Annotated in this window: 103 protein-coding genes, 2 tRNA genes and 2 pseudogenes (2 of these 107 only partly in view); 57 read left to right on the top strand and 50 right to left on the bottom strand. The window is 63.3% G+C overall.

Going from position 1 to position 115,343, the window contains the following annotated elements; genetic code table 11:
• Positions 1–288 carry the 5' portion of a PaaI family thioesterase gene (locus tag D3876_RS18820; protein ID WP_119765112.1) on the bottom strand. 141 nt of this gene lie to the left of the window's left edge, so 288 of the gene's 429 nt are visible here — the first part of the coding sequence; it begins with the start codon at positions 286–288; its stop codon lies beyond the left edge, outside the window.
• A gap of 146 nt (positions 289–434) precedes the next feature.
• On the opposite strand from D3876_RS18820, the gene D3876_RS20540 reads away from it, so the two are divergent.
• The 6 genes from D3876_RS20540 to D3876_RS18795 all read left to right on the top strand — a co-directional run bounded on the left by D3876_RS20540 (position 435) and on the right by D3876_RS18795 (position 5,787).
• Positions 435–587 carry a hypothetical protein gene (locus tag D3876_RS20540; protein WP_182912070.1) on the top strand — a complete coding sequence of 51 codons (153 nt, stop codon included), beginning with the start codon at positions 435–437 and terminating at the stop codon, positions 585–587.
• A gap of 7 nt (positions 588–594) precedes the next feature.
• Positions 595–1,557: a hypothetical protein gene (locus D3876_RS18815; protein ID WP_119765110.1), complete on the top strand. Its 963-nt coding sequence runs from the start codon at positions 595–597 to the stop codon at positions 1,555–1,557.
• Positions 1,545–2,483: a transposase gene (locus D3876_RS18810; protein ID WP_182912069.1), complete on the top strand. Its 939-nt coding sequence runs from the start codon at positions 1,545–1,547 to the stop codon at positions 2,481–2,483. Before D3876_RS18815 ends, D3876_RS18810 begins: the two co-directional genes overlap by 13 nt.
• A gap of 84 nt (positions 2,484–2,567) precedes the next feature.
• Positions 2,568–3,326, top strand: a complete 759-nt coding sequence (locus D3876_RS18805; RefSeq protein ID WP_182912068.1) for a response regulator transcription factor — start codon at positions 2,568–2,570, stop codon at positions 3,324–3,326.
• A gap of 34 nt (positions 3,327–3,360) precedes the next feature.
• Positions 3,361–4,905, top strand: a complete 1,545-nt coding sequence (locus D3876_RS18800; RefSeq protein WP_238475448.1) for an acyl-CoA synthetase — start codon at positions 3,361–3,363, stop codon at positions 4,903–4,905.
• Between the two features lie 93 nt (positions 4,906–4,998).
• Positions 4,999–5,787, top strand: coding sequence for a crotonase/enoyl-CoA hydratase family protein (locus D3876_RS18795; protein WP_119765716.1), 789 nt, complete (start codon positions 4,999–5,001; stop codon positions 5,785–5,787).
• A 190-nt stretch (positions 5,788–5,977) separates the two neighbouring features.
• Here the strand turns inward: D3876_RS18795 and D3876_RS18790 are convergent, their stop codons facing one another.
• Positions 5,978–6,463, bottom strand: a complete 486-nt coding sequence (locus tag D3876_RS18790; RefSeq protein ID WP_119765104.1) for an SRPBCC family protein — start codon at positions 6,461–6,463, stop codon at positions 5,978–5,980.
• A 47-nt stretch (positions 6,464–6,510) separates the two neighbouring features.
• On the opposite strand from D3876_RS18790, the gene D3876_RS18785 reads away from it, so the two are divergent.
• Positions 6,511–6,834, top strand: a complete 324-nt coding sequence (locus D3876_RS18785; RefSeq protein ID WP_119765102.1) for an ArsR/SmtB family transcription factor — start codon at positions 6,511–6,513, stop codon at positions 6,832–6,834.
• A 183-nt stretch (positions 6,835–7,017) separates the two neighbouring features.
• Here D3876_RS18785 and D3876_RS18780 read toward each other — a convergent pair whose 3' ends face one another.
• From D3876_RS18780 to D3876_RS18770, 3 genes are all read right to left on the bottom strand, one after another.
• The gene (locus tag D3876_RS18780; RefSeq protein WP_119765100.1) at positions 7,018–7,458 is read right to left on the bottom strand and encodes an acyl-CoA thioesterase; all 441 of its coding nucleotides are present in this window, start codon (positions 7,456–7,458) and stop codon (positions 7,018–7,020) included.
• Positions 7,455–8,240: an SDR family NAD(P)-dependent oxidoreductase gene (locus tag D3876_RS18775; protein WP_119765098.1), complete on the bottom strand. Its 786-nt coding sequence runs from the start codon at positions 8,238–8,240 to the stop codon at positions 7,455–7,457. Before D3876_RS18775 ends, D3876_RS18780 begins: the two co-directional genes overlap by 4 nt.
• A gap of 90 nt (positions 8,241–8,330) precedes the next feature.
• Positions 8,331–9,500, bottom strand: a complete 1,170-nt coding sequence (locus D3876_RS18770) for an acetyl-CoA C-acetyltransferase (RefSeq protein WP_119765096.1) — start codon at positions 9,498–9,500, stop codon at positions 8,331–8,333.
• A 100-nt stretch (positions 9,501–9,600) separates the two neighbouring features.
• Between D3876_RS18770 and D3876_RS18765 the strand changes: the two genes are divergently transcribed.
• Positions 9,601–10,266, top strand: a complete 666-nt coding sequence (locus D3876_RS18765) for a nitroreductase (RefSeq protein ID WP_119765094.1) — start codon at positions 9,601–9,603, stop codon at positions 10,264–10,266.
• A 2-nt stretch (positions 10,267–10,268) separates the two neighbouring features.
• On the opposite strand, the gene D3876_RS18760 is transcribed toward D3876_RS18765, so the two are convergent.
• The 3 genes from D3876_RS18760 to D3876_RS18750 form a co-directional block, all read right to left on the bottom strand.
• The gene (locus D3876_RS18760; protein ID WP_147417691.1) at positions 10,269–10,625 is read right to left on the bottom strand and encodes a hypothetical protein; all 357 of its coding nucleotides are present in this window, start codon (positions 10,623–10,625) and stop codon (positions 10,269–10,271) included.
• Positions 10,626–10,734: 109 nt separating this feature from the next.
• On the bottom strand, positions 10,735–11,562 hold the full coding sequence (locus D3876_RS18755) for an alpha/beta fold hydrolase (RefSeq protein WP_119765090.1): 828 nt from the start codon (positions 11,560–11,562) through the stop codon (positions 10,735–10,737).
• A 51-nt stretch (positions 11,563–11,613) separates the two neighbouring features.
• Positions 11,614–12,171: a DNA-3-methyladenine glycosylase I gene (locus D3876_RS18750; RefSeq protein ID WP_420801980.1), complete on the bottom strand. Its 558-nt coding sequence runs from the start codon at positions 12,169–12,171 to the stop codon at positions 11,614–11,616.
• 277 nt (positions 12,172–12,448) lie between these two features.
• Here D3876_RS18750 and D3876_RS18745 point away from each other — a divergent pair, with 277 nt between their 5' ends.
• From D3876_RS18745 to D3876_RS18735, 3 genes are all read left to right on the top strand, one after another.
• Entirely contained in the window at positions 12,449–14,245 is a 1,797-nt protein-coding gene (locus D3876_RS18745) for an ABC transporter ATP-binding protein (protein WP_119765088.1), read from the top strand.
• Between the two features lie 66 nt (positions 14,246–14,311).
• Positions 14,312–14,815 (top strand): GNAT family N-acetyltransferase, encoded by a 504-nt coding sequence (locus D3876_RS18740; RefSeq protein ID WP_119765086.1) that lies wholly within the window; start codon positions 14,312–14,314, stop codon positions 14,813–14,815.
• Positions 14,816–15,664: 849 nt separating this feature from the next.
• Positions 15,665–18,148 carry a TonB-dependent receptor gene (locus D3876_RS18735; protein ID WP_119765084.1) on the top strand — a complete coding sequence of 828 codons (2,484 nt, stop codon included), beginning with the start codon at positions 15,665–15,667 and terminating at the stop codon, positions 18,146–18,148.
• A 60-nt stretch (positions 18,149–18,208) separates the two neighbouring features.
• Here D3876_RS18735 and D3876_RS18730 read toward each other — a convergent pair whose 3' ends face one another.
• The gene (locus tag D3876_RS18730) at positions 18,209–19,363 is read right to left on the bottom strand and encodes an acyl-CoA dehydrogenase family protein (protein ID WP_119765082.1); all 1,155 of its coding nucleotides are present in this window, start codon (positions 19,361–19,363) and stop codon (positions 18,209–18,211) included.
• A gap of 213 nt (positions 19,364–19,576) precedes the next feature.
• Between D3876_RS18730 and D3876_RS18725 the strand changes: the two genes are divergently transcribed.
• The 7 genes from D3876_RS18725 (at position 19,577) to D3876_RS18690 (ending at position 27,436) form a co-directional block, all read left to right on the top strand.
• Positions 19,577–20,581 (top strand): fumarylacetoacetate hydrolase family protein, encoded by a 1,005-nt coding sequence (locus D3876_RS18725; protein ID WP_119765080.1) that lies wholly within the window; start codon positions 19,577–19,579, stop codon positions 20,579–20,581.
• Between the two features lie 243 nt (positions 20,582–20,824).
• Positions 20,825–22,000: an acyl-CoA dehydrogenase gene (locus D3876_RS18720; RefSeq protein WP_119765078.1), complete on the top strand. Its 1,176-nt coding sequence runs from the start codon at positions 20,825–20,827 to the stop codon at positions 21,998–22,000.
• Positions 22,000–23,214, top strand: a complete 1,215-nt coding sequence (locus D3876_RS18715; protein ID WP_220475487.1) for a CaiB/BaiF CoA transferase family protein — start codon at positions 22,000–22,002, stop codon at positions 23,212–23,214. Before D3876_RS18720 ends, D3876_RS18715 begins: the two co-directional genes overlap by 1 nt.
• Before the next feature lie 167 nt (positions 23,215–23,381).
• On the top strand, positions 23,382–24,440 hold the full coding sequence (locus D3876_RS18710) for an MBL fold metallo-hydrolase (RefSeq protein WP_119765076.1): 1,059 nt from the start codon (positions 23,382–23,384) through the stop codon (positions 24,438–24,440).
• Between the two features lie 552 nt (positions 24,441–24,992).
• Positions 24,993–26,429 (top strand): L,D-transpeptidase family protein, encoded by a 1,437-nt coding sequence (locus tag D3876_RS18700; protein ID WP_238475447.1) that lies wholly within the window; start codon positions 24,993–24,995, stop codon positions 26,427–26,429.
• 61 nt (positions 26,430–26,490) lie between these two features.
• Complete coding sequence (locus D3876_RS18695) at positions 26,491–26,724, top strand: DUF2188 domain-containing protein (RefSeq protein ID WP_119765070.1); 234 nt, start codon at positions 26,491–26,493, stop codon at positions 26,722–26,724.
• Positions 26,725–26,734: 10 nt separating this feature from the next.
• On the top strand, positions 26,735–27,436 hold the full coding sequence (locus tag D3876_RS18690) for an NAD-dependent deacylase (protein ID WP_119765068.1): 702 nt from the start codon (positions 26,735–26,737) through the stop codon (positions 27,434–27,436).
• Between the two features lie 355 nt (positions 27,437–27,791).
• Here the strand turns inward: D3876_RS18690 and D3876_RS18685 are convergent, their stop codons facing one another.
• Together D3876_RS18685 and era are read right to left on the bottom strand one after the other, a co-directional pair.
• A complete protein-coding gene (locus D3876_RS18685) occupies positions 27,792–27,971 on the bottom strand; it encodes a hypothetical protein (protein ID WP_182912095.1) in 180 nt (59 codons plus the stop codon).
• A 2-nt stretch (positions 27,972–27,973) separates the two neighbouring features.
• On the bottom strand, positions 27,974–28,882 hold the full coding sequence (gene era / locus D3876_RS18680; protein ID WP_119765064.1) for a GTPase Era: 909 nt from the start codon (positions 28,880–28,882) through the stop codon (positions 27,974–27,976).
• A 98-nt stretch (positions 28,883–28,980) separates the two neighbouring features.
• Between era and D3876_RS18675 the strand changes: the two genes are divergently transcribed.
• Positions 28,981–29,385 (top strand): nuclear transport factor 2 family protein, encoded by a 405-nt coding sequence (locus D3876_RS18675; RefSeq protein ID WP_119765062.1) that lies wholly within the window; start codon positions 28,981–28,983, stop codon positions 29,383–29,385.
• A gap of 1 nt (position 29,386) precedes the next feature.
• Here D3876_RS18675 and rnc read toward each other — a convergent pair whose 3' ends face one another.
• From rnc to D3876_RS18655, 5 genes are read right to left on the bottom strand one after another with little or no spacing between them, the layout of a single operon-like run.
• On the bottom strand, positions 29,387–30,106 hold the full coding sequence (gene rnc / locus D3876_RS18670; RefSeq protein WP_119765060.1) for a ribonuclease III: 720 nt from the start codon (positions 30,104–30,106) through the stop codon (positions 29,387–29,389).
• On the bottom strand, positions 30,055–30,888 hold the full coding sequence (gene lepB, locus D3876_RS18665; RefSeq protein ID WP_119765058.1) for a signal peptidase I: 834 nt from the start codon (positions 30,886–30,888) through the stop codon (positions 30,055–30,057). The genes rnc and lepB overlap by 52 nt, the downstream gene beginning before the upstream one ends.
• A gap of 48 nt (positions 30,889–30,936) precedes the next feature.
• Positions 30,937–31,062, bottom strand: a complete 126-nt coding sequence (locus tag D3876_RS21090; RefSeq protein ID WP_274378994.1) for a hypothetical protein — start codon at positions 31,060–31,062, stop codon at positions 30,937–30,939.
• A complete protein-coding gene (locus D3876_RS18660) occupies positions 31,059–32,273 on the bottom strand; it encodes an MFS transporter (RefSeq protein ID WP_220475486.1) in 1,215 nt (404 codons plus the stop codon). The genes D3876_RS21090 and D3876_RS18660 overlap by 4 nt, the downstream gene beginning before the upstream one ends.
• Positions 32,270–32,683 (bottom strand): MarR family winged helix-turn-helix transcriptional regulator, encoded by a 414-nt coding sequence (locus D3876_RS18655; protein WP_220475485.1) that lies wholly within the window; start codon positions 32,681–32,683, stop codon positions 32,270–32,272. The genes D3876_RS18660 and D3876_RS18655 overlap by 4 nt, the downstream gene beginning before the upstream one ends.
• Positions 32,684–32,793: 110 nt before the next feature.
• Here D3876_RS18655 and pgi point away from each other — a divergent pair, with 110 nt between their 5' ends.
• Both pgi and gorA read left to right on the top strand, forming a co-directional pair.
• Positions 32,794–34,293, top strand: coding sequence for a glucose-6-phosphate isomerase (gene pgi, locus D3876_RS18650; RefSeq protein WP_119765054.1), 1,500 nt, complete (start codon positions 32,794–32,796; stop codon positions 34,291–34,293).
• Positions 34,294–34,478: 185 nt separating this feature from the next.
• A complete protein-coding gene (gene gorA, locus D3876_RS18645; protein ID WP_119765052.1) occupies positions 34,479–35,825 on the top strand; it encodes a glutathione-disulfide reductase in 1,347 nt (448 codons plus the stop codon).
• A gap of 9 nt (positions 35,826–35,834) precedes the next feature.
• Here gorA and D3876_RS18640 read toward each other — a convergent pair whose 3' ends face one another.
• Entirely contained in the window at positions 35,835–36,182 is a 348-nt protein-coding gene (locus D3876_RS18640; protein ID WP_119765050.1) for a putative quinol monooxygenase, read from the bottom strand.
• Positions 36,179–38,119: an acetate--CoA ligase gene (gene acs, locus D3876_RS18635; RefSeq protein ID WP_119765048.1), complete on the bottom strand. Its 1,941-nt coding sequence runs from the start codon at positions 38,117–38,119 to the stop codon at positions 36,179–36,181. Before acs ends, D3876_RS18640 begins: the two co-directional genes overlap by 4 nt.
• A 360-nt stretch (positions 38,120–38,479) precedes the next feature.
• On the opposite strand from acs, the gene D3876_RS18625 reads away from it, so the two are divergent.
• A complete protein-coding gene (locus D3876_RS18625) occupies positions 38,480–38,875 on the top strand; it encodes an endonuclease domain-containing protein (RefSeq protein WP_119765044.1) in 396 nt (131 codons plus the stop codon).
• A 32-nt stretch (positions 38,876–38,907) separates the two neighbouring features.
• On the opposite strand, the gene D3876_RS18620 is transcribed toward D3876_RS18625, so the two are convergent.
• Entirely contained in the window at positions 38,908–40,302 is a 1,395-nt protein-coding gene (locus D3876_RS18620; protein ID WP_238475446.1) for a helix-turn-helix domain-containing protein, read from the bottom strand.
• A gap of 193 nt (positions 40,303–40,495) precedes the next feature.
• Here D3876_RS18620 and D3876_RS18615 point away from each other — a divergent pair, with 193 nt between their 5' ends.
• From D3876_RS18615 to D3876_RS18585, 7 genes are all read left to right on the top strand, one after another.
• Positions 40,496–42,022 carry an acyl-CoA carboxylase subunit beta gene (locus D3876_RS18615; protein WP_119765042.1) on the top strand — a complete coding sequence of 509 codons (1,527 nt, stop codon included), beginning with the start codon at positions 40,496–40,498 and terminating at the stop codon, positions 42,020–42,022.
• Positions 42,023–42,109: 87 nt separating this feature from the next.
• The gene (gene mce / locus D3876_RS18610) at positions 42,110–42,532 is read left to right on the top strand and encodes a methylmalonyl-CoA epimerase (RefSeq protein ID WP_119765040.1); all 423 of its coding nucleotides are present in this window, start codon (positions 42,110–42,112) and stop codon (positions 42,530–42,532) included.
• Between the two features lie 199 nt (positions 42,533–42,731).
• Positions 42,732–43,523 carry an enoyl-CoA hydratase-related protein gene (locus D3876_RS18605; RefSeq protein ID WP_238475445.1) on the top strand — a complete coding sequence of 264 codons (792 nt, stop codon included), beginning with the start codon at positions 42,732–42,734 and terminating at the stop codon, positions 43,521–43,523.
• 2 nt (positions 43,524–43,525) lie between these two features.
• The gene (gene scpA, locus D3876_RS18600) at positions 43,526–45,790 is read left to right on the top strand and encodes a methylmalonyl-CoA mutase (RefSeq protein WP_119765038.1); all 2,265 of its coding nucleotides are present in this window, start codon (positions 43,526–43,528) and stop codon (positions 45,788–45,790) included.
• Positions 45,787–46,353: a hypothetical protein gene (locus tag D3876_RS18595; RefSeq protein WP_147417690.1), complete on the top strand. Its 567-nt coding sequence runs from the start codon at positions 45,787–45,789 to the stop codon at positions 46,351–46,353. The genes scpA and D3876_RS18595 overlap by 4 nt, the downstream gene beginning before the upstream one ends.
• The gene (gene bioB, locus D3876_RS18590) at positions 46,350–47,342 is read left to right on the top strand and encodes a biotin synthase BioB (protein ID WP_119765034.1); all 993 of its coding nucleotides are present in this window, start codon (positions 46,350–46,352) and stop codon (positions 47,340–47,342) included. The genes D3876_RS18595 and bioB overlap by 4 nt, the downstream gene beginning before the upstream one ends.
• A 130-nt stretch (positions 47,343–47,472) precedes the next feature.
• Complete coding sequence (locus D3876_RS18585; protein ID WP_119765032.1) at positions 47,473–49,455, top strand: acetyl-CoA carboxylase biotin carboxylase subunit; 1,983 nt, start codon at positions 47,473–47,475, stop codon at positions 49,453–49,455.
• Between the two features lie 127 nt (positions 49,456–49,582).
• Here D3876_RS18585 and glk read toward each other — a convergent pair whose 3' ends face one another.
• The 3 genes from glk to D3876_RS18570 all read right to left on the bottom strand — a co-directional run bounded on the left by glk (position 49,583) and on the right by D3876_RS18570 (position 52,090).
• Entirely contained in the window at positions 49,583–50,554 is a 972-nt protein-coding gene (glk, locus tag D3876_RS18580; RefSeq protein WP_119765029.1) for a glucokinase, read from the bottom strand.
• Positions 50,555–50,763: 209 nt separating this feature from the next.
• Positions 50,764–51,012, bottom strand: coding sequence for a hypothetical protein (locus tag D3876_RS18575; RefSeq protein WP_119765027.1), 249 nt, complete (start codon positions 51,010–51,012; stop codon positions 50,764–50,766).
• 1 nt (position 51,013) lies between these two features.
• Positions 51,014–52,090: a Leu/Phe/Val dehydrogenase gene (locus tag D3876_RS18570; RefSeq protein WP_338014348.1), complete on the bottom strand. Its 1,077-nt coding sequence runs from the start codon at positions 52,088–52,090 to the stop codon at positions 51,014–51,016.
• A 123-nt stretch (positions 52,091–52,213) separates the two neighbouring features.
• On the opposite strand from D3876_RS18570, the gene D3876_RS18565 reads away from it, so the two are divergent.
• The gene (locus D3876_RS18565) at positions 52,214–52,678 is read left to right on the top strand and encodes an Lrp/AsnC family transcriptional regulator (protein ID WP_119765707.1); all 465 of its coding nucleotides are present in this window, start codon (positions 52,214–52,216) and stop codon (positions 52,676–52,678) included.
• 4 nt (positions 52,679–52,682) lie between these two features.
• On the opposite strand, the gene bla is transcribed toward D3876_RS18565, so the two are convergent.
• A complete protein-coding gene (gene bla, locus D3876_RS18560) occupies positions 52,683–53,597 on the bottom strand; it encodes a class A beta-lactamase (RefSeq protein WP_119765025.1) in 915 nt (304 codons plus the stop codon).
• Between the two features lie 98 nt (positions 53,598–53,695).
• Between bla and D3876_RS18555 the strand changes: the two genes are divergently transcribed.
• Positions 53,696–54,565 (top strand): LysR family transcriptional regulator, encoded by an 870-nt coding sequence (locus D3876_RS18555; protein ID WP_119765023.1) that lies wholly within the window; start codon positions 53,696–53,698, stop codon positions 54,563–54,565.
• Here the strand turns inward: D3876_RS18555 and D3876_RS18550 are convergent.
• The 7 genes from D3876_RS18550 to D3876_RS18520 form a co-directional block, all read right to left on the bottom strand.
• A complete protein-coding gene (locus tag D3876_RS18550; RefSeq protein ID WP_119765021.1) occupies positions 54,562–55,206 on the bottom strand; it encodes a glutathione S-transferase family protein in 645 nt (214 codons plus the stop codon). The genes D3876_RS18555 and D3876_RS18550 overlap by 4 nt on opposite strands.
• 46 nt (positions 55,207–55,252) lie before the next feature.
• Entirely contained in the window at positions 55,253–55,606 is a 354-nt protein-coding gene (locus D3876_RS18545; protein WP_119765019.1) for a DUF2171 domain-containing protein, read from the bottom strand.
• A gap of 105 nt (positions 55,607–55,711) precedes the next feature.
• Complete coding sequence (locus D3876_RS18540) at positions 55,712–56,758, bottom strand: glutathione synthetase (protein WP_119765705.1); 1,047 nt, start codon at positions 56,756–56,758, stop codon at positions 55,712–55,714.
• A 14-nt stretch (positions 56,759–56,772) separates the two neighbouring features.
• The gene (locus tag D3876_RS18535; protein WP_182912067.1) at positions 56,773–58,635 is read right to left on the bottom strand and encodes a flavohemoglobin expression-modulating QEGLA motif protein; all 1,863 of its coding nucleotides are present in this window, start codon (positions 58,633–58,635) and stop codon (positions 56,773–56,775) included.
• Positions 58,625–59,428, bottom strand: a complete 804-nt coding sequence (locus D3876_RS18530; RefSeq protein WP_119765703.1) for an N-formylglutamate amidohydrolase — start codon at positions 59,426–59,428, stop codon at positions 58,625–58,627. The genes D3876_RS18535 and D3876_RS18530 overlap by 11 nt, the downstream gene beginning before the upstream one ends.
• 73 nt (positions 59,429–59,501) lie before the next feature.
• Positions 59,502–60,014 (bottom strand): hemerythrin domain-containing protein, encoded by a 513-nt coding sequence (locus tag D3876_RS18525; RefSeq protein WP_119765701.1) that lies wholly within the window; start codon positions 60,012–60,014, stop codon positions 59,502–59,504.
• Between the two features lie 119 nt (positions 60,015–60,133).
• The gene (locus D3876_RS18520) at positions 60,134–61,507 is read right to left on the bottom strand and encodes an aminotransferase-like domain-containing protein (protein WP_119765015.1); all 1,374 of its coding nucleotides are present in this window, start codon (positions 61,505–61,507) and stop codon (positions 60,134–60,136) included.
• An 85-nt stretch (positions 61,508–61,592) separates the two neighbouring features.
• Between D3876_RS18520 and D3876_RS18515 the strand changes: the two genes are divergently transcribed.
• The gene (locus tag D3876_RS18515) at positions 61,593–62,042 is read left to right on the top strand and encodes a DUF983 domain-containing protein (protein ID WP_119765013.1); all 450 of its coding nucleotides are present in this window, start codon (positions 61,593–61,595) and stop codon (positions 62,040–62,042) included.
• 358 nt (positions 62,043–62,400) lie between these two features.
• Positions 62,401–65,166, top strand: coding sequence for a DUF5695 domain-containing protein (locus D3876_RS18510; RefSeq protein WP_119765699.1), 2,766 nt, complete (start codon positions 62,401–62,403; stop codon positions 65,164–65,166).
• Positions 65,167–65,573: 407 nt separating this feature from the next.
• Here the strand turns inward: D3876_RS18510 and D3876_RS18505 are convergent, their stop codons facing one another.
• On the bottom strand, positions 65,574–67,958 hold the full coding sequence (locus D3876_RS18505; RefSeq protein WP_338014347.1) for a beta-L-arabinofuranosidase domain-containing protein: 2,385 nt from the start codon (positions 67,956–67,958) through the stop codon (positions 65,574–65,576).
• A gap of 93 nt (positions 67,959–68,051) precedes the next feature.
• Between D3876_RS18505 and D3876_RS18500 the strand changes: the two genes are divergently transcribed.
• Positions 68,052–69,815, top strand: a complete 1,764-nt coding sequence (locus tag D3876_RS18500) for a DUF885 domain-containing protein (protein ID WP_119765011.1) — start codon at positions 68,052–68,054, stop codon at positions 69,813–69,815.
• A complete protein-coding gene (locus tag D3876_RS18495; RefSeq protein ID WP_119765695.1) occupies positions 69,808–70,827 on the top strand; it encodes an Ldh family oxidoreductase in 1,020 nt (339 codons plus the stop codon). The genes D3876_RS18500 and D3876_RS18495 overlap by 8 nt, the downstream gene beginning before the upstream one ends.
• A gap of 25 nt (positions 70,828–70,852) precedes the next feature.
• On the opposite strand, the gene D3876_RS18490 is transcribed toward D3876_RS18495, so the two are convergent.
• Positions 70,853–72,040 (bottom strand): M24 family metallopeptidase, encoded by a 1,188-nt coding sequence (locus D3876_RS18490; RefSeq protein ID WP_119765009.1) that lies wholly within the window; start codon positions 72,038–72,040, stop codon positions 70,853–70,855.
• 4 nt (positions 72,041–72,044) lie between these two features.
• The gene (locus D3876_RS18485; RefSeq protein WP_119765007.1) at positions 72,045–73,286 is read right to left on the bottom strand and encodes an NAD(P)/FAD-dependent oxidoreductase; all 1,242 of its coding nucleotides are present in this window, start codon (positions 73,284–73,286) and stop codon (positions 72,045–72,047) included.
• Positions 73,287–73,363: 77 nt separating this feature from the next.
• On the opposite strand from D3876_RS18485, the gene D3876_RS18480 reads away from it, so the two are divergent.
• From D3876_RS18480 to D3876_RS18445, 8 genes are all read left to right on the top strand, one after another.
• Positions 73,364–74,275, top strand: coding sequence for a dihydrodipicolinate synthase family protein (locus tag D3876_RS18480; RefSeq protein WP_119765005.1), 912 nt, complete (start codon positions 73,364–73,366; stop codon positions 74,273–74,275).
• Positions 74,276–74,279: 4 nt separating this feature from the next.
• Complete coding sequence (locus D3876_RS18475; protein WP_119765693.1) at positions 74,280–75,278, top strand: 4-hydroxyproline epimerase; 999 nt, start codon at positions 74,280–74,282, stop codon at positions 75,276–75,278.
• A 74-nt stretch (positions 75,279–75,352) separates the two neighbouring features.
• Positions 75,353–76,006: a GntR family transcriptional regulator gene (locus D3876_RS18470; RefSeq protein WP_119765003.1), complete on the top strand. Its 654-nt coding sequence runs from the start codon at positions 75,353–75,355 to the stop codon at positions 76,004–76,006.
• A gap of 10 nt (positions 76,007–76,016) precedes the next feature.
• Entirely contained in the window at positions 76,017–77,444 is a 1,428-nt protein-coding gene (locus tag D3876_RS18465) for an amino acid permease (RefSeq protein WP_119765001.1), read from the top strand.
• A gap of 2 nt (positions 77,445–77,446) precedes the next feature.
• On the top strand, positions 77,447–79,159 hold the full coding sequence (locus D3876_RS18460) for a DUF885 domain-containing protein (protein ID WP_119764999.1): 1,713 nt from the start codon (positions 77,447–77,449) through the stop codon (positions 79,157–79,159).
• A 215-nt stretch (positions 79,160–79,374) separates the two neighbouring features.
• Complete coding sequence (locus D3876_RS18455; protein WP_119764997.1) at positions 79,375–82,332, top strand: TonB-dependent receptor domain-containing protein; 2,958 nt, start codon at positions 79,375–79,377, stop codon at positions 82,330–82,332.
• A gap of 147 nt (positions 82,333–82,479) precedes the next feature.
• Positions 82,480–84,066 (top strand): family 43 glycosylhydrolase, encoded by a 1,587-nt coding sequence (locus tag D3876_RS18450; RefSeq protein WP_238475444.1) that lies wholly within the window; start codon positions 82,480–82,482, stop codon positions 84,064–84,066.
• Positions 84,067–84,101: 35 nt separating this feature from the next.
• On the top strand, positions 84,102–85,616 hold the full coding sequence (locus D3876_RS18445) for a glycoside hydrolase family 27 protein (protein ID WP_119764993.1): 1,515 nt from the start codon (positions 84,102–84,104) through the stop codon (positions 85,614–85,616).
• Positions 85,617–85,684: 68 nt separating this feature from the next.
• Here D3876_RS18445 and D3876_RS18440 read toward each other — a convergent pair.
• The 3 genes and pseudogenes from D3876_RS18440 to D3876_RS18430 all read right to left on the bottom strand — a co-directional run bounded on the left by D3876_RS18440 (position 85,685) and on the right by D3876_RS18430 (position 86,905).
• Positions 85,685–85,760: transfer RNA gene (locus D3876_RS18440), tRNA-Thr, on the bottom strand.
• 189 nt (positions 85,761–85,949) lie between these two features.
• Positions 85,950–86,291, bottom strand: a complete 342-nt coding sequence (locus tag D3876_RS21150; RefSeq protein ID WP_338014346.1) for a DUF3471 domain-containing protein — start codon at positions 86,289–86,291, stop codon at positions 85,950–85,952.
• Between the two features lie 235 nt (positions 86,292–86,526).
• A pseudogene (locus D3876_RS18430) lies at positions 86,527–86,905 on the bottom strand (Lrp/AsnC family transcriptional regulator).
• 127 nt (positions 86,906–87,032) lie between these two features.
• Between D3876_RS18430 and D3876_RS18425 the strand changes: the two are divergent.
• Together D3876_RS18425 and D3876_RS18420 are read left to right on the top strand one after the other, a co-directional pair.
• On the top strand, positions 87,033–87,260 hold the full coding sequence (locus D3876_RS18425; protein WP_119764989.1) for a DUF6356 family protein: 228 nt from the start codon (positions 87,033–87,035) through the stop codon (positions 87,258–87,260).
• Positions 87,261–87,343: 83 nt separating this feature from the next.
• On the top strand, positions 87,344–88,765 hold the full coding sequence (locus tag D3876_RS18420) for a putative sulfate exporter family transporter (protein WP_238475443.1): 1,422 nt from the start codon (positions 87,344–87,346) through the stop codon (positions 88,763–88,765).
• On the opposite strand, the gene D3876_RS18415 is transcribed toward D3876_RS18420, so the two are convergent.
• From D3876_RS18415 to D3876_RS18400, 5 genes are all read right to left on the bottom strand, one after another.
• Positions 88,716–89,876 (bottom strand): IS30 family transposase, encoded by a 1,161-nt coding sequence (locus D3876_RS18415; RefSeq protein WP_119759367.1) that lies wholly within the window; start codon positions 89,874–89,876, stop codon positions 88,716–88,718. The two genes, D3876_RS18420 and D3876_RS18415, sit on opposite strands and share 50 nt — an antisense overlap.
• Positions 89,877–90,055: 179 nt before the next feature.
• On the bottom strand, positions 90,056–90,613 hold the full coding sequence (locus D3876_RS21275) for a nucleotidyl transferase AbiEii/AbiGii toxin family protein (RefSeq protein ID WP_420801979.1): 558 nt from the start codon (positions 90,611–90,613) through the stop codon (positions 90,056–90,058).
• A 223-nt stretch (positions 90,614–90,836) separates the two neighbouring features.
• Entirely contained in the window at positions 90,837–91,136 is a 300-nt protein-coding gene (locus tag D3876_RS21270; RefSeq protein WP_420801951.1) for a nucleotidyl transferase AbiEii/AbiGii toxin family protein, read from the bottom strand.
• Complete coding sequence (locus D3876_RS18405; RefSeq protein ID WP_119764987.1) at positions 91,133–91,786, bottom strand: DUF6088 family protein; 654 nt, start codon at positions 91,784–91,786, stop codon at positions 91,133–91,135. Before D3876_RS18405 ends, D3876_RS21270 begins: the two co-directional genes overlap by 4 nt.
• A 384-nt stretch (positions 91,787–92,170) precedes the next feature.
• Positions 92,171–92,977, bottom strand: a complete 807-nt coding sequence (locus D3876_RS18400; protein WP_238475442.1) for an oxygen-binding di-iron domain-containing protein — start codon at positions 92,975–92,977, stop codon at positions 92,171–92,173.
• Positions 92,978–93,028: 51 nt separating this feature from the next.
• Between D3876_RS18400 and D3876_RS18395 the strand changes: the two genes are divergently transcribed.
• From D3876_RS18395 to D3876_RS20300, 6 genes are all read left to right on the top strand, one after another.
• On the top strand, positions 93,029–93,589 hold the full coding sequence (locus tag D3876_RS18395; RefSeq protein ID WP_220475484.1) for a TetR/AcrR family transcriptional regulator: 561 nt from the start codon (positions 93,029–93,031) through the stop codon (positions 93,587–93,589).
• A 521-nt stretch (positions 93,590–94,110) separates the two neighbouring features.
• Entirely contained in the window at positions 94,111–95,181 is a 1,071-nt protein-coding gene (locus tag D3876_RS18390) for a sulfotransferase family protein (RefSeq protein ID WP_220475483.1), read from the top strand.
• Entirely contained in the window at positions 95,178–96,476 is a 1,299-nt protein-coding gene (locus D3876_RS18385) for a polysaccharide pyruvyl transferase family protein (protein ID WP_119764981.1), read from the top strand. Before D3876_RS18390 ends, D3876_RS18385 begins: the two co-directional genes overlap by 4 nt.
• A 725-nt stretch (positions 96,477–97,201) precedes the next feature.
• Positions 97,202–98,191 carry an IS481 family transposase gene (locus D3876_RS18380; RefSeq protein ID WP_119764979.1) on the top strand — a complete coding sequence of 330 codons (990 nt, stop codon included), beginning with the start codon at positions 97,202–97,204 and terminating at the stop codon, positions 98,189–98,191.
• A 131-nt stretch (positions 98,192–98,322) separates the two neighbouring features.
• Positions 98,323–98,733, top strand: coding sequence for a hypothetical protein (locus D3876_RS18375; RefSeq protein WP_476661962.1), 411 nt, complete (start codon positions 98,323–98,325; stop codon positions 98,731–98,733).
• 186 nt (positions 98,734–98,919) lie between these two features.
• Complete coding sequence (locus D3876_RS20300) at positions 98,920–99,402, top strand: hypothetical protein (protein ID WP_147417689.1); 483 nt, start codon at positions 98,920–98,922, stop codon at positions 99,400–99,402.
• A gap of 136 nt (positions 99,403–99,538) precedes the next feature.
• Here the strand turns inward: D3876_RS20300 and D3876_RS21265 are convergent.
• The 7 genes and pseudogenes from D3876_RS21265 to D3876_RS18335 form a co-directional block, all read right to left on the bottom strand.
• Positions 99,539–99,679: pseudogene (locus D3876_RS21265) on the bottom strand (DUF6538 domain-containing protein); the annotation flags it as partial.
• Between the two features lie 130 nt (positions 99,680–99,809).
• Positions 99,810–99,884: transfer RNA gene (locus tag D3876_RS18360), tRNA-Thr, on the bottom strand.
• A gap of 18 nt (positions 99,885–99,902) precedes the next feature.
• Positions 99,903–100,769, bottom strand: coding sequence for a hypothetical protein (locus tag D3876_RS18355; RefSeq protein ID WP_119764973.1), 867 nt, complete (start codon positions 100,767–100,769; stop codon positions 99,903–99,905).
• The gene (locus D3876_RS18350; protein WP_119764971.1) at positions 100,753–101,103 is read right to left on the bottom strand and encodes a hypothetical protein; all 351 of its coding nucleotides are present in this window, start codon (positions 101,101–101,103) and stop codon (positions 100,753–100,755) included. The genes D3876_RS18355 and D3876_RS18350 overlap by 17 nt, the downstream gene beginning before the upstream one ends.
• Positions 101,100–101,441 carry an MmcQ/YjbR family DNA-binding protein gene (locus D3876_RS18345; protein WP_119764969.1) on the bottom strand — a complete coding sequence of 114 codons (342 nt, stop codon included), beginning with the start codon at positions 101,439–101,441 and terminating at the stop codon, positions 101,100–101,102. The genes D3876_RS18350 and D3876_RS18345 overlap by 4 nt, the downstream gene beginning before the upstream one ends.
• Entirely contained in the window at positions 101,438–102,796 is a 1,359-nt protein-coding gene (locus D3876_RS18340) for a serine hydrolase domain-containing protein (RefSeq protein WP_119764967.1), read from the bottom strand. Before D3876_RS18340 ends, D3876_RS18345 begins: the two co-directional genes overlap by 4 nt.
• Positions 102,780–104,087, bottom strand: coding sequence for a replication-associated recombination protein A (locus D3876_RS18335; RefSeq protein WP_119764965.1), 1,308 nt, complete (start codon positions 104,085–104,087; stop codon positions 102,780–102,782). Before D3876_RS18335 ends, D3876_RS18340 begins: the two co-directional genes overlap by 17 nt.
• Positions 104,088–104,245: 158 nt before the next feature.
• Here D3876_RS18335 and D3876_RS18330 point away from each other — a divergent pair, with 158 nt between their 5' ends.
• A complete protein-coding gene (locus D3876_RS18330) occupies positions 104,246–104,773 on the top strand; it encodes a PadR family transcriptional regulator (RefSeq protein ID WP_238475441.1) in 528 nt (175 codons plus the stop codon).
• Positions 104,773–105,063, top strand: a complete 291-nt coding sequence (locus tag D3876_RS18325) for a DUF2218 domain-containing protein (protein WP_119764961.1) — start codon at positions 104,773–104,775, stop codon at positions 105,061–105,063. Before D3876_RS18330 ends, D3876_RS18325 begins: the two co-directional genes overlap by 1 nt.
• On the opposite strand, the gene D3876_RS18320 is transcribed toward D3876_RS18325, so the two are convergent.
• Both D3876_RS18320 and D3876_RS18315 read right to left on the bottom strand, forming a co-directional pair.
• Positions 105,064–106,245, bottom strand: coding sequence for a glycosyltransferase family 4 protein (locus D3876_RS18320; protein ID WP_119764959.1), 1,182 nt, complete (start codon positions 106,243–106,245; stop codon positions 105,064–105,066).
• A gap of 52 nt (positions 106,246–106,297) precedes the next feature.
• A complete protein-coding gene (locus D3876_RS18315) occupies positions 106,298–107,128 on the bottom strand; it encodes an LD-carboxypeptidase (protein ID WP_119764957.1) in 831 nt (276 codons plus the stop codon).
• 56 nt (positions 107,129–107,184) lie between these two features.
• Between D3876_RS18315 and D3876_RS18310 the strand changes: the two genes are divergently transcribed.
• The 4 genes from D3876_RS18310 to D3876_RS18295 form a co-directional block, all read left to right on the top strand.
• The gene (locus D3876_RS18310) at positions 107,185–108,582 is read left to right on the top strand and encodes a UDP-N-acetylmuramate--L-alanine ligase (protein ID WP_119764955.1); all 1,398 of its coding nucleotides are present in this window, start codon (positions 107,185–107,187) and stop codon (positions 108,580–108,582) included.
• 110 nt (positions 108,583–108,692) lie between these two features.
• Entirely contained in the window at positions 108,693–110,858 is a 2,166-nt protein-coding gene (locus D3876_RS18305; protein WP_338014345.1) for a M3 family metallopeptidase, read from the top strand.
• Between the two features lie 282 nt (positions 110,859–111,140).
• The gene (locus D3876_RS18300) at positions 111,141–114,374 is read left to right on the top strand and encodes an autotransporter domain-containing protein (RefSeq protein WP_119764953.1); all 3,234 of its coding nucleotides are present in this window, start codon (positions 111,141–111,143) and stop codon (positions 114,372–114,374) included.
• Positions 114,375–114,579: 205 nt separating this feature from the next.
• A protein-coding gene (locus D3876_RS18295) for a 3-methyl-2-oxobutanoate dehydrogenase (2-methylpropanoyl-transferring) subunit alpha (protein ID WP_119764951.1) crosses the window boundary here: on the top strand, positions 114,580–115,343 show its 5' portion. Its footprint extends 508 nt past the window's final position; only the first 764 of its 1,272 coding nucleotides appear in the window; it begins with the start codon at positions 114,580–114,582; its stop codon lies off the right edge, out of view.

The following is a 115,343-nucleotide window of genomic DNA, read 5'->3' as shown; positions in this document are numbered from 1 at the left end:
GGGACGGAGATAGTCGACGCGCAGATCGAGCGTCGCCTGCGGCCGGACCATGCCGGAGCGCACCCAGATCGAAATGCTGGTCGCCATGTCCATCAGCGTCACGATCGGACCTGACGCGAGAATGCCCGTTTCCGGATCGCCCGCAAGGCCGGAGTCATAGGGCAGGACAAGCGTGCACGAGTCGGCGCCGTGCTCGAGATAGCGGATGCCTAGCCGGCCATTGTGCCCGTGCTGTCCCAAAGTGCTTACGAAGAGCCCGGGGTCGAATTCGGTGGCCATGCTGCTCATCCGTTGTCACCTGAAACCTATCCACGTCCCGCCCTAGCTCGCCCCGGCCGAGGTCGCAACGCAACATTACACGCATTTAATTTCCCACCGCGCCGACGACGTCTTAGCTCTTTGCGGCATCCGCGAGCGGGCAAGGGGGATATGAAATGCAGCAGCCGATCTTTGATATTCGAGACATGGCCGAGCTTTCGACACCGGTGGGATTGTATGGCGCGATGCATCAGGTCGAGGTCGCCGGCGACATGGTCTTCAGCATAGTGATCGGCATCGTGCTGTCAGAGCCGGCGCCCACCGGCTGATACGAACGTGCGCAACCGCAGCGAACTGCTCGCCAGGCTGGCGAAGGACCGGGTCGCACTGACCGCCGCCCGCCACCGCGCCGCGATGATGTGGCGAGATCATCCGGCGCGGGAGGCGCTGAGACACTTGCTCGATGAATGTGCTGTGGCCGATGTCGAAGTCATGGCGGGAACGATCGTCACGCACTTGGCCAAGGGCGATCCGGTTGCCGGGCTGATGGCCGATCTCGGCGCCATGCTGGAGCAGGAGCCGTTCTTCGATCCGCCCTGCGCGACGATCGATGACGAGGTTCACCGGGGCATCGTGATCCTCGATCACCCGGTAGCCATCGTCACGCTGAGCGTAGCCTCGGCGGACAGGATCGCGGCGCGCAAGGCGCTGGGCCATGGCGCGGGTTCGGTGGGCACTTCAGGCGCGGTGTCTGTGATCCGATTTCACCGGGCGGGGGGAGCAAGGCTGCGTTTCTGGCATTGCGAGGGCGCGACATGTTCTGCATCGGGCGCACCGCAGGCGTGCCGCGACGATGACGTGCTGATCGTTGACGGGCGCAGCCGTGGCTTTGTGATCGAATCCTGCGAATCCGATATCGTCATGCTGCGCGTTACACTGAAGCGCGGGCAAGCGGCGATGCGGCGCGAATATGACGCAGCGTCCGGCGCACTTGTGGGTGTCGCATCCAATGACGAAGCAGCTTCACGCAGCCAGATGCTGCTGACCTTGCTGCGTATCGCCGGGCGGCAGGATGCGGCAGACTGCTTCCATGATGCCATAGCCAGCGAAACCCATTTCCTGCGCTGGCATGCGATGCGCGAGTATCTTGCGTTGGCGCCGGCCGCCGCGCTGCCGCTGCTGCGACGGATGGCGACGCATGATCCGCATGATGAGGTGCGGCTTGCGGCGCACGCGACGCTCGAAACCTTCGCGGCGCGCAATTCGGACAACCAGCCGAAGTCGCGATGCCGCGCCTGATCGAAGTCGACACCGACGACGCGATCGACCTGGGGGAGCTGATCACCTGTCTGGACGAAGACGGTTTCGATCCGCGCGATGAGGAGAGCTTCACCGCCGCCGCGGCGTCGCTGCGCAAGCTCGCGAACAATCGTCATTTTCTGACCGACATCGCGATCGGCGAGCTCAAGACGCGCTGCCGGAACCAGTTGGCGAGCAACCGTTATGGCGCGCAGGTGATCATGCTGCACAGGGCGTCGGCCAAATATTTCATCCGCGCCAATTTTTGGCCCGCCAGTCACGACAGCGTGTCGCGCGCCAGCGGGACTGCGCCTTTCTTCTACGGGGTGCCGCACGATCATAATTTCTCGTTTCTGACCGTCGGCTATCTGGGACCCGGCTACTGGAGCGAATATTACGAATATGATCATGACGCTGTAACCGGCTTCGTCGGTGAACTAGTCGACCTGCGCTTCGTCGAGCGGTCGCGGCTCGCGCCGGGCCGGACGATGCTCTACCGGGCACACCGCGACGTACACCTCCAGCTTCCCGCCGACGAGATGTCGGTGTCGATCAACATTGTGCAGGCGCTGCCAGAACAGATCTGGCTCGACCAGTACCGCTTCAATGTCGGCAAGGGCGAGATCGCCGGCATATTGAGCAGCGCGCCCACCGAGGCGCTGCTCGCGCTCAGCGTTCATTACGGTGACGGCAACGCGCTCGATATCGCGACGCATTTTGCCGGGCATCACCCGAGCGACCGCGTGCGCTTCAGTGCCTGGCGAGCGCTGGCCTCCGCCGAAGCCGACGCGACTGCGCGCGCGGCATGCTATGCGCGCGGTCTCTCGAACGGCAATCGGTTCGTCAGTCGCGCCTGCGCCAGAGCCTTACGCGACATGGATCACGCCGGCCGGCCGCCGAACGATCGCGCGCTTTTGCATCCATAACGGAGTCGCTTGCGCTCGCTATGCCCCCGCATGTGCGATGAAGGGCGCCATACGGCCCAGGAGGCGCGCGCGGTTGCAGTCAAAATGGTCAAGATTCTGGTTGCCAGCAATGACGAGGGCCGCGCGGCGATGATCGGCCAGGGTCTTGCTTCGGCGCCCGGCTTCACCGTCCAGTTCTCACCACCTCCGCAATGGCTGCGCGATATCGTTCGAACGCGTTTCGATCTGGTGCTGGGGCTGGACGATTCGGATTTTGTCGACCGACTGGATCAGCTTCGCGCCATTGGCGCGAACCTGCCCGTTATCGTCGTGACCACGGCCGCCACTCCCGAAGCGCGCGTGCGCGCGTTGCGTGCGGGCGCCGACGACGTCGTCGATCACCGGTGCCTTGCCGAAGAACTGTTGCTCCGCGCGACCCGGCTGACACGTCGGACTGCTCCGTGCGGGCACCGGCCTGAAGCGGGCGGGCTGGTGATCGACAGGATCGAGCGCCGCGTCTGGCGCGACGATCGTGAGATCCACCTGTTGCCGCGAGAGTTCCAGTTGCTGATGTGCCTTGCGCGACATCCGGGCGCGATCCTCGATCGGCGTGCGCTGCTGGCGACGGTGTGGCGCCTCTCCTTCGATCCGGGCACGAATGTGGTGGAGGTTCACATGTCCCGTTTGCGCGCAAAGATCGACCGCGGTTTCGGTCAGCCGCTCATCGAAACGGTGAAGGGCGCGGGATACCGTTTCGCACACGCGCTCCAAAAACGCGCCTGTTTTTCCGAAAACAACATCGGGACTGGTGACAGCGCGGCTGGCGCGTGTACGATGACGTTTACGGAAAGGGCAGGCGCGTGACGACCCGCCCGTCGCGCAAATGGAGAGCCTTGCCTTGAGCCATCCCTGCCACCACGCACGAAGCACCCCGGACAAGCCCGCGGTTATCTTCGCCCCTAACGGCGAGGTGCTCGACTACCGCACGCTCGACGCACGATCCAACCAGGGCGCGCACCTGTTCCGTGCGATCGGGCTTGAGCGCGGAGAGGCGGTGGCCTTCCTCTTCGACAATCATATCCGCTTCTTCGAGCTGGCCTGGGCGGCGCAGCGCGCGGGGCTGTTCTTTGTCTGCATCCCCAGCCGGCTCACAGCGCCCGAGATCGCGTATATCGTGCGCGACAGTGGCGCGAATGCGCTCATTGTGTCGGAAGGCGTGGGGCCGGTGATTGACGAACTGCCCGCGCTTTTCGGAGATTCGCCGCGTTTCCTGATCGGCAAGGCTCGCCCGGGCTATCGCGACTGGATTGCCGAAGCGTCGGCGCAGCCCGAAACCCCGATCGCAGACGAGAGTGCGGGGGTCGATATGCTCTATTCCTCGGGCACGACCGGGCGGCCCAAGGGCGTTCGCGTTGCGCTTCCTGAAGATCAGGCAATCGACGCACCGAGCGTGCTCGTCCAGCTCGCGCAGGCGCTTTACGGGTTCGGCAAGGACAGCATCTATCTCTGCCCCGCTCCGCTCTATCACGCCGCGCCGCTGCGCTGGAGCATGGTGGTGCATCGGCTGGGCGGCACCATCGTGCTGATGGATCATTTCGACGCGGAAGAGGCGCTGAAGCTGATCGAGCGCTATCGGATCAATGTCAGCCAGTGGGTGCCCACGCATTTCGTGCGGCTGCTCAAGCTGCCCGAAGCGGTGCGCAGGCGCCACGACGTCTCTTCACTCAAGTCCGCTGTGCATGCGGCGGCGCCATGTCCGATTCCCGTGAAGGAAGCCATGATCGACTGGTGGGGGCCGGTGATCGACGAATATTATGCGGGTTCCGAGGGGATCGGGCTGACCTCGATCCGTTCGGCCGAATGGCTGACGCACAAGGGCTCGGTCGGCCGCTCGATGCACGGCATCGCGCATATCTGCGACGAGGACGGCAACGAGCTGCCGCCGCGGACCGAGGGGCTCGTCTATTTCGAGGGCGGCAGCGAATTCGAGTATCACAATGATCCGCAAAAGACCGCTGAGGCGAGCAACCGTCATGGCTGGCGCACGATCGGCGATATCGGCTGGCTCGACGAGGAGGGCTATCTCTACCTCACCGACCGCAAGAGCTTCATGATCATCTCGGGCGGGGTGAACATCTATCCGCAGGAGATCGAGAACCACCTTGTCACGCACCCCAAGGTGATCGACGCGGCCGTGATCGGGGCCCCGTGCGCCGACATGGGCGAGCGCGTGGTGGCGGTGGTCCAGCCGGTCGACATGGAGGAAGCGGGAGAGGCGCTTGCCTTCGAGTTGATCGCCTTCTGCCGCGAAAGCCTGTCAGGCGTGAAGACACCGCGCCAGATCGACTTCCTCGCAGAATTGCCGCGTCATCCGACAGGAAAGCTCTACAAGCGGCTGCTACGCGACAAATATTGGGGCAAGGGTGAGGGGCGGATTGTGTAACCATCCGTCATGCCAGCGAAGGCTGGCATCTTGCGGGCAAGGACAATGAGATGCCAGCCTTCGCTGGCATGACGCACAAGTTGGAGTGCAATGATGAACGACCGCGTTTCGATCGCCTTCGACAAGGGTGTCGCCGATGTCCGCCTCAACCGCGCCGACAAGATGAACGCGCTCGACCCCGCGATGTTCGAGGGCATAGCAGCGACGATCGCCGAGCTCGGCGCGATGCACGGGCTGCGCGCGGTGGTGCTGTCGGGCGAGGGGCGCGCATTCTGCGCCGGGCTCGACATGGCGAGCATGGCGTCTGGCGGGGCGAGCAAGGATCTCGACATTCATGCGCGCACGCACGGGCTGGCCAATATTTTCCAGCAAGTCGCGTGGGGCTGGCGCGAACTTGCGGTGCCCGTGATCGCGGCGGTGCACGGTGTCGCGTTCGGCGGCGGCTTCCAGATCATGTCGGGCGCCGATATCCGCATAGTCCATCCGGGCACGCGCATGTCGATCATGGAAATGAAATGGGGGCTCGTGCCCGACATGGCAGGGATCGCGCTGTGGCGAACGCTGGTCCGCGACGATGTTCTGCGCGAACTGACCTACACCAATCGCGAATTCACAGGCGAGGAGGCCGCGCGGCTCGGCTTCGCGACGCGGCTGTCGGACAATCCGCATGCCGAGGCGATGGCGCTCGCGCACGAGATCGCCAGCCGCAATCCGCACGCGATCCGCGGAGCCAAGCGCCTCTACAACCTCGCCGCCGATGGCGACGCCGCCGCGGTGCTCGATGCCGAAAGCGTCGAGCAGGCGCTGGTTATCCGCACTCCCAACCAGATCGAGGCGGTGATGGCGAACATGCAGAAGCGCGCGCCGAAATTTGGGGATTAAGACGCATCGGGCGCAAGCCTGACGGTGCAATTGGGGAAGCTACTCTTCACCCCTCCCTTCCAAGGGAGGGGACGGGGGTGGGCAGCGAGCGGAGCGAGCTTTTCGAAGCTAGAGTTATGATCGCCTGACGGCGACACCCACCCCTAACCCCTCCCTTGGAAGGGAGGGGTAAAAGTCCGATCGCGGCCCGCTACTTATACATCCCCTCGCGCAGGTTGATGCCGTGTTCGATCCATATCTTCATCGCGCACAGCATCTGGGACCAGCCCATGCAATTGTCATAGGAGCCGAGCAGACCTTCCTGCGTCTCGCGCCAGCCCTGTTCGGTGATCGAGACGAGCGTGCGCTTGCCTTCGTCGACGGGCGCGAAGGTCATGGTGACGCGCGTCGAATAGCCGGGGACCGAGGGGGGCTTGCCGCTCGGCATGTCGAACGTGCCTTCATGCGCCTCCCATTCGAGCACGATACGCTCGTCGGGGACGACCTCGATCACCTGGACGGGGAAGGCGCCGGGGAAATCGTGGAAATCCCATGTCACCGTAGCACCCGTCTCGAGCCGTCCCTGCGCGCCGCCCGTGGTGAAATAGTTGGACAGCTTGGCGGGATCGGCCACCGCCTCGAACACCTCATGCACCGTGCGCGAGATGTGCGCGGACACCTTGAACTTGAGGTCCATGGATTCTCTCCTTGAGTCGTGCTCCAATTATGTTATAAAAACATAACATGTCAATCGGTGACGCATATGACAAGGTTTTCAAGGCGCTGGCCGCGCCGGTCCGACGGCAGATCCTCGACGATCTGCGCGATCAGCCGCTCACCACGGGCGCGCTCTGCGAGCATTTCGCGGATCTGGATCGCTGCACGGTGATGCAGCATCTGAAGGTTCTGGAGGCGGCCGACCTGATCATCGTCGAGCGCCGCGGGCGCGAGCGATGGAATCATCTGAATCCGCTGCCGATCCACGCGATTCATGAACGCTGGATCGGTCCGCACGCCGCGGCGGCGGTGGGCGTGCTCAACCGGTTGAAGGTCGATCTGGAGCGTTAGGTCCATTCCGATCAACTTGATCCGTTCGTCCCGAGCGAAGTCGAGGGACGTCTTGCGTCGGTGCTAAACGTCCCTCGACTTCGCTCGGGACGAACGGATGTCAGTCAATCACAACAGAACACATTCTGGAAAAAGCAGCCACTGTAGAACCCGGCCTGCGCCGGGGTACTTGGGGCCAACCGCTCAGCCCGCCTGCCGGACCCGGTTAGCCTCAAGCAGAGCGCGCATCTCGGCGGGTAGCGCAATCGCGCCCGTGGTATCGGTGAAGACGATCACCGTGTCGCACGTGGCGACGCATTGGCCGTTCTGGAAGGCGGCCGCAAGGATGGTCCAGGATCGGCTGCCGATCGTCCCGATGCCGCTCGCGATCTCGACATCGTCTGGAAAATGGGCCTCGGCGACATAGTTGATCTCGACCTTGGCGATCAGCCAGCGAATGCCCTTCTGGCGCCGCCCGAGCCCGAGCGAATGATTGAAGCGCACGCGGCCGCTCTCGAACAATGCCGCCATCGCGACATTGTTGATATGGCCCAGCGGGTCGAGATCCTGAAACCGCGTTTCCGCGGCGTGGATATAAGGGTAGGCGGCCCTTTCGAGCCGCCACCCTTCCGGCTTTCCGTTCACCGCGGCGCCATGCGGATGGCGCCGTCGAGGCGGACATCCTCGCCGTTGAAATAGCCCGTCTCGATCATCGTGAGCGCGAGCGCGGCATATTCATTGGGCTGGCCGAGACGCTTGGGGAAGGGCACCGACGCCGAAAGCGCATCGCGCACATTGTCGGGAAGGCCCGCGAGCAACGGCGTCTCGAAGATGCCGGGCAGGATCGTGTTGACGCGAATACCCTCGCTCATCAGGTCACGCGCGATGGGAAGCGTCATGCCGACGACGCCGCCCTTCGACGCCGAATAGGCCGCCTGGCCGATCTGGCCATCCTCGGCCGCCACGCTCGCGGTGTTGACCATCGCGCCGCGCTCGCCGAACTCGCCGACCGGATCGAGCGTCATCATGCCCGCGGCCGACTTGGCGATGCAGCGGAACGTGCCGATCAGGTTGATCTGGATCACCCAGTTGAAGGCGTCGAGCGGGAAATGCTTGATCTCGCCGGTGTTCTTGTCGCGGCTCGCGGTCTTGATGCCGTTTGCGGTGCCCGCGCAATTGACGAGCACGCGTTCCTGCCCGTGCGCGGCGCGCGCCTTTGCGAAGCCCGCGTCGACGCTCTCGTCCAAAGTGACGTTCACTTCGCAGAACACGCCGCCGATCTCGGCCGCGACCTTCTCGCCCTTTTCGGCCTGAAGGTCGAAGATCGCGACCTTGACGCCCTTGGCCGCCAGCGCGCGCGCGGTGGCTTCACCGAGGCCCGATGCCCCGCCGGTGACTACGGCGGCTACCGTTGAATCAAGTTTCATGTGTTTCTCCTAGTATCCCGGCGAAGGCCGGGATCCAGCCTTCGATGACTCTGGGCCCCGGCCTTCGCCGGGGCACTCCGCTAATTGGCCTTACAGCCGTTCGATGATCGTGACGTTGGCGAGCCCGCCGCCTTCGCACATCGTCTGCAGACCGTACTTGCCGCCGTGGCGCTTCAGCGCATTGACCAGCGTTGCCATCAGCTTGGTGCCCGAAGCGCCGAGCGGATGGCCGAGCGCGATCGCACCGCCATGGACGTTGATCTTTTCGGGATCGGCGCCCGTATGCTTGAGCCACGCCAGCGGCACGGGCGCGAACGCCTCGTTGACCTCGTAAAGATCAATGTCGTTGATGCTGAGCCCCGCGCGCTTCAGCGCCTTGTCGGTTGCGAACAGCGGTTCCTCGAGCATGATCACCGGATCGCCGCCGGTCACGGTGATATTGTGGATCCGCGCGATCGGGGTCAGACCGTGATCCTTCAGCGCCTGTTCGGACACGATCATCACCGCGCTTGCGCCGTCGCAGATCTGACTGGCGTTGGCCGCGGTGATCACGCCGCCTTCGGAGAGCAGCTTGACCGAGGCGATGCCTTCGAGCGTCGCGTCATGCCGGATACCCTCATCGACTCGGTGGCTCTGTTCGCCCTCGGGAGTCTCGACGGTCAGCGCCACGATCTCGTTCTCGAATGCGCCCGCCTGCGTCGCGGCTGCGGCGCGCCGGTGGCTTTCCAGCGCATAGCGGTCAAGCTGTTCCTTCGAGAAGCCGTGCTTGCGCGCGATCATCTCGGCGCCCATGAACTGGCTGAACTCGATGCCGGGATAGCGCGCCTCCTGGCCCGGGCTCTTGGGGCCGCCGAGGCCCGCCTGCGCGTAAAGCATCGCGGTCGAGCCCATCGGCACGCGCGTCATGCTCTCCACGCCGGCGGCGATCACGACATCCTGCGTGCCCGACATCACCGCCTGTGCGGCGAATTGCATCGCTTGCTGCGAGGATCCGCATTGCCGGTCGATCGTGACCGCAGGCACGCTTTCGGGGAAGCGCGACGCGAGCACCGCGCTGCGCCCGATCTGGCCGGTCTGCTGGCCGCCCTGGCTGACACAGCCCATGATGACGTCGTCGATCGCGCGCGGATCGATTCCCGTGCGGTCGGCGACCGCGTTCAGGACCTGCCCCGCCATGTCGGCGGGATGCCAGCCGGCGAGACGGCCACCGCGCTTGCCGCCCGCGGTGCGAACGGCTTCAACGATATAGGCTGTGGGCATCGCTATCTCCTGTATTTCGGATATGTCGGGTTCGAAAACTGCTCTTGCCGTTTACGTTAACGTTGGCAAGGGTGGGAATGCAATTGATAGGAGTGTCAGGATGACTGTGAGTGAGGCAATCGCGACGAGGCGTTCGGTCCGCGGCTTTCTGGATACGCCGGTCGAGCCCTCGCAGATCCGCGCGATCCTCGAGAAAGCAGCGCGCGCGCCGAGCGGCGGTAATCTTCAGCCCTGGCATATCGACGTGGTGACGGGCCATGCCATGTCCCAACTGAAAACGTTGATGCTGGAACGGCTCGCGGCAGGCGCAGCCGAGCGCCACGCCTATGACATCTATCCGCCCAACCTGACCACACCCTATCGCGACCGCCGCTTCGCCATCGGCGAGGCGATGTATGGCCATATCGGCATCCCGCGCGAGGACAAGGTGGCGCGCAGGATGTGGTTTGCGCGCAACTTCCAGTTTTTCGGCGCGCCCGCCGCGATCTTCTGCACGGTCGACCGCCAGATGGGACCGCCGCAATGGTCGGACCTTGGCATGTTCCTGCAGAATGTGATGCTGCTCTCGATCGAGGCGGGGCTTGCAACCTGCCCGCAGGAATGCTGGGCGATCTATCCCGAGACGATCACAGAATTTCTCGGCATACCGCCCGAACGGATGCTGTTCTGTGGTATGGCGATCGGACATGAGGACATGTCAGAACCCGCCAACCGGCTCCGCGCCGAGCGCGCCTCCATCGACGAATGGGCAGCCTTTCACGATTGAAGCTATTGGGGCGGCTGGCTGGGCACGGTCACATTGGAGGGCAGGGGCTGGCTTGGGATCGACACGTTGGCCACGGCTTGAGAGGCGGGTTCGGCCGCTTCATCGCTTTTGGTTTTGCGCTCCGGTTTGGCTTGCGCGGTTTCCGGACGGGGCAGCGAAGAGGTCGGAGTCTCGGCGGACATGCCGCCCGCATAGCCGACCGCAGCGTCGATCGCGGTGATATCGGACGGGCTCTCGCCCGCGGCCTCGCCATCACCCGATGCAAGGACCGCATCCGCGGTATTGGCCTCGGAAGCGTCTTTCGACGTTCCGCACGCGGCCAGTCCCGCGACCAGCACCACTATTGCAATGCGCTTCATTCGACGACGACCTCCGCCGGCGGGTTTAGGGTGTGAGCGATGCGCTGTGAAGACGCGAAAGGGACAACCCGCCGCACCGGCGCATTGCCCCGTCCGCAACTACGGCGTGTCAGCCCTTCAGAAAGGCGAGGACGTCGGCGTTGAAACGGTCCGCCTCGATCTGGGCGAGGCCGTGGCTGCTGCCTTCGTAGACTTTAAGGGTTGAGCCCTTGACCAGCCCGGAGGTCATCAGCGCTGAGGCGCCGATCGGTACGATCTGGTCGTCGTCGCCGTGGAGGACGAGCGTCGGCACATCGATCTTTTTGAGGTCGTCGGTGAAGTCGCTTTCCGAGAAGGCCTTGATAGAGTCGAGCTGGCCCTTGAGGCCGCCCATCATACCCTCGCGCCAGAATTCCTGGCGCACGCCTTCGGAAATCTTCGCGCCTTCGCGGTTATAGCCATAGAAGGGTATCGTGAGGTCGTAGAAGAACTGCGAGCGATTGTCATAGGTGCCCTTGCGAATACCGTCGAACACATCGAGGGGAAGGCCGCCGGGATTGGCTTCGGTCTTGAGCATCAGCGGGGGGACCGCGCCGACCAGCACGACTTTCGTCACACGGCCCGTGCCATGCCGGCCGAGATAGCGAGTGACCTCGCCGCCGCCCGTCGAGTGGCCGATCAGGATGACGTTCTTGAGGTCGAGCTGCTCGATCAGCTCGCCGAGGTCGTCTCCATACTGGTCCATGGTATTATTGTCCCAGACCTGTGCGGAGCGGCCATGGCTGCGGCGGTCATGCGCAATGACGCGGTATCCGGCACCGGCGAAGAAGACGAGCTGGGGATCCCAGGCATCGGCGCTGAGCGGCCAGCCATGCGAGAAGACGATCGGCTGCGCGTCCTTGCTGCCCCAGTCCTTGTAGAAGATCTCGGTGCCGTCGCTGGTGGTGATCGTGCTCATGACAAGGTTCCTTTCAGTTCAGTCTTGATCCGCTATTGTGCAAGAGGGAATTCAGACGCTGGTTGCGTCGCGGCGAAGGCAATCGGGGGCATGGTCGTTGACCAGCCCCACCGCCTGCATCCATGCATAGACGATCACCGGGCCGACGAACTTGTAGCCGCGCTTCTTGAGCGCTTTCGAGATGTCGACCGAGAGCGGGGTGCTGGCTGGAACGTCAATCCCGTTGCCGCGGATGGATTTGCCGTTGACGAAATCCCACGCGAAATCTGCAAAATCCTCGCCAGCGTCACGCATCGTAAGATAGGCGCGGGCATTGCCGATCGTGGCCTCGATCTTGGCGCGCGCACGGATGATGCCGGGATCGCCCATCAGCCGCTCGACGTCCGCGGGCGTGAAGCGCGCGAACTTTTCCGGATCGAAGCCCGCGAAGGCCGTCCGAAATCCTTCGCGTCTGTAGAGGATCGTCCGCCACGACAGCCCCGCCTGAAAGCCCTCGAGCTGGAGCATCTCCCACAACATGCGCGAATCGCGCACCGGCACGCCCCATTCGGCATCGTGATAGGCGCTCATCAACGCGTCGCCTTCGGCCCATTTGCAGCGATTTGCCAACGATCTGCTCCTTGATGAGAACCTGTGTCATTTCCCAAGCCTTGCCAACGGCTTGCGCAAAGCGCGAACCGATGATACAGAGCCATTTGTTCCACGCGAAGACAGAAGGAGGGCCAAGATGACAGCATCCACCGCATCCCACGCCCTCGGCAGGTTCAGATGCAATAGCGGCGTTCTCCGCCACTAGGTTCTGAAGCCACCCTGATGCGGGCCTTTCCCCCGCATCGCATTTCCTGACATCGTTATTGGAGACGGCGCGATCGCGCCGGTTCACGACATGACCAATATATCGGCCAAAGGCCGCACGGGCGTAGTCCGTGCCGTTCTCGCCTTCACTTTCCGCCACTGGGCGCACCAGAAAACGCGCGCCGTGGCGATCGCGCTGACGATTTCGGCCGCGACCGCCGCCGAAATCTTCGTGCCGCTGTTCGCTGGACGCCTTGTCGACGCGCTGACCGCGGACGCGCGTGATCACGCGCTGACACTGTTCGCGGCGATGGCCGCGCTTGGTCTTGCGACGGTGGCGTTGCGCCATTTCGCATGGGCGGGCGTCGTGCCCTTCACGCTGCGCATCATGGGCGACGTGACGCAGGACACCTTCCACCGCGTCCAGCGCTTCTCGACCGACTGGCACGCCAACAGCTTCGCGGGCTCGGTCGTCCGGAAGATCACGCGCGGCATGTGGGCGTTCGACACATTGAACGATGTGCTGCTGCTCCAGCTTCTGCCCTCGCTCGTCGTGCTGCTCGGCACGATGCTGCTGCTCGGCGCGCAGTGGCCCGTGCTCGGCATCGTGATGGCGGCGGGCGCTGTCGCCTATATCGCGATGACGGTGCTGGTCGCGACGCTCTGGGCCGCGCCGGCATCGTCGCTGTCCAATGCCTGGGACACCAGGATGGGCGGGCTGCTTTCCGATGCGATCGGTTCGAACGCGGTGGTCAAGGCATTCGGCGCCGAGGAGAGAGAGGAGCAGCGGCTCGGCTGGCTTACGGCCAAATGGCGCAAGCGTACGCGGCGGACATGGATGCGCTACACCTGGTCGGGCACCGCGCAGGTGGCGGTGCTCTGGGTCGTGCGCACCGCGATCACGGGGACAGCGCTGTGGCTGTGGTGGCGGGGGCACGCGACCCCCGGCGATGTCACCTATGTGCTGACGAGCTATTTCGTCGTCCACGGCTATCTCGTCGATATCGGCTATCACGTCCATCACCTCCAGCGTTCGGTGAACGAGATGGAGGAACTGGTCGAGATCCACGAGCAGCCGCTGGGCATCGAGGATCGCGCCGATGCGAAGCCCATCCGCATCACGGCGGGCGAGGTGCGTTTCGACCATGTCACCTTCCGCTATGGCGGGCATGACACGCCGCTCTATGACGATCTCTCGGTCGTCATTCGCGGCGGCGAGCGTGTCGGGCTTGTCGGCCATTCGGGCTCGGGCAAGACGAGCTTCGTCAAGCTCATCCAGCGGCTTTACGACGTGTCCGAAGGCCGCGTGCTCATCGATGGGCAGGACGTGTCGCACGCGACGCAGCAATCGCTGCGACAGCAGATCGCGATCGTGCAGCAGGAGCCGATCCTGTTTCACAGGAGCCTTGCCGACAATATCGCCTATGCCCGGCCATCGGCATCGCAGGCGGAAATCGAGCGCGCGGCGAAGCTCGCCAATGCGCATGATTTCATCGCGCGCTTGCCACGCGGCTATGCCACGCTGGTGGGCGAGCGCGGGGTGAAGCTGTCGGGCGGCGAACGTCAGCGCGTGGCGCTTGCGCGCGCCTTCCTCGCCGATGCGCCGATCCTGATCCTCGATGAGGCAACCTCGAGCCTTGACTCGGAAAGCGAGGCGCTGATCCAGCAGGCGATGGACCGGCTGATGACGGGCAGGACCGCGATCGTCATCGCGCACCGCCTGTCGACGGTGCGCACGCTCGACCGGATCCTCGTCTTCGAACAGGGCCGGATCGTCGAGGATGGCGATCACGAAGCGCTGCTCGCGGATTCCCGCGGCACCTATCGCCGGCTGTTCGACCGGCAATCGGGCGCCATCGATGACGAGCCCGTCTTCATAGACGCGTAAGGCACCGGCTCGCCCGTGGGCACGGGCGAGCCGGTCACGCATCTTCATTCAAGGGAAGGACTGCCGATGCCCGGCACGTTTTTGATACGCGACTATGTTTCCGGCGACTGGGATGTGATCGCCCATGTCCATGACCGTGCCCGGCTGGATGAACTCTGGCTCACCGTCGGCGTCGATGCCTTTCGTCCGCTCGCCGAGATAGCGCATGACGAGGGGCTGTTCGATGGGACGTTATGCGTTGCCGTCCTCGATGGTGTCGTCAGCGGTTTCATCGCGACCGACGCGGGAGAGATTGCGTGGCTCTACACCGACCCCGACCTTTACCGCCGAGGGATCGCTCGCCGGTTGCTGCGTCATGCGATCGCTCTTTGGGAGGGCGAGATGCGCGTTTCGGTATTGGTAGGCAACGATCCCGCGCTGGCGCTCTATCGTTCGGAAGGGTTCGAGATCGTCGAAACGCGGGACGGCAACCTGCAATGCTTCGACGATTTTCCCGCGCGCGGGCACATCCTCAGGCGCGGACCGGCCCGGAACACCGCGCAACCGAGCACCGTCGACAAGTCGCGATAGGGAAGGCCCTGTGATCCCCTGTTGCAGCAAGCGGAGGGGCGGGGAGAGTTTCCTATCGCCCGACGCGATGGCGGTGACGGAAAATGGGAGCAGGGCCAAATTGGTTCTGATCAGCTCTGTTTGTCCGTCTTTGTCAATGCTGACACAATCGGCCCGCTGCCGCCGTCACATCGGCGCCCAATTTCAATAGAAGAACTTCGCCTTTTTGCGACGATTGCTGGGCTTCGTGGAATTCCCACCAAGTTGATTGGTTCTTGTCTGTTCAGACAAACAAATCCGAAACTTGGCTGCTAGGTCATTCATCAAGATCAATAAAAAGATTAGGCGGCGTAGCGATGATGTCGCTCGTGCTCGGCCTGGCCAACTCATTGGGAGGCGATATGCGCTGAAAGCATCTTTGACTGCGGCCCTCTCATCGTTGCCTGCGATTGGCTGCCGAGGCGCAATACGAGCGCCAAGCTGCACGATACCCGTCGGCGGATACATCGGTCAGCGACTTCGCCGCCAATGCTGCAACTTCCGCAATTCTCGAGAAACACGTGCCCAACAGGCAGGTTTGTCACGGCCATAGCGGCAAGGCCGGGTCTGCGAACTCAAGCGCAAGCGGAGACTCCGGGCACCTCATGACCGTCTGAAGAGCCAGAGCTGCACGACATGGGCGCGCGACGAACGTGGGCGGTTCATGAGATCGCGCCAGAAGATTGGGGATGCTCACCTGAAGTTTGTCACGCACAGCTACAACGTTTCACATAAATAAATCTTCCAAAATAGAAGAATTGATCTCTGTCTCTTTAAAGAAAAGATTGGATATGTGAGAATTGGTATAAAATAAATCATGGGGGAGGTTTAATGAAAATATCAAAATCACTGATGCTGGCCAGCGCCGGACTTGTATCGCTGACCTCACCGGCAGTTGCGCAGGGACTTGTCGAGACGCAAGGTACGGAGGCCGGCAATGCGGAGCTCACCGGCGATATCGTGGTGACCGCACGACGCAGGGAGGAATCGCTCCAGGACGTGCCGCAAACTGTCAACGTCGTCACCGCAGACCAGATCGACAAGCTCAATATCCGCAATTTCAGAGACATTCAGGCTGTGGTTCCCGGTCTGACGCTTAGTGGCACCGGCAGCTTTTCGACATCGGCCACCGTGCGCGGCGTCGCCTTCAATCCCGAGGCCAGCGGGAACAACGCGACCGTCGAATTCTATCTGAACGATGCGCCCATTTCGTCGAACTTCCTGTTCCAGTCGATGTTCGATGTCGGGCAGCTCGAACTGCTGCGGGGACCGCAGGGCACGCTGCGTGGCCGCGCCTCGCCCTCGGGGTCGATCACGGTCACCACGCGCCGGCCCGATCTGGGCGAGGTGGGGATGGTCGCGAATCTGACCGCCACCGACAGCGACGCCTATAAGGGCGACTTTGCCTTGAACCTGCCTATCATCCGGGACATGCTCGGCGTGCGAATTGCCGGCGTGTACGACGATAATGACGGCAATCGCGTGCATTCGATCAAGGAAGACGGCCAATTCAGCCGTGCGCCGTTCCGCGAGACGAAGGCGATCCGGGCGACCGCCCGGTTCGAGCCGACCGACTGGCTTTCGGCCAACTTCATGTACCAGACGCTGGAGCAGCAGAACCTGCAATATGGGCAGGTCCAATCGGCAAGCTTCGTGACGGGGGCGCCATCCGTGGCACCGCCCGCCATCGGCGCTTTCGACCGACTGGCGATAGAGGATGCAGGCACCGTCGGCGCGCAGAACCAGGAGATCTACACTTGGAACGCCGACCTTCGCTTTGTCGGCCAGGTCTTCAGCTATGTCGGGTCCTACAACAGCCAGGATTTCGCGTCGATGGGCGCTCAGGATGGCGCGGACTATTTCGCGCCGCCGCGATTTCCTTTGGTGCAGCGCCAGTTTCGCGATCCCGCAGGCAATGAGGCCGTCTGTGCGGAGCAGGGCGTGCGTACGGGCACTATCCCCACGAACCAGGTCTATTTCCAGTGCACGCACGGACGCGCAATGCGCGAGTCCCACGAAATCCGGCTGGCATCCGAGGAACGGCTTGCGGGAATTTTCGACTATGTGATCGGCGGCCTTTACGATCGCAACAAGACACCAAGCAGACTGACGCAGGAAACGCCGATTCTCGCGACCCCGACGCGGGTGGGGCTCATCAATCTCACCCCCATCGTACGCGATGGCAACTCGACCGAGAAATCGGGCTTCGCGAACGTGACGGCGCATGTGGGCGACAGTCTCGAACTGTCCGGAGGGCTGCGCTATATCGAGTATAAGAGCTTCTCGTCGATCGTGACGGGCGGCACGCGTCCCATCCCGGATCAGACCGAGAAATTCGATGCCACGATCTATACGGCATCGGCCAAATATCGGTTCAACGACGATTTTATGGTCTATGCCACGGTTGGCAGTTCATGGCGGCCGGGCGCATTTGCGGTCGGCGATTTCAATCTTCGCCCGACGCCGCGCGAACAATCCTTCTTCGATCTGCCGCCCGAAACGTCGACATCCTACGAGATCGGTCTGAAGGCGTCGTTTTTCGACAAGCGCGGTCGCTTCAACCTGAGCCTGTATCGTCAGGATTTCGACGACTACGTCTATCGCGGCCCGTCGGTCTATTATGTCAACTATGCGCTGCAAGGTGGCGTGGTGCGGCCGGCGGTTGCCTCGTTCAACTTCGTCGCGGGCGTTCCCGCGCGCGTCGAGGGCGTGGAAGCCGAGGCTTCGTTCCAGATCATGCCACGCTGGAGCGTGGCCGCGAACTTCAGCTATGCGGATGGCAGGATCCGCAATGGCCTTGTCGCCTGCACCGACCTCAATGGCGACGGGGTTCCAGACGTCAACGCGCCGCTGCCCACATTGGCGCAACTGCAAGCGGCCGTGGGCGCTGGAGAGAATGTTTCGCAGTGCGAATTCAGTGGCCGCGCCACCTTTGCGCCGAAATGGAACGCCAATCTGCAATCGGAGGCGGGTTTCACGCTTGCCGACTGGTCCGACGGCTTTGTCCGCGGGTTGCTCAACTACACGCCCGACAACGCAAACGACCCCAATAATTCGCTGGATGACGTGAAGGGCTATGCGCTCCTCAATCTCTACACAGGCGCGCGCGATCCCGATGGAAGCTGGGAAGTGTCGCTCTTCGCGAAAAACGTGTTCAACACCCAGCGCATCCTGAGCCGTGGCGGCGCGCCGCTTTCCGCGTCGATCCGGACTTTCACGGGCTCTCTGAACTACGTGTCGGACTATTACGGGATCAGCACGCTCGCGCCCCGTGAATTCGGCATAAACCTGCGCGTCGCGCTCGGATCACGCTGAGTCTTCCTCGGCGTCCTTGGGGCCGGACAGCGATGCTTATCCGGCCCCCTTTCGCGTCATTTACAGCTTCCGCCCGATCAGTTCCTTCATGATCTCGTTGGTGCCGCCGAAGATCCGCGTGACGCGCGCGCCGCGCCAGGCGCGGGCGATCGGATATTCGTTCATATAGCCAGCGCCGCCGTGGAGCTGGAGGCACTTGTCCATCACCTCCCATTGCAGCTCGGTGTGCCACAGCTTGGCGGCAGCGCCTTCCTCGGGCGTGAGCTCCTTTTTCATGTGCCTGGCAAGCGCCCAGTCGAGATGCGCCCAACCGACCTGGAGCTTCGACTTGAGATCAGCGAGCGTGAAGCGCGTGTTCTGGAAGTCGATTACGGGCTTGCCGAACGCCTTGCGCTCGCGCACGAATTCGACGGTATCGTCATAGGCCTTTTGCGCCGAAGACTGCGCCGAGACCGCGATCGAAAGGCGCTCCTGCGGCAACTCGCTCATCAGATAGATGAAGCCTTTGCCCTCTTCGCCGAGGCAGTTGGTCATCGGCACACGAACGTCGTTGAAGAACAGCTCCGATGTGTCGGCCGCATCCTGCCCGATCTTGTCGAGGTTGCGCCCGCGCTCGAAGCCTTGACGATCAGCCTCGACGAGGATGATCGACACGCCCTTCCACGCCGGCTGCACCTCGGTGTCGGTCTTGGCGCAGACGAGGATCAGATCGGCATTCTGGCCGTTGGTGATGTAGGTCTTGGAGCCATTGATGACATAATGGTTGCCATCCTTCTTCGCGGTGGTCCGGATGCCCTGAAGGTCGGAGCCGACACCGGGCTCGGTCATCGCGATTGCGGTCACCACCTCGCCCGAGACGAGCTTGGGGAGCCACTGCTTCTTCTGCTCTTCGGAACCATAAGAAACGATGTAGTTCACGACGATGTCGGACTGGAGCGAGAAGCCCAGCGCGACGCCGCCATGATAGGCGGCTTCCTCGTCGACGATCGCGTTATAGCCGAAGTCGAGGCCGAGCCCGCCATATTCCTCGGGCACGGTGGGGCAGAGCAGGCCCAGCTCGCCCGCCTTGGGCCAAACCGCCTTGTCGACGATTCCCGCGTCCTCCCATTTTGCGGCATTGGGCGCGACCTCTTCCTGCATGAAGCGGCGGACGGTCTGGCGGAAGGCTTCGTGATCCTCCGAATAGGCGGTGCGCGCGAGCTGATCGAGTGACATGGGGGCTTCCTCTCCGGTGTTTCTGTTATTGGTACTCTCCTCCAAAGGGAGCCGCACCTGACGTTTTCGTCAAGTGGCTTTCCGTTCGCGTCAGTTCCGTAGGGGAAATGGACAGGTGTAGTTGCAATTGATACCAGTCGCGCGATTCGGCGCTTGGGGCTTGACCGTCGGCGTGCGAAACAGGTTGGCAAAACCAGAACCGGGAGAATGCGTATGAAGCTGGCAAGCCTGAAGGCGGGACGCGACGGAAAACTCGTCGTGGTGTCGAACGACCTCGCCTGGTACGCGGACGCCAGCCACATCGCGCCGACGCTCCAGTCCGCACTCGACGATTGGGACCGCGTCGAGCGCGATCTCCGCAACCTCGCCACCGACCTCGGGCATGATGCCATCCCCAAGGAGCGCTTCCACGAGCGCGAGGCCGCGTCACCGCTGCCGCGCGCCTATCAATGGGCGGACGGCTCGGCCTATGTGAACCATGTTGCGCTCGTCCGGCAGGCGCGCGGCGCCGAGCTGCCCGACAGCTTCTGGCACGATCCGCTGATGTATCAGGGCGGCTCCGACGGCTTCCTTGCGCCGCGCGATCCAATCCCGCTCGCCGATGAAAGCTGGGGCTGTGACATGGAAGCCGAGGTCGTCGTCGTGACAGGCGATGTGCCGCAGGGCGCGACGCGCGAGCAGGCGCTCGCAGCGATCCGCCTTGTCGGCCTTACCAATGACGTGTCACTTCGCAACCTCATTCCCGGCGAGCTCGCCAAGGGTTTCGGCTTCTTTCAGTCCAAGCCCGCAAGCGCGATGTCGCCGGTGTTCGTCACCCCCGATGCGCTGGGCGATCGCTGGAAGGACGGCAAGCTCTCGGGCGCGCTCCATGTCGATTATAACGGCCAGCCTTTTGGCCGCGCCGATGCGGGCGAGGATATGACCTTCGATTTCGGGACGCTGGTCGCGCATGCGGCGAAGACGCGCGCGCTTGTCGCAGGCACTATCATTGGATCGGGCACCGTCTCCAACCGCGACGCGGGCGGCGGCCCGGGCAAGCCGATTGCCGAAGGCGGGCTCGGCTATAGCTGCATCGCCGAGATCCGCATGATCGAGACGATCCAGTCGGGCAGCCCCACGACTCCCTTCATGAAATCGGGCGATACCGTCCGCATCTGGATGGAGGACGAGCAACACCACCCGATTTTCGGGGTGATCGAGCAGGTGGTGAACGGCTGAGCATCTGTCCTACACCGCGCGATACTGGCATGGTCCGCAAGAGGCCGTCCGGCCCGCGCCGTGGAGGGACGAATCAAGATGCGCGTTTGTGAGAAGTTTGCGAAGTTAAGCGAAGCCAGGCCACGGCTGGCGTCCGATGTGACGACGCTGCCCGGCCCGTTGCGCGCAGCGGGCGGGGGTTGGCTGCGCGCTCGGGCTGCGGCATAGGCAGCCGCAACAAATCTCTTCAGGACAGGATGATCGATGGCCGCTTTCACGCCTTTCAAATGGGATGATCCCTTTCTTCTCGACGCACAGCTTACCGACGACGAGCGGATGATTCGCGATACCGCGGAGAACTATGCGCAAAGCAAGCTGCTGCCGCGCGTGCTGACCGCGACGCGCGAGGAGCGCTTCGACCGCGAGATCATGAATGAGCTGGGCGAACTCGGGCTGCTGGGTGCGACGATCGACGGTTATGGCTGCGCGGGCGTGAGCCATGTCGCCTATGGCCTCGTCGCGCGCGCGGTCGAACGCGTGGACTCGGGCTATCGCTCGGCGATGAGCGTTCAGTCGTCGCTCGTCATGCACCCGATCCACGCCTATGGCACCGAGGAGCAGCGCCAGAAATATCTACCGCGGCTCGCAAGTGGCGAGATTGTCGGCTGCTTCGGGCTGACCGAACCCGACGCAGGGTCGGATCCCGGCGGCATGAAGACCCGCGCCGTCGCTGCAGATGGCGGATACCGCCTGACGGGCTCGAAGATGTGGATCACCAATTCGCCGATCGCCGATATCGCGGTGGTCTGGGCCAAGCTCGACGGCGTGATCCGTGGCTTCATCCTCGAAAAAGGAATGGAGGGGCTGAGCTTCCCCAAGATCGAGGGCAAGATGTCGCTCCGCGCCTCGATCACGGGCGAGATCGTGATGGACGACGTCTTCGTTCCCGAGGATAATCTGCTCCCCAATGCGCACGGCCTTGGCGGACCGTTCGGCTGTCTCAACAAGGCGCGCTACGGCATTGCATGGGGCTCGATGGGCGCGGCGGAAGACTGTTTTCACCGCGCACGGCAATATGTGCTCGACCGCCAGCAGTTCGGGCGGCCCCTGGCGGCCAACCAGATCCCGCAGTTGAAGCTTGCCAACATGGAGACCGAGATCGCGCTCGGCCTCAACGCCGCGCTGACGGTCGGCCGCAACATCGATGCGGGCACCTGGGCGCCCGAGATGGTGAGCCTGATCAAGCGCAACAATTGCGGCAAGGCGCTCGATATCGCGCGTGTCGCGCGCGACATGCACGGCGGCAACGGCATTGCTGATGAATTCCACGTCATCCGCCATGTCGTGAACCTCGAGACGGTGAACACCTATGAAGGCACGCACGACATCCACGCGCTGATCCTCGGCCGCGCGATCACGGGCATTCAGGCTTTTAGCTGATGGTGGCGCCGCTCGCGGGCGTACGCGTCCTCGATCTTTCGCGCGTGCTCGCGGGGCCATGGGCGACGATGCAGCTCGCCGATCTGGGCGCCGAGGTCATCAAGGTCGAGCGCCCCGGTGCGGGGGATGATACCCGCGCCTGGGGGCCGCCCTGGTTTTACAACGAGGCGGGGGAACGGCTGACCAGCAGCTATTATCTCTCGGCCAATCGCAACAAGAAGTCGCTTGCGATCGATCTCGCCTCCGAACGGGGGCAGGAGATCGTTCGCGCGCTCGCGGCAAAGTCCGACATCGTCGTCGAGAATTTCAAGCAGGGCGGGCTCAAGGCCTATGGGCTCGACTGGGACTCGCTGAAGGCGGTCAATCCAAAGCTCGTATATTGCTCGATCACCGGCTTTGGACAGGATGGCCCGCGCGCGCATGAAGCCGGCTACGACTTCATGATTCAGGGCATGTCAGGGCTGATGAGCGTCACCGGCCCGATTGGCGGTGAACCGTATCGCGTCGGCGTTGCGCTTGCCGATGTGCTCACGGGTCTCAACGCGACGATTGCGATCCTTGCTGCCCTGCGCCACGCAGAGGCGACGGGCGAGGGGCAGCAGATCGACATGGCGCTGTTCGACGTCGCGGTCGCGTCGATGGCCAATCAGGCGCTGGGCTATCTGGCTTCAGGCGAGGCACCGGGGCGGATCGGCAATGAGCATCCCAGCATCACGCCGTATCAGGCCTTTCCGACAAGGGACGGGCACATCATCCTCGCGATCGGCAATGATGGGCAGTTCTCGCGCTTCGTGCGACAGGCGGGACGACCCGAGCTCGCGGATGATCCACGCTTCACCACCAACGCGCTGCGGACTGCCAACCGTCCCGCGCTGGTGCCGATCATTACCGAACTGCTGGCCGCAAGAACGACCGAGGAGTGGATGGCATTGCTCTCGCAGCATGCCGTGCCGTGCGGGCCGATCAACAGCCTGGACGCGGCCTTTGCCGACCCGCAGGCGCAACATCGCGGGCTAAGCCTCTCGATGCCAAGCGCACATGGCGCTGTCCCCGGTGTGCGTAGTCCGCATCGCCTGTCGGCAAGCCCTGCGGTCGAACCTGCCGCGCCGCCAATGGTGGGTGAGAACAACGCCGAAGTGCTTGCGGAACTGCTCGGGCTGAACGGCAGCGAGATCGATGCGCTTTTGGCGACCGGGGTGATTGGCGCACGTTGATCGGCGCGCGTCGCCTGTTGATCGAAAGCGCATTCCATCACCCTGCAGTTGACGCCATCGCTCGCCTGCAGCCGAGAGGACAGCAGGTGGGCCATCGCAGATCATTGTCGACGATTCTTGCCGTCCTTGCCCTTGCCGCAATCCCGGGAGCGGCTGTTGCGGCAGATATGTCATCCGGTGCGCTGCCGACGCCCGAAGACGGATATTATCAGCAACTCGTCCCGGTGACGAAAGGTGTGTGGGCGCTTGTTCAGACCGGGTTCCACCTTCAACCGATCGGCAACGTCACGATTATAGAGCAGGCTGACGGCCTCGTCCTCGTGGATGCCGGCGGATCGCCCGGCAACGGACGGCGCATCGTTGATCAAGTGAAGGCGCTCAGTCCCAAGCCGGTCAAGGCTGTGATCATCACGCACTGGCATGGCGATCATCCGCTCGGCCTTTCAGAAATTGTGAAGGCCTGGCCGAACGCGCGGACAATAGCCACTACGATGACACGCGCGCATCTGCGCAATCCGGCCACGATGAACACGAGCGCTACGCCCGATGCAAAGGCCAATGGCGACTATCTCGCAAGGATAGAGGGATTTCGAGGCTATACGGCGAAGAAGCTGAAGTCAGCCGGCGACGACGCGACACGCTCGAGCTGGGCTCGGACCCAGCGGATGCTCAACCAGTATATCCGCGATTCCGACGGCGCCGTCACGCTGAGCGTCGCGGAAGGTTTTGACGAGCGTCTCGTGCTCGCCGACCGTGAAACACCGGTCGAGGCGCTTTTCCCCGGCCGGGCGAACACCGATGGCGATGCGGTGATCTGGCTGCCCCGGCAACGCGTGCTGATCACCGGCGACCTGGTCGTAGCCCCGATTCCGTTCGGCTTTGGCGGTTATCCGAAAGAATGGGTCGCCGCGCTGGAACGGCTCGATCGCTATCGCTTTGTGACGCTGGTGCCGGGGCACGGCGCGGTACAGCACGATCACAGCTATCTGCGCCAGCTCATCCAGATGTTGAAACAGGTTCGTACGCGCGTCGCCGCGGTCGCCAGTCGCGGAGGTACGCCCGAGCAGGCGACAGACGCCGTTGTCCAGGGCATCGATCCGACACCCTTCGCCGGCGCCGATCCATGGCTGCTGGCCTGGTTCAGGAGCTATTGGATCGAGCCGATCGCGAAATCCGCCTGGCGCGAGGCGCGGGGTGAACCCATTGTGCAAAGTCTGCGCGAATAGGCGCGCCGAGCGCGCGCAGCCCCTTTACGATCCCGCTGTTACTCGCGTGGAACGATTCTCGCACATCATCGTTTGCTCAGTTGCGGAAGCGTGGGCTGCCGGAGCCCCGCCGCCATCTCTGGGAGAGACAGACATGAAAAGCAAATATCTGGCAGTTCTGTTGGTTGGCACTATGGCGCTTGGCGCCTGCACCACCCCTGAGGAGGCACCTCCCGCGCCGCCGCCGCCCGTAGGCGTTGGCGCAATAGCAGGCACAGTCGCGGCCGACCGGGACGGCGACGGTGTTGTTGACGGCTATTACACTTCGGACGGCGTGTATCACGCGGTTCAGGGCCCGCCGTGCCCGCCGCCGCCGCCACCACCGCCCCCGCCCAGCCCGTCCGGTGAGCGAGGACACTGATCGAATCCATGCGTAGTTCCATGTTGAGTTCCCACGCCGGCTGCCTGCGCGCGCCGGCGTGGCGACGTCTGTCACTGACCTGCCTCGCACCGCTTCTGGTGCTATCGATTTCCGCATCCCCGGCCCTTGGACAAGCAAGGCCGACCGCCGCCGTGTCCGCCGAACTCCGTTCGGCCATGGGGGGCAAGCTCAAGGCTTTCTACAGGGCGCGTGCCTGGTGGCCGCTCTGGATTCAGGGCGATACGCTCGGCCCCGAAGCGGATCGGCTGATCGCACTCATCGAAAGCTCGGACCTCGATGGTCTGGATCCTGCCGATTTTGATCCCGAAGATCTTCGCGATGTCGTCGAGGTCGCGCGTAGCGGATCGCCCGAGGCGCTCGCCCGCGCCGAGGTCCGCCTGTCGCGTGCCTTTGCCGCCTATGTCCGCGCGCTGCGACGCGCTCCCACGGTCAAGATGGTCTATCTCGACCAGGAACTGGTGCCCGAACAGCCCACCGAGATCGAGGTGCTGCGCGCCGCGGGCGTCGAGACCTCGATGGCCGCCTATGTCGACACGATGGGCTGGATGAATCCGATCTATGCGCAGCTCCGTGCGCGATTGGTGGATTATCACGAGAACTGGTCCGGCCTTCCTGAGATCGTGCTGCCGCCCGGGCCGACGTTGCGTTCGGGCATGAAGGGCGAACGCGTGGCATTGCTGCGCGAGCGGCTGGGGCTCGCGCCCGGCGCCGGTTTCGACAAGCCGCTCGCGGCGAAGCTGAAGGCCTTTCAGGCAGCGCATGGTTTGCCCGCCGACGCAGTTGCGGGCGCGAAGACGTTGGCAGCGCTCAACCGGGGTTCGGCCTGGTACGAGCATCTGCTCCGGCTCAACCTTGAGCGCGCGCGCGTGCTGCCGGGCACGCGCAAACGCTATGTCGTGGTCGACGCCGCCGCCGCGCGGTTGTGGCTGTACGAGGACGGCGCGGTCGTGGACACGATGAAGGTGATCGTGGGCAAGCCCACAGAGCCGACGCCGATGCTCGCCGGCATGATGCGTTACGCGGTGGTCAATCCTTACTGGAACGTGCCGCCCGATCTTGTCCGCAAGCGGATCGTGCCGCGCGTGGTCGAGAATGGCGAGTCGCTCAACGCGATGGGCTATGAGGCGCTGTCGGACTGGACGCATGACGCGCGCATCCTTGATCAGTCCGAAATCGATTGGACCGCGGTGGCGGCGGGCAGCCAGGAACTGCGCGTGCGCCAGTTGCCGGGCAAGACCAATTCCATGGGCAAGATGAAGTTCATGTTCCCCAACGACCTTGGCATCTACCTTCACGACACGCCCGAAAAGGCGCTGTTCAAGCAAGAAGGGCGGCGCTTCAGCTCCGGCTGCGTCCGCGTCGAGGATGCACAGCGACTCGCGCTCTGGCTGTTCGGAAAGCCGCTCGACGCGCCTTCCGAGGCACCCGAACAGCAGGTCTATCTGCCCCAGCCCGTCCCGGTCTACATAACCTATATGACCGCCGCGCCGACCGACACCGGCATCGCATTTCGCGAGGATGCGTACGAGCGGGATGCGGCTCAGACGGAGCAGTTCGCGGGACGCTGAAGGGGTGGCCAATAACAGGACCAGAGGTTAGCGTCCGCCGCTCGACGCGAAAGGATCAATTATGCCACATGCCCGCTACGCCATCATCCCGCATGGCGATCAGTGGATGATCAACATCGACGGCAAGAATTACGGCCCTTACGTCACGCAGAGCGCGGCGCTTCGCGATGCGGTCGATACTGCGCACAAGGCGGGAGAGGATGGCTTTGAGGCGCAGGTGCTCGTCCAGGGCGCCGACGGACGCTTCGCGACCCAATGGACCTATGGCAAGGACGCCTATCCGCCGACGGCATAAGCGCGCAGTTATGTCCGACATCCGCAACATCGTGATCCTCACCGGCGCAGGCATTTCGGCGGAGAGCGGGCTGGCGACCTTTCGCGGGCCCGACGGACTGTGGGAAGGGCACCGCGTCGAGGATGTCTGCACGCCAGCAGCGCTAGCGCGCGATCCCGTGCTGGTCCACCGCTTCTATGACGCGCGCCGCGCTGCGCTTGAAAATGTTGCGCCCAATGCGGCGCACGATGCGCTCGCGCGACTCGACGCCGCATGGGCGGGGGAACTGCTTATCGTTACGCAGAATGTCGACGATCTGCATGAGCGGGCGGGGGCTGCGCGATTGCTCCACATGCACGGCGAGCTGCAATCGGCGCTGTGTACCGACTGTGGCATGGCGACCCGCTGGAGCGGGCCGATGGGGCATGGACCCGAATGTCCGGGCTGCGGCGCGCGCGCGCTTCGGCCCGACATCGTGTTCTTCGGCGAGATGCCCTATGAGATGGAGCGGATAGACCGAGCGCTTTCACGCGCGGACCTGTTCGTTTCCGTCGGCACATCCGGCGCGGTCTATCCTGCGGCGGGGTTTGTTCAGACGGCGCGTCACCATGGCGCCGAAACCCTCGAACTCAACCTTGAACCGTCCGCCGGCAGCTTCTGGTTCGGCGAGAGTCGTATGGGTGCAGCGAGCGTGCTTGTGCCCCGATGGGTTGATGAAATTCTTCAGGCCTGATTGGAAAAAAATCACAGTCGCTCATTTTTGGGCGCTTGACGCTTGCATTCCTGCCCGAAACGCGGAACTATGCGCATGATAATATAAAATCTGGGTGAGAGTGATGCGCGCACTAAAGATGCTTAAGTCGAAGTACGACTGTATCCTGATGATATCGTTCGCGATATCGATCTGGGTCGCGCTGATCGCGATCCTCTACGCAAAGTTCTGAGCCCGCGCGCATCGCGCATCGCGCACCGCCGCTAGAGCACTTCCCGAAAAAGTGGCAACCGGTTTTTCGGTCAGGAAGTGCTCAAAATATTGAATTGCGAGCCTTTCTTGTCCAGCAAGGCGATTCCGCCTTGCCGGGAAAGGCTCAGCGGAGCTTGCTGACTTTCAATCCATCCTGCTTTGCGCGGGTCTGAACCGACTCTTCGCTGCGTGTCAGCGCTTTTGCGATGGCTTTCAGCGACATCCCCTTGGCCGCAAGACGGTGAAGCTTCTGGATCTCGTCCGAGGTCCAGGGCTGGCGGTGTCTTTCGAATCGCTCGCCCATCGTCATTCCACCCAATCGAGGCCGATATCACGGTAGAGGCCGCGATCCTCCTCCCAGTCGGGCTTCACCTTCACATGCAGATAGAGATGGACGCGCACGCCGCCGAGTAGTTCGGAGAGCTGCGCGCGCGCGCGGCTGCCGATTTCCTTCAGCCGCTGGCCGCCCTTGCCTAGAATGATCGCGCGCTGCGTCGGCCGTGCGACGAGGATCTGCTGGTGGATCTCGACCGATCCATCTTCGCGCTCCGAATATTTCTCTGTTTCGACAGCGCTCGCATAGGGCAGTTCGGCATGGAGCTGGAGATAGAGCTGCTCGCGCGTCACCTCGGCCGCGAGCATGCGATCGGTGGCGTCGGAGACCTGATCCTCAGGAAAGTGCCAGGGCCCCTCGGGCATCGCCGCGCCAAGCGCTGCCTTGAGTTCGGGAAGGCCGTCGCCCGTCGTGGCGCTGACCATGAAGATGTGATCGAAAGCGATCCGCTCGTTGAGCCGCTCGGCGTGGACGAGCAGCTTGCCTTTATCCGCCACGTCGACCTTGTTGAGGATCAGGATCTTGGGCTCGCGCCGATCCTTCAGCGCTTCGATGATGCCTTGCACCTTCGGGCCGAGCCCGGCCTTCGAGTCCACCACGAGCGCGATCAGATCCGCGTCGCGCGCGCCGTCCCACGCCGCCGCCACCATCGCGCGGTCCAGCCGGCGGCGCGGTTCGAAGATTCCGGGGGTGTCGACAAGCATGATCTGGTTCGCGCCGTCGATCGCGATGCCCATCAGGCGGGTACGCGTGGTCTGCGCCTTGGGGCTGACGATCGCGACCTTCTGGCCGACGAGCGCATTGACCAGTGTCGACTTGCCCGCATTGGGCGCGCCGACGATCGCGACGAGGCCGCATCTTTGATTGGGGAGAGTGTTCACCCTCTGCCCTTCGCGCGAAACCGTGTTGAACGCAAGAAGCGGGACGCCCGGTGCGATAAATCCCGGGAGGAAGGGGGCGCACTATCCGGGAGATACTTATGACAGAAGCCGAGGTTTCCAATTTCGTTGTCGCCTTCGCGGCCGCCTGGGCCGCGCGGGAACCCTCCGCTTTTGAGGCGCTGTGGCATCCCGACGGCGTGCTGCATTATCCTTATGTCGATCGCCCGGTCGCCGGGGCGGAGATCGGCCGCCGGAACGCCGCGCACAACGAGCAGACCCCCGATCTGGTTTGGCAATTGCTCGACTGGACATGGCGCGGCGACGTCGTGATCGTCGAATGGCAACTTACCAACATGGCGGGCGGAAAACGCGTCCAATGGCGCGGCGTCGACAAGTTCACGCTGCGCGACGGCAAGATCATGGAGGAAATCGTCTATTCGGATACGGCGCCGCAACGCGCGCTGATGGAAGGCCGGCATCTGGAACCGATGCTGCGCTTTTGAATCAGCGCAACAGCTTTTCGAGGAGAGCACGCGCGGCGGCGGTTTCGGCTTCCTGCTTGGAAGAACCCGTCGCGCTTGCCTCGGCGAGCTTGCCGACCGTCACCGTGACCGTGAACCTGGGTGAATGGTGCGGCCCCGATCGATCGGTGATCTCATAGACCGGAGGCTTGCGGTTGTGCGAAGCCGCCCATTCCTGAAGTTCCGACTTGGGATGCTTGGGCGCCGCGTCCTGCGTCTCTACCACCATCGCCCAGGCGCGCCGGATGAAGGTGCGCGCGGCGTCCTGCCCGCCTTCGAGATAAACCGCGCCGATCAGCGCCTCGACCACGTCGCCCACGACATTGTCGCTGTGCGCGGCGCCGTCGTCGCGCGCCTGCTTGCCGAGCCGCAGATACGGCACGACGCCGATCTCGCGACCGACCTTCGCGCAACTCTCGCGCGTGACGAGCGCGTTGAGGCGGCGCGAGAGTTTGCCTTCGGGTTCGTCGGGAAATTCGGCGTAGAGCCATTCCGCGATGACCAGGGCCAGCACGCGATCGCCGAGAAATTCGAGCCGTTCGTAATTGTCGCCGGCATGGCTGCCATGCGTCAGCGCGCGCGTGAAGAGCGCGAGGTCCTTGGGGGCATGACCCAGCGCTTGCTCAATCCACGTGCCAAGATCGGGCGTGCTCAGAAGCCTTCCCCGATGCGGCTCCACCGCGCGGCGGTGAGCCAGGTCCATGGCAGCAGCCACTTCGCATTGCCGTCGGTCGAAAACACGCTGACCCATGCCTTGCCGACCAGATTGGCCTCGGGCACCAACCCGATTGCACCATTGTCGACGGCGGGGAAGCGGCTATCCGCGCTGTGGTCGCGATTGTCTCCCATCAGGAAGAGCATGCCCTGAGGGACGACATAGACCTGCGTGTCATCTCCGACGGTGCCCTGGGCGGTGTCGAGCACTTCATAGCTCTTGCCGCCCGGCAACGTCTCACGGTAGCGCGTGTAGCGGCAAGTGATGGCGCCATCGGCAGCGCGCTCTGCCGCCGCCGTGGTCAGGCAGTGGCTCGTCGGTGTTTCGGGCAGCGCGGCATCGGCGATGCGCTGGCGGGGTACGGGCGTCCCGTTGAGGATGATCTGTCCGGCCTTCACCTGAATCATGTCGCCGGGCACGCCGATCACGCGCTTGATATAATCCTGACGCTGACTGGGCGGGGCCTTGAAGACGACGACGTCGCCGCGTTCGGGCGTGCTCGCCATGATGCGTCCGGGGATCAGTGGCAGGCTGAAGGGCAGGCTGTATTTCGAATAGCCATAGTTCCACTTCGAGACGAGCAGATAGTCGCCGACCAGCAGCCGCGGCATCATTGATTCGGACGGGATGTTGAACGGCGCCGCGAAGAAGCTGCGGATGATGAAGACTATGATCCCGAGCTTGAGAAGGAAGCCAAGGAAATCAAGTGTTTCCGACTTCTTCTTCTGTGGAACTTCGGGAAGGGCTTCGGCCGGTGTGATATCGGTCATGTCCGCGCTTTGCTGTGGAAAGGGGGTAAAATCAAGCTTGGCCCCGATTCAGAAGCAATAGGCGATGAAACCCGACAGCCACACCATCGCGCCCTGATCGCGCCAGAGCAGCCAGCCGAGGACGAGAAGCGGCAGCAGGATCGCAACGACGGCAAGAGGATGAGGCCCTTTCATGCGGGCTGAAGTCTTGCCATCGGTGCATCGCGGATCGGCAAGTGGATGAGTGCCGCGAACAGGCCAAGCGCGATCGATACGCCCCATGCGAAGTCGTAGGAACCGCTCAGGTCATACATATAGCCCGATGCCCAGGCACCGAAGAAGCTGCCGATCTGATGGCTCATGAAGACGATGCCGCCGAGCATCGACAGGTGCCGGACACCGAAGATCTGGCTGACCAGCCCGTTGGTAAGCGGGACGGTGCCGAGCCACAGGAAACCCATGATCGCGGCGAAGCCGAGCGCGGTTGCAGGGCTGAGCGGCAGGATCAGGAACAGTGCGATCAGCACCGAGCGCGCGGTGTAGAGACCCGCGAGCACGTGATGTTTGCGCAACCGATCGCCCGCGACACCGAAGACGTAGGAGCCGAGGATGTTGAACAGCCCGATCAGCGCGAGCGCGGTGGCGCCAATGCCGATGCCGAGACCCTTGTCGTTGAGATAGGCCGGGAAATGCGTCGCGATGAAGGCGACGTGGAAACCGCAGACGAAATAGCCGGCGTTGAGCAGCCAGAAACTGCGTTGGCCGCTGGCTTCCGCAAGCGCCTGGCGTACGGTCTGATGCGGCTCCGTGCCGGCATGGCCACCGGGCCGGCCGGCAACGCCCATAGCGAAAGCGGCAATGGTGGCGATCAGGCCGGCGAGCACGACGAAAGCCATGCGATAGCCGAACTCGGCAAGCAGCGCCTGCGCACCCGGAACAACGAGGAACTGGCCGACCGATCCGCCCGCGGTGACGATCCCGAACGCCATGCTGCGCTTTTCGGCGGGAACGACGCGGCCAACCGCGCCCATCGTGACGGTGAAGGTGCATCCCGCCATTGCGAGCCCGACCATCAGCCCGAGCGACAGATGAATACCGACAGCATCGGTCGCGGCGGAGGCGGCGATGAGCCCCGCTGCATAGAGCAAGGCGCCGACAAGCGTGACGCGCCCCGCGCCATGCTTGTCGGCGAGCGCACCGACAAAGGGCTGGACGAGACCGAAAACGAGATTCTGGATCGCCAGTGCCAGCCCGAAGCTCGATCGCCCGATATCGAGCGCCATGCTCATCTGCGGCAGGAACAGTCCAAAGGACTGACGCACACCCATCGCCAGCGTGACGATGACCGCCGCGCAGAGGATCACGGTCCATGGACTTTTCATGGTCGAGACGGGGGAGGCGTTCACGCGCGGATTTCCTCAATACGATCAAGAATGGTGAAAAGCTGGTCGCGATCCGCGCCGAGCGTGTCCACCATGCGGCGCTGCGCCTGCTCCCAAAGCGGCGTTCCAAGCGCCAGCTTCGACATGCCCGCGCCGGTCAGTTCGATGATTCGCACGCGCTGGTCGGCGCCCGGCCGCGAGCAAATCAGCTTGCTGGTTTCAAGCGGCTGAAGCGTCCGGTTGAGCGTCGTGCGGTCGAGCCCGCTGGCGGCCGCAAGCGTCGACAGCGGCGAGGCGCCGATACGCTGCAGCGTTCGGAGCAATGCGAATTGCGGCGTGCTCATTCCTATCGGCGCGAGCGCGTCATCGTAAAGCGCGGTAACAGCGCGCGCCGAACGGCGGAGCTTGGTACAGACGCAGGCGGTGGACAGCATGATTTGGGTGCATATACACGTAAGACGAACAGGTCAATCACCGGGTCGCTTTGGCTGGAAAGGTCCGCCGATCTTGCTACAGAAAGCGACGACGATTGGGAGAAGCGTTGATGACCGAAGCCACCGCCTGGGACCGCCTCAAAAGTGCTGATAGGTCAACGCTGTCAGAGTTATTTGCATCGACGCCCGATCGCCTGTCTCAGTTCACGCTGGAAGAGGTGGGAATCCGCTTCGATTGGTCCAAGACGCACCTGACCCCCAGGCTCGTCTCGGACTTTGCAGCCTTGGCGCAGGAAATGGATCTGGGGGGCGCGCGTGAAGCGCTGTTCGCGGGCAAGACGGTCAACGTGACCGAGGCGCGCGCCGCCGAACACACCGCCGAACGCGGCGAGGGCAATGCTGACAGCGTGGCGCGCGCGCGGATGTTTCATGCGCGGATGCGCGCGCTGATCGATGCGATCGAGGCCGAGGCGCTTGGGCCGGTGCGTCACATATTGCATGTCGGCATCGGTGGTTCTGCGCTGGGTCCCAATCTTCTGGTCGATGCGCTTGGCCGCGATTCGGGGCGCTATGACGTGGCGATCGTCTCCAACGTCGACGGCGCTGCGCTGGAGGAGGTGTTCAACCGCTTCGATCCGTCGGCGACGCTGTTGGCGGTCGCGTCCAAGACCTTCACCACCACCGAGACGATGCTCAACGCGCAGAGCGCGCTCGAATGGATGACCGAGGCGGGCGTCGAGGATCCCTATGGCCGGGTCATCGCGCTCACCGCCGCGCCCGAACGCGCGATCGAATGGGGTGTCGACGAAACACGCGTGCTGCCCTTCGCGGAGAGTGTCGGTGGGCGCTATTCGCTCTGGTCCTCGATCGGCTTTCCCGCCGCGCTCGCCCTAGGCTGGGATGCGTTCGAGGAGTTGCTTGAGGGTGCGGCTGCGATGGACCGGCATTTCCGTCTCGCGCCGATCGAAAAGAATGCACCGGTGCTCGCCGCCTTTGCCGATCTCTATTATGCGCAATTGCGCGGCTGCGAGACGCGCGCGGTGTTCGCCTATGACGAGCGGCTGCGGTTGCTGCCCAGCTATCTCCAGCAGCTCGAGATGGAATCGAACGGCAAGCGGGTAACGGCCTCGGGCGCGGCGCTGACCCGATCCAGTGCCCCGATTACCTGGGGCGGCGTCGGAACCGACGCGCAGCACGCGGTGTTCCAACTGCTCCACCAGGGCACGCATCTGGTCCCCGTCGAGTTCGTCGCCGCGATCGAGCCGGGCCACCCGCTCGATGAGGCGCATCACCGGCAGTTGCTTGTGAACTGCTTCGCGCAGGGCGCGGCGTTGATGGCGGGGCGCGAAAGCGATGATCTTGCACGCGCCTATCCTGGCGACCGGCCCTCGACGACGATCCTGCTCGATCAGGTCGATCCGCGCACGCTCGGTGCGCTCATCGCCTTCTATGAACACCGCGTGTTCGTGAACGCGGTGCTGCTCGGCATCAATCCCTTCGACCAGTTCGGGGTCGAGCTCGGCAAGGAGATCGCGAAGTCGATCGACAGCGAAGGCACCGACCGCTTCGATGCCTCGACCCGCGCGCTGATCGCGCGTGCCTTTGGCTGAGGCGATCAGTCTGACGCGCAAAAGCGATTTGTGTGTTTGACCGGCGCTTCCTAGATGGGCCGTGACTTTCATTGTCATTCCCGCGAAAGCGGGAATCCAGCCGGTGCCGATGCTACCCTGCATGTCTCAAGCATCGTCTGGATTCCCGCTTTCGCGGGAATGACACCAGCTTAAAGGGAAGAGCGATGCCCGCCTACGACTATGATCTTTTTGTGATCGGCGCGGGCTCGGGCGGTGTGCGCGCGTCGCGCGTCGCGGCGGCGCATGGCGCGAAGGTCGCGATCTGCGAGGAGTATCGGGTCGGCGGCACTTGCGTGATCCGCGGCTGCGTTCCCAAGAAGCTGCTCGTCTATGGCGCGCATTTCGCGGAGGATCTGCAGGACGCCAAGCGCTTTGGCTGGGACGTCCCCGATTGCAGGTTCGACTGGCCGACCCTGCGCGATAATGTCCTTGCCGATGTCGACCGCCTCAACCGCGCGTACACCGACACGCTCAATAACAACAAGGTCGAGATCATCCTCGAACGCGCGACGGTCGAAGGTCCGAACGCGGTCAAGCTCGCCTCGGGCAAGACCGTGACCGCGGGCAAGATCCTGATCGCGACAGGCGCATGGCCGATCATCCCCGACGTACCGGGGGCAGAGCTTGGCATCACATCGAACGAGGTCTTCCACCTTGATGCGCTACCGAAGCGCATCGTCATCGCGGGCGGCGGCTATATCGCCAACGAGTTCGCTGGAATCTTCCACGAGTTCCGCAGCCATGTGACGCTGGTCAACCGTTCGGACACGATCCTGCGTGGCTATGACGAGTCGGTGCGCGACCGGCTGCTTCAGATTTCGATGATGAAAGGCATCGAGTTCAAGTTCAACGCGCCCTTCGAAAAGGTTGAGAAGCAGCAGGACGGCACGCTCAAGATCTTCCTCAAGGGCTGCGATCCGATCGAGGCCGATGCGGTGCTGTTCGCGACGGGGCGTCGACCCCATACCGAAGGGCTGGGGCTCGAGAATGCGGGCGTGGAGATCGACGCCAACGGCGCGATCGTGGTCGATGCCGACAACAAGTCGAGCTGCGACAGCATCTATGCGGTGGGCGACGTCACCAACCGCGTCCAGCTCACCCCCGTTGCGATCCGCGAGGGGCAGGCCTTTGCCGACACGATCTTCGGCGGCAAGCCGACGCGGGTCGACTATGGCTGCATCCCCTCGGCGGTGTTCAGCCATCCGCCGATTGCGGGCGTGGGCATGACCGAGGGCCAGGCGCGCAACAAGCTCGGTTCGATCAAGGTCTATCAGTCGGACTTCCGGCCGATGAAGAATGTGCTCGCGGGCCGCAACGAACGCGCGCTCTACAAGATGATCTGCAATGCCGAGACCGATGTGGTCGTGGGCCTCCACATGATCGGCCCCGACGCTCCCGAGATCCTGCAGGCGGCCGCGATAGCGGTGAAGGCGGGGCTCACCAAGCAGGCCTGGGACGACACCGTGGCGCTCCACCCCAGCATGGCCGAGGAACTGGTGCTTCTGCGCTGAGCCGGTTGCTCAGCGCTTGAAGGTTTCGCCCTTCATGCTCGCCATCAGCGCCTTGACCTCGCGGATCGCTTGCGGGTCGATCTGCTTGACCGAGGCAGCGTGATCCTCGGCCGAATCCCAGATCTCGACGATCACGACGCGGTCGGGGTTCTTGCCGTCGCGCACCACTTCATAGGCGCGCCGGCCCTTGGTCTGAGGGATGGGCGGGATTTCCCTCTGCATCCGCGCGTAGAGCGCGTCGCCCTTGCCGGGGTGCGCGATCATCTCGCCCACCATGACGATGCCTTTGGCGGGCTCGGCTGCCGCGAGCGCAGCGGGCGCGAGCGCGAGCAGCAGCGGGGCGAGCCAGCGCGTCATCCCACGCGGTTCGCGACGAGATCGTCGACCACCGAAGGATCGGCGAGCGTCGAGGTGTCGCCGAGCGATGAGACCTCGCCCTCGGCGATCTTGCGGAGGATGCGGCGCATGATCTTGCCCGAACGCGTCTTGGGCAGGCCCGGCGCGAACTGGATGGCGTCGGGGGTCGCGATCGGGCCGATCTCGGTGCGGACCCATTGCTTCAGCTCGGCGCGCAGTTCCTCGCTCGCCGCGCAATTGGCGTTCAGGGTCACATAGGCATAGATGCCCTGGCCCTTGATGTCGTGCGGCATCCCGACCACCGCGGCCTCGGCGACCTGCGGATGGAGCACCAGCGCGCTCTCGACCTCGGCGGTGCCCATGCGGTGGCCCGAGACATTGATGACGTCGTCGACGCGGCCGGTGATCCAGTAATAGCCGTCCTCGTCGCGGCGGCAGCCGTCGCCGGTGAAATATTTGCCCGGATAGGTGGTGAAATAGGTCTGGAAGAAGCGCTGGTGATCGCCCCAGACCGTGCGCATCTGCCCCGGCCAGCTCCGCGCGATGACGAGGTTGCCCTCGGTCGCGCCATCGAGGATCCTGCCGTCGCCGTCGACGAGCTGCGGCTCGATGCCGAACATCGGCTTCGTCGCGGAGCCGGGCTTGAGGTCGATCGCACCGGGCATGGGCGCGATCATCGCGGCGCCCGTCTCGGTCTGCCACCAGGTGTCGACGATCGGGCAGCGACCCTCGCCGACGATTTCGTGATACCAGCGCCACGCCTCGGGATTGATCGGCTCGCCCACGGTGCCGAGAAGCTTCAGCGACTTGCGGCTGGTCGACTTCACATAATCGTCACCCTCCTTCATCAGCGCGCGCAGCGCCGTGGGGGCGGTGTAGAGGATCTCGACATTGTGGCGGTCGGCGACCTGCCAGATGCGGCTGGGGGTCGGCCAGTTGGGCAGGCCCTCATACATCAGCGTCGTCGCGCCGTTGGCGAGCGGACCATAGACGATATAGCTGTGCCCTGTGACCCAGCCGATATCCGCCGCGCACCAGTAGATCTGGCCGGGGCGGTAGTCGAAATAGAGCTCGTGCGTCAGGCTCGCCCAGAGCAGATAGCCGCCCGTACTGTGGAGCACGCCCTTGGGCTTGCCCGTAGAACCCGAGGTGTAGAGGATGAAGAGCGGATCCTCGGCGCCCATCGGCTCGGGCGGGCAGTCGGCGGTCACGTCGGCGGCCGCGTCATGATACCAGATGTCGCGCTGAGCGTTCATCGCGACGGTGCCGTCTGTCGCCTTCACCACCACGACCTTGCGGACGCTGGTGCAGTGCCTGAGCGCCTCATCGACATTGGCCTTAAGCGGCACCTTCTTGCCGCCGCGGCGGCCCTCGTCTGCGGTGACGACGAGCGTTGAATCGCAGTCGGTGATCCGGCCCGCGAGCGCCTCGGGCGAGAAGCCGCCAAAGACGACCGAATGGATCGCACCGATCCGCGCGCAGGCGAGCAGCGCGAAAGCGGCCTCGGGGATCATCGGCAGGTAGATGGTGACGCGGTCGCCCTTCTTCGCGCCGGCGCCTTTGAGCACATTGGCGAAGCGGCAGACCTCTTCGTGGAGCTGGCGGTAGGTGTAGCTGCGCGGCGCTTCGTCGGGACTGTCGGGTTCCCAGAGGATGGCGACGCTGTCGGCTTTGTCCTTGAGGTGACGGTCGACGCAGTTGACCGAGACGTTCAGCTTGCCGTCGGCGAACCACTGGATGCGGAAATCCTGTTCCCTGAACGACCAGTCGCCCGCGATCTCGGGGCGCTTGATCCAGTCGAGCCGCTTCGCCTGTTCGAGCCAGAAGCTGCCGGGATCGGCAAGCGCGCGGCCATAGAGCTGCTCATATTTCGCGGCATCGACCCGCGCCTTTTCGGCCCATTCGCGCGGTACCGGAAACAGATCCTGCTCAGACATCCGACTCTCCACTGATTGTGGCCGCTGTTTGAAGGAAGGGCCGGGGCAAGGGCAAGTGGCGATCGGCGCTATTTTTTCGATTTGGAAGCGGAAGCGCGCGGCCCGATCGAGGCGGTCAGCGCCGAAGGTCACGAAGTCAGCCGCGTGGAGATAATCCGCTCGATCAGTTGCGCAATATTGATCGAACGGTTCGATCAAGGCAGGCCGGTGCGCATGGTTTGGGCAGCATGTCAGGCGCCGGGCCTGTAGGACAACGGTTTTTTCGGCGGGTTTCGACCGATGTCGGACAACCCCCCTCCCTGAAAGGGAGGGGCTGGGGGTGGGTAGGCGCGCGAGGCGCGCCTCATTATTGTTCGGCCCATGCGCCGCGTTCCCGACCATATGACCAGCAACGCTCGTGCACTGCGCAACGATGCCACGCCGGCGGAAAGACTGCTCTGGCGGCACCTTTCCTGCTATCGGCCGCGCTTCACCCGCCAGTTCGTCGTTGGCCCCTATATTCTCGACATCGCATGCCGATCGGCGAAGCTCGCGATCGAGTTGGAGGGGAGGCAGCATCTCGACGACGCGGATAGAGACGCACGCCGTTCCGCGTGGCTGGCAACGCAAGGATGGACGGTGATGCGCTTCTGGAACGGTACGGTGCTGGAAAATCCCGAAGGCGTGATCGAAGCTATACTCCTGAAGGCCGCCGAGTGCCTCGGCGGAACCCACCCCCAACCCCTCCCTTCCAGGGAGGGGAGAAGAAGCCGCTGAACGTCCATCGTGCCACTCCCGACATTGTCGCTTCACGCCACCCGGTACGGAACCACGTCGCGCCGGTCAGGATCGATGCGGATCGCGCGGTCGGCGGGGGGGAAGGCGCGCTGGTCGCAGTCGGGGCGCGGGCAGAGCCGGCAGGAGATGCCGATGGGGGTGGCGGCGCCCGCCAGGTCAAGACCATCGGCGTAAATGAAGTCGCGGGCGTGCTCGACCTCGCAGCCCAAGGCCACCGCGTAACGGCGCGGGGTGCGGGCGTAGCTGCCCGAGGGCTTCACCAGCCCCTTGGCCATCTGGACATAGCGGACGCCATCGGGGGTCTCGGCGAGCTGGACGAGGATGCGGTCGGGGATCGCGACGGCCTCGTGCACGATCCACAAGGGGCAGGCGCCGCCGAAGCGCGCGAACTGGAGGCGCGTGGCGGAATGGCGCTTGGTGATGTTGCCCGCCATGTCGACGCGGCAGAAGAAGAAGGGGATGCCGCGCGCGCCGGGGCGCTGGAGCGTCGAGAGGCGGTGGCATGCCTGTTCGAAGCTGACCGAGAAACGCTGGCACAGCCGGTCGATATCGTGGCGCAGCGTGCGCGCGGTGTTGCGGAAGCGTTCATAGGGCATGAGCAGCGCGCCGGCGGCATAGTTGGCGAGACCGACCGCGAGGAGTCGGCGCGCCTCGGCAGTGCCGAGTGCGGCATTGTCCGCGATCGCGCGGATTTCGTCCTCCATGTCGAGCGCGACGAGCTGGTGGGCAAGAAAGAAGCGGCGGCTCTCGGGGGGCAGCGCAGGGGAGAGGCGCAGCCGTCGCGTCGTGCGATCCAGCGCATGGAGTGGCGCATCCATGGCGTCGCCGCCGGTATCCAGCCCCACGCCATGCGCCGTCCGCAGCCGGCCGATCAGCGCGGGCTCACCGGGGCCGATATCGGCGGCAAGCGCTTCGGCGCGGCGGTCGAGCAGATCGACATAATTGCCCGCCTCGTGGAACCAGTCGCGAATTTCCTCCCAGGGCAAGCGGCTGCCGTCGGAGACGCCGCTCGACATCGTTTCTTCGACCATCTGGAGGCGTTCCTCGGCATGGCGATAGGCGGCGTGGAGCGCAATGAAGCGGTCGGCGAAATGCGGCTGCTGCTCGACCAGCTTTTCGAGCAGGTCGGGCGCCAGCGGCATCTCGGCAAAGAGCGGCTCATCGAGCGCGGTGCGCAAGGCCGCGAAGCGGCGGGCGGGTTCGTCGGATTCGAATGCGTCGAGATCGAGTGGATAGTGGCGGCCAAGCGCTGCGAGCACCGCCGAGGTCATGGGCCGGTCGTCATTCTCGAGCTGGCTGAGATAACTGACCGAAATGCCGAGCCGCGCAGCCATCGCGGACTGGCCGAGTCCGGCGCGTTGGCGGAGTGCGCGGAGGCGTTCGCCGGCGAAGAGTCTGCGCTTCACTTACAGCCTCCGTTAGTCCCGAGCGAAGTCGAGGGACGTTGGGGAATCGTGCCAGCGTGTCTCGACTTCGCTCGACACGAAGGGGTTCAAGGAACCTACTTTGCAAATTGCCCATTCGCAACTTCGCAAATTCACATTTGCGTCGCGAGCCAAAGCCTGAAAAAGGGCGGGTTCGTCAAGGATCGAGGAACTCATGCAGGCAATTGTCGAACAGCTCGAAGCAAAGCGCTCTGCGGCGCGGCTCGGTGGCGGGCAGAAGCGGATCGATGCGCAGCACGCCAAGGGCAAGCTCACCGCGCGCGAGCGGATCGACGTGCTGCTCGACGAGGGCAGTTTCGAGGAGCTCGACATGTATGTCGAGCATAACTGCGTCGATTTCGGCATGCCCGAGCAGGTGATCCCCGGCGACGGCGTGGTGACGGGTTCGGGGACGATCAACGGTCGCCTCGTCTATGTGTTCAGCCAGGACTTCACGGTGTTCGGCGGCTCGCTCTCCGAGCGCCACGCGCAGAAGATCTGCAAGATCATGGACACCGCGCTGAAGGTCGGCGCGCCCGTGATCGGATTGAATGACTCGGGCGGCGCGCGCATCCAGGAGGGCGTTGCATCGCTTGGCGGCTATGCCGAGGTGTTCCAGCGCAATGTGCTTGCTTCGGGCGTCGTGCCGCAATTGAGCCTTATCATGGGGCCGTGCGCGGGCGGCGCGGTCTACAGCCCCGCAATGACCGACTTCATCTTCATGGTGAAGGACTCGTCCTACATGTTCGTCACCGGCCCCGACGTGGTGAAGACCGTCACCAACGAGGTGGTCACACAAGAGGAACTCGGCGGGGCGGTGACGCATACGACGAAGTCGGGCGTCGCCGACGTGGCGTTCGAGAATGACATCGAGGCGTTGTGGGCTGCGCGGACCTTCATCGACTATCTGCCGCTCTCCAACCGCGAGGACGTGCCCGAGCGCCCGACCGCCGACCCCTATGACAGGTTCGAGGAAAGCCTCGACACGCTGATCCCGGCAAATGCCAACCAGCCCTATGACATGCACGAGCTCATTCGGAAGACCGTCGACGAGGGCGATTTCTTTGAGCTCCAGCCCGCGCATGCCGGCAATATCATCATCGGGTTCGGGCGGATCGAGGGGCGCACCGTCGGCATCGTCGCCAACCAGCCGATGGTGCTCGCAGGCTGCCTCGACATCAACTCGTCCAAAAAGGCGGGGCGCTTCGTGCGCTTCTGCGACGCGTTCGACATTCCGATCATTACCTTTGTCGACGTGCCGGGCTTCCTGCCGGGGACGCAGCAGGAACTGAACGGCATCATCAAGCATGGCGCCAAGCTGCTCTTCGCCTATGCCGAGGCGACCGTGCCCAAGATCACCGTAATCACGCGCAAGGCCTATGGCGGGGCCTATGACGTGATGGCCTCCAAGCATCTGCGCGGCGACCTCAACTACGCGTGGCCTACCGCCGAGATCGCGGTGATGGGCGCCAAGGGCGCGGTCGAGATCATCTTCCGCGGCAAGACGCCGGAAGAGATCGCGGCGCGGACGAAAGAATATGAAGAGCGCTTCGCCAACCCGTTCGTCGCGGCCTCGAAGGGCTTCATCGACGAGGTGATCGCGCCGCACTCGACGCGCAAGCGGATCGCGCTAGGGCTGCGGAAACTGCGCAACAAGCAGCTCGAGAATCCCTGGAAGAAGCATGACAATATTCCGCTCTAACACGGAGTACCCCGGCGAAGGCCGGGGTCCAGAGCCGTTCGCTCAGGACTGGACCCCGGCCTTCGCCGGGGTACTCGGAGGACTAGTATGACCATCGGCCGCCTCAACCATGTCGGCGTTGCGACGCCCTCGATCGAGAAGTCGATCGCGCTCTACCGCGACCTGATGGGCGCGACCAAGATCCACGAGCCCTTTGACCTGCCGCCGCAGGGGGTGCGCGTGTGCTTCGTCGATACGCCCAACAGCCAGATCGAGCTGATCGAGCCGCTGGGCGAGAATTCGCCCATCCTGAAGTTCCTCGAGAAGAACCCGCTGGGCGGGCAGCACCATGTCTGCTTCGAAGTACACGATATCCATGCCGCCAAGGCCGAGATGGAGGCCAAGGGCGCCAAGGTGCTCGGTGAGCCGCGCATCGGCGCGCATGGCACGCCGGTGATCTTCGTCCATCCCAAGGATATGGGCGGGGTGCTGGTCGAGTTGATGGAGACGCCGAAGGACGGCGGGCATTGACCCCGACCTTCTCCCTTGATGGGAGAAGGATACGAAGCCTTGCCGGCAAAGCCGGTTAGGCGAAGTTGGATGAGGGTGATGGTTGGCGTGGGCGCTGATGCCCGGCGTCACCCTCACCCAGCTACGACTAGGCAGCAAGCTGCCAAGTCTTCGCAACCCTCTCCCATCAAGGGAGAGGGTAATTGGGAAGGACGCGCTTTTGACCTACGAAACGATCCGCCTCGACATCGCCGACGGCGTTGCGACGATCACGCTCAACCGGCCCGATCGGCTCAATGCCGCGCCGCCGCAGATGTTCGACGAGATCCGCGATGTGCTCGACGGTGCTCAGGAAAAAGGCATCCGCGCGCTGCTGATCACGGGCGAGGGGCGCGCCTTCTGCTCGGGCGCAGATCTTCAGGGGCGTGACGGAGAGTCGCCGATCACGGGCGGCGCACGCGCCAAGGCAGCGCTTACCGCCAGCTACAACCCGACGATGGTTGCGCTTTCGCAGGCGCCGATCCCGATCGTAACCGCGGTCAACGGGCCGGCAGCGGGGATCGGCTGCTCGCTGGCGCTGGCGGGCGATTTCGTGCTCGCGGGCAAGTCGGCCTATTTCCTGCAGGCCTTCGTCAATATCGGGCTGGTCCCTGATGGCGGTGCGACCTGGATGCTGTCGCGGCTGGTGGGCAAGGCGCGCGCCATGGAGATGATGATGCTCGGCGAGCGGATCCCGGCGGAGAAGGCCGAGAGCTGGGGGCTGATCTACAAGGCGATCGAGGATGCGGTGCTGATGGAAGAGGCGCGGTTGCTGGCGGCGCGGCTGGCGGCGGGGCCGACCTTTGCGCTGGGGCTGATGCGCAAGGGCATCGCCGATGCGTTAGAACAGGATTACGCCGCCGCCATGGCTGCTGAAGCGGCGCGGCAGAACAAGGCGGGCGACAGCGAGGATGCGGCCGAGGGAACGGCTGCCTTCCTCCAGAAGCGCAAGGCGGAATTCAAGGGACGCTGACGATGACTGACAAGCCGACGCTCCAGAATTGGGAAGCCCTTGCCACCAAGGAGGTCAAGGGCAAGGACCTGAACTGGCACACGCCCGAGGGCATCACGGTGAAGCCGCTCTACACGGCGGAGGACGTGGACGGCATCGAGACCGGTTTGCCTGGCTTCGGTCCCTTCACACGCGGCGTGCGCGCGTCGATGTATGCGGGGCGCCCCTGGACGATCCGGCAATATGCAGGCTTTTCGACCGCCGAGGAATCGAACGCCTTTTACCGCCGCAATCTGGCTGCGGGGCAGAAGGGGCTTTCGGTCGCCTTCGACCTTGCCACGCACCGCGGCTATGACAGCGATCACCCGCGCGTGACGGGCGATGTCGGCAAGGCGGGCGTCGCGATCGACAGCGTCGAGGACATGAAGATCCTGTTCGACGGCATTCCCTTGGGTGAAATGTCGGTTTCGATGACGATGAACGGCGCTGTGATCCCGATCCTCGCCTTCTTCATCGTCGCTGGCGAGGAGCAGGGGGTTCCGCAGGAGAAGCTGGACGGCACGATCCAGAACGACATCCTGAAGGAGTTCATGGTCCGCAACACCTATATCTACCCGCCCGAGCCGAGCATGCGGATCATCTCGGATATCATCGGCTACACGTCGGCGCACATGCCGAAGTTCAACAGCATTTCGATTTCCGGCTATCACATGCAGGAAGCGGGGGCGACGCAGCTTCAGGAGCTCGCCTTCACGATCGCCGACGGCAAGGAATATGCGCGCGCCGCGATGGCGAGCGGGCTCGACCTCGACAAGTTCGCGGGGCGCCTCAGCTTCTTCTTCGCGATCGGCATGAACTTCTTCATGGAGGTGGCGAAGCTCCGCGCCGCGCGCAAGCTGTGGCACCGCGTGATGACCGAGCTGGGAGCCAAGGACGAGCGCTCCAAGATGCTCAGGACGCACTGCCAGACCTCGGGCGTGTCGCTGACCGAGCAAGACCCGTACAACAACGTGATGCGCACGACGATCGAGGCGATGGCGGCGATGCTGGGGGGAACGCAGTCGCTCCACACCAACGCGCTCGATGAGGCGATCGCGCTGCCCACCGACTTCTCGGCGCGGATCGCGCGGAACACCCAAATTGTCATCCAGGAAGAGACGGGCATGTGCAATGTCGTCGATCCGCTGGGCGGCAGCTATTATGTCGAGGCGCTGACGCAGGAGCTCTACGACAAGGCGTGGGAGATCATCGAGCGCGTCGAGGCCGAGGGCGGCATGGCGAAAGCCGTGGCGAAGGGCTGGCCCAAGGCGATGATCGAGGAAGCCGCAGCCGCCCGTCAGGCACGCGTCGACCGCGCTGAGGATGTGATCGTCGGGGTCAACAAATACCGGCTCAAGGAAGAAGAGCCGATCGACATCCTCGACGTCGACAACGTCGCGGTTCGTGAATCGCAGATCGCGCGCATCAACAAGATGAAGGCGAGCCGTGACGACGCGAAGTGCCAGGCCGCGCTCGATGCATTGCGCGAAGGGGCGCGACTTGGCGCCGGGGCTCCCACCCCTTCCGTTCGCCCTGAGCCTGTCGAAGGGCCGTCCTTTTCTTCATCTGGGGAAGCAGTAGGGGCAGGGCTTCGACAAGCTCAGCCCGAACGGGGTGTGGAGACCAATCTCCTTGCACTCGCGGTCGAGGCCGCCCGGCAGCGCGCGACGCTCGGCGAGATTTCGGCGGCGATGGAGGATGTGTTCGGGCGCTATGGCACCGTCCCGACGCCGGTGAAGGGCGTCTACGGTGGCGCCTATGGCGGTGACGATCGCTGGGCGCGTGTCGTCGACGGCGTCGAGGCGGTTACGCGCCGCAAGGGGCGCAAGCCGCGCATGCTCGTCGCCAAGATGGGGCAGGACGGGCATGACCGCGGCGCCAATGTGATCGCGTCGGCCTATTCCGACATGGGTTTCGAGGTCGTCAGCGGTCCGCTCTTCCAGACGCCGCAGGAGGCGTTGGCGCTGGCGCTCGACAAGGACGTCGACGTGGTCGGCGCATCGAGCCTCGCCGCAGGGCACAAGACGCTGATCCCCGAACTCATCAAGCTGCTCAGGGATGCGGGCCGCAGCGACATCAAGGTTGTGGCGGGCGGCGTGATCCCCGCACAGGATTATGACTTTCTGCGTGCGGCGGGCGTCGCGGGGATTTATGGTCCTGGCTCCAACGTGGTCGACAGTGCAGCGGACGTGCTGCGCCTGCTCGGCCACAACATGCCCCCCGAGGGGCTGGAGGAGGCTGCGGAATGAACGCTCACGCCATTACACTTGTCGCCCTCGCCTCGTTGACCGCGACGGCTTCGGCGGCAACCGCTGACGAAGCTTCGCCCTATCAGGCGATTTCGCTCGAGAAAGTCGAACCCCAGCAGGCGATCGAAAAGTTCGGGGCGGTGTGCCTGCCCGGCTTTCCCGATGCCGACGGTTTCCGGTCGGCGCTGAAAAACTCGCCCGATCCCTATGTGCGCGTCGCCACCGCCGACCCCAAGAAGCGGCAATTGTGGCGCACCGACAGCGTGTATGTGAACTATTCCTTCGCGACGCCGGGCAAGGCCGAACCCGCTGTTCCTCAGTGCAATTTCGATGCCGTGGCCCCGGGGGCGGTCGATCGCGAATATGTCGCGCAACTGATCGAAAGACTGATTGAGCGCGAGTCAAAGGCAAGGACGCGGCCCGCGCGCACGTCCGCCAATGGCTATTATAGCTGGAGCTGGACGGTGAAGAAGCAGCCCGTGCGGCTGCTCTACATTTACGGCCCGCCGCTCAAGCCGCATCAAATATCCCTTTCGCTTCAAGTCTGGAATGGAACTGAATGACCGTGCGTACCGACTGGACCCGCGAGCAAATCGCGGGTCTCTTTGACCTGCCGTTTAACGACCTGCTGTTCGAGGCGCAGTCGATCCACCGCGCCAATTTTCCGCGCAACGAGGTGCAGCTCTCGACGCTGCTCTCGATCAAGACGGGCGGTTGCCCCGAGGATTGCGGCTATTGCAGCCAGTCGACCGAGGCCGAGAGCGGCTTGAAGGCGACCAAGCTGATGGACGTGCAGGCCGTGCTGCAAGCCGCTGCGCAGGCCAAGGATCATGGATCGGGCCGGTTCTGCATGGGCGCGGCGTGGCGCAATCCCAAGGATCGCGACATGCCCAAGCTGGTCGAGATGGTGAAGGGCGTGCGCCAGATGGGCATGGAAACATGCATGACGCTCGGCATGCTGACCGAGGGGCAGGCCAGGCAGCTCGCCGAGGCCGGGCTCGATTACTACAACCACAATATCGACACTTCCCCCGAGAACTACGCGAACGTCATCACGACGCGGACCTTCGAGGACCGGATCGAGACGCTGGAGAATGTGCGTTCGGCGGGGATCAACGTGTGCTGCGGCGGGATTGTCGGCATGGGCGAGACGCGCAGCGACCGCATCGGCTTCATCCATGCGCTCGCCACGATGCCGCACCCTGAGAGCGTACCGATCAATGCGCTGGTGCCCGTGAAGGGCACGGTGCTGGGCGACATGCTGGCGGATACGCCGCTCGCCAAAATCGATGAGATCGAGTTCGTTCGCACCGTGGCTGTGGCGCGCATCGCGATGCCGCATTCGATGGTGCGCCTGTCGGCGGGGCGCGAGAGCATGAGCGAGGCGTGCCAGGCTTTGTGCTTCATGGCGGGCGCGAACAGCATCTTCACGGGCGACAAGCTGCTGACCGCGGCCAATGCGGGCGACGACAAGGACGCCGCGCTGCTCGCGAAGCTGGGCATGAGTGCAATGCAGGCGCAGCCGCACGGGCATCTGGAAGCGGCGGAATAGGTGACAACACCGTCATCCCGGACTTGATCCGGGATCCATGAACGCGGGCGGTGCAGGTTTTGACGGGACGGTGTTCATGGACCCCGGATCAAGTCCGGGGTGACGATTGGGTGGTTTTGAAGGGACTGGAATGATAACGAAAATCCTGATCGCCAATCGCGGCGAAATTGCGTGTCGCGTCATCCGCACGGCGCGCAAGATGGGCATCAAGACCGTGGCGGTCTATTCGGACGCCGACGCGCGCGCGCCGCATGTGCTGATGGCCGACGAGGCCGTGCATATCGGCCCGCCGCCCGCGGCCCAGTCCTATCTGATTGCCGACAAGATCATTGAGGCGTGCAAAGCGACGGGCGCGGATGCGGTGCATCCCGGCTATGGTTTTCTTTCGGAGCGCGAGAGCTTTCGCAAGGCGCTGGACGAAGCAGGCATCATCTTCGTCGGCCCGCCCGCCAATGCGATCGCGGCGATGGGCGACAAGATCGAGTCCAAGAAGCTCGCCCTGGAAGCTGGCGTCAACGTCGTTCCCGGCTTTGTCGGCGTGATCGACGACACCGAGCATGCGGTGAAGATCTCCAACGAGATCGGCTATCCCGTGATGATGAAAGCTTCTGCCGGCGGCGGCGGCAAGGGCATGCGCCTTGCGTACAGCGAGAAGGATGTCCGCGAGGGCTTCGAGGCGACCAAGCGCGAGGGGCTTGCGAGCTTCGGTGACGATCGCGTCTTCATCGAGAAGTTCATCGAAAGCCCGCGGCATATCGAGATCCAGGTGCTCGGCGATCAGCACGGCAACATCGTCTACCTGAACGAGCGCGAATGCTCGATCCAGCGCCGCCACCAGAAGGTGGTCGAGGAAGCGCCGTCGCCCTTCGTGTCCCCTGAAATGCGCAAGAAAATGGGCGAGCAGTGCGTCGCGCTCGCGCGCGCGGTCGGCTATTTCAGCGCGGGGACGGTCGAGCTGATCGTCTCGGGCGCGGACAAGACCGGCGACGGCTTCTACTTCCTTGAGATGAACACCCGGCTTCAGGTGGAGCATCCCGTCACCGAGGAGATCACGGGCCTCGACCTCGTCGAGCAGATGATCCGCGTCGCCAATGGCGAGAAGCTGGCGTTCGGCCAAGAAGACGTGAAGATCAACGGCTGGTCGATCGAGAACCGCGTCTACGCCGAAGATCCCTATCGCGGCTTCCTGCCCTCGACCGGTCGCCTCGTGCGCTACAATCCCCCCGAAACCGGCGACGGCGTGCGCGTCGACGACGGCGTTCAGGAGGGCGGCGAGGTCTCGATGTTCTACGATCCGATGATCGCCAAGCTCATCACCTGGGCGCCCACGCGCCTCGAGGCGATCGACAAGCAGATCGACGCGCTCGACCGTTTCGAGATCGAGGGGCCGGGGCACAATATCGATTTCGTCTCGGCGCTGATGCAGCATGAGCGCTTCCGCTCGGGCAACATCACCACGGGCTTCATTGCCGAGGAGTATCCCGACGGTTTTACCGGCGCTCCCGCGGACGCGAAGCTTCAGCGCAGCCTTGCGGCGATCGCGGCCTTCGTCGCGACCGCACATGCGGATCGCGCACGGCGCATTTCGGGCCAGCTCGGCGACCGGCTCCAGCCGCCGTCGCTGTGGCAGGCCAAGGTCGGCGACGCGCTGATGGACGTCGCGATCGATTATGACGAGGTGCGCGTCGATGGCGAACTGCTCGATCTCGACCTGAGCTACACGCCCGGCGACCGGATCATCGAGGCCGAGGTCGACGGGCAGCCGCTCGCGGTACGGATTTCGGGCATCCGTTCGGGTTTCCGCCTGACGACGCACGGCAAGAGTCACGATATCCGCGTGCTTCCCGCACGCATCGCGCGGCATGCCGCGCATATGATCGAGAAGATTCCGCCCGACCTTTCCAGGTTCCTGCTTTGCCCGATGCCCGGCCTGCTTGTCTCACTCAACGTGGGCGCGGGCGACAAGGTGGAGGCTGGCCAGCCGCTCGCGGTGGTCGAGGCCATGAAGATGGAGAACATCCTGCGCGCCGAAAAGGCGGGCGTGGTCAAGAGCGTCAGCGCCAAGGCGGGCGACAGCCTCGCGGTGGACGCGGTGATCCTCGAGATGGAGTAGGGCTTTCCCGGGCCTTTCCATCCGTCATGCTGAACTTGGTTCAGCATCCATGAACGCCGACCCTTGAGAATAATCTCGGTGGCCTGCGTTCATGGACCCTGAACCAAGTTCAGGGTGACGTCTCTCTTTAACCCCGATATTTTTCCGCCCAGGCGGCCGCCGCGCCGTAGAGGCCCGGCTGCGGATGCGTGATCTGTTTGACGGGAATCGCGGCCATCATCGCTTCGAAACGGCCTTTGGCGCGGAAGCGTTCGGCGAAGCCCGAGCGGTGGATGGTGTCGGCGATGCGCAGGCCGAGCCCGCCGGCGATCACGACGCCCTGCGCACCTTGCGCGAGCGCGATGTCCCCGGCGGCCGCACCCAGAGACTGGCAGAAGCGGTCGAGCGCGGCGCTCGCGAGGCTGTCGCTTCCCTCAAGCGCCATCGTCCAGAGCGCCTTGTCGTCCTGCACATGGACCGCGCGGCCCTCGATATCGGCGAGGGCCTCGTAGATGTTGACCAGTCCCGGTCCCGAAACGATGCGCTCGATGGAGACGCGGCGATAGCGCTTGCGCAGCCGCTCGAGGATCGCATCTTCGATGCGGTCGAGAGGCGCGAAATCGATGTGGCCGCCTTCGGTCTCGTTCACGAAATAGCGATCCCCGCGGCGAAGGAGATGCGCGACACCCAGACCCGTGCCCGGGCCCACAATTGATATGATACCGTTGTCAGGAAGCGCGACTTCGGGACCGCTCAGATGGCGGAAATGCTCCGCTCCCATCTGTGCGACGGCATGGCCGATCGCGCCGAAATCGTTGACGATAACGTAGCTTTCGACGCCAAGCCGCTCGCCGATCAGCGAGGGCCGGATGATCCACGGGTTGTTGGTGAGCTTGATCACCTCACCACCCACCGGGCTCGCGACCGCGATACCCGCCTTGTCGGGAAGCGTCCGGCCCCGCCCCGCGGCGAAATGCTCCCAGGCAAGCTGCAGGCTGGCATGCTCGGCGGTCTTGAGCGTGGCGGGCTCGTCCATATGAACGACGCGGCCTTCCGCAACCTCGGCGAGCGCAAAACGGGCGTGGGTGCCCCCGATGTCCACGGCAACGATCTCGGTCATGGGGCGGTCATGGCTGGCAATCCGATGAAAGGCAATATTGGGTAGCGTTTCGGATGGTGTGTGCCTTCGGATCGCGGCGCTAGACCTTGATCGTTTCAGGCTGGATCAGCCTGAAACGATCAAGGTCTCAACCATTTGAATAAAGCCTGATTCACGCTTTCGGCGGAAGCGCGTAGCGCTTCCACCTCAAACGATCAGGCTCTACCGGGTCAGGCCGAAAAGGCGAGCGAGACCGTTTCGACAAGGCAGGACGCGCGCATCTTTTCCGCGATGATGTGCGCATTGGCCAGCGGCAGATGGTGCTGCGTGATCTCCACCGCGAGCCCGTCCTCGTTCGCCTGCATCGCGATCGCGGCGGGAACCAGCCCGAGCTGAGCGAAATAGTTGAGCAGCCGCGGCACCGTCTGCGGATCGGCGGCAGCGCGGATCGCGAAATGCGCGCGCGAGGCGGGGCTCATTTCACGCCGCCCGGACGAGGTGTGCGTGTTTCGCGCCCGCCGCATTCGCCATGATCTGCCGCGCCATCCGGTCGGCGACGATGTTGGTGGGAAGCCCCTCGCGCATGGCGCGTTCGAAGAGCGCGCGCATCCGGGGCCCGATCGCGCGCACGCGCCCCTCGACCTCACCGGCGGTCTCGCCGAGATATTCGGCGGCGACGTTGATGATCCCGCCGGCGTTGGCGACATAGTCGGGCGCGTAGAGAATGTCGCGCGCGTGGAGCAGCGCGCCGTCTTCCGCGGTCGCGAGCTGATTGTTGGCAGCCCCCGCAACTACCGCCGCGCGCAGGCGCGGGATGCTGTGCCGATCGAGAACCGCGCCGAGTGCGCAGGGTGCGAACACCTCGGCGTCGGCCTCGGCGATCGAGGCCGCTGGAAAGACGCGTGCGCCCGTTTCAGCGGCGAGCGCTTGGGCCCGGCGCTCGTCGGCATCGGCCACGATCAGCCGCGCGCCCTCGGCGGCGAGCAGGCGGCAAAGATGCCCGCCGACATTGCCCGCGCCCTGCACCGCGACCGCGACATCGGCGAGGTCCTTGCCGAGCCGGGCGTGGACCGCGACGCGCATCGCCTCGAGGACGCCGAGCGCGGTCCAGGGCGAGGGATCGCCGCCGGCCATGCCCTCTGCGGCGCGCAGCCCCGCGACATGCGCGGTGCGCGTGCGGACGCGTTCCATATCGCCGACCGCTGTCCCCACGTCCTCAGCCGTGACATAAGCACCGCCAAGCCGCTCGACAGCCTCGGCGAAGCGCTCCAACAGCGCGCCGCGGTCGAAATCGCCTTCGGGACACTGGAGCACAGCCTTGCCGCCGCCAAAGGGCAGGCCGGCCATCGCGTTCTTGTAGCTCATCCCGCGTGCAAGCCGGATCGCGTCGATCGTCAGCGCCTCTCGGTCGGGATAGTGCCATAACCGGCAGCCGCCCGCCGCAGGACCGAGAACGGTCGAATGGAGCACGATGACGCCGAGGAACCCACCTCTGCCATCCTCGATCAGATGGATCTCTTCGGGGGGTGTGTCGCCGATCGTATGCGGTAACGTCATCATCATGCTCCTTTGTGGAAAGGAGGATTATCACGACACGCGACGGAATATTTTTCTCATTTCGCGCAAAATCGAGCATATGGGGATTATATATGCTCCATAGGCGCTGTGGGAGAATAAATGATGCAGGACGTTCTCGACGCCTTCGATCGCAAGATCCTGGCGCTGTTGCAGCGCGACGCAACGCTGTCGACCGCGGAGATCGCCGAGCGCGTCGGCCTGTCGCAGTCGCCCTGTTGGCGGCGCATCCAGCGGCTGCGCGAGGCGGGCTATATCCGCGCGGAAGTCGCGCTGCTCGACCGCAAGAAGATCGGGCTTAACGCGCAGATCTTCGCGCAGGTGAAGCTCTCCGCGCACGGCCGCACGCATCTCGACGAATTTTCGACGGCAATCCGCGGCTTTCCCGAGGTGCTCGAATGTTTCGTGCTGATGGGGCCGGTCGACTTCCTGCTGCGCATCGTGGCCGAGGACATCAATGCCTATGAGCGCTTCTTCTTCGAGAAACTGTCGCGCGTGCCCGGGGTGCAGGAGGTGAACTCGGTGGTCGCGTTGTCCGAGATCAAGGCGACCACCGAATTGCCGCTTTAACGGGTCAGCCTGCCGCGCTGACCGCTTGCGCAATCGCGCGGGCGACGTCGGCGTGGACGGCGCTGTTGGTCTCGAAGGGGAGGGGGCTGGCGGTCAGATAGCTCGCGACCAGGATCGGCGCGCGGCCTGCGGGCCAGAGGATGCCGATGTCGTTGACGGTGCCGCGCTCGCCGGCGCCCGTCTTGTCGCCCACGCGCCAGTCGGCTGGCACGCCCGCGCGCAGGCGCGTGCCGCCGGTCTGATTGGCCACAAGCCAGCCGATGAGAATATCGCGCGAGCCCGGTGTCAGCGTGGAGCGGGTCAGCAGGCGGCGGAGGTTGCCGAGCATCGCGGCCGGGGTCGTCGTGTCGCGCAGATCGCCCGGCATCGCTTCGTTGAGCCAGGGTTCGATACGGTCGATCCGGGTGTAGCGATCGCCCAGGTTTCGCGCGAAGGCGTTGAAGGCAGTTGGCCCGCCGAGCGCGGTGAGCAACAGGTTCGCGGCGGTATTGTCGCTGGTCGTCATCGTCGCCGCGCAGAGCTCGCCCACCGTCAGGCCGGGCGCGCCGACATGCTCGCTGGTGACGGGCGAGTGCGTCACGATCTGGTCGGCGGCGTATCTGATCCGGCGATCGAACTTCTCCTGGCCGCGATCGACGCGTGCGAGCGTCGCTGCCGCCAATAGAAATTTAAAGGTGCTGCACATTGGGAACCGTTCATCGCCGCGATGCGAGAAGCGCGCGCCCGAACTCGTGTCCAGCACCGCGACACCCAGCCGACCGCCATTTGCGGCTTCGAGCGCCGCGATCCTGCGTGCGAACGGGTCATCAAATAAATTTACGCTATTTCGGGACTTTGCCGACAGTCCAGGAACTCCGGCCAACGTGGTCACGATCAGTGCGCTGCCAAGGGTCAGCATTGCCTGCCGTCTTTCAATCATGGTTTCGTCTCCCTTTCTAGCGCGATCATGTCGGCATAGTGTGTTGCGGACAAACGATGATATGTCGGTCGAGCCATTAGCTGAATTTGGGTTTTATCATGGAGAGACCGCAATTGCCGCTCAACGCCCTGCGCGCCTTCGAGGCTTCGGCGCGACATTTGAGCTTCACGCGCGCGGGGCTCGAATTGTGCGTGACGCAGGCGGCGGTCAGCCATCAGGTGAAGCGGCTCGAGGAACTGCTCGGCGCGGCGCTGTTCCGTCGCCTGCCGCGCGGTCTGGCGCTGACCGACGAGGGCGCGGCATTGTTGCCCGCGGTCGCCGAGTCCTTCGGGCGCATCGGCGAGATGCTGGAGCGTTTTGCCGACGGCCGTTTCCAGGAAGTGGTGACGCTGGGGGTGGTGGGCACCTTTGCGGTGGGCTGGCTGATGCCGCGGCTGGCGGCGTTCCGCAGCGCCAATCCCGGGATCGATCTGCGTCTGCTCACCAACAATAATCGTGTCGACCTTGCGGGTGAGGGGCTCGACTTCGCGATCCGCTTCGGTGACGGCGCGTGGCACGGCACCGATGCCGACAAGTTGTTCGACGCGCCGTTCGCGCCGCTGTGCAGTCCCGCGATTGCCGCACGGATCGCATCCCCCGCAGATCTGGCGCGCGAGACGCTCCTGCGCTCCTATCGCGCCGACGAGTGGTCGCTGTGGTTCGCCGCAGCAGGCGCATCCGCGCCGGCGATCCGTGGACCGGTGTTCGATTCCTCGCTCGCCATGGCGCTTGCGGCCGAGGCGGGGGCAGGGGTGGCGCTGCTCCCCGCCGACATGTTCGCGCGCCAGATGGGTGAAGCCAGTCTCGTCCGTCCGCTTGCGGTCGAGGTGGTAACGGGCAGCTATTGGCTGACGCGACTCAAGACGCGGGCGCCAAGCCCCGCGATGCTGCAGTTCCGCGAATGGCTGATGGCGACGGCTTGCGGCTAGTCCGGAAAGTTGCGTGCGATCACTGATGCAACAGCCGGGTGCGCGGCGGCGCGGTCGGCGATCGCAATCAGTCCCGGCGCGTTCTGTTCGAACCACGGCCTGCAGGGCCGCCAGCGGACCATGACCGCGACATAGATGTCGAGCGCGCTCATCGTCTCGCCGAGCACCCAGGGCGCCTGCGCCTCGCCTTCGAAAAATCGCCACAGCCGCTTGCGATAGTCGATCACGCTGTCGCGCAGCGTATCGGCATCGCCGGGAGCCCAGCGCTCGGGATAGTCGGCATAGGTGAATGTCGCGTAGACATTGGCGACCAGCCAGACGAGATAGCGCAGGAACCGCGCGCGGTCGGGCGATCCCGGCGGGGGCGCGAGGCCGGCCTCGGGAAAGCGCTCCGACAGCCAGAGCGTGATCGCAGCGCTTTCGGTCATGACCGCGCCATCCTCCAGCACAAGCACGGGAATCTGTGCCAGCGGGTTGAGCGCCAATATCCGGTCGCGCATCGGGCCGGGTTCGTCAAACCCCTCGACATCGACGAAGTCATACTGGACTTCGGCGACCGAGAGCATCGCCTCGACGAGCGTCGACCCCCAGCCGGGTGCGCCGTAGAGCGTTGGGCGGACGGGTGCCGTGCTGGATGTCATGATGCAATGGGTGCCACAGGGCGACGATATTGGGAATGGTGCCGGACTATCGCATCAGGATCAGCAGGGCGATCGCGATGACCACCAGGACCAGGATCAGCCAAATCGCGGGGCCGATTCTGAATCCCGTCCGGCCATCTTGCTTGCCGCGGCCGGGATGAGCCTCGCGCTCGAAGGCCTTTGCTTTCAAGCCAGCGGCGGCTTCGCCACCCGTCCGGTTTAGTCGAACCTGTCGGTCGACGGAATCCACCCAGTCATGGGGTATGGTCTGAAGCTCGCCCTCGGCAGAGCCCAATCTCTTGATGACCAGCCCTTCGGGCGACCCGTTTTCGACGGTGCCGATGAGTTCACCATCGGCGGTTAAGACCTGCATTCCGCGAGCAGGCTTGAGATCGGCCATGCGATCCTCCTGTCCAGGAGAGTGAAACGCCTGACTCGTCGGATCTGTTCCGGCGCCGTAACTGCCCGTCGCCGTCGCTTGTGGGAAGAGAGCGATCGGCGGGCGCTACATCACCGCCAGTGCGCGGTTGTCGAAGGCACCCGCGAATTCGGCCGCGATTTCGATCTTGCGTTCGATGGCAGCGATGATCGGCGTCGCGAAATTGACTCCCGCAAGCTTGCTGCAGCTTTGCAGGTTGCCGGGGCTGAAGACATTCACCTCGAGAATCTTGTCGCCCACAATGTCGATGCCGACAAGGAACATGCCGTCGGCCATGAGCTTGGGTCGAATGAGTTCGGCGACCCGCAATTCCTTGTCGGTAATATCGACCGCTTCCGCCTTGCCGCCCGCATGAATGTTGCTGCGAATATCGTCCTTGGAGCTGACGCGCCGGAGCGCCGCGAACTTCTTGCCGATCTGCAGCGGGCGGCCGTTCATCAGGAAGAGCCGGATATCGCCTTTGGCCGCGGCCGGCACATAGGCCTGGGCGATGATATAGCCGTCGCGCGTGATCGCCTCGATCATCTGGTTCATGTTCGAGGCATTTTCCGATCCGACAAGGAACACGCTCTGGCCGCCCGAACCCTGAAGCGGCTTCAGAATGATCTTGCCGCCGTGATCCTTGGCAAACGCCTTCACGTCGCTTGCGAATTTGGTGATCAGCGTGTCTGCGCGGACAGCTTCGGGGAATGACTGGAAGTAGAGCTTGTTGATCGCAAGCGACAGGCTGTCGGGGTCATTCAACACCAGCACGCCGCGCTCAGCCGCAGCCCGGCCGAATATGATGCCCACATCTTCGGACCAGGGCCTGGCCTGCGCGTCGAGCGAGGGGTCGCTGCGGAGCATCAACACGTCGATCTCGCGCACGTCGATCGTGACCGCGTCATGATCGACCGCCTGCATGTTCTTGAAGAACTCCGCCGCCGTGCGCGCCTTTTTCTGTGGCGCAAAGCGCGCATGGACATGCAGCTCATCCTGCGGATTGAGCATGAAGTCTCCAGGCGTCACATAGCAGACACGGTGACCGCGCCGGGTGGCCTCGTGCGCCAGCACAGTCGTCGTGAAGCCTGCATGTTCGCGGTCCATGTCGTTGACGAAGAAGGCGATGAGCATGGGTGCGTTTCCATTCATATCAGGTGGGCAACCGAGGAAAGATTTCGCAATTGGTCGATGCGTTCCGTCGCGCCGTCGCGCGAAAGGAATTCAGGAATTGTGCGCGGACTTTTCAGGACACCGCGCAACGCCAGTTCCTCAACGACGGGAATGTGGCGCGCGGCGATCTTGCCGACCCAGAAGGGCGCCAGATTCTGCCCCGAGGCGAGCAGACCCAGTACCTCCTTGAATCCGCGCAGATAGATCGCGTCCTTGGTGAGCCCGCCGGAGCGAAAGACACGTGCCACAATGTTGAACGCAGGCGCCTGTTTGATACCGTTTTCTTCGGCCAGTAATCGGAAGCAATCAACGAAGCCTGCCCCTCCCAGCATCGCATGCACCACGACAACCCGGGCCGCGAGCAATCTGAGCCGGGCGCGCGTCAGGCCGTTGGATACCGCTTCGGCGAACACTCCCAATCCCTCCTGGATGCCTTCGTAGCCGGCGAGGCCCGTTCGGAAGATCTTCAGTCCCTGTGCGTCGCCGTTGACGCAGGTCAGCAAATGCACGCTCACTTCGTGCTGCAGGAGCGCATCCAGTCTCGCCCGGCGCATTCTCGTGGCGCTCGAGATCAGCAGATTTCGGCCGGTGACCATGAGGCCGGGCGCCAGATCGTCGCGTATGCTCGTCCGCGCGATGAAGCGAGGGTCGGACTCTCGGTAGCGGCGTATGAGCGACCTGGCAGTTTCGCGGATCGTCGCCGCGTCCACCATTTCGGGCTTCTCGTCCCGATCCGTGACGGGGCGGTCGAGGATTTCCTGCGCCGCCGCGAGCAATTCGGGTTCGACTGGCCCGTAAAGCATCAGCGAAGCATAGCGAAAGGTCGGCGTGTTCCGGTGGTGGAGCATGGTAAGCTGTTGATCGAGTTCGTGCCGTTTCTCGGCGAACAAGGTTTCGAGCACGGGATCCTCGGCGCGCCTCAGGTCGATCGCATAGAGCGCGCGCTTGGCAAGGTCCGGGTCGACGGGAAGGGGTCGATAGCGGAAGACCGGACTGGCTTCGAAGCGGGAAGCCTTGAATTGCTCGAAGGCCTCGACAGTGTTCACGGGCGAGATGCCGAGAAGAAAATCGTAGGAGGTGGCAACGCGCAGCAATTTGCGATCGATCGAACGCGCCGCGGTGACGAATGTGCTTCGGCCAAGCGAACGATGGGATTTGGGCGCATCCTTGCCCGAGCGCGCGATGAATATCCGGAATGCCTGCAATAGCGCGTCGAACACGCTGACCGACAAGTCATGGAGGAGCTGCGGGTAGACTGCGGTCTTGCCGGGCACGCGATAGTTTTGGGGAAGTCCAAGCGAGAGGTGAGAGATGTGGGAAGCATTGTCCACCATCGGTTCGACGCCCGGCTCGAACCACGCTTTTGACACATGCTCGACCGCACATGTGCGAAGATCCGCCGTAATTGCCGTGAGCGCTTCCGTCAGGCATTCCGAGGCCGCCTGCGCCGCCGGATCTTCCGACGCGCTCAGCCGACAGGTGAAGCGTTCGAGCCTCGGTGCTGCTTCATCAAGCACGGGATCGCGCGGCAGGTCGTAAAGCGACACAAGCAGCAGCGGGGCGTCTCGCTTGCGCTGCCTCGCGCTAATTGCGGCAATGATGGCAAGCGCTTCGGCATCGCTTTCGCCGCTCCACAACACATAGGCCGGACTGAGGCTCGCCACGAGTCCTGCAAGGCTGTTCGGATCGCGACCATTCACACGGCAGAGCATGAGAAAGGGCAGGGGCCGATCAATGTGCGCCGTGCCACCGTTCGCAAGGGGCACGCGAAATGCGTCAGCATCAGTATTCTTGCTGATATCGCTCGTCATGCGCAGGGGCAACGCACTAGCGGCCATCAAGAAGTTCCCTGCAGGTCGCGGCGACGTGGTTGATGAACGCACGCATATGGCCGAGCGCCTGGGGATCGGGCTTGCCCGTCCACTCGTCCATGTAAAATTTCTTGAACTCGAGCGCGATGGCGCAGCCCGACTCCGGAAAATTGCCATGCACGAAGCGGGCAAGCTCGCCCTTGCCCTGAAATGCGATGTTCTCGCGCACGTCTAAAGTGCGCCCGCCGAAATCAAAAGCGCGCATCGCGTCAATGAGCGGATCGAGCAGCCATGCCCATCGCGCACGCGGCATCGAGAATGTCCCGATATTGATTTCGGGCGTCTCCGCCTGCGGCGCGGGATCGCCGTCAGGCCCGGTGCGACGATGATTATAGCTGTGGACGTCGAGAAGCACGAACCGCCCGAAATCGGCTTCGAGTTCGCCGAGCAGTTGCCGCATCATGGCATAGAAGCGGTCGTGGATCGCAAGCGAGCGCCGCACCAGTGCCTCGTCGGGTTCCTCAGCCCAGATCTTCAGCCCCCAGGACTGTTCGGTCGTGCGATAGACAGCCTCATGCCTCGCGCGGTTGAGATCGACTTCGAAGCGCGAGCGACCGGCAATGACGTGGACGGGCACGTCCGATATCGACCGACCGGTAAAGGGATCCTCTTCCCGCAGCCGATCGGCTTCCGGCAATAGCATCGCGTACCGCGTCTCGTTGCGCAGGCCGTGACCGTCATGGATGGCCGTCGCGACGACCGGACCGTCACCGCGCCTGAGCACCCACCATGGCGTGTCTTCGCCTTGTCCGTCGTTCATGACCAGGCTCTGGTTGTTCTGGTAAAGCAACAATCCAGAAGGCCAATGGTTGCGGTATTGGCTCGCCCGTCATCTATGCCGGAACCAGCTTCATTGCGATCGGCTGCGCAGCAGGAAGGCCGCCATTTTCGGCCTGGGCCTGAAGTTGCTGCTTTCGCGCCATCATCTGGTCACGCAACGCCACGAGGTCGACTCCGGTTCTGCGGCATTGGGCGAACATTCCGTCCGATGGCATCTCCTCTTCGTGAACGTGATGTTTGATCTCTTCCGACAGCACCGACACCTTCGCGTCATAAAAATCATCCGTCGGGGCGGATGCCTCGAGGTCGTTGATCAGAACCTTGGCGCCGTCGTGCTCGACATAGGCTTCGTCCAGCGTGTCGTCGGAAATCTTGCCGCGGAAAACCGGGTAGAGAATCTCTTCCTCGATCATGGTGTGGATCTTCAGTTCGGTGCATATCTGCCGCACAAGCGCTTGCTTTCGGTCCGCGCCGCTTGCCTTTTCGAACTGTTCGAACAAGCCCTCCACCTTGCGGTGATCCGCCTTCAAAAGTGCGATGGCGTCGGTGAACTCTCCGGTGGGCATCATGTCCTCCTGATCTTGGCTTCAATGTTCAGAAGCGAAGCGGAGAGCCGGATGTTCCGCGCGAACGACTCGCAAATAGCTGTGTGGTCGCTCAACTCAGATCAAGGTTTCCGTTGGCCTCATACCAGAAGTGATCGACGAGTGGCTTGCGCTGGGAGCAAGATTCGTAGTCGTTCCAACGCTATTCTCAGGCGCTCATGGTCGAGCGCGCCGCCAATGGAAATTCTCACCGCCGAAGGAGCGGCCGCCCTGTCGACGGCAAATGCTTCCCCGGGAACGATGGACAGGCCTGCCAGGCGAACCATCGATGCAAGCTCGGCTGCGGAAAGGCCGTCAGCCAGCTTCAGCCAGATGTGGTAACCCTCCGCGTGCGTCGCATAGTCCATGCCGTCCAGCACGCGCGCGACGATGCGCTGGCGCGCGATGCCCTCTTGCCGGACGGCGCCCACCAGATCGCCGAACGTTCCATCCTTCAACCATGAAGTGACGAGCGCGGCGTTGAGCGGCGGCCCCATGACTGCGGTTTCGTGAATAAAAGCCGCCAGATTCCATGCATCCTGGCCGGACGGCGCCCGAACATGAGCGATCCGCAGGACCGGAGAAATGATTTTCGACATGCTGGCGATGTGCCAGGTGCGCTCGGGCGCGAACGATGCCAGCGCGGGAAATGGCCTGGAAGGAAGCTGACCATATGCATCGTCTTCGATGATCATCAGTCCGTGTTCTTGCGCCGCTGCAGCGATAGCCCTGCGTCGACCCTTGCCCATTGTGGCGGTGGTCGGGTTGTCGTTCGTGGGAACCACGTACAGCGCTCGTGCCCCCGCGCGCGCCGCATTGGCCAGCGCCTGTGGATCGACGCCTTCATGATCGCACGGCAGCGGGACGAGACGAAGGCCAAGGGAGTTCGCAAGCGCGAGCAATCCCGGATAGGTGCAACTTCCCGCACAAATGATATCGCCCGATTTGGACGCCGTGCTCAGAATGGCGTGCAGTGCGTTTTGCCCGCCGGCAGCAATCACGACTTCATCCTCGCTTGAAGCAATGCCCCGCGCGGTCAGAGCGGCGGCAGCGGCCTTGCGATCATGAATGTTGCCGCCTGCTGGCTGATATTGGAGCAGCGGCGATTGACCGCCTGCGCGCAGCAGTCTCGTCAATCCTGTCCGCATCGCCTCCGGTAGAAGCGCGAAAGGTGGCTGGGGCGGCATGATCATGCCGCTGTCAGACACAGATTCGGCAATCAGATTGGCCGCGCTGTTGCGCACATAACTGCCCAGACGGCCGGATGCCTCGATCACGCCTGCTTCGCGGACAAGTGCATAAGCTCTTGTGACGGTCGTAAGATCCACGCCCAGCGCCTTGGCCAGCTCGCGCTGGGGTGGGAGACGCTCGCCCGCTCGCAGCACGCCGGTTCTGACCGCCTGATCGATGGCATCGGCAATGGCGAGATATTTCGGGCCGCGTGTGCCGTCGAGCGTGGGTAACCAAGTTTGCATGGATCTGGAAGCCATTTATGTATGGTACAAACATACATACAAAATGACTATATGACGAGCGCTATCGCAAAGAGGCGCGAAGGACATGCAAAGCACCATTCCCGACGATGACTCTGTCTGGCCCAAGCTGGATCCCGTCCGCACGGGCGTACACGGGCGCTGTCCCCGATGCGGCAAGGGAAAGCTGTTCGCGGGGCTCCTGCGTCTTGCCGACAATTGCGATCACTGCGGCCTGAGCTACGGTTTTGCGGATCCCGCCGATGGACCTGCCTTCTTCGTAATCTGCTTTGGCTGCGTTCCTGCGGTCGTATTCGCGTTGATGCTCGAGATCATGGCCCAGCCGCCATTCTGGCTGCATTTGCTGACATCACTCCCCTTCCTGGTGATCACCTGCCTCCTGCCGCTCAGGCCGCTCAAGGGCTGGCTGGTTTGCAGCCAGTTCTTTTTCAAGGCGGGAGAAGCAAGGGTCTGCGAGCCATGGCGTCCCTACGGCGCAGCCGGGCCTGTCGTGCAGCCGAGCAAACGGCCCTGGTGACCGATCGCCGCCGTGTCGCCCGGGCCATCCATCCGGGCTGCGATCTGACGAACGTCAGGAATACATTGCGCGGATGAGCGTCCATCGACGCTACGCCTAGCCGAACGCATTGTCTGCAGCGCGGCAACGCAGAATGTCACGCAGCGCCGCTGGTTCCCGGCGCCGCGCATCAACGACGACGAGCCAACAATCCTCACAAGCGCGGCCTCTTGTTCCCGCTCGTGTCGAACTTCGCGACAGATCCTGTCCGGTTCGAACGCGGCCGTTGACATATGGTAGAAAGTATACTTTTGTCGGAGTAATCGAGATGTCGGAATTTCCGGCTTTTCGGTCCGTCGAAGCAGGGGAACAGCGCGGCATGGAAAGACGAAATTATCGTGGTCAATACCGGCTTGCGGTGATGATGGCGCCTCTTGGACTGCTGGCGGCCGCACCACTTGTGCAGGGCAATGCGGCGCCCGCTGGCCAGACTGATTCTCAATCCGCGTCGCCTATGCGTTTCGAAACCGCGGAATTCACGCTCTCGCTCGATCCGGTGTCGCAAACGCTGATCTCACTGGCGCCCAAGGGAGGCGATGGCGTCGACTTCGCGCCGTCCGACCGCGCGGCGCAGCGGCTTGGCGACGGCTATTACAATGTCGGCGACATCGACCTGCGCGTCCGCCTCGCCGGGGAAGCGGCATGGCGCGACTATTCGACGGCAGCGCGGCGCACCCCGGTCCGCGCGCTTCCCGCGGGCGGCAACATTCTTGCGGCCGCCGATCTGAGCGACGATCTCGGCGCGCAACCCGGACTTCGTGTCGAGCGGCGCTGGATCACGGAGAAGGGCAAGCTCGCCCTGCGCTTTCGCCTGATCAATCCCGGCGATCGGGCGATCGAGATAGGCGGTCTCGGCATTCCGATGGTGTTCAACAACATCATTACCGATCGCTCGCTCGAGGAAGCGCACGTCAAGGCGAGCTTCGCCGATCCCTATATCGGCCGCGATGCCGGCTATGTTCAGGTGACGCGCCTCAACGGCAAGGGGCCGGCGCTGCTCGTGCTCCCCGAGGGCCGCACGCCGCTCGAAGCCTGGAAGCCGATCCTCGACCAGAAGAATGCGGACGGCAACCCCAAGCCGTTCAACGATCCCACCAAGCGCGGCATCACCTTCGAAGGCTTTCACCAGTGGATGGTCGCGAGCAAGGGCTTTGCCGAGACCGACTGGAAGGGCGCCGAGCAGTGGAATGCGTCCACCAGCTTCACCCTCGCACCGGGTGAAAGCCGCGAGATCGGCGTGCGCTTCGCGACGGCGCCCGCAATCCGCAAGATCGAGGAAACGCTCGCTGCCGAAGGGCGCCCGGTCGCGGTGGGCGTCCCCGGTTATGTTCTGCCGACCGACCTTGCAGGTGACCTCTTCCTGAAATCGGCGTCTGCGGTGAAGGGTATCACCGTCAGTCCTGCGGGCGCGATCGACGTAACGCGCGCGGGTTCGGCCAAGGGCTGGGCGCGATATCGGCTAAAGGGCAATGCCTGGGGCCGTGCGCGCATCGACGTCACCTATGCCGATGGCAGCGTTCAGGCGGTCCATTATTTCGTGACCAAGCCCAGCGGCGCGGCGGTCGCCGATCTCGGCCGCTTCCTGTTCGACAAGCACTGGTACGACAACCCCGCCGACCCCTTTGGCCGCTCACCCTCGCTGATGAGCTATGACCGCGACACCAATAAAATCGTGCTGCAGGAAGACCGCGTCTGGATGGCGGGGCTGAGCGACGAGGGCGGGGCGGGCGCCTGGCTTGCCGGCATCATGAAGCAGCTCGGCCAGCCCGACGCGGGCGAGGTCGCGAAGTTCGAGCGCTTCGTCACCGAAACGCTCGACGGGCGGCTTCAGGTGAATGAGGGCAAGGACAAGTTCGGCGTCCGCAAGAGCCTTTTCTTCTATGACCCGAAGGCAAAGCCCGACTTCGCCTATGATCCCGCGATCGACTGGAAGGCCTGGTCGGCATGGGCCAAGAAGGGTTCGGATTCGGTCGGCCGCTCGTTCAACTATGTCCATGTCGCCGCCGCGCAATGGGTGCTCTACCGGCTCGCGCGCTATCATGAGGGGCTGGTGAAGGCGCACGACTGGCGCTGGTATCTGAACCGCGCCTATGAAACCTCGATGGCGATGGTCCGGCTCGCGCCGCACTATGCGCAATATGGCCAGATGGAGGGCGACGTCTTCGTCGACATCCTCGACGATCTGAAGCGCGAGGGACTCGATGCCGAGGCGCGCTCGCTCGAAGCAATGATGCAGGGTCGGGCCGAGCGGTGGCGGGGCGAGGCCTATCCCTTCGGCAGCGAAATGCCCTGGGATTCGACAGGGCAGGAGGAAGTTTATGCCTGGATGCGCTATTTCGGCGATCATGAGAAAGCCGATCTGACGCGCGAGGTTATCCTGGGCTATGATCCGACGATTCCGCACTGGGGCTATAATGGCAGCGCGCGCCGCTATTGGGATTTCCAATATGCGGGCAAGGTGAAGCGGATCGAGCGCCAGCTCCATCATTATGGATCGGCCAACAACGCGATCCCGCTGTTCGACAGCTATCGCCGCGATCCCAAGGACATCCATCTGCTGCGCGTCGCCTATGGCGGGTTGATGGGGACCACGACCAATATCGATCAGGACGGCTTCGGCTCCGCCGCCTTTCATTCCTTCCCCGATATGATGCGCTTCGATGCCTATAACGGTGATTACGGCATGGGCTTTTTCGGCCATGTCTGGGAGACAGCGTCCTATCTGGTCGATCATCCGACCTTCGGTTGGATCGGCTTTGGCGGTGAGGTGACGTCCAAGGGCAGCCAAGTCAGCATCGTTCCGAAGGACAGCTTCCGCTCACGCATATTCGTCGCGCCCGCGGGCCTCTGGCTGACGCTCGACGCCGGACGGTTCGAGCGCGTCGACTATGACCCGAAGACGAAGCGCGTCCGCCTCACGCTGGCACCCGCCGACGCGCATACGCCACGCGCCTGGCTCAATGTGGAGACCACGGCGAAGGGGATGAAGCGCTATCGGCCCGGGGCAGGCGCAAGCCCGGAACGTGGCGGCTATGCGGTGACGCTCGGCAGCAAGGCCGTGCAGGTCGAACTGCTTCCTGAATGAGGGAAGGCCCCGGCTTGTGTCGGGGCCTTTGCTCATGAGCTGAGGCGCTTGCGACATGTCTGGAAAGTCGTGGAAAGCTCAAATTGCTCCCCTCCCTAGAAGGGAGGGGCCGGGGGTGGGTGGCGAGCGAAGCGAGCCCCTTCATACCTCCGTGTTTTGATCGCCTGACGGCGATACCCACCCCTAACCCCTCCCTTGCAGGGAGGGGAATGAAGGGCGCCACCAGCCTCTACCGACGGATGTCCGCCTCTGGGTCGAAATTTGACGAAGCCCCCTGTCAGCATGTCCGGCCGGACACGCTGACAGTTCCTTGAAGTCGTACTGACGAGCGGCGTTTAGGGCGCACAATCGGATTAAACGGTCGCCTTGAGGGCGTAGGGCCCCGGCACTGCCGGGGGCCCCGCGTGTCAGGCTTTGGTCGTCTTGGGCGTGAAGATCGTGACGCCGAACACGGGCCCAGCGGTATTGCCGGGCTCGGGCTCGAAGCGGATCTTGACCTGTTTCTTGCCCTTGGTCAGCGCGTCGGGAATCGCATACTCCACGTCGAAGAATTCACCGGGCTTTTCGGCATTAAGCGTTTGTGACGCCACACGCTTGCCATCGACCAGAATGTGGAACAGGCGCTTGCGCTCCTCGCCCCAATAGGTTGCCTGCAGCATCAGCGGGCCGGGCTTCACCTTCATCGTGAACTCGAAGAAGCCCCCCGTCCGCGCATCACGTCCGTTGCGGCCGCGATAGACGACGGGGTAGGAGATGTCCGATGTCAGGGCGTGGTCGCGTTCGGGCTGCATTTCGCCCAGATGCATCACGTCGACCGAACGCGCGGCAAGATCCTTCAGGCGCGCCTGTTCGGCGGCATAGGCGACCTCGGCCTTCGCCCATTCGGCATCGGTGAAGCGGCGGAAATAGACGGCGCTGCGGCGCTCATAGTTTCGATAGAAGGGACCGAAGCTCATGTCGCCCGGACGACCGATACCCTGCGAACGATAGGTTGCCTCGGTCAGCGCCACGGGCTGGAAGCCCGCGACGATGTCGCTGCCCACCAGCGCCGGCGCCGCGGCATCGAAGGGCGTTTCGGCGGCGCCGAGATCGGCGGCGAGCACCATCGGGCCGCGCAACACCGCGACGACGCCGTCATTGCCCGGCGTCGCCTCGAGGCGCAGGTCGAGCGGCAGGTCGAGCGTGACGACATCGCCCGCCTTCCAGCGGCGGCGCACGACGGCATAGCCATTGCCCGTGATCGCGGTCACCGGCTTGCCGTTGACCTGGATCGCCGACTGCTTCGCCCAGCCGGGGATGCGCAGCGCGACCGCGAAACGGCCCGAGCCCTTGAGCGTTGCGACCTTCAGGTCGACGCGGCCTTCATAGGGGTAGCGCGTCTGAATCTCGAAGCTCGCGCGCTGCGCCTTCCACTCGGCGCGCGACGGGATGAAGAGGTTGACGAACAGCGTGTCGTCGCCTTCCCACCAGATGGAATCGCCGTGCTTGGCATGGCTTTCCATGCCCGAGCAGACGCAGCACCAGAAGCTGTCGAAGGGATCGGACCATTCGCGCTTGGTGCCCGACATCAGCGGCATCATGTAGGTGAACATGCCCGTCTTGGGGTTCTGGTGCGCGAGGATGTGGTTCAGGTGTGCGCGCTCATAATAGTCGAACAACGCACCCTCGGGCGCCCAGGCGAACAGGTGCCGCGTGAGCTTGAGCATATTGTAGGTGTTGCAGGATTCGCAGGTCTGCTCGGTGATGTGGTCGGCGATCCGGTCGGGGCCGAAGAAATATTCGCGGTCGGCATTGCCGCCGATCACATAGCTGTGATGGCCCGTCACGCGCTCCCAGAAGAAACGCGCGGCGATCGCGCGCTCGGGATTGCCCGTCAGTTCGTAAAGGCGCGCCAGACCAATCAGCTTGGGTACCTGGGTGTTGGCGTGGATGTTGGCGAGCTCGTCGCGCTTCGCCACCATCGGGTCGAGCACCTTGTGGTGATAGAGCCGCTCGCTGAGCGCCAGCCAGCGCTTGTCATTGGTGCGCGCATAGAGCTCGGCGAAGCTTTCGTTGATCCCGCCATGTTCGCAATCGAGCACGGTCTGGGTCTGCGCGTCATCGAGCGCGGCGAAGACCTTTTCGACATAGCCGCCCAGCGCGACCGCGATCGGCACGGCCTTGCGGTTGCCCGTCAGCGCCTGCGCGTCCATCAGGCCCGCGAAGAGCTTGTGCCAGTTGTAGAAGGGCACCCAGCAGCCATTGAGATCGAAGCCCGCCGAGCGGATCTCGCCGCGCATGATCTCGGGGAAGATCTCCTTGCCGTCGACGACGGTGCCATCCTTGCGCTTGCGCATGAAGCCCGCGACATAGCCGTCGCCATGCGCCGTCTGGCAGCGCGCCAGCTCGTCGATGATGTAGTCGATGCGCTGCCTGGACTCGGCGTCACCGGTCTGCGCATGGAGCAGCGCGAGTGCGCTCAGATAATGACCCAGCGCCTCGCCCGCGATCGTGTCGCTTTCCCAGCCGCCATAGATCGCGCCCTTGGTCTGGAGCCCCGCGAACTTGTGATAATTGTGCAGCAGCCGATCGGGTTCGAGCGACATCAGGTAGCCGCGATTGGCTTCGACTGCGTCGAGGAAGTGCGAGGGCAGCAGGCGGATATCACCCAGCGGCAATGCCTTGGCCTTGGCGGGCAGGGCGGTTGCAGTGGTAGCGGCGCGCGCTACAGCGGGCGTGCTTGCGATCATTGCGCTGATGGCCACGCCGTAGAGCATTTCGCGGCGGCTCGCGCAGGGCCCATGCTGGGTCATTCTCGTCCCTCCCTCAAGACATTTGTCGGACAGTTGCATGAGCAAGTTATACGGTATACGATTGCTTTGGCAACAGGCTGGAGAAGGGCAATTATGAAGTTCCGCACGCGCGCCATGATAACCGCAGCATTGATCGGGGCGGCAGCCGCGTTTTCGGGAACCGCGAGTGCCGCGGAAGCCGGTGGCGCGCAGTTCAAGGCGCTTTATACCGCTGAATGGAGCTGGCGGAAGCAGCAGTTCGCGGACGATGAGGATAGCGGGCGCGAGATCAGCGCGCACCTGCCCGATGTCAGCCTTGCTGCGCAGCAAAAGCGGCTCGCCTATTGGCAGGATGTGCAGCGCGAGCTGGCAGCGATCGATGCGGCCGGGCTCTCGCCTGAGGATCAGGTCAATTATCAGATCTACAAATATCAGATCGATTCGCTCGTCGCGGAGCAGCAGTTCCGCGAATATGAGCGCCCGCTCAATTCGGACACCAGCTTCTGGGGCAACGTTGCGGGCACCGCGCAGCGCAGCTTCCTGAAGGAAGCCGATTACCGCAACTATGTCTCGCAGCTTTCCGAACTGCCGCGCTATTTCACGCAGAATATCGAGAATATGCGCGCTGGCCTGAAGCGCGGGTTCACCCCGCCGCAGATAACGCTGCAGGGCCGCGACGCGACGGTGGATTCAGTGCTGAAGCCCGGCGCGACCGAAGACAATCCCTTCTACGCGCCCTTCAAAAAGATGCCCGCGAGCATCCCGGCAGCCACCCAGGCCGAACTGCGCGCGGCGGGGCTTGCGGCGCTGCGCGATCATGTGATCCCCGCGCACCAGACGCTGATCACCTTCCTGCGCAAGGAATATATCCCCGGCGCACAAAAGTCGCTCGCCGCCTGGGACCTGCCCGATGGCAAGGCCTATTACCAGTCGCGCATCCGCGAGTTCACCACGCTCGACCTTAGCCCGGCCGAGATCCATCAGATCGGTCTCAACGAGGTCGCCAAGATCCGCGCAGAGATGCTCGAAGTGATGCAGGAGACGAACTTCAAGGGCGATCTGCCCGCCTTCCTGACCTTTCTGCGGACCGATCCGCAATTCTATGCCAAGACGCCGCAGGAACTGCTGATGCGCGCGGCGTATATCGCCAAGCAGTTCGACGGGAAGGTCGCTGACTGGTTCGGACGGCTTCCGCGCCAGCGCTTCGCGATCAAGCCCGTGCCTGACGATATCGCGCCCTACTACACGGGCGGCCGCGGCGGTCCGGGCATCTACCTCGTCAACACCTGGAACCTGCCTGCGCGTCCGCTTTATTCACTGGCGGCGCTGACGTTGCACGAATCCGCGCCGGGCCATGCCTTCCAGATGCCGCTTGCCGGCGAGAACAAGGATCAGCCCGAATTTCGGCAGCAGACCTATATCTCGGCCTTTGGCGAGGGCTGGGCGCTCTATGCCGAGAAGCTGGGTGTCGAGATGGGCATGTACGAGACACCCTATGACCGTTTCGGCATGCTGAGCTATCAAATGTGGCGCGCGACGCGGCTTGTGGTCGACACGGGCGTCCACACCATGGGCTGGACGCGCGAACAGGCGCAGCAATATATGCTCGACAACACCGCATTGGCGAAGCACGAGATCACCACCGAGGTCGATCGCTACATCGCCTGGCCGGGGCAGGCGCTGTCCTATTATCTGGGCGAGCTTGCGATCATCGAAGCGCGCGCCAAGGCTGAGAAGGCGCTCGGCGCCAGGTTCGACATCCGCGCCTTCCACGACACCGTGCTCCAGCTAGGTTCGGTACCGCTGCCGGTGCTTCACGCGCGCGTCGATCGCTTCATCGCAGAGGGCGGCAAGGGGCCGTATCCCGATGATGAGTGACGCTTTCGTGCGCATGTCGCTGGATGAAGCGCGCGACTTCGCGCGCGCCGTTCTGGCACGACACGGCCTGAAGGCGCCGCATGTCGATGCCGTGGCCGAGACGATGGTCGCGGGTGAACGCGATGGCTGCGCTTCGCACGGCCTCTATCGATTGCTCGTCTGCGTCCATACGCTCAAGGCGGGCAAGGTCGTGCCCGATGCCGAGCCCAGCATGGCGGATGCGGCGGCGGCGCTGGTGCGCGTCGACGCCAAAGGCGGCTATGCGCAGGCCGCGTTCGAGCTTGGCCTGCCGCGTCTGGTCTCAAGGGCGCGGCGGCTGGGTATCGCGGCGATGGCGATCAACAATTGCGTCCATTTCTCGGCGCTCTGGCCCGAGATCGAGGCGGTGACTGCGCATGGGCTGGTTGCGCTTGCCTTCACGCCGAGTCATGCCTGGGTTGCGCCGGCAGGCGGTATCAAGCCGCTTTTCGGCACCAACCCGATCGCCTTTGGTTGGCCGCGGCCGGGCGAACATCCCTTCGTATTCGACTTCGCGACCACCGCTGTCGCGCGCGGTGAGATCGAGTTGCATCGTCGCGCGGGCAAGTCGATCCCCGAAGGCTGGGGAATCGACGCTGAAGGCAATGCCACCACCGACGCCGAGGCGGCGTTGGCGGGCGCGATGCTGACCTTTGGCGGGCACAAGGGATCGGCGCTCTCGGCGATGGTCGAGCTGCTCGCGGGGCCGCTGATTGGCGATATGACCAGCGCCGAATCGCTGGCGCATGACGACGGCGCCAAAGCCTCGCCCTTTGGCGGCGAACTGGTGATCGGGATCGATCCGGCTGGATTCCTTGGCGCTGCCGCGGCCGAGCATATGCAACGCGCCGAGGCATTGTTCGATGGGATGACAGGGCAGGGCGCGCGCCTGCCCTCGCAGCGCCGCTTCGAGGCGCGGGCGAGGAGCCTGGTCGAAGGAGTCCAGATTCCCCGTGCGCTCTACGAGGATCTGGAGAGATTGCTGGACGCCTGAATTCTCCCCGTTTCCGGGGAGGATCTTATAGGGCGTCGATCGCCGGCTGCGGCGGGGTGAACCATTCCGCGCCGTTTTCGGTCACGTAGAAATGATCTTCCAGGCGGATGCCGAACTTTTCCGGCACCACGATCATCGGCTCGTTGGAAAAGCACATGCCCGGCGCCAGTGGCGTCCTGTCGCCGCGCACCAGATAGGCGGGCTCGTGGATCGAAAGGCCGATGCCGTGCCCCGTGCGGTGCGGAATGCCGGGCAGTTTGTAATCGGGGCCAAGCCCCGCACGCGTGACGAGATCACGCGCTGCAGCGTCGACCGCCTCGCACGGCAGGCCCGGACGCACAGCCTCAAACGCCGCCGCTTGCGCAGCATGCTCCAGATCCCAGATGCGGCGCTGCTCGTCGGTCGCTGTTCCGAAGACATATGTGCGCGTGATATCGGAATGGTAACCCTGCACAGTGCAGCCGGTGTCGATCAGCACGAGGTCGTTTTCGGCCAGCGCCTGCTCGCCGGGAATACCATGCGGATAGGCGGTAGCGTGGCCGAACTGGACGATGCAGAAGCTGCTGCCCGCCGCACCCAGCCTGCGATGCGCCTGATCGATGAAGCGACGCACCTCAGTGGTGGTAATGCCGGGCGCGAGGATGCGCGCGGTGGCCTTGTGTACCGCGAGCGTCATCGCCTTGGCCTGCTTCATCAGCGCGAGCTCGGCAGGCGACTTGCACATGCGACAGCCGTCGATGACCGGGCTCGCATCGACGAGCGTGACGCCGCGCGCGGTATCGCCTAGCCGCTTGACCTTGTCGAACGCCATCGCCGGATCGACCGCGAGCATCGTGGCGCCCAGCGCCGACAGCGCATCGGCGACAAGCGCATAAGGACTTTCATGCTCCTCCCACAGCCGGAATTCGGCGTCGATCACGGTTTCCGCAGAGAGCGAGCCGAGCTCGAAGGCGGGGCAGATCATCACAGGATCGCCAGTGACGGGGATGAGAAGCGCGACAAGCCGCTCGCTTGCGCCCCAGCTCACGCCCGCGAAATAGTTGAGGCTGGCGCCCGCGCCGACGATCAGCGCGTCGGCACCCGCATCGCGCGTCAGCCTGCGCGCGCGTTCGATCCGCGCGAGCCGTTCATCGAGCGTAATCGAGGGCGCGGCGTTGGCGAGGGGCAGTAGCGTTGCGAGCTCGGCCTCGACGTTGGATCCTCCGATGGTCATGGCATCATCTTCCTTTGGCGAAACGTTCGATATCATAGGGCGCGAGAGCGACCGGCGCCGCGGTGTTGGTTGCGAGCGCGCCTATGATCTGTGCGGTAATAGGCGCAAGCGTCAGGCCCAGATGCTGGTGTCCGAACGCGTATATCAGGTTGCTTGCGCGCTCGCTGCGTCCGATCGCGGGCAGATAGTCGGGCAGGGTAGGGCGGGCGCCCATCCATTTCACCGCATCGCTGCCGATTGGTAAGCCAAGCGCGTCGATATGCGCACGCAGGCGCTTCCATTTGCGCGGATCCGGGGGGCTGTCGATGTCACCGAGCTCTACGAAGCTCGCCGCACGCAGACCGTTGTCAAAGCGCGTGACGATCATCGATCGGTCCTCGAACACGACAGGAGGCAATTCGGGCCAGTCGGCGGACGGAGCGTGGAGATGATAGCCACGCTCGGCAATGATCGGCGCATGCGTGCCGATGGAACGCATCAGCTCGCCCGAGCGAGCACCCGCTGCAACCACCATGACATCGGCGTCCAGCCGTTCGTCGCCTTCCAATATGGCCCGCGCCGAGCCATCCTCGATGGTCAGTGCGGAAACGCGCGCATGGCGAATCTCGCCCCTGGCCGCCTGCAGCGCCTGCGACAGCGTGTCGGCCAGCTTGCTGAGATCGGCGACCTGTCCTGTATTTTCAAAGCGGATCCCGCCCGCCGGTCGACGTGCGAGCAAAGTCTCGAACTGCGCGCGCTCGTCCTCGTCGATCGGCCGGAAGCGCGCGGTGCCGATATCGGCGCTTCCCCATGCCTTGAGCCCCGCCGCTGCGCTCGCTTCGCTTTCCCAGAGCACGAAATGGCCGGTTTCCTTGAGCAGCGCGCTTTCGCCGAGCATCGCGACGAGACCGCGCCATGCTGGCATGGTCCGCGCCAACAGACTGTCGAGCGCGGCGCGCCCCGCCTCAAACCGGCCTGCCGCGCGGACCATGCCCTTTGCGAAGGGAAGCCAGCGCGGGGCGTCGCGAATCGGCAGCGCGAGTGCTCCGCCTGCGGAAAACAGTCTGCGCGGTGCCGAACGGATCATCGACCATGAAGCCAGAGGCTCGACCTGCTCGATGGCGACATGCCCCGCATTGCCCCATGAAGCGGCGCGGCCCTCGCGGTCGGCCTCGATCACCGTCACGCGAAAGCCGCGGTCTTGCAGGGCCAGAGCGCTGCAGAGCCCCACTATCCCACCGCCAATGACCACCGCCGTTTTTGACATTGCACTCTTCCATTGCATCGTTGTTGCCAGTATCGTATACCGTATAACGTTCAAGACAAGAGCTAGGGAAACAACGGATGAAAATCGAGTGGCAGGGCGTATTTCCGGCTGCAACCACGCAATTCAAGGAAGATCTGTCGATCGACGTCGCCGAATCGCAGCGAGTGGTCGACGATCTCATCAAGGACGGTGTTGACGGAATCATCGCGATGGGCACCGTGGGCGAGAACAACTCGCTGCTGCCCGAGGAGAAGCGCACGCTGCTGAAGGCGATTTGCGAGGTGGTGGCGGGCCGCGTGCCTGTGATCACGGGCGTGTCCGAATATGACGGCACGCGCGCCAGCGAGTATGCGCGCGATGCGGAAGCCGCGGGCGCAGATGGCCTGATGCTGCTGCCCGCAATGGTCTATGTTCCGACCGAGGCCGAGCTGGTTCATCATTTCCGCACCGTCGCTGCGGCCACCAGCCTGCCGATCATGCTGTACAACAATCCGCCCGCCTACCGCGTGAACATCACCGTCGATGTGCTGAATGCGATCAGCGATGTCGAGAACATCGTCGCGGTCAAGGAATCGGCGCCCGATCCGCGTCGCTTCACCGATCTGATCAACGCGCTGGGCGATCGCTACGCGCTGTTTGCGGGGCTTGACGACGTGGCGCTCGAAGGGCTGCTGCTCGGCGCGCGTGGCTGGGTCTCGGGCCTGACGAACGCCTTCCCGCAGGAATCGGTGCAGCTCGTGGCGGCCATGAAGCGCGGTGATCTCGAGACGGCGCGCGCCATTTATCGCTGGTTCATGCCCTTGCTTCACCTCGATGCCGAGCATGACCTCGTCCAGTCGATCAAGCTCGCCGAGCAGATCATGGGCCGCGGTTCGGAGCGTGTTCGTCTCCCGCGCCTGCCGCTTGCGGGTGCGCGTCGCGCCGACGTTACCCGCATGGTCGAGCAGGCTGCGGCGACGCGTCCGACCCTTGTGGCGGCGGCTGCCTGAGCCGATGCGGCACACCTTCTTCTGCGTCGATGGTCACACGGCGGGCAATCCCGTCCGCCTTGTGGCGGGCGGAGCGCCGCTGCTGCACGGCGCATCCATGTCCGAGCGGCGCCAGGATTTCCTGGCCCGCTTCGACTGGATCCGCACCGGGCTCTGCTTCGAGCCGCGCGGGCACGACATGATGTCGGGCGGTTTTCTCTATCCGCCGACGCAGGAGGATGCCGATGTCGGTATCCTGTTCATCGAGACGAGCGGATGCCTGCCGATGTGCGGGCACGGAACGATCGGTATCGTCACCTTCGGCCTCGAAAACGGGCTGATCCAGCCGCGCGAACCCGGAAAGCTGCGCTGCGAAGTGCCCGCGGGTGTGATCGATATCGCGTATCGTACCGAAGGCAAGCGCGTCACCGCTGTGAAGATCACCAACGTGCCCGGCTATCTGGCCGCGCGCGACATCACGATCGATGTACCTGATTTCGGGCCGCTGACGCTTGACGTTTCCTATGGCGGCAATTTCTACGCGATCATCGAGCCGCAGGGCCCATATAAGGGGCTGGACGATCTTGGCGCGGCCCGGATCGTCGAACTGAGCGGCAAGGTCCGCCAGCTCGTCCGCGAAAAATTCGAGCCGGTGCATCCGCTCGATCCCACCATTCGCGGCGTCAGCCATGTGCTTTGGGCCGACCTGCCCAAGGGCGAAGGTGCCGATGCGCGCAACGCGGTCTTCTATGGCGATCGCGCGATCGACCGTTCACCCTGCGGCACCGGCACGTCGGCGCGCATGGCGCAGTTGACCGCGCGCGGACGGCTCAAGCCCGGCGACCGCTTCGTCCATGAAAGCTATATCGGCAGCCGCTTTATCGGCAGGGTCGAGGCGGCAACCGAGATCGGCGGCCAGGCGGCGATCATCCCCTCGGTGGAGGGCTCGGCGATCGCCACGGGCTTCAACACGATCTGGATCGACCGCGAGGACGCGTTCTGGAACGGGTTTCAGGTGGTTTAAGGAAGAGATTTGTTGCCACGCCCGCCAAGCTCGTCGATCACGGCACCCCTATCCATCATTGAAACGGGGATCCGATGGACCTGATCGTACGCAATCTTTCCGAACAGATTTTCGAGCTCGTGCGCGACCGGATCGTGTCGGGATCGGTTCCGGTGAGTGTCGCCATCCGGCAGGATGCGCTGGCAAACGAACTGGGCGTAAGCAAGATACCGCTGCGCGAGGCGCTGGCGCGGCTCGAGCAGGAGGGGCTGCTTGTGTCGCAGCCCAATCGCGGCTTCTTCGTACGGCCGCTGAGCGGCGAGGAGGCCGAGGAGGTTTATGCGCTGCGCCTCAAGATCGAGCCCGAAATCGTGGCCGCAGCGGCGGCGCGCGCAGGCGATGCCGATCGTGAATATGCGCGGCTTGCGCTCGATGCGCTCGATCGCGCGATAGACAAGAGCACTGATGATGTCGGCCGGTTGAACCGCGCCTTTCACCTCGCGCTTGTGCGTCCCGCGCGACAGCCGCTGACCTTCCAGATCGTCGAGCGGCTGCACATCATGGCGGAGCGTTATGTGCGCAAGCATCTGGAACCAATGGGACGCGACACGCGCGCCAATGAAGAGCACGAGCTGATGCTCGCCGCATGGATGGCGGGGGACTCCGCGCGCGTCGGCGAGCTGACCGAGCAGCATATCGGCGGCACGCTGAACGATCTTCGCAAGCAATTCAAACAAGACGATAAATAGGGAGTCGACTATGGGGTTTTGGGGGCCGCGCAAGCCGTTTGAGAGCGTCACCGTCCACGAAGAGGGACGTCGCCTCGCCAAGACCCTGAGTTGGCCGCATCTGATCGCGCTCGGCGTGGGTGCCATTGTCGGCACCGGCATCTATACGCTGACCGGTGTTGGCGCCGACCGTGCGGGGCCAGCGGTGATCCTTGCCTTTGCGATTGCTGGCGCAGTCTGTGCGTGTGCGGCGCTGGCCTATGCCGAAATGGCTACGCTGATGCCCACCGCGGGCGGTGCCTACACCTATAGCTACGCCGTGCTGGGCGAGACTCTTGCCTGGGTGGTTGGCTGGAGCCTGATCCTCGAATATTCACTCGCCTGCAGCACGGTTGCGGTCGGCTGGGGCGCCTATCTGGTCGGTTGGCTTCACTCGGCGGGCATAACGCTGCCACCCGAGATAATCGGCGGACCCCATGCAGGTGGTTTCGTCAATCTGCCCGCGGTCCTCGTCGCGCTCACCGTCGCGGGTGCGTTGATCGTCGGCACGCGCGAGAGCGCGACCTTCAACATCGTCCTGGTAATCATCAAGCTGACTGCGCTCGCCGCCTTTGCCGCAATCGCGCTGCCCGCCTTCGACAGCGCCAACATGACGCCCTTCATGCCCTACGGCTTTCTCAGCCATGTCGAGGGTGGCGAGACACGCGGCGTGATGGCCGCGGCCGCCATCGTATTCTTCGCCTTTTACGGCTTCGACGCGGTCGCGACCTCGGCCGAAGAAGCCAAGAATCCGGGACGCGACCTCACCATCGGCATCATCGGTTCGATGGCTGTGTGCACGCTGATCTATATGGCCGTGGCCGTAAGCGCGGTTGGCGCGGTCAACCATGTCGCGGTCGCCCAATCCTCCGAACCGCTCGCCTTCATCCTTCGCACTTTGGGCCATCCTGCAATGGCTTGGGTGGTGGCGCTCGCGGCGCTGATCGCGCTGCCCTCGGTGATCCTCGTCATGATGTACGGTCAGAGCCGCATCTTTTTCGTGATGGCGCGTGATGGCTTGCTGCCACGCTGGCTCAGCGCGGTTTCGCCGCGCACCGGAACGCCGGTGCGCATCACCGCGATCACGGGCGTGTTCGTGGCCGCGGTCGCGGGCTTTTTCCGCCTCGACGAGATCGCCGAGCTCGCCAATGCGGGCACGCTGCTTGCCTTCATCGCGACCGCCGGATCGATGATGCTGCTGCGTCGTAGCCGGCCCGATCTGAAGCGCGTTTTCAGTTGCCCCAAACCGATGCTCGTCGGTGCGCTGGCCATCGCTGGTTGCCTCTATTTGCTCTTCAGTCTGCCCTCGCTCACCATCGGGCGCTTCCTGCTCTGGAACGTGATCGGGCTCGCCATCTATTTCGCCTATGGCCGGCTGCGCAGCCGGACGCAGGTTGCAGCAGCGCCCGAAGCGATCTGACGGTGCGAACTGCAACGCTTGCGCTCGCGCTTGCCGCGGGTCTCATCCACGCGCCTGCGCTGGCGGACACGCTCGATGCTGTCGTCAAAGATTATGAGGCGCTTGCCAATCCCGCCGAGGCTGAGACCGGTTGGCCCGATATCAGCCCCAGGGCAGTGAAGGCACGCAACGCGGCATATCGCGCTCTGGAGAAGAGGCTGGCCGGGCTCGACGGGCAAGCCCTCACGCCCGAACAGGCGCTGACCCGGACGCTGCTCGACTGGCGGCTGGACATTATGATCGAGGGCGCGCGCTTCGATGAGGAGCGCATTCCGTTCGACGCCGGCGATGGCTTCTTCAACGCTGCGAATTATGCCGCGGGCAATACCGTGGTCCGCACCGAAGCCGATGCCCGCGCGTGGATCGCGCGCCTGGGCGAGCTTCCCGGCTGGTACGATGCGCAGATCGCCAATATGCGCCGCGGAATCGCGACCGGTTTCACTCAGCCGCGACCGACTGCCGAGGGCGTGCTCGCCATCCTGAAGATGGCGGTTGCGCAACCGATCGACGAAAGCCCGTTGCTCAAGCCGCTGGCCGCGATGCCGCCCGGCATTCCGGCCGATCGACGCGCGGCGCTGATCGCCGAGGGCCGTGCCGTCGTCGCGCAAGCCGTGAAACCCGCGCAAGGGACTCTGCTCGTCTTTTTCGAGCGCGAGTATCTTCCGGCGGCGCGCAATACGCTCGGCGCATCGGGCTTGCCCGGCGGCAAGGCCTATTATGCCTATACGGCGCGACGCTCGACCACGACCGACATGACCCCCGACCAGATCTTTGCGCTCGGCGAAGCCGAGGTGAAGCGCATCCGCGCGGAGATGGAAACCGCGATGCGCGCGACGGGCTTCACCGGCAGCTTTGCTGAATTCCTCGCCTATGTACGCAGCGATCCAAAATTCTACGCGCCCGATCTCAAGACCTATATCGAAAAGGCCGCGGCGATCGGGAAGCGGCTCGATTATGCGCTGCCGCGCTGGTTCGGGAAGCTGCCGCGGCTTCCCTGGGGCATCTATGTGAAGCCGCCCGAGATGGAGGCGTCGTCGGGCGCCTATTATCTGGGCGATCCGGAAAAGGGTGTAGCGGGTGCCGTTGCGGTCGGAAGGGCTTCGTACCGCGATCCGCTATTCGGCCTGACGGCCTGGATGATGCATGAAGGTGTGCCAGGCCACCATCTCCAGATCGCTCTGGGCCAGGAGCGGCAGGACTTGCCGGCCTTTCGCCGTCGCGACGACATCACGGCCTTTGTCGAAGGCTGGGCGCTCTATTCGGAAAAGCTGGGCGTGGAGATGGGGATGTACGAGACACCCTATGACGATTTCGGGCGCCTGTCGTTCGAGATGTGGCGCGCCTGCCGATTGGTGATGGACGTCGGCATCCACTGGAAAGGCTGGAGTGCCGACGCGGCGGAGCGATGCCTGCGCGAAAACACGGCACTCCCCGAGAGCGTCGCTAAAGGTGAGACGCAGCGCTACATCGGGTGGCCGGCGCAGGCGCTCGCGTACAAGGTCGGCGAAGTTCGCTTCACAGCGCTACGCCGTCGCGCGCAGGCGGCGCTGGGTGAAGGCTTCGATAATCGCGCCTTTCACGATCTGCTGATCGCGGATGGTCCCATGCCGCTTTCGATCGTCGAGCACCGCGTCGATGCCTGGCTGGCGGACGGGCGCGCAAGCCCGGCCGGCTGACACGATCGGCGATTCTTCGCCCCGCAGGCGTTTTCTCGGACATGATTCGGTGACCGGTGCGACGCGCGGCGTCCGTCGCTGTCCCAAGGGGCGCAGAATATCAGGTTTTTCATTCGTATATCATAAAATCGTATAAAATATTTGACATCTATTTGTCAGACATGTTTCATCCTGTCGGGTCGACAACGGCCGCAAGAAAGACAGGGAGGTCTTCGATGATCAGAATCCACCGCAGCGGCCTGGGGAGCAGCGCCGCCGCAATCGCCATTGCATTGCTCGCGCCACCGGCATTCGCGCAGGACGCCGCGCCCGCCGAGGACGCGGCGGCGTCGGAAGGCGACGCCATCGTCGTCACCGGAACGCGCATCCGCCGTCCCAATCTGGAGAGCAACAGCCCGATCACCGTCGTGAGCGACGCCGAGTTCCGCTACCAGGGCGCGACCACGGTCGAGAGCGTGCTCAACAAGCTCCCGCAATTCACCCCCGACGCCAACGAGAACGTCTCCAACGGCTCGGACGGCACTGCCAACATCAACCTGCGCGACCTCGGTTCGAACCGCGTGCTCGTGCTGATCGACGGTCAGCGCATGCTGCCGACCCAGGCGATCGACGTGAACTTCGTGCCGTCTTCGCTGGTCGAGCGCGTCGATGTCGTGACGGGCGGCGCGTCGGCGGTCTACGGCTCCGACGCTATCTCGGGCGTCGTCAACTTCATCCTGCGCAAGAATCTGGAGGGCGTCCGCGCCGATGCGCAGTTCAGCTTTTACCAGCACAACAACGACAACAAGTCGCTGCGCGATCTGGTCCGCAGCAATGGCTATCAGACGGCGCCGAGCTCAGTGACCGATGGCGAGAAGTTCGACGTGAACTTCGCGGCGGGCACCAACTTCGCAGACGATCGTGGCAACATCACCGTCTATGGCGGCTATCGCCGCGTCAACCCGATCCTCCAGGGATCGCGCGACTATTCGGCTTGCGCGCTGGATCCCAATGCGGACAGGACCGGCTTCGTCTGCGGCGGTTCGAGCAACAACGAATATGGCCTGTTCACGGTGCTGGCCGATCCGACCACGGGCGCGCCGGTGACCTATAACAACACCAAGGACGGCGCGAAGACCTGGGTGCCCTACAACAGCTCGTTCCGCTACAACTACGCGCCGACCAACTATATGCAGCGTTCGGACCGCCGCTATACCGCGGGGGCCTTCGCGCACTACGAGCTGTCCAAGGCAGCGGAGCTGTACGGCAGCTTCATGTTCATGGACGATCACACCTTCTCCCAGGCGGCGCCCTCGGCGCTCTTCCAGGGTCAGGTCTATTCGATCAACTGCGACAATCCCTTCATGAGCGCGCAGCAGGCGGGTCTGCTCTGTGGGGCTGCAGCCGGCACCGACACGAGCCGCGACACCTTTATCGGCTATCGCATGACCGGTGATGGCAGCGCGCCGCGACGCGACGACCTGCGCCACACCGACTACCGTTTCCAGGGCGGCGTCCGCGGTGAGATCGCGCCGGGGATCAGCTATGATGTTGGCGCGCTGCGCTCGATCATGATCTTCAACGAGAACTATCAGAACGACATTTCGCCGGCCAAGGCGAAGAACGCGCTCCAGGTGGTTAACGTCAACGGCGTCGCAACCTGCAAATCGGTGATTGATGGCACCGATCCCGACTGCGTCCCGATGGACGTCTTCGGCTTTGGCAATATCGATCCCGCGGTCTACGACTATATCTACGCGCCCACCTTCACGCGAGGCGAGCAGAAGCTGACCGTGCTGAGCGCGAACGTGAGCGGCGAGCTGAGCGCCTATGGTGTCCAGAGTCCCTGGGCGTTGCAGGCGGTGGGCTTCGCAATCGGCGTCGAGCAGCGCATCGAAACGCTCGACTTCCGGGCCGACGAGCTGGCGCAGCAAAAGGGCACGCTCGAATCCAAGGGCAAGATCAAGGTCCGCGAGATCTACGGCGAACTCGAGCTGCCGATCCTGTCCGATATGCCGTTCGCGCATTCGCTCAGCATCAATGCGGGCCTGCGTTATTCGGACTATACCAATGACAGCCTCGACGGCACCGTGACGAGCTATGGCGCGACCACGTACAAGGCCGAACTCGATTATGCGCCGTCGCGCGACGTCCGCTTCCGGGCAAGCTATAACCACGCGATCCGCGCGCCAAACGTCAGCGAGCTGTTCGCGTCGCGCGGGCTTGGCAACGTCCAGGGGCAGGATCCTTGCTCGGGCCCGACCCCGACCGCCTCGTTCGATCGCTGTGCGCTTACCGGCGTCACCCAGGCGCAGTACGGTCGCATTCCCGAATGCCCGGCCGAAACCTGCGTGACGCAGGGCGGCGGCAACCCGCTGCTCAAGCCCGAGGAAGCCGACACCTATACCGCGGGTGTGATCCTGACGCCGCGGGCGATCCCGAACCTGTCGTTCTCGCTCGATTACTACAACATCAAGGTGAACAACTATATCGGCACGGTCGATCCGTTCCTGACGATCAACCAGTGTGTCCAGACGGGCAATCCGTTCTTCTGCGACCTGTTCCACCGCGATCCGACTACGGGCGTCATCTTCGGCACCGACGGCTATATCGTCGCGACCACGCTCAACACCGGCTATCTCAAGACCTCGGGCGTCGACGTGAACGCGAGCTATGCCTTCGATCTCGACACGCTAGGGTTGAACGAAGGCGGCAAGCTCAACTTCGAGCTCGTCGGCACCTGGCTCGACAAGCATGTGGTCCAGCCGCTTCCGGGGCTCGGCACCTATGATTGCGCGGGCCTGTTCGGCCCCACCTGCGGCCAGCCGACGCCGACCTGGCGCCACCAGTTCCGCACGACGTGGCAGATGCCCTGGTCGAACGCGTCGCTGTCGCTCAATTGGCGCTATTTCGGCTCGACCAAGCTCTCCAGCAACACCGACAACGAGTATCTGGCGGGTACGCCGTTCGTCATCAACAGCAAGATCGGTGCGTACAGCTACTTCGATCTGGCCGCGACGGTGGACGTGATCGAGAACTTCACGCTGCGCGCCGGCGTCAACAACATCTTCGACAAAGATCCGCCGGCGATTGCACAGGGGCTGCTCAGCTCCTTTGGCAACGGCAACACCTATCCGGGCGTCTACGACCCGCTGGGCCGGATGATCTTCGTCGGCCTGACGGCAAAGTTCTGAGCCTCTCCCTGTGCCGGTGCGTCCTTGGGCGCACCGGCAGCGTTTTGCCGATTTTATTCGGGAAGGGGGGCGCTTGACCTTCAATGGCGAAAGCCGTCAGGCGATCATCCGGTCCGTGCCCGGATGATCCGGCACGGATTGAGAGAGTTGGCTTCGGGTGTTGCCGTGCTGGCGCTCGCGACGCCCGTCGTGGGGACAGCGCAGGCTTCGCACGGCAACGCGATCGTTGCGCCCGCCAACCCCGTCCTGTCCGACGGCAGCTATTATTCGACTGACCCGGCACCACTGGTGCTCGACGACACGCTCTACATCCTCGCCGGCCGCGACGAGGCCCCGGTCGATGTCAACGATTTCATCATGAACGAGTGGCAGTTGCTTGCCACACGAGATCCAGCTTCGGCCCGCTGGGTGCACTATCCCGCGATCGCACGGCCCGAAAACGTCTTCGCCTGGGCCGAACCGGGACGCGCCTATGCGGGGCAGATGATCAGGGGTGGCGACGGCCGCATTTATTTTTATGCACCGGTGCTCGAGGCCAAAAGCGACGCCCGCGACCGCTTCGCGATCGGTGTCGCGGTGGCGGACGACCCGCGCGGGCCGTGGAGGGATGCGCATCCGTCGGGCCCGATCGTCTCGCAAAAGCTGCCCGTTCCCAACACCATCCAGAATATCGATCCGACGGTGCTCGTTGACGACGACGGTCGCGTCTATCTCTATTGGGGTACTTTCGGTCGGCTCAGGGGCGTCGAGCTCGCATCCGACATGATCACGCCCAAGGGCAGCGTCATCTCGGTCGAAAGCCTCGACGGCTTCTTCGAGGCGCCCTGGTTCATGAAGCGCAAGGGCGTCTATTACATGCTTTACGCCGGCAACCGGGCCGGGCCGGATTCGGACTGCACCCCGACGCTCTATCACGCGTGCATCGCCTATGGCACCGCGCCGTCGCCGCTCGGTCCCTGGACCTATCGTGGCGTGATCCTCGACCCGGTATCCTCGACGACCTCACATGCAGGCGCGGTCGAATATAAAGGCCAATGGTATCTTGCCTACCATAATGCGGACGCGCGGGGTGGCGGACATTTCCGTCGCAGCGTCGCGATCGACCGTCTGGAATGGGATGACAGCGTCACGCCCGCGCGCATCCGCAAGCTTCTCCCGACGCGCGCGCCCGTTCCTGCGCCGGGGCCGCAGCGCAATGTCGCACCGATGGGGTCCGCCTTCGCCTCCAACATGCCGGTACCGGTGCAATATTGGATCAAGTCGCTCAACGACGGCATCGTTCGGGCCAATCCGCTGCCTCCGGACATGTGGGGAAGCTGGAGCCGGACAACCGCCAATCCGCCCCGGCAATGGATCGAATATCGTTGGGACAAGCCTGTGACGCTGAATGGTTCGCGGATCCATTTCTGGAGCGACCATCCCACCGGATCGGGCGAAGGTGTGGCGCCGCCCGCGCGCTGGCGGATCCTTTATTGGGCAGACGGCCGCTGGAAGCCCGTTCCGCGCGCAAGCGCTTATGGCACGATCCCCGGCAAATTCGCGGAAACCCGTTTCGGCCCGGTCACCACGCGGTGCATTCGCGCGGTCTTCGACGCCTCTTCCGCAAATGGCCGCCATGCGGCCGTCGCGGTGCAGGAGTGGGAGGTTCTGGCACCTCGCGCCACCGCGATCGTCCGCGGATCGGTGCGCGACGCGGCCGCCGCGTGCGACGACCCGAAAACGGAACACCAATGACGATCCCCTTCTTTCTGATCAGGGAGCCCCTTCTTATGCTTTTACGTCTCCTGTCCCTGTTTGCTGCGCTCGCGCTTGTCGCCTTCCAGCCCGCACAGGCGAAGGACGCTACCGCCGGCATCTGGGTTTTCGACACCAGCCTGTCCTATCCCGGCGTGCAAATGATGGAGTTGACGCAACGCAACCGGAAGCTCTCGGGCATCCTCACCACGCGCTGGTACGGCGCCATGGAAATGCAGAACATCGAGCGCCGCGGCGACACGATCGCGTTCGACATGCGCAATCTCAACGACAAGGCCAATCCGACCCGGCGCTGGACCGCGACCGTCAGCGACGGCCGCGTCACGCTCACGGGTGACATCTGGTATGCGCATGTCGAACAGACCGGGCGGCGCGGCACAAAAGGCGAAGCGAAAGCCCGCCGTTTCAAGCCTGTCCAGTTGCCGCCGCTGGCGCCCGTGGCGGCCGACGGCCTCGCTGCAACACCGCCCATGGGCTGGAGTAGCTGGAACAAGTTCGCTGAACGGATTGATGACAAGACGGTCCGTGAAATCGCGGATGCCATGGTCTCCTCGGGGCTTCGGGATGCGGGCTATGTCTATGTCAACATCGACGATGGCTGGCAGGGGACGCGGGGCCCGGACGGCGCGATCCGGCCCAACGAGAAATTTCCCGATATGAAGGCGCTTGCCGATTATGTGCATGCGCGCGGCCTCAAGATCGGCATCTACAGCTCGCCGGGACCGATGACGTGCGCGGGCTATATCGGCAGCTATGGCCATGTCGAGCAGGACGCCAGGACCTTCGCCGAATGGGGCATGGACTATCTGAAATATGATCTGTGCTCGGGCGAATGGTTCTATTCGAGCCGTGACGAGGTGCAGCGCGCCTATCAGCAGATGGGCGCGGCGCTGAAGGCTACGGGACGCGATATCGTCTACAGCCTGTGTCAATATGGCCGCGTTGAGGTGTCGGAATGGGGCCGGGACGTCGGCGGCCATCTCTGGCGAACGACGGGCGACATCACCGACGATTTCGCGAAAATGTCCGATATCGGGTTCGACCGTAATCCAAAATTTGGCAACGCCGGCCCCGGCGGCTGGAACGATCCCGACATGCTCGAAGTGGGCAATGGCGGCATGACCGAAACCGAATACCGGACGCATATGACGCTCTGGGCGATGTCGGCGGCACCGCTGCTGATGGGGCACGACCTGCGGACCATGGATGAAGCGACCAGGGCGATATTGTCGCGCCGCGAGGTCATCGCGGTCGATCAGGATGTCAAAGGCGCCCAGGGCAGAGTGGTGAGTAAGGATGGCGATGCCGAAATCTGGGCGAAACCGCTTTCGGATGGTTCGGTCGCGGTCGCATTGTTCAACCGTGGGACGACCGGGCGCAGCATTTCCGTCGCGCCGGGTGATGCCGGATTTCGCTCGCTGCTCGGCGGGCGTGACCTTTGGAGGGGCACCGACGTCGACACAAATATGCTCGATTTCGCGGTCCCGGCGCACGGTTCGGTAATGTTGCGCCTTTCTGGAAGGCATTGATCGAAGCTTCGCGCTGCGAATATTTTTCGTGGTCAAAGCTTAGGGCGCCGAATCATGAGGATTCGGGGTGGTGCCGGATGAGGGATTCGAACCCCCGACCTTCGGTTTACAAAACCGCTGCACTACCAACTGAGCTAAACCGGCACAGCCCCCAAAGCTGCAGAATTCTGCGACTTTCCAAGCCTTAAATGTGTTCTGCTGAAGGCGTCAATCGAAAAAATGGTCACAAATCATGACACAAGCCCTAACCTTTGATCCGGGAGGCGCTGCGTTCATGCTGCGCATTCGCCTCAGACGGAGCGTCCGCCAGATGGAAGGATCATCGAGGGCGCTTCATTGTGCACCCCCGACAGGCGTGAACATCAGGTCCTGATAATCGTAGCTGAAGTCGGCCAATGGCGAGACGGCCTTCATCGTCACGCGTTCGACCTTGCCGTCGGCGTTGAGGCCGAAGGTGACATAGGCGCGTTCGACCGACTTGTCCTCGAAGCGCGTGACGAAGCTGTCATACTGCCAGTGCTCGAGCGCAGGCGCGCCTGCGCGGTGCCACCGAAGTTCGCGAGGTCGGGTTGCCTGCTGACATATTTGACCAGCCCTCCCCATAGTGCTCGCACCATAGAGTGTGCCCTGCGGCCCCCGCAGCACCTCAACGCGCTTGACATCAAACAGCCCCACGTCGACCCGGAAACCATGGAAAACACCGTCCGAAATGACGAGATGGTGGAACAGGGTGTGGGCGCCGATATATGCATCGCAGTTCCCCGATCGAACGCCGTTCCTGGTGGATCGATGATTAAGCGGGCGCGGCGCCGGGTGGAATTTGACGGCCGTCCGAAAGCCAATGGCAACCGACATATTCGCTGTTCGCAGCCCCGGGCGCGCAAGATGCCGGAAGGCCCGCGTGGCCCCCTTATAAGGGTAGCGCAGTCGTATATTTGATCTGCTCCATCGCGAATGACGAGCTCACGTCGGACAGTTTCGCGCTGCGAATGAGCTTGCGGTAGATTCGGTCATAGTCCGCAATGTCCGCGCAGACGATCTTGAGCAGATAGTCGACCTCTCCGCTCATGCGATAAAACTCGACCACTTCAGGGATATCGGAAACCGCCCTCGCGAAATCGCTCAGCCATTGCTCGTCATGCTGGCTTGTCCGGACGCTGACGAAGACGGTGACGCCAAGCCCAGCAGGGGGACTGCGAAAGTCCCGTCATTTCCGACAGCGCGGCGAGCGACAGTGTGGCATTTGAGTGGATTGCCGTCAGAATCTTTCGATCAAACGAATCGAGCACTAAATTTCCTCTCAAATGCAGTTGTTGAAGAAAATTATCATCCTGAATGTCGATTATTGCAGCAAGAAGGAAAGCCTTTTCTGCGGGAGCCGTCGCAAAATCGGTAACGCGAGAGAGGAGCAAAACGATGCTGCAGAAACTGTTCACGGATCATCCCGCCGATGTCGGGGAATCCTATTTCCAGCATTTCGGTGAATCGGTCCGCTTTTCCGCGACGATGTTCGTCGGATCGCTCGCCTGCTTGGTGCATGCGATCATCCCCGCGCTTTGCGTACGCACGGGCAGCGGCATCATCCGCAAGTTGCACGATCGCATGGTCGTGAATCGGACGAAGCAGCGGCCGTTCGCGGAATGACCGGCCCGGCGGCACGCATCGTTGGCTCCCGGGCCATCGGTCGTGGGCGATTGCCCGAACTCGTGGCGGGCGTGGCAATATGCGTGGCGATTTCGCTAGCGGCGATCGGCATGATGCGCGTTGCGGCAATCCCCGCCGTGCTCGCGGCGCTGATCGCCGGGATGCTGGCGCGCCGCTGGAAGTTGCATGAATGGGGCGCGGCGGGCGTCGATATGGGCGCGCGCTCGCTTTTGCGTGCCGGCGTCGCGCTGATCGGCGTCCGGCTTTCCTTTGAGCAGGTGTCCGGGCTTGGCTGGACGGTCGCCCTGATCGCGGTTGGCGCGGTGGCGGTCACGGTGCTGGGCGGGGCCGCGCTGGCGCGCCTGTTCGGCCTTTCCACGGCGAGATCGGTTCTTTCCGCGGGATTGGTAGGCATTTGCGGCGCTTCGGCTGCGCTTGCCATTTCTTCGGTCCTGCCGCAATCGCCGCAGCGCCAGCGCGAAACCGTGTTCACGATCGCCTGCCTTGCGCCGGCACTCGCCGACCAGGCGATCTATGACCCCGCTGCGCCGGGCACGAGGCCACTGGTGGGCCGTGTGATCGAACGGGGCCTGTCTGACGAGCTCAACGATCGCCATTATCTGCTCGTCGAGGCGACCGATGGGCGCACGCATTATGTCGAGATCGGGGGCGAGAATGTCGACACGTTCACGGGTGGCGCGTTCGTACGGATCGCCCCGGTCGCGACGGGCGTGCGCGAAGCCGATCACACCGTCGCCGCTGTCGCCGCCGCCAATGGCGGGCGCTACGATATCGACGCGCATCTCGAATATGACGCGGCGGCCACCGAAGCCTTTGCCGAGACCCATGTCCGCCGGCTGGAGGCCATGCGTCGGCTGACCAGCGGGGTGACACGCGAGGCCGATGGTACCTGGATCATCGCACCCGATCATCTCGAGCGCGCGGTCGCCTATGAGGCTGCGCGGGCGGCGGACCGGCCGGTGATGGTCGAGGCGCTGTCGTCGCAGCCGCTGGCCAAGCTCATCGAGGCCGACGCCGCGACCTGGCTCGACCGTGAGTTAGTCGCCGCCGATCCGGTCCCCTTGCGCGATGCTGGATTCGGGGCTGATGCGCGAGACGCGCAGGCGCGGCGGCGCCAGTGGCTGATCGCCCAAGGGCTGGCCGAGGAAATGGGCGGGCAGACCGCATATCGCGCGGACATGATTGACGCGCTCCGGCGCCGTGATCTGTTGCGAACGGCCACCCAACTCTCGCGCGAGTTGGGCATGGCGTTTACCGAGGCATCGGACGGCGACCACATCAACGGCATCTATCGCCGGCCCGTTGATACCATGGGCGGGCGCGTCGCGCTGATCGAGAAGTCGAGGGAGTTCACGCTTGTACCCTGGAGACCGGTGCTCGATCGGCATCTCGGTAAGAACGTCTCGGGTATCATGCGCGGTGAGGGCGGTGGGTTCAACGGGTCAGCGCAACACACTCCTCGAACTTTTCAGCCGGCGTCTTAAAGAGCAATGTCTTTCTCGGTCTTTCGTTGAGCTGACGCGCCACGGCGCTCAGCTTGGCCTGGCTGAAGATGGATAGATCCGTACCCTTGGGCAGATACTGACGCAGCAGGCGGTTGGTGTTTTCGTTGGTGCCGCGCTGCCATGGGCTTCTCGGATCGCAAAAATACACGTCGACGTCGGTGGCCAGGGTGAAGCGCTGATGGTCGGCAAGCTCCTTGCCACGGTCCCAGGTCAATGATTGATATAGCTCGCGCGGTAATTTGCGTGCCTGTTTGATCAAGGCCGAGACGACACTGCCGGTGTCTTTATTCGCAACCTTGACCAGGATCACATAGCGCGACTGGCGCTCGACGAGCGTGGCGATGTAGCTATTGCGTGATCCAGCAAGCAGATCGCCTTCCCAATGTCCGGGCACGGCGCGATCTTCGACCGACGCCGGCCGGTCACTGATCGATATGGCGTTCTTTACCTGGCCAAGCCCGTCCCGTTTCAGACTGGCATGGCGCGAACGGCGGATCGTGCGTTTGGCCCTGAGATACTCAAGAAGCTCCTTCTTCAGGACACCACGGGCTTGAATGAACAGGCTTTTGTAGATCGTTTCGTGTGACACCCGATGCTGCTCTTCGTCCGGAAACCTGCGTTTGAGCCAGCCTGCGATCTGCTCTGGCGACCACTTGCGGCACAGTTTGGCTGATACTGTTCGGCGCAGGGAGGCATGGCAAGCCAGCTTGCATGGCTTCGGGCGTCGCGCACGATCCCATGCCGCCTGATCCGATGCCACGGCCCGGTAGCATTCCGTGCCCCCGTTGCGGCCGACCTCCCGGCTGATGGTCGAGGGCGCTCGACCAAGCCGGATAGCAATGGTCCGCAGCGACAAGCCTACTCCGAGCCCTCTGGAAATCTCCTCGCGCTCGCTCAGTCGCAACGCCTGGCTGGGGCGTTTTCGTTCCGGTGGACGGATGCCGCCGGATGGCGACAGCACCGAGAAGATCGACGAAGACTCCCGCTCGAACCGCCGTCCGATCGAACTCATCGACTCACCGCGCCGCCAGCGATCCCAGATTTCGGCCCGCTGTTCCGCCGAGTAGTAAATCCGCCGTCGCTGCTTCATCGCTCCACTCCATCTCGTTAAAAACTGAAGTGTTGCGACCACCCGTTGAACCCACCGCATAAGCTGGACGATCGGACGGCAGCGCAGTGGGCCGAGTATTTCGTGAGGTGGTCGAAGGATGCTGCTGACAAGCTCGGCGAGCCAACCGCCTCCGGGCGGCCCCAGGGATCTCTCGCGGATCAGCCGTCCTCTGTCAGCCGTGTGTCCCGGTCTTGCACGTGTTCGGCATTTAGCCTCGACTGCAACATTGCGACACTTTCGATCACCGCGTCGAAATCGGGCGCGGCGCCGAAGATCATGGCACTCATGGCTGCGTAGTCGCGCCGGAGATCATCATATATGACGCCCTCGGGGCACAGTGCGAAGCTGGGGGCTTCCGCAGACGCAAGGTCGAAGTCGGGCCTGTTGAAGAACATGCGCGCGTGCGCGACGCAGTCGGCACCCAGCGCTGGGTTGGTCAAAGCCTTCTCGCCAGCGGCGGATGCCAGGAGCATGTGAACGTCGTAATAATGACGGGACACGCGGTGCCCGTTGCCGCGCAGCTCACCGCGGATATCGAACCAACGGCGCAACCCGTGCAGGATCACGACCTTGTCCCAGAAGGTGCGCTCCGCATCGACGATCGTGACGTTCGGAACGATCAGGTCCAGATCGGGAGCGTCTTCGTCAACATAGGGGCGGATGCTGTGGACCGCATTGGGATCGAGTGCGGATTTGGCGCCGGACTCGATCTTCACGCTTTGTCGATATAGCCGTCGGTGGGCGTCGCGGTTGGATAATGAACCAGCAGCGTCTGGCTGTCTGCGTCGTGCGGCGCGATGCGGAATCGGTCGGCGGGCAAGCCGGTCCGTTCAGCGGTGGCGGCGGCGATCGAGGACAGCTGCTCCAGAAGCGGCCCGTTGATATAGGCTTCGCACGCCGCCTTGATCGCGTCGAGTGCGGCGTCGCGCTTCTTGCGACTCAGCGCCTGCAGCTCTCGACGCTCGCGGCTTTGCCGAGGTCGTCGCGGAACACCGTGACATCGATATCTTCAGAGAAGCGACGGATCAGCCCGAAGCCCTTGGATAGCGAGGTGCCACCCTTGAACAGCAGCCTTGGCCCGTCCGGAAGGCCGTTGAAGAGCGAGTCCAGCGTCCAGCAGACCCAGAAGTCCTTTTCGGCATTTTGCGGAGTTGTGCCGAGGCGCAGCGCGGTCGCGGTGAAGAGACCCGCCCGCGTGTCCTGATCGGCGGACAGGATCACATCATAGTTCAGATTCATGCGGCTTTGGGCTCGTCGGTGAGGATGCTTCTCAGATAGTCCTGCATCCAGGCCGGCAATGTCGACATTCCGTCGCGCAGGTCCTTGCGCAGCCGTGCGCCGTCCGGCTCGCGCCGGAGAAGCTGCTGGAGCCTGTAGCGGATGACTTGGTTCTCCTCGACGTCTGTCGTGGCGTCGCGCAGCCAGTGAAGCGCCTGCACGATTCGCATCGCCGGGCGACCAGCCCAAAAGAGCTTGCTGGCGGCCGTAGGCCGGAAGCTGATGTCGAGATTGCCGAGATGGACCGGCTTCAGTCGGGCGTCGGTGTGGACGACGATCTTTGCTGGAACCGCATTGGTGAGACCAAGATCGTTGGCGGCGGTCATGCCGTCGACCAGAACCCGAATCTGGTCGCGGCGGGTGATCGCCTCGACCACTTGGCGTGGATCGGGGGGATTGGGCGCCTTGGTGAGGCGGTTGAAGGCCGGCTTGTCGTATAGGCCTCTGTCGAGTCGGCGGAGCGTGCTGGCCGCGACAAAACGCTGGAGCACCTTGTCGACGGCGGCGCGCGTGGCGAGGTCGAGAAAGTCCGCCGCCGTCCATACGCTTCGTGGCGCACCGGCGGCGATCCGCTCGAGGACGCGGCTCTTCAGGTCGGTCGACTCGTTCATTTGTCCGAAATTTGTATATGTTTTTCGGACAAAGAGCAACCGATGTCCGAAATTTGTGGTCATATTTCGGACATCGGTTGCTTTCGGTCGGTGAAATAGCGGACGTTGGAAGCGACGTCGCGCTAATGGCGGTTAGCGCCCACAATGCCGGCCATGCCGGGCGCATATTCTCGCCGCCAAAGCCGACGGTCATTCAGGGTAGGACTGCGAGACGGATCGGCCGATTGCAAACCGTCTGCCTATACGTAGCACGCTCTAAACGAGACGTTCAGGCGAGTCCGTCGAGAGAGCCTGGGAGGAAGCCAGCGCGCCCTTATATCGCCCCTATATGTGAAGATGGATGATCTCGCCGAGAGCATTGCACCTGATCAGCAGGTGGGAGCGTCACAAGCCGACCTCTTGCGCGGCGAGGCGGACGCGGCGGTCATAATCGTCAGCGAGGGCCGCGAGAGCCGCGGGCGAGTCGCCCGCAAACGACGGTCCGTGCATCAGCGCCAGCGTTCTCGGTGTCAGCGCGGCAAGTCGGCGGATCGTCGCGCCCATGCCGGGATTCAGCGCCGAAAAGCAGGCCGTGTCCTCGGCCGCTATGGCGGGCCCGACGATGTCGCCTTCGGTCAAGGCCGGGCCATTGCCATATTGGGTAAAGAGATCGCCACATAGCAGCGTGTCGGTTGTCTCCTCGAAGATCAGCCCAGCTTCCCATCCGTGCGGTACATGCGGCGTGTCGAGATAGCGCACCCGCCTGGAACCGAGGTCGATGATTTCGCCATCCGCAAGCACACGCGGTGTGCGATCGGCCATGTCAATCAGGGATACATTGCAGCCGGTCATCCCATGCGCCACCTCCGCCCGTGGTGCGACGGCGAGCCATTCATTCATCGATCCGCATTCGTCCGCTTCATAATGGCCGAACGTAATCCACCGGAGCCTTTCTACTGGCATGAGGCGGCTCACCGCGTCTCGCACGAGCGGAAAGAGCCGTCGTGGCCCGGTATGAAACAGAAGCGGCTCATCTCCCAGCACGAGGAACTGGTTGAAGGTGAGACCGGCCGGCGCCTCGATCTCCGGCACGAATGTCGAGAACCGGAAGATGGCGTTGGCGATCTCGTCGATCCTGGTTTCCATGGACGTTTCCCCGTCCTCAAGTTTGACAATGCAATGCTGTGTATTCAAATTGAAGGAGTGAGTCAATTATGAATGCACGATGATGTGCACTGGAATTATATGGCCCGAAGCTACACCTTGAAACGCCGCGCCGAACAGCAAGCCGAGACGCGACGGCGCATCGTCGAGGCGGCCGTCGAACTGCACAGCACGGTCGGTCCCGCGCGCACAACGGTCAGCATGTTGGCCGAACGCGCCGGCGTCCAGCGCCATACGCTTTATGCGCATTTTCCGGACGAGTGGAGCGTGCTGCTCGCTTGCTCGGGGCATGTGCTCGAGCGGGATCCGCTGCCGAACCCCGAGCCGTGGCGCGCGATACAAGATCCGCGCGAACGCGTTCGCACCGGTCTTGGCGCGATTTATGGCTGGTACGCGCGCAATGCCGCGGTCCTCGCCTGCACGCTGCGTGACAGCGAACATCACGCGCCGACGCGAGAAATCAACGAACTGCGGTTCTGGCCGGCAATGGCGGCCTATCGTGAAATCCTGGGTGCCGAGCTCGATGCCCGTGACCATGCACTGCTCCTCCTGGCGCTGAGCTTTCACACCTGGCGAACGCTCGTGCAGGAGGCTTCGCTCGAGCAGGCTGATGCCGCCGCCGCCATGGTGGAGGCCATTTGTTCGGCACGCATATCCTGAAGCTGGCTTTGCGAGAATCCGTTCAACCTGGTTGGTATGTTTTTCCTTTGTCGCTCGGTCCTCGTTCGGGCGACAGGGCGAAATAAAATAGCGGACGTTGGAAGCGACGTCGCTGATTGGCAGCAACCGCCCACATTTCCGACGTTCGAGGGGCGTTTGTCGGCTCCCGAAAAGTGCCACTCATTCAGATTGGAAGGCACGACTGCTTTCAGGCGACGCGCAGGACGCAGGAACGTCAATTTAGTCGTGGCAAGCGGACTGGCCGCTTATGGGATTTGCCACATAGCCTCGCTGACAAAGTTGCCTGCTTTTTGCGATCTCGCGCGTGTCTGTTCTGGCGGGTGAAAGACCCTTGACGAACGCATCGGATCTAAGCCGAAAGAACATTTCTTATTTGGAGCGCCGCTTACCTATGTTGTCCCAAGCGGTTTGGGAGGCTTGTATGCGTCGCTATTCGGCGATCATCGATAAAAAACGTCGGGTATGCACAGCGCGACAAACGCGGCCGCTTCGACAGAGCTGTGAGCGTCGGCAAGTCCCGTTCGAATGTCCGGCGGGAAATGTCTGGTTCAAACCCTGTCGCGATTGGCGGAGCCATCTCCACCTACAAACCCGAGTCCCATTTGCGCGGTATCATCGATGTACACCGCTCCCTGTACCCGCGCATTAAGCGGAGGCGCGAGAATCCAATGCAATTTGATAACATCGACTTCATCATTATTGGGGCCGCGAAGTCGGCGACCACCTGGCTTCAGACACAGCTACAGTCGGACCCGGCAGTTTACATGCCTGATCCGGAGCTGCACTTTTTCTCCAGGAATTACAGCCGAGGAGAAGATTGGTATCTCTCGCAGTTCACCGAGGAGGGGTTCGGTAGAACCGTTGGCGAGAAATCCAATTCTTATCTCTACGAGCCCGAAGCAGCGGTCCGCCTCCACCGACACCTGCCCCATGCGAAACTAATCGTACAGCTACGCAACCCCGTGGAGCGGGCATATTCTGACTACTGCATGCTTTTCAGACGTGGCGAGGTGGGAGGGGATATAGGGAACTACCTCGATCCCTCATTGGGGGAGAATTTGCGGTTCCTGGTCGCCGGCAATTTCGCGTCGCACCTGCAGTCTTATATCGACATCTTTGGACGCGAGGCACTTCTTATCCTGTTTTTCGAGGGCGTGTTGGACGACCCTGAAACGCAGATGTCACGGGCCCGGGCTCACCTGGGCTTGCCGCCACGCCCTCTCGCACCAGATGGACAAGAAAAGGTGAAGGACAAGACGGTGCCGGTAGTGCCCGCCGGATTGAGCAAGCGCCTTGCTTGGATGAAACCGATTGCCCGCCCCCTACGAGGCACCTTCGCGTTCGAGGCCATTCGTAAGTTAATTGCACGCAAGCCCCAGTATCCATTGCTAACAGACGAGCTGCGAAAGCGCCTGAACGATTATTACGCTCCCTCTATTGAAGCACTAGAGCAGATGAGTGGTCAGTCGCTGAGCCGCTGGTACGAATCGACGGGACCGATGAAGCAAGAAACGACTTTTACTGACGTGCCGAAACGGATCAATTATCAAGGGGGAGGTCAGGCATTATGAAAGTGTTCATCATTACCGGAATCCAGATGAGAAACAAAGGCTCTCAGGCAATGTTTCTTTCCCTTAGCTATTCCCTGAAATCCATCTACGGCGAGTGTGAAGTAATTGGTTTCGCGGACAGATATGACTCTCCCGAGCAATATACGTTTCCGCTATTTCCATATGACGACTATACGCGTAATGTTCTCAAATATGGGTTGCACAAAGTGCCGTTTCTAGTGCCTATATTAACGCACTTTGTCGCCCGTCTGAGAAAAAGCGGTAAATGGCACAATAAAATTCCGAAGATGAGAAATGCATTGCTAAAAGCGGATGCTATCTTTGACGCAAGTGGCTACACGCTTGGCTCCGGATGGCCCAAGAAAAGCGGCAGGATATTACTCGATACAATTAGAATAGCTAGGCGCTATGACAAGAAGATAATATTGATGCCGCAAAGCTTCGGTCCATTTGACTGGGGAGAGAAAGATGACTCTGACTTTACTGATGATGTGAAGAAAGAGTTGTCGTACCCCATAAAGATATACGCGCGCGAGCGCGAAGGGTATGAATGTCTTACGTCTCTTGGGCTGCGTAATGTTGAATTATCGGCTGACATGGTGATTAGAGAAAAGATTTTTCCAAAAACCTGCCAAATCTGTGCGGAATATAAGGACAACGAAAAGATTTATCCGAAACAAAACTCCGTTGGTTTCATCATAAATAAAAACGTGTTTAGAATTGGTGACGCTTCTGCAGTCATCGACCTGTATGCGAGAATGCTTGAGCAATTGCTCGAGAGTGATGAGCAGGTGTACATTCTTAACACGGCCACCGCCGACACAGATCTTGTTAAGCAAGTCCTTAAAAGAGTAAATAATAGCCAAAAGGTGCGCCTAATTTCTGGAGAATATTCAAGTCCAGAGCTTATAGATATCATTGCTCGATTTAAGTTTGTAGTCGCATCGCGCTATCACTCTGTGGTGTTCGCTTACCGAAGTGGTGTCCCTGCAGTCATACTCGGGTGGGCCAGCAAATATACTGACCTTGCGGCCCTCTTTCAACAGCAGGATTACGTCTTCGACATTAGAAGACCAGATGCCGAGCAAATTTTAGAAGGAGTGAAAAAAATGGGCGCAAATTACGAGGACGAAGCAAAGCGCATAAAATTAAGTCTGAAAGGTGTCCAATCCACATCTGTAGTTCTGCAAGCCGTAAGGGCCTTAGATGAGCAAGCTTTACCGGCAACGGTTGCGAGTCGTCACGAAATCGCATCCTCGCGCGGTAGTGGGCTAGCTAATGTGGTGACTCCGTAGAGTGATTTGGAGGCTTCACAGTCGAATTGTGAGATGTCTGCTCTCGGCTCACAGACAGCCGCTTCGTCAGAAGAACCGCGGGACTAGGGCGCGAACTCATAAACCGGCTTGAGATTTGCGGGTCAGCGTGATTCAGGCTTCCCGTTGGGATGGAGGCTTGATGATGCGGCGGCATTACGCCGAGGATCGCAAGCACAGATGCGAATCTTGAGTTCGTAACCTGGTTGAAGGCCAGAGGCTTTATTTCGTCGTGAAAGCGAGGTAGTTTCTTTGACGACGATATCCTTATCCACCTCTTCAGAAAATGAGCCGATGTTTGCTGCCGCCGCAGTTTGAGGCCAAACGCGTCCAACGTCCGGCTTGGTAAATTTCCTCGCAAAACCGGACTTTCTGGACATCCGACGGAGGGTGACGTGCGCATCCGACCTGAACGAACGTCGGCTTACCTCGATCGCTGTCCCATTGCTGACTGTCCGGATCGTCGACGAAGCGGACAAAACCGCGGCGTTGATTGTCGACCTGAATGAACGACCGCTTCCTCGATGGCCCTCAATTCCAGACTGTCGGCAACCGACATTTCGAACAATCTCGGTTGGCTGGCGATACCCAGAGGAACGATCGCTTGTAGACATTCGGCAGAGCGGTCGAACGACCGGCATGGACGCTAGGTGTTTGGTCCCGCGGAGTGGTGATACGGATAATCATCCTATCTGGCGGGAGGAGCTATGGGGCAGATTTTACACGGCAGCGCCCGAACGACTGAGGCGGTCCGTCGAGCGATACAGCGGAGTGAAGAGAGCGTGAGGGCGCTGGCCAAGCGTCACGGCATCAGCCCGACCACGGTCCAGAAGTGGCGCAAGCGGACGAGCGTTGCGGACGCGCCGATGGGGCCGAAGGCCATTCATTCCACTGTACTGACGATAAAAGAAGAGGCGATGATTGTGGCGTTCCGGCGCCACACGCTGCTGCCGCTCGACGACTGCCTTTACGGCTTGCAGCCGACGATCCCGCACCTCACCCGTTCAGCACTCCACCGCTGCCTGCAGCGCCATGGCATCAGCCGGCTGCCGGAGATCGAGGGCGACAAGGCTCTCCTGAGCGAAGTCGAAGGGCCGGCGAAGAAGAAGTTCAATGCCTACCCGATCGGTTACTTCCACATCGACATTGCCGAGGTCCGCACCGAGGAGGGCAAGCTTTACCTCTTCGTTGCGATCGATCGCACCTCGAAGCTCGCCTTTGCCAGGCTGGCGGACAAGGCGAACACAGTTACGGCCGCCGCTTTCCTCGACGAACTGGTCGAGGCCGTACCCTACGACATCCACACGGTGCTGACCGATAACGGCATCCAGTTTGCCGACCTGCCGAAGAACCGCGATGGCCCGACCGCCCGCTGGCGCGGCCACCCCTTCGATCGCGCTTGCTGGCGTCACGAGATCGAGCACCGGCTGACCAAGCCGAACCATCCGTGGACCAACGGGCAGGTCGAACGGATGAACCGGACGATCAAGGACGCCACCGTCAAGCGCTACCATTACGACAGCCACGACCAGCTCCGACAGCATCTCCGGCTCTTCATCGATGCCTACAATCACGCCCGCCGGCTCAAGACGCTACGTGGCCTAACCCCCTTCGAATACGTCGCTCGCATCTGGACAGAAGAGCCCGATCGATTCAAAATCGATCCGTATCACCACTCCGCGGGACCAAACACATAGCTCCCGCTCAGGTAGCGAGCTGCTTCATGGCGCGCCTTGGCGCCTCAAGACCGCCATATGAGGTTCGGGGCGCCGGCCTGATGATCGCGGCTTGAACCTGGACGCATCCGGTGTCTGGCGGGAGAGCCGTGTTGACGCCCACCAAGCTGCTGATAGGTCAGATCCTCGTCATCTTCGGCATCGTTATCGTCGGCGTGTGGACGGCGACCCAATGGACGGCCGCGATGCTTGGCTATCAGGCAAAGCTCGGCCCTCCCTGGTTCGCGCTTGGCGAACTGCCGGTCTATCGGCCGTGGGCGATCTTTCCGTGGTGGTATCATTACGAGGCGTACGCGCCGCATGTCTTCGACAAGGCGGGGACACTCGCCGGCGCCAGTGGCTTTCTCGGTTGTGCCGCCGCCATTACCGGTTCGCTCTGGCGCGCGCGCCAAGCCCGGCATGTCACCACCTATGGTTCGGCGCGCTGGGCGACTAACGGGGAGATCGAGCGCGTAGGACTGTTCGGCGACGCAAGCTACAGGTCGATGCACTGCGAGCCATGATGGTAGCGGGCAACCTCTCTTCTTCTACTTCGTAGAAGAGACATAGAAATGGGACAAAATAGGCGCGTCGGGCCTCGGGCGGACGCTCGCTTTACCCTCCATCATCGCCAGCCGCGCGCCGACAAGCTGGACGCCCGTCAGCGGCGGCTCTGCCAAGCCGACCATGGCTTTCTGGAGGCGCTGAGAGTGCGTGTGTCGAGCGCCGATCGGTTCTCGGCCTTTCTCGACGGCGTGCCCTTCTACATCGCCTTGGAGCGCCCCTGCGCCAAGTGCGGCAGCTTCAAGAAGCGGACCCGCGATCGGTCCTGCTACGGCTGTCACCTGAGGCGCGGCGGCGAGAACTTCGAGCGCGTGAAGGCGGGAGTGTCGCCTATCGTCTCGCGCAGCAAGGACGGACACTTAGACCTGCTTGCCCGCAAGAAGGCGGAGCGGGAAGGTAAGTTCATCGCCGCAGAGTTTGGGCAGTTATCGGTAAGGCGTTATCCCACCGGCCGCTTGGAGGTAACATTCCCGGATGGCTATCCCTACGCGCCTCCCTCAGTAGATCGACAATGGCGGCATCGCCGGGGCGCATCTCCGCTGTGGAACCGCGCGCCCTTCTTTCCCACGCTTCCTTGTGCGGTTGGCGGGCTGCCTGCCGCGCCTTTTGCGCCTCTTGCTCCTGAGTGAACTGCACCCAAAAGGCGGCGTTCTCCTCCTCCCAATCGGCTTGCGCCCGCTCGGCGTCTAGCTGCGCCGGAGAGGGTGTGGCTACGGGAAGGGCAGCGACCTCTCGGACAGCAAGCTCGGCCTGAACTGCATCCAGTTCCCGCTGCGTCTCAATCTCATGATACGGTAACAGGCGCTTGGCTGCGTCCTTGTCCTTAGTCCTGAGGGAGAAGAAGAACTCCCGCTTGTCGATGATCGGCCTCAGCGCCTCTGGGGTCGGCCTGCGGAAATAGTACATGCCATTGTCCCGAGGGCCGTGGAGGTATCTGCACATTGATCGTTCCTTCGCTGCTACGATTGTAGCAGGCGACCGTAGAAAGCCTTGTTTTTCCAGTGTGTTCCAAGGTTCTAAGCGCCTTGGAGAGGGGTGGTGCCGGATGAGGGATTCGAACCCCCGACCTTCGGTTTACAAAACCGCTGCACTACCACTGTGCTAATCCGGCCCGGATCGCTCCAATGCTTCAAACCACGCCAAAGGTCCAGCCCTCCGAACGCGCGATCTCTTGATTGAGTGGCGTCGGCTGCCACAGCGCCGGGTTCTTCGCGCTGACGCGCAGCCACGCTGCGGCGAGGATCGCGTCGGTCGCATGATCGTCGTAGCGGGCAAGCGGGATATGGGGCGCGGAGCCGAAGCTTGCCAGCGCGGCGTCGAGCGCGTCGGGCGTGCGGATTTTGCTCAGCCCCTTGCCCAGCCCGGCGGCCCGCGCGGCTATCGCGGTGTAGATCTCGACAACGAGCGCGCCACGCGCGGGCGCAGGATCGAACGGCCAGACGGGCAGGGTGCGGCTGAGGCGTGCCAGCGTGCGCATGCCCGCGAAGCTGGCCTTGGCCACCTGGGCAGCGCCGATCGCGTCATAGACGGTCGAGGGCTTGCCGCCGCCGCCTGCATTATAATGCGCTTCGCAGGTGCGCAGATGCATATAGTCGGCCTTTCGACCGTCGGCGGCGCCGAAATAGAAATGGCGGCGATGATGCGACTCGAGAAAGCTCGCGGCCCCCAGATCGGCGTCGTCGCAGCGCGCATCGACATAGTCCCAGAAGCGCTTGGCGGTTTGGGGCACCGTGTCGCCGGGCAGGTAGCTGCCGCGCGCGATGCGTGGCGGTGCGAAGCTGAAGTCGAAGCCGATCAGAAGCGGCTCATCGGCACGCGCCTCGATCCATTCGGCTATGCGCTCGCGCGACCAGGCGCGGCCCGGCGGATCGATCAGCACGGGCGCGGCGTCGCCCGCCTCGCAATGCGCCAGAGCGATGCCCCTATGCGCGCTGCCCTTGGCGCCCGACCAGTCTATGGCCGCAAAGCGCGTGAAATGGTCAGGGACGTTCGCCACCGCGCTCCGCCCGCTGATTGTTCGAGGCGCGATCCCACCAGGCGCGTTCGATCAGAATCCGCATCCGTTCAGGATCGGCAGCGCCGGCGTTGACGAGCACACAGGGCCAGCCTTCATATTGCGGCGTCTGCCAGAAACAGGCGGGATCGGTCTGCTTGAGTATCTCGATCTCCTCGCGGGTGGCGCGCAGCACATAGGTGCCGGGTGCGCGGCCCTGCGAGACAATCTGCTGACCGCGCACCTGTGGGCTGATCGATCCCCTGGCACCCGTGCCCATGGTCACGCCGGGCAGCGTCATTGCAAACGCAATCGCTGCGTCCCACTCGAAGCTCAAGGGCGGTCCCCGAATGCCTGACGCTGCACCTTTTTGGCGCGGTCCCACCAGGCGCGCTGGATATAGGTCCGGATGCGCTCATGCGCGTCGGTTCCGAAGCGGACGAGGATGGCGGGATAATTGCGATAGTGATCGGTTTCCCAGAAGGTCGCCGGATCGGTTTCCATCAGCAGCAACTTCTCATCCATGCTGACGAGCAGGCAGAAGCTGCCCTGTTCGCGACCGGGCGAGACAAAGGCCTTGCCGTTCACCTTGGGACAAAGCGCGCCGTAAAAGGACGCCATCTCCACATCGGGAAGCGCGCACGCAACGGCGACGACCTCGTCCCAGTCCTTCATTCGAGCGCCGCCAGCACGTCTGCGGTGAACTGCGCGATGTCAAAGCGCGCCCCTGCCGGATCCTCGCCGCGACGCACGATCACGACCTTGCGGCTGGGAACGATCACGACATATTGCCCGCGATTGCCGAAGGCGGCGAACGTGTCGGCCGGGACGCCGGGCGATTTGCTCATCAGCCAGAAGGTGGCGCCATAGCCGAACTCGCCCTCGGGCTGTGGGCCGGACGGCGTGGTTACGTACTTCACCCACCCTTCGGGCAGGATGCGCTCGTCGTTCCAGACGCCGTCATTGAGATAGAGCAGTCCGAAACGCGCAAGGTCGCGCGCGGTGGACCAGACCTGACTGGAAAGGATGAAATTGCCCTGCCAGTCGGTTTCGGCGACGGTGCGGGTCATGCCGATCTTGTCGAACAATTCCGTTTGCGGAAAGGTCGCATAGACTTCGTCGCCAGCTTTCGCCCGAAGCGCCCGCATGACAAGAACGATGTCGTTGTTCGCATAGCGGAAGCGCGTGCCCGGCATTGCGTCGAGCGGCCATGCGGTCACTTCCTGCGTCACCGTCGTCCCGCCGAAATAGAGAGCATCGGTGCGGTTGCCGGCAGTCTCGCTGTGCAGCCCGCTCGCCATGCGCAGAAGCTGGTCGATCGTGATGTTCCGGCGTGGATCGCCATCGGTCTGCCACTCGGGAACGCCGCTCTTCTGGTCGGCTGATAGCAGGCCCCTTTGGACGGCTGCGCCGATCAGGGTTCCTGTCAGGCTCTTTGCAACCGACCAGGTGCGCTGCGAGACCTTCGGTCCAAAACCGTCGGCATAGTTTTCAGCAATGATCCTGCCATTGCGGACGACGACTAGCCCCGTCGTCGTGCCGGTGCCATAGCTCTTTTCATCAAACGCGCGCTGGGCGACGGCCGCTAGTCTGGCGGGGGTTCGTACCGTGATACCGGCATCGCCTTGAGGCCAGCGCGGTTCGACGGCCTTCTCGCTCGGGGGCATTTCGCGAAGGGTTACGAGATGCGCTGGGGGCGTGCTGCCAATCGGGGCGATGGTGCAGCCTCTTCCCGGCGCCCAGCCCGCAAAGCGCGGAGGCAGCATGGCGTCAAAACCGACGGCGACGCCAAGTTCCGAAACCTCTGCCTTCAGCGTCGGCAGGAGCGCATCATATTGCGGATAAATGCCCTTGAGCTCCAGCGCCTCGATCTGCGCCTGTGTTCTACCGCCGTTGAACATGCCGCTGCACAAGGTCAGCGCCTTGTACCCCGCGGCGATCGCGCGGTCGTAAGTGGTCGGTTCCTTGGGTTGGGCCGCGGCGGGCGCGGCGATCAGAAGGGCGAGGGCAACACTAACGCTTCTTTGCACGCAATTCCTCCCAATAGGCCAATCGTTCCCCGATCCGCTTCTCGAAACCGCGGTCCACCGGCTCGTAATAGGTCTGCGGCCGCATTTCCTCGGGCCAGTAATTGTCGCCCGAAAAGCCCTCGTCGGCGTCATGATCATAGGCATAATCCTTGCCATAACCGATCTGCTTCATGAGCTTGGTGGGCGCGTTGAGGATGTTTTTGGGTGGCATCAGCGATCCGGTGTCGCGCGCCGACTTCCATGCCGCCTTTTGCGCCTTGTATGCCGCGTTCGATTTGGGCGCCGTGGCGAGATAGAGGCACGCCTGCGCAATCGCGAGTTCTCCCTCGGGAGACCCAAGGAACTCGTATGCGTCCTTGGCGGCAAGGCACTGGACGAGCGCCTGCGGATCGGCAAGGCCGATGTCCTCCGAGGCGAAGCGGACGAGCCGGCGCAGCACGTAAAGCGGCTCCTCGCCCGCGGTGAGCATTCGCGCGAGATAGTAGAGCGCCGCCTGCGGATCGGAGCCGCGCAGTGATTTGTGCAGTGCGGAGATCAGGTTGTAGTGGCCCTCGCGATCCTTGTCATAGACCGCAACGCGGCGATGGAGGAAGGCGGCGAGCCCCGCGGGATCGAGCGGCTCGTCGATCTGGACCGAGAACAGCGTTTCGACCTGGTTGAGCACAAAGCGGCCGTCGCCGTCGGCGCTTGCGATCATCGCGGCGCGTGCGTCGGCAGTAAGAGGAATTTCGCGGTCCTCAAGTTCCTCGGCGCGTGCGAGCAGCGTTTCGAGCGCAGCGCCGTCGAGACGGTTGAGGATCAGCACCTGCGCGCGGCTGAGAAGCGCGGCGTTGAGCTCGAAACTGGGATTTTCGGTGGTGGCGCCGACCAGCGTCACCGTTCCATCCTCCACATAGGGAAGAAAGCCGTCCTGCTGTGCGCGGTTGAAGCGATGGATCTCGTCAACGAACAGCAGCGTACGATGCCCCATGCGCGCATGCTCGCGCGCCTCGGCAAAGGCCTTTTTGAGGTCGGCGACACCCGAGAAGACTGCCGAGATCGCGACGAAGCGCAGGCCCACGGCATCGGCCAGCAGCCGGGCGATCGTAGTCTTGCCGGTGCCCGGGGGCCCCCAGAGGATCATCGAGGAGAGCCGTCCCGCCGCGACCATCCGGCCGATCGCGCCTTCGGGGCCGGTCAGATGTTCCTGACCGACGACATCCTCGAGCCGTTGTGGACGCAGGCGATCGGCAAGCGGCACGCTTGCCGCATCTGCGGTCTCGGAAGGGGCGGGGGCGAAGAGATCGGCCATGGGCACCCTAGATAGGGCCCTCGAAAAAAAATGCATCAGCCTCTTGTTAAGTGTGTTTCAAGATATATCTTAGACGCACAGAGACTCACGGAAAGGTAACTTCTCTCATGTTTTTTACTTTTAACGGGCGCGGCTGCGGGCCGCGCGGATTTCATGCGATGCACGGGCAAGGCGGCTGGGGCCGTCATGGCTGGGGCGAACAGCGTGGCGGTGGACGCGGTCGACGGCGCGTGTTCGACGGCGGCGAGCTTCGACTGGTCCTGCTTAAGCTGATCAGCGAGCAGCCGCGGCACGGCTATGACCTGATCCGCGAGATCGAGGAACGGACGGGCGGCGCCTATGCGCCGAGCCCGGGCGTGATCTATCCCACGCTGACGCTGCTCGAGGATATGGGCCTGATCGACGAGGAGAAATCCGAAGGCGCGAAGAAGCTGTTCTCGATCACCAAGGCTGGCGAGGACCATCTGAACGAGCGCCGCGAAGAGGTCGATGCGCTGTTCGCCAGGCTTGCCGAGATGGGCGCGATGCGTGCGCGGACCGAGGCGGCGCCAGTTCGGCGCGCGATGGGCAATCTCAAGAGCGTGCTCCAGAACCGGCTTGCCGAGGAGGAAGTGGATATCGATCTGCTCCACCAGGTGGCCGCGCTCATCGATGAGGCGGCGCAGAAGATCGAAAGGCTGAAATAATGACGGCAAGCACGGCCCGCGTTCCCACCACCAATGGCAGTCGCTATCTCCAGCAGCTCTGCAAGCACTGGGCACACAAGATGCCTGTGGAGTTCACTCCCGAAGTCGGAACGGTGAACTTCCCCACCGGCGCGGTGGCGACGATGACCGCGGAACCCGAACATTTACGTGTCGAGGTCAGCGTCCCTGCGGACGGTGATCTCGGACGCATGCAGCAGGTGGTTGCCGACCATCTCGATCGCTTCGCCTTTCGCGAAGCGCCACTGGCCTTTGACTGGCAAAGAAGCTGATCAGGGGACCGGGCTGGGGCGGGGCGGGCTGCTGCCTGCCTCGCGCTGGCGGATGACACGCAGATAGCCTTCGACCAGCGCCTGGTTCACGGCGTCCCAGCCATAGCGATCGCTTACCTGCTGGCCAGCCTTGCCCGCGGCGGCACGGACGGTGTCGTTCTCGCAATAATATTGGAGTGCGTCGGCAAAGTCCTTGATCGCACCGGGACGGACAAGGCGGCCGGTGATCCCGTCGGTAACGAGGCTTTCGCTGCCTGTTGCGCGCGCGGCGACAACGGGCAGGCCCGTGGCCATCGCTTCGAGCGTGACATTGCCGAAGGTTTCGGTGACCGATGGGTTGAACAGCATGTCCATCGAGGCGACCGCGCGGCCCAGATCGGGACCCGCCTGAAAGCCTGCGAAGATGCCTGAGGGCAGCCGGTCCGCAAACCATGGGCGCGCCGGGCCTTCGCCCACGATGAGTACGCGATGTTTCACCCCGCGCGTCCTCAGCGCGTCGATCGCATCCGAAAAGACGTCGAGCCCCTTTTCCATGACGAGCCGGCCGACAAAGCCGATCGCGACCTCGTCATCCGCAATGCCCAATTCGCGACGCCACGCCATATCGCGCCGATTGGGATTGAAGATTTCCTGATCAATGCCGCGCGACCAGATGCCGACATGATAGTTCATGCGCTGGTCGCGCAGAAGCTGCGCCATCGAATCCGACGGCGCGAAAATCGCATCGCAGCGGCGGTAGAAGCGGCGCAGCATCGCGAGTGCGAGCGGTTCCATGAAGGCGAGGCCGTAATAGCGCAGATAGGTTTCGAAGCGCGTATGCACCGAGGCGACCACGGGCTTGTTCCACTTGTGCGCCAGCGTTACCGCACGGTGGCCGAGCATCTCGGGGCTCGCGACGTGGAAGATGTTGGGGCCAAAGCGCTTGATGTCGCGCTTGATCGACGGTGGAATCATCAACGGCGCGCGATATTCCGCGCGGCCGGGAATCGCGATCGAGGGGATGCTGACCAGATCGCCCATGGGCTCAAAGGCAGGCTCTTCGACGGTCGGCGAATAGACCCGAACATGCGCGCCCTGGCGCAGCAGATAGCCGACAAGGCGGTTGAGCGCCTGGTTGGCGCCGTCCCGGACATAGTTATAGTTGCCGCTGAACAGCGCGATGCGGAGATCGGTGACGTCCATAAGCGATCAGCCGATAACGGCTTGCGACGAAAATTGCCACCGCCAAGGCAGATCACGCGCCGCCGAAGGGAACCACCCTGTTTTCAACGTCATGGCCGATATTGGCGGTGCCGAGCAGGGGGATTCCGGAAACCGCGCACCAGTGCGCGACGATCTCGTCGACCTCGTAACCGAAGGACCGGTCATTCTCGATCACGTCGCTGACGCGTCCAAGCCGGATGCCCGCGACGCGGCGGATCGCCGGATCGCTGGTGATGTGAAACAGCGTGCGGTCGATCCGGTAATGATGCTCGGACACCTCCTCGAGCATCAGCACATGATCGGTGAGGTCGGGTTGGAAGGGCGTGCCGATCAAATTGCTGAGGATCGTCATGTTGAACGCGACCGCGCGTTCCCTGGCGGCATTGGGCTCGAGTGCATCGGTGGAACGTTCGACAAGCCAGTCAAGCGCGCGATCGACCGCGGCTTCGCCGCCGTCGCGGCGGATATCGGCGGGCATCGGGCCGTGCGCGACATTGGCGAAGCCGGCGGCATAAAGTGCGCCGAGCAGGCTGCCCGCGTCCGAATAGCCGAGCCACTGTTTGGCGCGTGCGGCGTCGCCCAGCCGGGGGAGCGTGGTTTCGACGACGCGGCATGAGCCATAGCCCCCGCGCGCGAACCAGATCGCGTCGATCTCGGGATCAGAGGCGTATTCGACCAGGGCTTTCGCGCGTGCTTCGTCATCTCCGGCGAAATGCCCATGGGTCAGGAAGCATTGCGGATGGAAGCGAATCTCGGGTGCAGATTCGCCGTAGAGCGCCTGTGCCCGCGCGGTGACGCGGTCGACCACATCGCCGTCGATAGGGCAGCTTGGCGCGACAACGCCGATCCGCGTGGTTTTCATGGCACTCATCCCGCCCGGCTTGCCGATTGCGTCAAAACCGTCAATAGCCCGCCGCCATGAACAGGACCAAAAGCTATTTCTTTTGCGGTATCGGCGGCAGCGGGATGCTGCCGCTGGCGAGCATCGTGCGCGCGCAGGGGCAAGAGGTGAAGGGCTCCGACCGGGCGCTCGACCAAGGGCGGATCGCGACGAAATTCGACTATCTGCGTGCGCAGGGCATCGAACTCTTCCCGCAGGACGGCAGCGGGATGACGAGCGGCTTCCAGACGTTGGTCACCTCGGCCGCGGTCGAGGATACGATTCCCGACGTCATCAAGGCGCGTTCGCTGAGCGCAAAGGAATTGCGCCGCGCCGATCTGCTCGCCGAACTGTTCAACGCCGCGCCGACAAGCATCGGCGTCGCGGGCACCAGCGGCAAGTCGACGGTAACGGGCATGATCGGCTGGATCCTCCACACCATTGGCCGCAGGCCGACCGTGATGAATGGCGCGGTGATGAAGAATTTCGCACGCGACGACGCGCCCTTCGCGAGCGCGCTCGTGGGCGACGACAGCTATTTCGTGAGCGAGATCGACGAGAGCGACGGATCGATCGCGCTGTTCGATCCGCGGATCGCGGTGCTCAACAACATCTCGCTCGACCACAAGTCGATGGAGGAGCTGCGCAGCCTGTTCGGCAACTTCATCGGCAAGGCCGAATGCGCGGTGCTCAACCTCGACAATGAAGAGGTGGCGAAGCTGGCGGCGATCCTGCCCGAGGAACGCGTCCTGAGCTTTGGCATCGATCGTCGCAACGCCTATCTGCGCGCCGAGGACCTTGTAGAGGCGCCCGACGGCATCGCCTTCACCGCGATCGAGAAGGCCGATGGCACGAGCGTACGCGTTTCGCTCGGCGTGCCCGGACGGCACAACGTGTCCAACGCGCTTGCGGCGCTCGGTGCCGTGCGCGCATGCGGCGTTTCACTGGCGCAGGCGGCCGAGGCCATTGGGGGCTTTGCCGGCCTGTCGCGACGAATGGATATCGTTGGGAGCGCCAAGGGCGTAACCGTGATCGATGATTTCGGGCACAATCCCGACAAGATCGCCGCGACACTCTCGACGCTGCACGCGTTTCCCGGGCGACTGCTCATACTGTTCCAGCCGCACGGCTACGGGCCGCTCAAGGTGATGAAGGATGAACTGATCGCGACCTTTGCCGAGCATCTCGCGGCCGACGACGTGCTGATCATGCCCGACCCCGTCTATTATGGCGGAACGACCGACCGCAGTATTGGAACCGCCGACATCATCGCGGGCGTCAAGGCGCAGGGCCGTCAGGCCGAGCATGTCGCCGAACGCTTTGCCGCGGGTGCGCGGCTGGTGACCCTGGCAGAGGCGGGTGATCGCATCATCATCATGGGCGCGCGCGACGATACGCTTACCCAGTTTGCAGCCGAGGTGCTGGCGGCGCTGTAACGAAATGTCGTTCGTCGGTAATGATTGTGCTTTCGTCGAAATCCGGTCCGCCGTTGCCGTTTCGGGGCCGCAACGCGTGCCATCACGAACGGATTTTCCGGAGACATGATTTGCGTATCCACACCCTGCTCGCCGCCGGCGCTTCGCTGATCGCGGTTTCGATTCCCATGACGTCCGCCTTCGCCAAAGACGCCGAACAACGCATCCAGGCCGCCAAGGCCGAATCCAATCCGATGCTTCAGAAATGGACGGGCCCTTACGAGGGCGTGCCCCCCTGGGACAAGATGAAGCCCGACCTGTTCCCCGGCGCGTTCGCGGCGGCGATGGACGAACTGCGCAAGGAGGTTCACGCGGTGCGCGACAATCCGGCGCCCGCGACCTTCAAGAACGTCAACGAGGCGATGCAGCTTACCGGTGGCACGATCGACCGGCTCTTCTCGCTCTGGGGCGTGCAACAGAGCAATGAGTCCAATGGAGACGTGCAGACGATCGACCGCGAATGGAGCCCGAAGATCGCGGCCTTCTATGATGAGCTGTTCCTCGATCCGAAGCTCTTCCAGCGGCACAAGGCGGTCTATGACAAGCGGCAGTCGCTTGGCCTGACGCCCGCGCAGATCCGTATCGTCGAGCGCGACTATCAGAGCTTCGTGCGCCAGGGCGCGCTGCTCGACGTAGCGCAAAAGGCCAAGGTCAGCGAGATCAACCAGCAGCTTTCGGTCGCCTTTTCGGACTTCAGTTCCAAGGTGCTGGCCGACGAGGAAAAGTGGATCGTCATCGATAGCAAGGCTGATCTCGCGGGGCTTCCCGACAGTTTTGTGGCCTCGCTGAAGGCGGCCGCGGACGAACGCAAGCTGCCCGGAAAATGGGTTGTGGTGAACACGCGCTCCTCGGTTCAGCCGGTGCTGTCCAACGCCACCAACCGTGCGCTGCGCGAGAAGGTGTGGCGCGCGTTCGTGGGGCGCGGCGACAATGGCGACGCCAGCGACACCAATGCGACGATCGCGACGATCCTGAAGCTGCGCGCAGAGCGAGCAAAGCTGCTCGGTTTCAAGAACCACGCCTGGTTCCGCATGGACGACACCATGGCGAAGGACCCCGCGCGCGCGACGGACCTCATGATGCGCGTCTGGCCCGCCGCTGTCGCGCGCGTGAAGGAAGAGGTCGCCGACATGCAGGCTATCGCCGATGCCGAAGCCAGAAAGGGGGAGGGCGCCAAGATCACGATCGAGCCTTGGGACTATCGCTTCTATGCCGAGAAGGTGAGGAAGGCGAAGTACGATCTCGATGAGGGCGAGATCAAACCCTATCTCGAGCTAAACAACATGGTGAGCGCCGCCTTCTACGCGGCAGGCCGTCTCTACGATCTGGATTTCAAGGAGAACACCGGCGAAGTGCCCGTGTTCAATCCCGATGTCCGCACCTTCGTCGTCACCGACCGGCGCGACGGGTCCAATGTCGGGCTGTTCTATCTCGACAATTTTGCGCGCAACGGCAAGCGTTCGGGCGCGTGGATGACGACCTATCGCAGCCAGCAGGGGCTTGGCGGCGCGCGCAATGTGCTGGCGTCGAACAACAATAATTTCGTGAAGGGCGCCCCCGGCGAGCCGGTGCTGATCAGCCTCGACGACGCGACCACGCTCTTCCACGAGTTCGGGCACGCGATCCACGGCTTCCTGCAGGATGTCTATTATCCTGCGCTGGGCGGCACGCCCCGCGACTTTGTCGAATATCCCAGCCAGGTGAACGAGAATTGGCTGCTGACGCGCGATGTGCTCGACAAATATGCCAAGCACTACAAGACGGGCGAGCCGATGCCGCAGGCGCTGGTCGACAAGATCGAGAAATCCTCGACCTTCAACCAGGGTTTCGCGACCGTCGAATATCTCTCCTCGGCGATCCTCGACATGAAGCTGCACGATCGCGACACGCCCGTCACCGATCCCAAGGCGTTCGAGAAGGCGACGCTGGCCGAGATCGGCATGCCCAAGGAAATGGTGATGCGGCACCGCCTGCCGCAGTTCAATCACCTGTTCTCGTCCGACGCTTATTCGGCGGGCTATTACAGTTATCTGTGGTCCGAAACGATGGATGCCGACACCTGGGCGGCGTTCGAAGAGACCGGCAATGTCTGGGACAAGGCGACCGCCGACCGCTTCCGCAAGGTGCTGCTGTCGACGGGCAACGAAACCGACCGCGCCGAGGCCTATCGTGCGTTTCGCGGACGCGATCCCGATGTGAAGGCGCTGCTCAAGAAGCGTGGTTTTCCCGTGAATTGATCCAAGGCGATCACCCGGGCTCCATCCGTAAGAATACGCATGGGGCCCGGGGTAATCGTTCATGAATAACATTTCGATATCGAAATAATCGGCGCGCGCCTTGTCGTTCCGCTCGTCCTGGCAAGGATGCGCATTGTTTAACAAGGGCTTGCTTGATTTTCGTCAAGTCCGCGGCCCTATCTTACGCCTCGTCTTGGATTAATCTCCCGTTCATCTGGCGAGTCGGTTCGGCGGATATTCCTCTGCCCGGACGCCGCATTCGCCGCGATCTGGGAGACTATCATGACATCTTCAGCGAATGTCCGTTCTCTGCGTCGCATTCTCATGGGGGCAGCGGCGCTTGGAATCATCGCCGTCGCCAATCCTGCGCTTGCGCAGAGCGCCAATGCATCGGATCCGCCGCGGCCCGAGAGCGCCCAGCGATCGCCCGACATCATCATTCGCAACGATCTTTCCCCCAACCTTCCACCGCCCGCGGGGATCCTCGATAGCGGCGTGACCGGGGTCGGCCAGATGGTCATCGACGCCGGCGGCGGATTTGTCGGGCTTTGCACCGGCACGCTGATCAATCCGCGCACGGTGATCTTCGCGGCGCACTGCGTGAACGATCAGGCGGCCGACAGCTATGGCTCGGCCACCGGCGGCACCGCGATCAGTTTCGGTTTTTCGGACAATAATCGCCCGGCAGCGCGCCGCTGGCTGGGCCTTGACGGCGGGACGCTGCATGCCACCGATGTGTCGCGCGCGATCTTCAACGCCGAGCAGGTCTGGTACGATCCGCGCTCGCTCGCCACGGGCTTCCTCGAAGCCGATGTCGCGCTTGCCACGCTGGATACGCCGGCCTTCGATGTCCCGACCTGGACGCTGCTCTTTACGCCGCTGACGGAAGAGACGCATGCGCAGATCATCGGGTACGGCACGCGCGGGACGAGCGCGAACCCTGCGCAGGGCATCGATTTCCGGCGCCGCGCGGCGGAGAACATGCTCTCCGTCCTCGGTTCGCTCGACGATTTGGACGAGTTCCTTTTCGGTGCGCCAAGTGGCTTGCCCCAGAGCCTTTATCAGCTCGATTTCGACAGTCCGGCAGGGCAGGCTGCCTTTGACCCTGCGACAGGCAATTTCGATTTCGACCTGTTCGACGGTGCGGCGCTCCCGCGCGAAGGCACCACCGCGGGCGGAGACTCAGGCGGGCCGCTGGTCGTTGACCAGCGTTACGACCGTCCGGTGGTGGCTGGTGTGCTCTCGGGCGGGACGCGCTTCTTCGGGCCGCAACCCTTCTCCACCTATGGCACCAGCAGCTTCTACCAGCCGCTGTTTCTGTTCTGGGATCAGATCGTCGCCAACAACAGCTATGTCTATGCGACCAATCGGCAGGCGATCGGCAACTGGACCGACCCCAATCACTGGGTTCAGTCGATGGATCCCAATTATGCGATCGACGTGAACGGCCAGTTGGTCAACGCGCTGCCGGGCACGCCCGCGCTTGGCGTGAGCGGCGACACGGTCAAGTTCGGCAAGATCTGCTTCCTGGATGACTGCGTCGACCTCGCCGACGAGAGCGTCGACCCGGGCGAGGGCGATCCCAACAGCATCTTCATCCCCGGAGGGCCCGGCAGCACCAATTTTGTGCCAAACAACGCCGTCGCCAATCCCGTGCAGGGAATCAAGGCGCGCTATTACGACGTGACACTGAAGGGCCCGAGCTACACGACGCTCGGCAGCCAGGTCACGATCGACCGGATGACGCTCGATTCCGCAGCGGCATTGAGCATCCGGCCGACGGGTTCGCTCAAGGTGCTCGGCGACTATACGCAGTTCAGCGGCTGGAGCGAGGTGCACGGCACGCTGACGACGGGCGAGGCGCTGTTCGTCAGCGGTATATTGAGCGGCGGCGGCAAGATCGACCCGACCTGGCTGACCGTCGTCCAGGCAGCGGTCATACCCGGCAGCGCGGGCGTCGCGGGCACGCTCACCATTGCGGGTGACGTGATCCTGTCTTCCGGGGCGACGACGATCTTCGATGTGTCCAGGCCGAAGACCGACAAGATCGTGGTCGTCGCTGATGCAGCCAATACCGGCATCATCTCGCTGGGCGGCACTGCCGCCTTCATGCGTACGCTGCTTGGTGCCGCGCCGAGACAGGGTGACAGCTTCCAGATCATTTCGGCCGATGGCGGAGTCGACGGGACCTTCGACGCTGTCGTGGGCGGTATTGGCGTGCTCAAGCCGGTGCTGACCTATGGCGGTAACGATGTGACGCTCAAGCTTCAGGCGGGCAAGTTCTCGGACTTCCTTGCCGGCTTCGGCGGCACCGAGCTCGCCTTCGCCAACGCGCTCGATAAGCTGCGCGGCGCATCGTACAACAATCTCTACGGATTGTTCGGCGCTGTGGACCTTATGGAACCGCAAATGCTTGCCGCCACTTTCCGCGGACTCTCGCCGCGCGTGGCGGATGAGGCAAGCCTGCTCGACGAGCAGCAGTCCTCGATCGTGCTCGATGTGATCGGAGAACGGCTATCGATGCTGGGCACCAGCGCGGCGGGCGGTGGACGCTTCACCGTGATCGGGTCTCCCGAAGTGGTGATGTCGGTTCCCGGACAGACGCTGTCGGGCTCCTCTGCGGCGCAGTTGAGCTTCGCCAATAGCTTCGCGCCCCAGACGCGACAGATGGGCCGCCTGCCCGAGAACATGAGCGGCTTCGTCGCGGGCGGTTTCGATCGTAGCGCATCGGCCTTCTCGACAGCCGGGATCGATGGCGGTCGTGATAGCTGGCACATGGCGATGGGGCTCGAGATGGCGCTCGATGACCGGCTCATATTGGGCACCGCATTCGGCCATGTCGACGGCATCAGCCGCTTCAGCGGTTCGGAGACCGAGGCGATCACCGACCAGGCGGCCGTCTATGGCAGCTATCGGCTCGGTGGCGGCGCCTATGCGGGCGGGCTGGCGGCGGTGTCGCACACCCGCATCGGGCTGCAGCGCAATACGTCGGTGGGGTTCACGACGGGCAATCTCGTCGGCGACACCAGCGCCACGACCTACGACCTCCAGGCAGAGTTGGGCGTGAACGTCGACACGGGCACGGGTATTATGCTCACGCCGCGTGCTCAACTCGCCTATCGTTCCTACAGCATGGGCGGTTACCGCGAACGCGGCGGCGAGCTGGCGCTGATGGTCGACGATATCGACATCGACCGGATCGAGAGCCGGCTCGGCGTGCGGATGACGGGTTCGCTCGGCAGCAGCCGTGCGTGGACCTTCACGCCCGAGATCGGAGTCGATTGGGTCAACGCGCTTGCCGGCGGCGCGGACACTTTCAATGTACGCTTCGCGGCGGTTCCCGAGCTGGCCTTTGCGCTACCCTTTGCAGGACGCGACAAGGCATGGGGTGAAATCAAGGGCGGGCTGCGGCTCAACAACGGTCCCGTGACCTTCGGCGCCGGGGTCGAGAGCAGCTTCGCACGCAGCGATCTGCGCGATGATCGTGCGGTGGTCGACTTCGCCTGGCGCTTCTGAAGCCTGCAAACTGTGCTACACATTTGGGGTCGCGGGATATCACCCGCGGCCCCTGTTTTTTGGGTTTTTGCGGCCGGACCGGGACTATCGCGATTCAATGCTGGAGTCGGGGTTTGAAATTTTATAACGCGCTCTGATAATAAATATGTGGCAGTGATTCTCGCCTATTTTCCGGGTGGAGAATCCGATAGCGAACGGAGAGATTATGGCAGGCGACCTCAAGCGCGCCAATCTTCCGCCATTGTCACTGCATGTGCCGGAGCCAAAATTCCGGCCGGGCGACAAGGCGGATTACAGCGATCTCGTGATTCCCGCGGCGGGGGAAGCGCAACGTCCGGATGTCTCCGCCAAACCCGACAGCTTCCACGGCCTCGCCTATTCGCTCGTCCGCGTGCTCGATGACGAGGGCAGGGCGGTCGGCCCCTGGGATCCCAAGCTCTCGCCTGAACGGCTCCGCGCGATGCTGCGCGCGATGGCGCTGACGCGGGCGTTTGACGAGCGCATGTTCCGCGCGCAGCGCCAGGGCAAGACGAGCTTTTACATGAAGTGTACGGGCGAGGAGGCCATTGCCGTGGCCGCTGCTTTCGCGCTCGATCGCGACGACATGTGCTTTCCCAGTTACCGCCAGCAGGGCCTGCTGATCGCGCGAGACTGGGATCTGGTCGACATGATGAACCAGATCTATTCCAACAAGGGCGATCGGCTTCAGGGGCGCCAGCTCCCGATCATGTATTCGACGAAGGAGGGCAGCTTCTTTTCGATTTCGGGCAATCTCACCACGCAATATCCGCAGGCGGTGGGCTGGGCGATGGCCTCGGCCGCCAAGGGCGACACGCGCATCGCGGCGACGTGGTGCGGCGAGGGTTCGACCGCCGAGGGCGATTTTCACTCTGCGTGCACCTTCGCCAGCGTCTACCGCGCGCCGGTGATCATGAACGTGGTCAACAACCAGTGGGCGATCTCTTCCTT

It is taken from the genome of Sphingomonas cavernae (assembly GCF_003590775.1).
Taxonomy (GTDB): Bacteria; Pseudomonadota; Alphaproteobacteria; order Sphingomonadales; family Sphingomonadaceae; genus Sphingobium_A; species Sphingobium_A cavernae.
This window is presented reverse-complemented; position numbering and strand designations above follow the sequence as displayed.

What these genes read in the sequence shown, in the direction of transcription:
- rnc (WP_119765060.1), bottom strand. Translation starts at nt 30,106, where the DNA reads ATGGACCTGGCTCACCGCCGCGCGGTGGAGCCGCATCGGGGAAGGCTT.
- D3876_RS18415 (WP_119759367.1), bottom strand. Translation starts at nt 89,876, where the DNA reads ATGAAGCAGCGACGGCGGATTTACTACTCGGCGGAACAGCGGGCCGAA.
- D3876_RS18795 (WP_119765716.1), top strand. Translation starts at nt 4,999, where the DNA reads ATGAACGACCGCGTTTCGATCGCCTTCGACAAGGGTGTCGCCGATGTC.
- D3876_RS18385 (WP_119764981.1), top strand. Translation starts at nt 95,178, where the DNA reads ATGAAAGTGTTCATCATTACCGGAATCCAGATGAGAAACAAAGGCTCT.
- D3876_RS18495 (WP_119765695.1), top strand. Translation starts at nt 69,808, where the DNA reads ATGAGTGACGCTTTCGTGCGCATGTCGCTGGATGAAGCGCGCGACTTC.
- D3876_RS18320 (WP_119764959.1), bottom strand. Translation starts at nt 106,245, where the DNA reads ATGGACGTCACCGATCTCCGCATCGCGCTGTTCAGCGGCAACTATAAC.
- D3876_RS18755 (WP_119765090.1), bottom strand. Translation starts at nt 11,562, where the DNA reads ATGAGCACGATCACCACCAGCGACGGCACCGAGATCTTCTACAAGGAC.
- D3876_RS18810 (WP_182912069.1), top strand. Translation starts at nt 1,545, where the DNA reads ATGCCGCGCCTGATCGAAGTCGACACCGACGACGCGATCGACCTGGGG.
- D3876_RS18455 (WP_119764997.1), top strand. Translation starts at nt 79,375, where the DNA reads ATGATCAGAATCCACCGCAGCGGCCTGGGGAGCAGCGCCGCCGCAATC.
- D3876_RS18520 (WP_119765015.1), bottom strand. Translation starts at nt 61,507, where the DNA reads ATGCAAACTTGGTTACCCACGCTCGACGGCACACGCGGCCCGAAATAT.
- D3876_RS18685 (WP_182912095.1), bottom strand. Translation starts at nt 27,971, where the DNA reads ATGGGCGAGCGATTCGAAAGACACCGCCAGCCCTGGACCTCGGACGAG.
- D3876_RS18730 (WP_119765082.1), bottom strand. Translation starts at nt 19,363, where the DNA reads ATGTCACTCGATCAGCTCGCGCGCACCGCCTATTCGGAGGATCACGAA.
- D3876_RS18775 (WP_119765098.1), bottom strand. Translation starts at nt 8,240, where the DNA reads ATGAAACTTGATTCAACGGTAGCCGCCGTAGTCACCGGCGGGGCATCG.
- D3876_RS18500 (WP_119765011.1), top strand. Translation starts at nt 68,052, where the DNA reads ATGAAGTTCCGCACGCGCGCCATGATAACCGCAGCATTGATCGGGGCG.
- D3876_RS18790 (WP_119765104.1), bottom strand. Translation starts at nt 6,463, where the DNA reads ATGGACCTCAAGTTCAAGGTGTCCGCGCACATCTCGCGCACGGTGCAT.
- D3876_RS18760 (WP_147417691.1), bottom strand. Translation starts at nt 10,625, where the DNA reads ATGAAGCGCATTGCAATAGTGGTGCTGGTCGCGGGACTGGCCGCGTGC.
- D3876_RS18530 (WP_119765703.1), bottom strand. Translation starts at nt 59,428, where the DNA reads ATGAACGACGGACAAGGCGAAGACACGCCATGGTGGGTGCTCAGGCGC.
- D3876_RS18470 (WP_119765003.1), top strand. Translation starts at nt 75,353, where the DNA reads ATGGACCTGATCGTACGCAATCTTTCCGAACAGATTTTCGAGCTCGTG.
- D3876_RS18570 (WP_338014348.1), bottom strand. Translation starts at nt 52,090, where the DNA reads ATGACGTTACCGCATACGATCGGCGACACACCCCCCGAAGAGATCCAT.
- D3876_RS18525 (WP_119765701.1), bottom strand. Translation starts at nt 60,014, where the DNA reads ATGCCCACCGGAGAGTTCACCGACGCCATCGCACTTTTGAAGGCGGAT.
- D3876_RS18480 (WP_119765005.1), top strand. Translation starts at nt 73,364, where the DNA reads ATGAAAATCGAGTGGCAGGGCGTATTTCCGGCTGCAACCACGCAATTC.
- D3876_RS18315 (WP_119764957.1), bottom strand. Translation starts at nt 107,128, where the DNA reads ATGAAAACCACGCGGATCGGCGTTGTCGCGCCAAGCTGCCCTATCGAC.
- D3876_RS18465 (WP_119765001.1), top strand. Translation starts at nt 76,017, where the DNA reads ATGGGGTTTTGGGGGCCGCGCAAGCCGTTTGAGAGCGTCACCGTCCAC.
- D3876_RS18555 (WP_119765023.1), top strand. Translation starts at nt 53,696, where the DNA reads ATGGAGAGACCGCAATTGCCGCTCAACGCCCTGCGCGCCTTCGAGGCT.
- D3876_RS18515 (WP_119765013.1), top strand. Translation starts at nt 61,593, where the DNA reads ATGCAAAGCACCATTCCCGACGATGACTCTGTCTGGCCCAAGCTGGAT.
- D3876_RS18735 (WP_119765084.1), top strand. Translation starts at nt 15,665, where the DNA reads ATGAAAATATCAAAATCACTGATGCTGGCCAGCGCCGGACTTGTATCG.
- D3876_RS18445 (WP_119764993.1), top strand. Translation starts at nt 84,102, where the DNA reads ATGCTTTTACGTCTCCTGTCCCTGTTTGCTGCGCTCGCGCTTGTCGCC.
- D3876_RS18310 (WP_119764955.1), top strand. Translation starts at nt 107,185, where the DNA reads ATGAACAGGACCAAAAGCTATTTCTTTTGCGGTATCGGCGGCAGCGGG.
- D3876_RS18535 (WP_182912067.1), bottom strand. Translation starts at nt 58,635, where the DNA reads ATGGCCGCTAGTGCGTTGCCCCTGCGCATGACGAGCGATATCAGCAAG.
- D3876_RS18695 (WP_119765070.1), top strand. Translation starts at nt 26,491, where the DNA reads ATGCCACATGCCCGCTACGCCATCATCCCGCATGGCGATCAGTGGATG.
- bioB (WP_119765034.1), top strand. Translation starts at nt 46,350, where the DNA reads ATGACCGTGCGTACCGACTGGACCCGCGAGCAAATCGCGGGTCTCTTT.
- D3876_RS18540 (WP_119765705.1), bottom strand. Translation starts at nt 56,758, where the DNA reads ATGCTCATCGCCTTCTTCGTCAACGACATGGACCGCGAACATGCAGGC.
- D3876_RS18765 (WP_119765094.1), top strand. Translation starts at nt 9,601, where the DNA reads ATGACTGTGAGTGAGGCAATCGCGACGAGGCGTTCGGTCCGCGGCTTT.
- D3876_RS18565 (WP_119765707.1), top strand. Translation starts at nt 52,214, where the DNA reads ATGCAGGACGTTCTCGACGCCTTCGATCGCAAGATCCTGGCGCTGTTG.
- scpA (WP_119765038.1), top strand. Translation starts at nt 43,526, where the DNA reads ATGACTGACAAGCCGACGCTCCAGAATTGGGAAGCCCTTGCCACCAAG.
- D3876_RS18325 (WP_119764961.1), top strand. Translation starts at nt 104,773, where the DNA reads ATGACGGCAAGCACGGCCCGCGTTCCCACCACCAATGGCAGTCGCTAT.
- D3876_RS18615 (WP_119765042.1), top strand. Translation starts at nt 40,496, where the DNA reads ATGCAGGCAATTGTCGAACAGCTCGAAGCAAAGCGCTCTGCGGCGCGG.
- D3876_RS18725 (WP_119765080.1), top strand. Translation starts at nt 19,577, where the DNA reads ATGAAGCTGGCAAGCCTGAAGGCGGGACGCGACGGAAAACTCGTCGTG.
- D3876_RS18785 (WP_119765102.1), top strand. Translation starts at nt 6,511, where the DNA reads ATGTCAATCGGTGACGCATATGACAAGGTTTTCAAGGCGCTGGCCGCG.
- D3876_RS18770 (WP_119765096.1), bottom strand. Translation starts at nt 9,500, where the DNA reads ATGCCCACAGCCTATATCGTTGAAGCCGTTCGCACCGCGGGCGGCAAG.
- D3876_RS18655 (WP_220475485.1), bottom strand. Translation starts at nt 32,683, where the DNA reads ATGCTGTCCACCGCCTGCGTCTGTACCAAGCTCCGCCGTTCGGCGCGC.
- D3876_RS18550 (WP_119765021.1), bottom strand. Translation starts at nt 55,206, where the DNA reads ATGACATCCAGCACGGCACCCGTCCGCCCAACGCTCTACGGCGCACCC.
- D3876_RS18710 (WP_119765076.1), top strand. Translation starts at nt 23,382, where the DNA reads ATGTCATCCGGTGCGCTGCCGACGCCCGAAGACGGATATTATCAGCAA.
- D3876_RS18490 (WP_119765009.1), bottom strand. Translation starts at nt 72,040, where the DNA reads ATGACCATCGGAGGATCCAACGTCGAGGCCGAGCTCGCAACGCTACTG.
- bla (WP_119765025.1), bottom strand. Translation starts at nt 53,597, where the DNA reads ATGATTGAAAGACGGCAGGCAATGCTGACCCTTGGCAGCGCACTGATC.
- D3876_RS18575 (WP_119765027.1), bottom strand. Translation starts at nt 51,012, where the DNA reads ATGAGCCCCGCCTCGCGCGCGCATTTCGCGATCCGCGCTGCCGCCGAT.
- D3876_RS18380 (WP_119764979.1), top strand. Translation starts at nt 97,202, where the DNA reads ATGGGGCAGATTTTACACGGCAGCGCCCGAACGACTGAGGCGGTCCGT.
- D3876_RS21090 (WP_274378994.1), bottom strand. Translation starts at nt 31,062, where the DNA reads ATGAAAGGGCCTCATCCTCTTGCCGTCGTTGCGATCCTGCTGCCGCTT.
- D3876_RS18690 (WP_119765068.1), top strand. Translation starts at nt 26,735, where the DNA reads ATGTCCGACATCCGCAACATCGTGATCCTCACCGGCGCAGGCATTTCG.
- D3876_RS18625 (WP_119765044.1), top strand. Translation starts at nt 38,480, where the DNA reads ATGCGCCGCGTTCCCGACCATATGACCAGCAACGCTCGTGCACTGCGC.
- lepB (WP_119765058.1), bottom strand. Translation starts at nt 30,888, where the DNA reads ATGACCGATATCACACCGGCCGAAGCCCTTCCCGAAGTTCCACAGAAG.
- D3876_RS18335 (WP_119764965.1), bottom strand. Translation starts at nt 104,087, where the DNA reads ATGGCCGATCTCTTCGCCCCCGCCCCTTCCGAGACCGCAGATGCGGCA.
- D3876_RS18510 (WP_119765699.1), top strand. Translation starts at nt 62,401, where the DNA reads ATGGAAAGACGAAATTATCGTGGTCAATACCGGCTTGCGGTGATGATG.
- D3876_RS18745 (WP_119765088.1), top strand. Translation starts at nt 12,449, where the DNA reads ATGACCAATATATCGGCCAAAGGCCGCACGGGCGTAGTCCGTGCCGTT.
- D3876_RS18640 (WP_119765050.1), bottom strand. Translation starts at nt 36,182, where the DNA reads ATGACGCGCTGGCTCGCCCCGCTGCTGCTCGCGCTCGCGCCCGCTGCG.
- gorA (WP_119765052.1), top strand. Translation starts at nt 34,479, where the DNA reads ATGCCCGCCTACGACTATGATCTTTTTGTGATCGGCGCGGGCTCGGGC.
- D3876_RS20540 (WP_182912070.1), top strand. Translation starts at nt 435, where the DNA reads ATGCAGCAGCCGATCTTTGATATTCGAGACATGGCCGAGCTTTCGACA.
- D3876_RS18720 (WP_119765078.1), top strand. Translation starts at nt 20,825, where the DNA reads ATGGCCGCTTTCACGCCTTTCAAATGGGATGATCCCTTTCTTCTCGAC.
- pgi (WP_119765054.1), top strand. Translation starts at nt 32,794, where the DNA reads ATGACCGAAGCCACCGCCTGGGACCGCCTCAAAAGTGCTGATAGGTCA.
- D3876_RS21270 (WP_420801951.1), bottom strand. Translation starts at nt 91,136, where the DNA reads ATGAATCTGAACTATGATGTGATCCTGTCCGCCGATCAGGACACGCGG.
- D3876_RS18675 (WP_119765062.1), top strand. Translation starts at nt 28,981, where the DNA reads ATGACAGAAGCCGAGGTTTCCAATTTCGTTGTCGCCTTCGCGGCCGCC.
- D3876_RS18405 (WP_119764987.1), bottom strand. Translation starts at nt 91,786, where the DNA reads ATGAACGAGTCGACCGACCTGAAGAGCCGCGTCCTCGAGCGGATCGCC.
- mce (WP_119765040.1), top strand. Translation starts at nt 42,110, where the DNA reads ATGACCATCGGCCGCCTCAACCATGTCGGCGTTGCGACGCCCTCGATC.
- D3876_RS18545 (WP_119765019.1), bottom strand. Translation starts at nt 55,606, where the DNA reads ATGGCCGATCTCAAGCCTGCTCGCGGAATGCAGGTCTTAACCGCCGAT.
- D3876_RS18485 (WP_119765007.1), bottom strand. Translation starts at nt 73,286, where the DNA reads ATGTCAAAAACGGCGGTGGTCATTGGCGGTGGGATAGTGGGGCTCTGC.
- D3876_RS18805 (WP_182912068.1), top strand. Translation starts at nt 2,568, where the DNA reads ATGGTCAAGATTCTGGTTGCCAGCAATGACGAGGGCCGCGCGGCGATG.
- D3876_RS18740 (WP_119765086.1), top strand. Translation starts at nt 14,312, where the DNA reads ATGCCCGGCACGTTTTTGATACGCGACTATGTTTCCGGCGACTGGGAT.
- acs (WP_119765048.1), bottom strand. Translation starts at nt 38,119, where the DNA reads ATGTCTGAGCAGGATCTGTTTCCGGTACCGCGCGAATGGGCCGAAAAG.
- D3876_RS18300 (WP_119764953.1), top strand. Translation starts at nt 111,141, where the DNA reads ATGACATCTTCAGCGAATGTCCGTTCTCTGCGTCGCATTCTCATGGGG.
- glk (WP_119765029.1), bottom strand. Translation starts at nt 50,554, where the DNA reads ATGACCGAGATCGTTGCCGTGGACATCGGGGGCACCCACGCCCGTTTT.
- D3876_RS18585 (WP_119765032.1), top strand. Translation starts at nt 47,473, where the DNA reads ATGATAACGAAAATCCTGATCGCCAATCGCGGCGAAATTGCGTGTCGC.
- D3876_RS18505 (WP_338014347.1), bottom strand. Translation starts at nt 67,958, where the DNA reads ATGACCCAGCATGGGCCCTGCGCGAGCCGCCGCGAAATGCTCTACGGC.
- D3876_RS18330 (WP_238475441.1), top strand. Translation starts at nt 104,246, where the DNA reads ATGCACGGGCAAGGCGGCTGGGGCCGTCATGGCTGGGGCGAACAGCGT.
- D3876_RS18475 (WP_119765693.1), top strand. Translation starts at nt 74,280, where the DNA reads ATGCGGCACACCTTCTTCTGCGTCGATGGTCACACGGCGGGCAATCCC.
- D3876_RS18595 (WP_147417690.1), top strand. Translation starts at nt 45,787, where the DNA reads ATGAACGCTCACGCCATTACACTTGTCGCCCTCGCCTCGTTGACCGCG.
- D3876_RS18425 (WP_119764989.1), top strand. Translation starts at nt 87,033, where the DNA reads ATGCTGCAGAAACTGTTCACGGATCATCCCGCCGATGTCGGGGAATCC.
- D3876_RS18345 (WP_119764969.1), bottom strand. Translation starts at nt 101,441, where the DNA reads ATGAAGGACTGGGACGAGGTCGTCGCCGTTGCGTGCGCGCTTCCCGAT.
- D3876_RS18715 (WP_220475487.1), top strand. Translation starts at nt 22,000, where the DNA reads ATGGTGGCGCCGCTCGCGGGCGTACGCGTCCTCGATCTTTCGCGCGTG.